Source organism: Flavobacterium sp. FlaQc-57 (genome assembly GCF_044007395.1).
Lineage (GTDB): Bacteria > Bacteroidota > Bacteroidia > Flavobacteriales > Flavobacteriaceae > Flavobacterium.
The window spans coordinates 57,672-173,014 of record NZ_JBIPDA010000001.1 but is presented as its reverse complement, the minus strand read 5'-3'; the positions used below and the strand labels follow the sequence as shown (position 1 = coordinate 173,014).

At 32.2% G+C, this 115,343-nt stretch carries 109 protein-coding genes and 3 tRNA genes (2 of these 112 cut by a window edge); 66 read left to right on the top strand and 46 right to left on the bottom strand.

Features of this window, described 5'->3' with window-relative positions; genetic code table 11:
- From ACHRVZ_RS00825 to ACHRVZ_RS00815, 3 genes are all read left to right on the top strand, one after another.
- A protein-coding gene (locus tag ACHRVZ_RS00825; RefSeq protein WP_395420126.1) for a hypothetical protein crosses the window boundary here: on the top strand, window positions 1-419 show its 3' portion. It extends 136 nt beyond the left edge of the window; 419 of the gene's 555 nt are visible here — the last part of the coding sequence; its start codon lies beyond the left edge, outside the window; the stop codon is at window positions 417-419.
- A 159-nt stretch (window positions 420-578) separates the two neighbouring features.
- Window positions 579-1,100 carry a hypothetical protein gene (locus ACHRVZ_RS00820; protein WP_395420124.1) on the top strand — a complete coding sequence of 174 codons (522 nt, stop codon included), beginning with the start codon at window positions 579-581 and terminating at the stop codon, window positions 1,098-1,100.
- 1 nt (window position 1,101) lies between these two features.
- Window positions 1,102-1,761: a hypothetical protein gene (locus ACHRVZ_RS00815; RefSeq protein WP_395420123.1), complete on the top strand. Its 660-nt coding sequence runs from the start codon at window positions 1,102-1,104 to the stop codon at window positions 1,759-1,761.
- 232 nt (window positions 1,762-1,993) lie between these two features.
- On the opposite strand, the gene ACHRVZ_RS00810 is transcribed toward ACHRVZ_RS00815, so the two are convergent.
- On the bottom strand, window positions 1,994-2,536 hold the full coding sequence (locus ACHRVZ_RS00810; protein ID WP_395420121.1) for a hypothetical protein: 543 nt from the start codon (window positions 2,534-2,536) through the stop codon (window positions 1,994-1,996).
- Window positions 2,537-2,687: 151 nt separating this feature from the next.
- Between ACHRVZ_RS00810 and ACHRVZ_RS00805 the strand changes: the two genes are divergently transcribed.
- On the top strand, window positions 2,688-3,131 hold the full coding sequence (locus tag ACHRVZ_RS00805; protein ID WP_395420120.1) for a hypothetical protein: 444 nt from the start codon (window positions 2,688-2,690) through the stop codon (window positions 3,129-3,131).
- A gap of 215 nt (window positions 3,132-3,346) precedes the next feature.
- Here ACHRVZ_RS00805 and ACHRVZ_RS00800 read toward each other — a convergent pair whose 3' ends face one another.
- Both ACHRVZ_RS00800 and ACHRVZ_RS00795 read right to left on the bottom strand, forming a co-directional pair.
- The gene (locus ACHRVZ_RS00800; protein ID WP_395420118.1) at window positions 3,347-3,730 is read right to left on the bottom strand and encodes a hypothetical protein; all 384 of its coding nucleotides are present in this window, start codon (window positions 3,728-3,730) and stop codon (window positions 3,347-3,349) included.
- A 94-nt stretch (window positions 3,731-3,824) separates the two neighbouring features.
- Window positions 3,825-4,244, bottom strand: a complete 420-nt coding sequence (locus ACHRVZ_RS00795) for a hypothetical protein (RefSeq protein ID WP_395420117.1) — start codon at window positions 4,242-4,244, stop codon at window positions 3,825-3,827.
- Between the two features lie 151 nt (window positions 4,245-4,395).
- On the opposite strand from ACHRVZ_RS00795, the gene ACHRVZ_RS00790 reads away from it, so the two are divergent.
- Window positions 4,396-5,625, top strand: a complete 1,230-nt coding sequence (locus ACHRVZ_RS00790) for a multidrug effflux MFS transporter (RefSeq protein ID WP_395420116.1) — start codon at window positions 4,396-4,398, stop codon at window positions 5,623-5,625.
- Between the two features lie 179 nt (window positions 5,626-5,804).
- Here the strand turns inward: ACHRVZ_RS00790 and ACHRVZ_RS00785 are convergent, their stop codons facing one another.
- From ACHRVZ_RS00785 to ACHRVZ_RS00770, 4 genes are all read right to left on the bottom strand, one after another.
- A complete protein-coding gene (locus ACHRVZ_RS00785; RefSeq protein WP_395420114.1) occupies window positions 5,805-7,076 on the bottom strand; it encodes an NAD(P)/FAD-dependent oxidoreductase in 1,272 nt (423 codons plus the stop codon).
- Between the two features lie 83 nt (window positions 7,077-7,159).
- A complete protein-coding gene (locus ACHRVZ_RS00780; RefSeq protein WP_395420112.1) occupies window positions 7,160-8,494 on the bottom strand; it encodes a DEAD/DEAH box helicase in 1,335 nt (444 codons plus the stop codon).
- A 105-nt stretch (window positions 8,495-8,599) separates the two neighbouring features.
- Window positions 8,600-10,141, bottom strand: a complete 1,542-nt coding sequence (locus tag ACHRVZ_RS00775; RefSeq protein ID WP_395420110.1) for a DEAD/DEAH box helicase — start codon at window positions 10,139-10,141, stop codon at window positions 8,600-8,602.
- Window positions 10,142-10,252: 111 nt separating this feature from the next.
- On the bottom strand, window positions 10,253-10,783 hold the full coding sequence (locus ACHRVZ_RS00770) for a DUF6155 family protein (RefSeq protein ID WP_395420108.1): 531 nt from the start codon (window positions 10,781-10,783) through the stop codon (window positions 10,253-10,255).
- Window positions 10,784-10,889: 106 nt separating this feature from the next.
- Between ACHRVZ_RS00770 and ACHRVZ_RS00765 the strand changes: the two genes are divergently transcribed.
- Complete coding sequence (locus tag ACHRVZ_RS00765) at window positions 10,890-11,177, top strand: DUF3817 domain-containing protein (protein WP_395420106.1); 288 nt, start codon at window positions 10,890-10,892, stop codon at window positions 11,175-11,177.
- Window positions 11,170-12,426 (top strand): mechanosensitive ion channel family protein, encoded by a 1,257-nt coding sequence (locus ACHRVZ_RS00760; protein WP_395420104.1) that lies wholly within the window; start codon window positions 11,170-11,172, stop codon window positions 12,424-12,426. Before ACHRVZ_RS00765 ends, ACHRVZ_RS00760 begins: the two co-directional genes overlap by 8 nt.
- Before the next feature lie 84 nt (window positions 12,427-12,510).
- On the opposite strand, the gene ACHRVZ_RS00755 is transcribed toward ACHRVZ_RS00760, so the two are convergent.
- Window positions 12,511-12,939, bottom strand: coding sequence for a hypothetical protein (locus ACHRVZ_RS00755; RefSeq protein WP_395420102.1), 429 nt, complete (start codon window positions 12,937-12,939; stop codon window positions 12,511-12,513).
- Between the two features lie 81 nt (window positions 12,940-13,020).
- On the bottom strand, window positions 13,021-13,404 hold the full coding sequence (locus ACHRVZ_RS00750) for an acyl-CoA thioesterase (RefSeq protein ID WP_395420101.1): 384 nt from the start codon (window positions 13,402-13,404) through the stop codon (window positions 13,021-13,023).
- 59 nt (window positions 13,405-13,463) lie between these two features.
- On the opposite strand from ACHRVZ_RS00750, the gene ACHRVZ_RS00745 reads away from it, so the two are divergent.
- The 4 genes from ACHRVZ_RS00745 (at window position 13,464) to ACHRVZ_RS00730 (ending at window position 16,010) form a co-directional block, all read left to right on the top strand.
- On the top strand, window positions 13,464-13,871 hold the full coding sequence (locus tag ACHRVZ_RS00745; protein WP_395420099.1) for a glyoxalase: 408 nt from the start codon (window positions 13,464-13,466) through the stop codon (window positions 13,869-13,871).
- Window positions 13,872-13,880: 9 nt separating this feature from the next.
- Window positions 13,881-14,360, top strand: a complete 480-nt coding sequence (locus tag ACHRVZ_RS00740; RefSeq protein ID WP_395420098.1) for a hypothetical protein — start codon at window positions 13,881-13,883, stop codon at window positions 14,358-14,360.
- 24 nt (window positions 14,361-14,384) lie between these two features.
- Entirely contained in the window at window positions 14,385-14,960 is a 576-nt protein-coding gene (locus ACHRVZ_RS00735; protein WP_395420097.1) for a Crp/Fnr family transcriptional regulator, read from the top strand.
- 78 nt (window positions 14,961-15,038) lie between these two features.
- Complete coding sequence (locus tag ACHRVZ_RS00730) at window positions 15,039-16,010, top strand: zinc-binding alcohol dehydrogenase family protein (protein WP_395420096.1); 972 nt, start codon at window positions 15,039-15,041, stop codon at window positions 16,008-16,010.
- Between the two features lie 212 nt (window positions 16,011-16,222).
- Here the strand turns inward: ACHRVZ_RS00730 and ACHRVZ_RS00725 are convergent, their stop codons facing one another.
- Window positions 16,223-17,965 (bottom strand): DUF885 domain-containing protein, encoded by a 1,743-nt coding sequence (locus ACHRVZ_RS00725; RefSeq protein ID WP_395420094.1) that lies wholly within the window; start codon window positions 17,963-17,965, stop codon window positions 16,223-16,225.
- Window positions 17,966-18,033: 68 nt separating this feature from the next.
- Window positions 18,034-20,010 carry a thiamine pyrophosphate-dependent enzyme gene (locus ACHRVZ_RS00720; protein ID WP_395420093.1) on the bottom strand — a complete coding sequence of 659 codons (1,977 nt, stop codon included), beginning with the start codon at window positions 20,008-20,010 and terminating at the stop codon, window positions 18,034-18,036.
- Between the two features lie 297 nt (window positions 20,011-20,307).
- Here ACHRVZ_RS00720 and ACHRVZ_RS00715 point away from each other — a divergent pair, with 297 nt between their 5' ends.
- The 19 genes from ACHRVZ_RS00715 to ACHRVZ_RS00625 all read left to right on the top strand — a co-directional run bounded on the left by ACHRVZ_RS00715 (window position 20,308) and on the right by ACHRVZ_RS00625 (window position 34,712).
- A complete protein-coding gene (locus ACHRVZ_RS00715) occupies window positions 20,308-21,258 on the top strand; it encodes an isopenicillin N synthase family dioxygenase (protein WP_395420092.1) in 951 nt (316 codons plus the stop codon).
- Window positions 21,259-21,332: 74 nt separating this feature from the next.
- Window positions 21,333-21,665 carry a translation initiation factor gene (locus tag ACHRVZ_RS00710; protein WP_395420091.1) on the top strand — a complete coding sequence of 111 codons (333 nt, stop codon included), beginning with the start codon at window positions 21,333-21,335 and terminating at the stop codon, window positions 21,663-21,665.
- Window positions 21,666-21,893: 228 nt separating this feature from the next.
- Window positions 21,894-22,763, top strand: coding sequence for a nucleoside phosphorylase (locus tag ACHRVZ_RS00705; protein ID WP_395420090.1), 870 nt, complete (start codon window positions 21,894-21,896; stop codon window positions 22,761-22,763).
- Between the two features lie 61 nt (window positions 22,764-22,824).
- The gene (locus ACHRVZ_RS00700) at window positions 22,825-23,217 is read left to right on the top strand and encodes a VOC family protein (RefSeq protein WP_395420089.1); all 393 of its coding nucleotides are present in this window, start codon (window positions 22,825-22,827) and stop codon (window positions 23,215-23,217) included.
- Between the two features lie 73 nt (window positions 23,218-23,290).
- Entirely contained in the window at window positions 23,291-23,764 is a 474-nt protein-coding gene (locus tag ACHRVZ_RS00695; protein WP_395420087.1) for a DUF4265 domain-containing protein, read from the top strand.
- A gap of 57 nt (window positions 23,765-23,821) precedes the next feature.
- The gene (locus tag ACHRVZ_RS00690) at window positions 23,822-24,673 is read left to right on the top strand and encodes a substrate-binding domain-containing protein (RefSeq protein WP_395420086.1); all 852 of its coding nucleotides are present in this window, start codon (window positions 23,822-23,824) and stop codon (window positions 24,671-24,673) included.
- A gap of 18 nt (window positions 24,674-24,691) precedes the next feature.
- On the top strand, window positions 24,692-25,624 hold the full coding sequence (locus tag ACHRVZ_RS00685) for a transglutaminase (protein ID WP_395420084.1): 933 nt from the start codon (window positions 24,692-24,694) through the stop codon (window positions 25,622-25,624).
- Window positions 25,625-25,813: 189 nt separating this feature from the next.
- Window positions 25,814-26,182: a hypothetical protein gene (locus ACHRVZ_RS00680; protein ID WP_395420083.1), complete on the top strand. Its 369-nt coding sequence runs from the start codon at window positions 25,814-25,816 to the stop codon at window positions 26,180-26,182.
- A gap of 243 nt (window positions 26,183-26,425) precedes the next feature.
- Window positions 26,426-28,012: an ABC-F family ATP-binding cassette domain-containing protein gene (locus ACHRVZ_RS00675; RefSeq protein ID WP_395420081.1), complete on the top strand. Its 1,587-nt coding sequence runs from the start codon at window positions 26,426-26,428 to the stop codon at window positions 28,010-28,012.
- A gap of 92 nt (window positions 28,013-28,104) precedes the next feature.
- Window positions 28,105-28,488, top strand: a complete 384-nt coding sequence (locus tag ACHRVZ_RS00670; protein ID WP_395420080.1) for a hypothetical protein — start codon at window positions 28,105-28,107, stop codon at window positions 28,486-28,488.
- 183 nt (window positions 28,489-28,671) lie between these two features.
- Window positions 28,672-28,995, top strand: coding sequence for an ArsR/SmtB family transcription factor (locus ACHRVZ_RS00665; protein ID WP_395420079.1), 324 nt, complete (start codon window positions 28,672-28,674; stop codon window positions 28,993-28,995).
- 7 nt (window positions 28,996-29,002) lie between these two features.
- On the top strand, window positions 29,003-29,470 hold the full coding sequence (locus ACHRVZ_RS00660) for an SRPBCC domain-containing protein (RefSeq protein ID WP_395420078.1): 468 nt from the start codon (window positions 29,003-29,005) through the stop codon (window positions 29,468-29,470).
- 7 nt (window positions 29,471-29,477) lie between these two features.
- Window positions 29,478-29,861 carry a DoxX family protein gene (locus tag ACHRVZ_RS00655; RefSeq protein ID WP_395420077.1) on the top strand — a complete coding sequence of 128 codons (384 nt, stop codon included), beginning with the start codon at window positions 29,478-29,480 and terminating at the stop codon, window positions 29,859-29,861.
- Between the two features lie 49 nt (window positions 29,862-29,910).
- Complete coding sequence (locus ACHRVZ_RS00650; protein ID WP_395420075.1) at window positions 29,911-30,468, top strand: DUF4256 domain-containing protein; 558 nt, start codon at window positions 29,911-29,913, stop codon at window positions 30,466-30,468.
- A 21-nt stretch (window positions 30,469-30,489) separates the two neighbouring features.
- Entirely contained in the window at window positions 30,490-31,068 is a 579-nt protein-coding gene (locus tag ACHRVZ_RS00645) for a YdeI family protein (RefSeq protein ID WP_395420073.1), read from the top strand.
- 363 nt (window positions 31,069-31,431) lie between these two features.
- Window positions 31,432-32,472, top strand: coding sequence for a methyltransferase (locus tag ACHRVZ_RS00640; protein WP_395420071.1), 1,041 nt, complete (start codon window positions 31,432-31,434; stop codon window positions 32,470-32,472).
- 328 nt (window positions 32,473-32,800) lie between these two features.
- Window positions 32,801-33,877, top strand: a complete 1,077-nt coding sequence (locus tag ACHRVZ_RS00635; RefSeq protein WP_395420070.1) for a calcium:proton antiporter — start codon at window positions 32,801-32,803, stop codon at window positions 33,875-33,877.
- Between the two features lie 115 nt (window positions 33,878-33,992).
- The gene (locus tag ACHRVZ_RS00630; protein ID WP_395420069.1) at window positions 33,993-34,418 is read left to right on the top strand and encodes a VOC family protein; all 426 of its coding nucleotides are present in this window, start codon (window positions 33,993-33,995) and stop codon (window positions 34,416-34,418) included.
- A 24-nt stretch (window positions 34,419-34,442) separates the two neighbouring features.
- On the top strand, window positions 34,443-34,712 hold the full coding sequence (locus tag ACHRVZ_RS00625) for a hypothetical protein (RefSeq protein WP_395420068.1): 270 nt from the start codon (window positions 34,443-34,445) through the stop codon (window positions 34,710-34,712).
- Between the two features lie 87 nt (window positions 34,713-34,799).
- Here the strand turns inward: ACHRVZ_RS00625 and ACHRVZ_RS00620 are convergent, their stop codons facing one another.
- The 8 genes from ACHRVZ_RS00620 to ACHRVZ_RS00585 form a co-directional block, all read right to left on the bottom strand.
- Window positions 34,800-37,751, bottom strand: a complete 2,952-nt coding sequence (locus ACHRVZ_RS00620; protein WP_395420066.1) for an FAD-binding and (Fe-S)-binding domain-containing protein — start codon at window positions 37,749-37,751, stop codon at window positions 34,800-34,802.
- A 373-nt stretch (window positions 37,752-38,124) separates the two neighbouring features.
- Window positions 38,125-40,422, bottom strand: coding sequence for an aminotransferase class III-fold pyridoxal phosphate-dependent enzyme (locus ACHRVZ_RS00615; RefSeq protein ID WP_395420065.1), 2,298 nt, complete (start codon window positions 40,420-40,422; stop codon window positions 38,125-38,127).
- Window positions 40,423-40,585: 163 nt separating this feature from the next.
- On the bottom strand, window positions 40,586-42,718 hold the full coding sequence (locus ACHRVZ_RS00610) for a beta-galactosidase (RefSeq protein WP_395420064.1): 2,133 nt from the start codon (window positions 42,716-42,718) through the stop codon (window positions 40,586-40,588).
- Between the two features lie 41 nt (window positions 42,719-42,759).
- The gene (locus tag ACHRVZ_RS00605) at window positions 42,760-44,766 is read right to left on the bottom strand and encodes an MGH1-like glycoside hydrolase domain-containing protein (RefSeq protein ID WP_395420063.1); all 2,007 of its coding nucleotides are present in this window, start codon (window positions 44,764-44,766) and stop codon (window positions 42,760-42,762) included.
- Window positions 44,767-45,046: 280 nt separating this feature from the next.
- Entirely contained in the window at window positions 45,047-46,546 is a 1,500-nt protein-coding gene (locus ACHRVZ_RS00600; RefSeq protein WP_395420062.1) for a RagB/SusD family nutrient uptake outer membrane protein, read from the bottom strand.
- Window positions 46,547-46,569: 23 nt separating this feature from the next.
- Window positions 46,570-49,704 carry a SusC/RagA family TonB-linked outer membrane protein gene (locus ACHRVZ_RS00595; protein ID WP_395420061.1) on the bottom strand — a complete coding sequence of 1,045 codons (3,135 nt, stop codon included), beginning with the start codon at window positions 49,702-49,704 and terminating at the stop codon, window positions 46,570-46,572.
- A 145-nt stretch (window positions 49,705-49,849) separates the two neighbouring features.
- Window positions 49,850-51,403 (bottom strand): aldehyde dehydrogenase family protein, encoded by a 1,554-nt coding sequence (locus ACHRVZ_RS00590; RefSeq protein WP_395420060.1) that lies wholly within the window; start codon window positions 51,401-51,403, stop codon window positions 49,850-49,852.
- Window positions 51,404-51,420: 17 nt separating this feature from the next.
- The gene (locus tag ACHRVZ_RS00585; RefSeq protein ID WP_395420058.1) at window positions 51,421-52,212 is read right to left on the bottom strand and encodes a DUF1338 domain-containing protein; all 792 of its coding nucleotides are present in this window, start codon (window positions 52,210-52,212) and stop codon (window positions 51,421-51,423) included.
- A 209-nt stretch (window positions 52,213-52,421) separates the two neighbouring features.
- Here ACHRVZ_RS00585 and ACHRVZ_RS00580 point away from each other — a divergent pair, with 209 nt between their 5' ends.
- The gene (locus ACHRVZ_RS00580; RefSeq protein WP_395420057.1) at window positions 52,422-52,892 is read left to right on the top strand and encodes an Lrp/AsnC family transcriptional regulator; all 471 of its coding nucleotides are present in this window, start codon (window positions 52,422-52,424) and stop codon (window positions 52,890-52,892) included.
- A gap of 217 nt (window positions 52,893-53,109) precedes the next feature.
- Here ACHRVZ_RS00580 and ACHRVZ_RS00575 read toward each other — a convergent pair whose 3' ends face one another.
- Entirely contained in the window at window positions 53,110-53,418 is a 309-nt protein-coding gene (locus ACHRVZ_RS00575) for a winged helix-turn-helix transcriptional regulator (RefSeq protein ID WP_395420056.1), read from the bottom strand.
- Window positions 53,419-53,808: 390 nt separating this feature from the next.
- Between ACHRVZ_RS00575 and ACHRVZ_RS00570 the strand changes: the two genes are divergently transcribed.
- From ACHRVZ_RS00570 to ACHRVZ_RS00545, 6 genes are all read left to right on the top strand, one after another.
- Window positions 53,809-54,729: a DsbA family protein gene (locus ACHRVZ_RS00570; protein ID WP_395420054.1), complete on the top strand. Its 921-nt coding sequence runs from the start codon at window positions 53,809-53,811 to the stop codon at window positions 54,727-54,729.
- A gap of 161 nt (window positions 54,730-54,890) precedes the next feature.
- Window positions 54,891-55,142, top strand: a complete 252-nt coding sequence (locus ACHRVZ_RS00565) for an FUSC family protein (RefSeq protein ID WP_395420053.1) — start codon at window positions 54,891-54,893, stop codon at window positions 55,140-55,142.
- A 247-nt stretch (window positions 55,143-55,389) separates the two neighbouring features.
- Window positions 55,390-56,241: a DMT family transporter gene (locus tag ACHRVZ_RS00560; RefSeq protein ID WP_395420051.1), complete on the top strand. Its 852-nt coding sequence runs from the start codon at window positions 55,390-55,392 to the stop codon at window positions 56,239-56,241.
- 188 nt (window positions 56,242-56,429) lie between these two features.
- Window positions 56,430-57,461, top strand: a complete 1,032-nt coding sequence (locus ACHRVZ_RS00555; RefSeq protein WP_395420050.1) for a helix-turn-helix domain-containing protein — start codon at window positions 56,430-56,432, stop codon at window positions 57,459-57,461.
- A gap of 96 nt (window positions 57,462-57,557) precedes the next feature.
- A complete protein-coding gene (locus tag ACHRVZ_RS00550) occupies window positions 57,558-58,019 on the top strand; it encodes a nuclear transport factor 2 family protein (protein ID WP_395420048.1) in 462 nt (153 codons plus the stop codon).
- 40 nt (window positions 58,020-58,059) lie between these two features.
- Window positions 58,060-59,196 (top strand): nuclear transport factor 2 family protein, encoded by a 1,137-nt coding sequence (locus ACHRVZ_RS00545; protein WP_395420046.1) that lies wholly within the window; start codon window positions 58,060-58,062, stop codon window positions 59,194-59,196.
- 148 nt (window positions 59,197-59,344) lie between these two features.
- Here ACHRVZ_RS00545 and ACHRVZ_RS00540 read toward each other — a convergent pair whose 3' ends face one another.
- Complete coding sequence (locus tag ACHRVZ_RS00540) at window positions 59,345-60,544, bottom strand: PQQ-binding-like beta-propeller repeat protein (protein WP_395420044.1); 1,200 nt, start codon at window positions 60,542-60,544, stop codon at window positions 59,345-59,347.
- A gap of 414 nt (window positions 60,545-60,958) precedes the next feature.
- Between ACHRVZ_RS00540 and ACHRVZ_RS00535 the strand changes: the two genes are divergently transcribed.
- A complete protein-coding gene (locus tag ACHRVZ_RS00535) occupies window positions 60,959-62,011 on the top strand; it encodes a two-component regulator propeller domain-containing protein (RefSeq protein ID WP_395420043.1) in 1,053 nt (350 codons plus the stop codon).
- A gap of 128 nt (window positions 62,012-62,139) precedes the next feature.
- Here the strand turns inward: ACHRVZ_RS00535 and ACHRVZ_RS00530 are convergent.
- The 3 genes from ACHRVZ_RS00530 to ACHRVZ_RS00520 all read right to left on the bottom strand — a co-directional run bounded on the left by ACHRVZ_RS00530 (window position 62,140) and on the right by ACHRVZ_RS00520 (window position 63,083).
- A tRNA-Tyr gene (locus ACHRVZ_RS00530) sits at window positions 62,140-62,220 on the bottom strand.
- Between the two features lie 81 nt (window positions 62,221-62,301).
- Window positions 62,302-62,376: transfer RNA gene (locus ACHRVZ_RS00525), tRNA-Val, on the bottom strand.
- 302 nt (window positions 62,377-62,678) lie between these two features.
- A complete protein-coding gene (locus tag ACHRVZ_RS00520) occupies window positions 62,679-63,083 on the bottom strand; it encodes a helix-turn-helix domain-containing protein (protein WP_395420042.1) in 405 nt (134 codons plus the stop codon).
- A gap of 1,011 nt (window positions 63,084-64,094) precedes the next feature.
- On the opposite strand from ACHRVZ_RS00520, the gene ACHRVZ_RS00515 reads away from it, so the two are divergent.
- Both ACHRVZ_RS00515 and ACHRVZ_RS00510 read left to right on the top strand, forming a co-directional pair.
- Window positions 64,095-64,847, top strand: a complete 753-nt coding sequence (locus ACHRVZ_RS00515; protein ID WP_395420041.1) for a helix-turn-helix domain-containing protein — start codon at window positions 64,095-64,097, stop codon at window positions 64,845-64,847.
- A 146-nt stretch (window positions 64,848-64,993) separates the two neighbouring features.
- Window positions 64,994-65,800 (top strand): aspartyl protease family protein, encoded by an 807-nt coding sequence (locus ACHRVZ_RS00510; RefSeq protein ID WP_395420040.1) that lies wholly within the window; start codon window positions 64,994-64,996, stop codon window positions 65,798-65,800.
- A 270-nt stretch (window positions 65,801-66,070) separates the two neighbouring features.
- On the opposite strand, the gene ACHRVZ_RS00505 is transcribed toward ACHRVZ_RS00510, so the two are convergent.
- Both ACHRVZ_RS00505 and ACHRVZ_RS00500 read right to left on the bottom strand, forming a co-directional pair.
- A complete protein-coding gene (locus ACHRVZ_RS00505; protein ID WP_395421281.1) occupies window positions 66,071-66,247 on the bottom strand; it encodes a GIY-YIG nuclease family protein in 177 nt (58 codons plus the stop codon).
- Between the two features lie 68 nt (window positions 66,248-66,315).
- Window positions 66,316-66,390 (bottom strand) — tRNA-Val (locus ACHRVZ_RS00500).
- A 264-nt stretch (window positions 66,391-66,654) separates the two neighbouring features.
- On the opposite strand from ACHRVZ_RS00500, the gene ACHRVZ_RS00495 reads away from it, so the two are divergent.
- Window positions 66,655-68,445 (top strand): ABC transporter ATP-binding protein, encoded by a 1,791-nt coding sequence (locus ACHRVZ_RS00495; protein WP_395420039.1) that lies wholly within the window; start codon window positions 66,655-66,657, stop codon window positions 68,443-68,445.
- A 178-nt stretch (window positions 68,446-68,623) separates the two neighbouring features.
- Window positions 68,624-69,931, top strand: coding sequence for a hypothetical protein (locus ACHRVZ_RS00490; RefSeq protein WP_395420038.1), 1,308 nt, complete (start codon window positions 68,624-68,626; stop codon window positions 69,929-69,931).
- Between the two features lie 74 nt (window positions 69,932-70,005).
- On the opposite strand, the gene ACHRVZ_RS00485 is transcribed toward ACHRVZ_RS00490, so the two are convergent.
- Complete coding sequence (locus ACHRVZ_RS00485; RefSeq protein WP_395420037.1) at window positions 70,006-71,175, bottom strand: proline dehydrogenase family protein; 1,170 nt, start codon at window positions 71,173-71,175, stop codon at window positions 70,006-70,008.
- Window positions 71,176-71,445: 270 nt separating this feature from the next.
- Here ACHRVZ_RS00485 and aroB point away from each other — a divergent pair, with 270 nt between their 5' ends.
- The 5 genes from aroB (at window position 71,446) to recQ (ending at window position 77,954) form a co-directional block, all read left to right on the top strand.
- Window positions 71,446-72,513 carry a 3-dehydroquinate synthase gene (gene aroB, locus ACHRVZ_RS00480; protein ID WP_395420036.1) on the top strand — a complete coding sequence of 356 codons (1,068 nt, stop codon included), beginning with the start codon at window positions 71,446-71,448 and terminating at the stop codon, window positions 72,511-72,513.
- 300 nt (window positions 72,514-72,813) lie between these two features.
- Window positions 72,814-74,217, top strand: coding sequence for an arginine decarboxylase (locus ACHRVZ_RS00475; protein ID WP_395420035.1), 1,404 nt, complete (start codon window positions 72,814-72,816; stop codon window positions 74,215-74,217).
- Window positions 74,218-74,324: 107 nt separating this feature from the next.
- Window positions 74,325-75,293, top strand: a complete 969-nt coding sequence (locus tag ACHRVZ_RS00470) for a deoxyhypusine synthase family protein (protein ID WP_035681188.1) — start codon at window positions 74,325-74,327, stop codon at window positions 75,291-75,293.
- 7 nt (window positions 75,294-75,300) lie between these two features.
- A complete protein-coding gene (locus ACHRVZ_RS00465; RefSeq protein ID WP_395420034.1) occupies window positions 75,301-75,705 on the top strand; it encodes a DNA primase in 405 nt (134 codons plus the stop codon).
- Between the two features lie 140 nt (window positions 75,706-75,845).
- Entirely contained in the window at window positions 75,846-77,954 is a 2,109-nt protein-coding gene (gene recQ / locus ACHRVZ_RS00460) for a DNA helicase RecQ (protein ID WP_395420033.1), read from the top strand.
- 181 nt (window positions 77,955-78,135) lie between these two features.
- Here recQ and ACHRVZ_RS00455 read toward each other — a convergent pair whose 3' ends face one another.
- The 4 genes from ACHRVZ_RS00455 to ACHRVZ_RS00440 form a co-directional block, all read right to left on the bottom strand.
- A complete protein-coding gene (locus tag ACHRVZ_RS00455) occupies window positions 78,136-78,651 on the bottom strand; it encodes a DinB family protein (protein ID WP_395420032.1) in 516 nt (171 codons plus the stop codon).
- Between the two features lie 44 nt (window positions 78,652-78,695).
- Entirely contained in the window at window positions 78,696-81,281 is a 2,586-nt protein-coding gene (locus tag ACHRVZ_RS00450; RefSeq protein WP_395420031.1) for a phosphoenolpyruvate carboxylase, read from the bottom strand.
- A gap of 90 nt (window positions 81,282-81,371) precedes the next feature.
- A complete protein-coding gene (locus tag ACHRVZ_RS00445) occupies window positions 81,372-81,851 on the bottom strand; it encodes an Lrp/AsnC family transcriptional regulator (protein ID WP_007805990.1) in 480 nt (159 codons plus the stop codon).
- A gap of 77 nt (window positions 81,852-81,928) precedes the next feature.
- Window positions 81,929-83,083: a M14 metallopeptidase family protein gene (locus ACHRVZ_RS00440; RefSeq protein ID WP_395420030.1), complete on the bottom strand. Its 1,155-nt coding sequence runs from the start codon at window positions 83,081-83,083 to the stop codon at window positions 81,929-81,931.
- Between the two features lie 312 nt (window positions 83,084-83,395).
- Between ACHRVZ_RS00440 and ACHRVZ_RS00435 the strand changes: the two genes are divergently transcribed.
- Complete coding sequence (locus ACHRVZ_RS00435) at window positions 83,396-83,872, top strand: helix-turn-helix transcriptional regulator (RefSeq protein WP_395420029.1); 477 nt, start codon at window positions 83,396-83,398, stop codon at window positions 83,870-83,872.
- Window positions 83,873-83,956: 84 nt separating this feature from the next.
- Here ACHRVZ_RS00435 and ACHRVZ_RS00430 read toward each other — a convergent pair whose 3' ends face one another.
- Window positions 83,957-84,508 (bottom strand): 1-acyl-sn-glycerol-3-phosphate acyltransferase, encoded by a 552-nt coding sequence (locus ACHRVZ_RS00430; protein WP_395420028.1) that lies wholly within the window; start codon window positions 84,506-84,508, stop codon window positions 83,957-83,959.
- A 65-nt stretch (window positions 84,509-84,573) separates the two neighbouring features.
- Here ACHRVZ_RS00430 and ACHRVZ_RS00425 point away from each other — a divergent pair, with 65 nt between their 5' ends.
- The 5 genes from ACHRVZ_RS00425 to ACHRVZ_RS00405 are packed head-to-tail and all read left to right on the top strand — an operon-like array spanning window position 84,574 to window position 87,463.
- The gene (locus ACHRVZ_RS00425) at window positions 84,574-85,239 is read left to right on the top strand and encodes a spermidine synthase (protein WP_395420027.1); all 666 of its coding nucleotides are present in this window, start codon (window positions 84,574-84,576) and stop codon (window positions 85,237-85,239) included.
- A gap of 5 nt (window positions 85,240-85,244) precedes the next feature.
- A complete protein-coding gene (locus ACHRVZ_RS00420) occupies window positions 85,245-85,922 on the top strand; it encodes a peptidoglycan DD-metalloendopeptidase family protein (protein WP_395420026.1) in 678 nt (225 codons plus the stop codon).
- A gap of 6 nt (window positions 85,923-85,928) precedes the next feature.
- Complete coding sequence (locus tag ACHRVZ_RS00415) at window positions 85,929-86,405, top strand: hypothetical protein (protein ID WP_395420025.1); 477 nt, start codon at window positions 85,929-85,931, stop codon at window positions 86,403-86,405.
- A 10-nt stretch (window positions 86,406-86,415) separates the two neighbouring features.
- The gene (locus tag ACHRVZ_RS00410) at window positions 86,416-86,940 is read left to right on the top strand and encodes a hypothetical protein (protein ID WP_395420024.1); all 525 of its coding nucleotides are present in this window, start codon (window positions 86,416-86,418) and stop codon (window positions 86,938-86,940) included.
- Window positions 86,941-86,992: 52 nt separating this feature from the next.
- Window positions 86,993-87,463: a nuclear transport factor 2 family protein gene (locus ACHRVZ_RS00405; RefSeq protein ID WP_395420023.1), complete on the top strand. Its 471-nt coding sequence runs from the start codon at window positions 86,993-86,995 to the stop codon at window positions 87,461-87,463.
- A gap of 218 nt (window positions 87,464-87,681) precedes the next feature.
- Here the strand turns inward: ACHRVZ_RS00405 and ACHRVZ_RS00400 are convergent, their stop codons facing one another.
- Complete coding sequence (locus ACHRVZ_RS00400; RefSeq protein WP_395420022.1) at window positions 87,682-89,169, bottom strand: aminotransferase class V-fold PLP-dependent enzyme; 1,488 nt, start codon at window positions 89,167-89,169, stop codon at window positions 87,682-87,684.
- Between the two features lie 181 nt (window positions 89,170-89,350).
- Here ACHRVZ_RS00400 and msrA point away from each other — a divergent pair, with 181 nt between their 5' ends.
- The gene (gene msrA, locus ACHRVZ_RS00395) at window positions 89,351-89,884 is read left to right on the top strand and encodes a peptide-methionine (S)-S-oxide reductase MsrA (protein ID WP_395420021.1); all 534 of its coding nucleotides are present in this window, start codon (window positions 89,351-89,353) and stop codon (window positions 89,882-89,884) included.
- 116 nt (window positions 89,885-90,000) lie between these two features.
- Window positions 90,001-91,569, top strand: coding sequence for a YdiU family protein (locus tag ACHRVZ_RS00390; RefSeq protein WP_395420020.1), 1,569 nt, complete (start codon window positions 90,001-90,003; stop codon window positions 91,567-91,569).
- A gap of 59 nt (window positions 91,570-91,628) precedes the next feature.
- Here ACHRVZ_RS00390 and ACHRVZ_RS00385 read toward each other — a convergent pair whose 3' ends face one another.
- On the bottom strand, window positions 91,629-92,594 hold the full coding sequence (locus ACHRVZ_RS00385; RefSeq protein WP_395420019.1) for a YpdA family putative bacillithiol disulfide reductase: 966 nt from the start codon (window positions 92,592-92,594) through the stop codon (window positions 91,629-91,631).
- Between the two features lie 4 nt (window positions 92,595-92,598).
- Window positions 92,599-93,072 carry a CYTH domain-containing protein gene (locus ACHRVZ_RS00380; RefSeq protein ID WP_395420018.1) on the bottom strand — a complete coding sequence of 158 codons (474 nt, stop codon included), beginning with the start codon at window positions 93,070-93,072 and terminating at the stop codon, window positions 92,599-92,601.
- Window positions 93,073-93,273: 201 nt separating this feature from the next.
- Here ACHRVZ_RS00380 and ACHRVZ_RS00375 point away from each other — a divergent pair, with 201 nt between their 5' ends.
- Both ACHRVZ_RS00375 and ACHRVZ_RS00370 read left to right on the top strand, forming a co-directional pair.
- Complete coding sequence (locus tag ACHRVZ_RS00375) at window positions 93,274-94,185, top strand: OmpA family protein (RefSeq protein WP_395420017.1); 912 nt, start codon at window positions 93,274-93,276, stop codon at window positions 94,183-94,185.
- A 20-nt stretch (window positions 94,186-94,205) separates the two neighbouring features.
- Window positions 94,206-94,754, top strand: coding sequence for a hypothetical protein (locus tag ACHRVZ_RS00370; RefSeq protein ID WP_395420016.1), 549 nt, complete (start codon window positions 94,206-94,208; stop codon window positions 94,752-94,754).
- Window positions 94,755-94,862: 108 nt separating this feature from the next.
- Here the strand turns inward: ACHRVZ_RS00370 and ACHRVZ_RS00365 are convergent, their stop codons facing one another.
- The 7 genes from ACHRVZ_RS00365 to ACHRVZ_RS00335 form a co-directional block, all read right to left on the bottom strand.
- Window positions 94,863-95,909 carry an o-succinylbenzoate synthase gene (locus ACHRVZ_RS00365; protein WP_395420015.1) on the bottom strand — a complete coding sequence of 349 codons (1,047 nt, stop codon included), beginning with the start codon at window positions 95,907-95,909 and terminating at the stop codon, window positions 94,863-94,865.
- Between the two features lie 91 nt (window positions 95,910-96,000).
- Window positions 96,001-97,203, bottom strand: coding sequence for a tetratricopeptide repeat protein (locus ACHRVZ_RS00360; protein WP_395420013.1), 1,203 nt, complete (start codon window positions 97,201-97,203; stop codon window positions 96,001-96,003).
- Between the two features lie 41 nt (window positions 97,204-97,244).
- The gene (locus ACHRVZ_RS00355) at window positions 97,245-97,754 is read right to left on the bottom strand and encodes a DUF2199 domain-containing protein (protein WP_395420011.1); all 510 of its coding nucleotides are present in this window, start codon (window positions 97,752-97,754) and stop codon (window positions 97,245-97,247) included.
- 150 nt (window positions 97,755-97,904) lie between these two features.
- Entirely contained in the window at window positions 97,905-98,582 is a 678-nt protein-coding gene (locus tag ACHRVZ_RS00350) for a metal-dependent hydrolase (protein ID WP_395420010.1), read from the bottom strand.
- Window positions 98,583-98,611: 29 nt separating this feature from the next.
- Window positions 98,612-99,574, bottom strand: coding sequence for a 1,4-dihydroxy-2-naphthoate octaprenyltransferase (gene menA / locus ACHRVZ_RS00345; RefSeq protein ID WP_395420009.1), 963 nt, complete (start codon window positions 99,572-99,574; stop codon window positions 98,612-98,614).
- Between the two features lie 90 nt (window positions 99,575-99,664).
- A complete protein-coding gene (locus tag ACHRVZ_RS00340; protein ID WP_395420008.1) occupies window positions 99,665-100,498 on the bottom strand; it encodes a 1,4-dihydroxy-2-naphthoyl-CoA synthase in 834 nt (277 codons plus the stop codon).
- Window positions 100,499-101,203: 705 nt separating this feature from the next.
- Window positions 101,204-102,061: a S1 RNA-binding domain-containing protein gene (locus ACHRVZ_RS00335; protein ID WP_395420006.1), complete on the bottom strand. Its 858-nt coding sequence runs from the start codon at window positions 102,059-102,061 to the stop codon at window positions 101,204-101,206.
- Between the two features lie 168 nt (window positions 102,062-102,229).
- Here ACHRVZ_RS00335 and ACHRVZ_RS00330 point away from each other — a divergent pair, with 168 nt between their 5' ends.
- The gene (locus ACHRVZ_RS00330) at window positions 102,230-103,579 is read left to right on the top strand and encodes a M28 family metallopeptidase (protein ID WP_395420003.1); all 1,350 of its coding nucleotides are present in this window, start codon (window positions 102,230-102,232) and stop codon (window positions 103,577-103,579) included.
- Window positions 103,580-103,621: 42 nt separating this feature from the next.
- Here the strand turns inward: ACHRVZ_RS00330 and ACHRVZ_RS00325 are convergent, their stop codons facing one another.
- Both ACHRVZ_RS00325 and menD read right to left on the bottom strand, forming a co-directional pair.
- Window positions 103,622-103,963 carry a DUF2853 family protein gene (locus tag ACHRVZ_RS00325; protein WP_395420002.1) on the bottom strand — a complete coding sequence of 114 codons (342 nt, stop codon included), beginning with the start codon at window positions 103,961-103,963 and terminating at the stop codon, window positions 103,622-103,624.
- A 79-nt stretch (window positions 103,964-104,042) separates the two neighbouring features.
- The gene (gene menD / locus ACHRVZ_RS00320) at window positions 104,043-105,710 is read right to left on the bottom strand and encodes a 2-succinyl-5-enolpyruvyl-6-hydroxy-3-cyclohexene-1-carboxylic-acid synthase (protein ID WP_395420001.1); all 1,668 of its coding nucleotides are present in this window, start codon (window positions 105,708-105,710) and stop codon (window positions 104,043-104,045) included.
- 174 nt (window positions 105,711-105,884) lie between these two features.
- Between menD and ACHRVZ_RS00315 the strand changes: the two genes are divergently transcribed.
- From ACHRVZ_RS00315 to pip, 3 genes are read left to right on the top strand one after another with little or no spacing between them, the layout of a single operon-like run.
- Window positions 105,885-107,063 carry a thioredoxin family protein gene (locus tag ACHRVZ_RS00315; protein ID WP_395419999.1) on the top strand — a complete coding sequence of 393 codons (1,179 nt, stop codon included), beginning with the start codon at window positions 105,885-105,887 and terminating at the stop codon, window positions 107,061-107,063.
- 16 nt (window positions 107,064-107,079) lie between these two features.
- Window positions 107,080-107,577 carry a GNAT family N-acetyltransferase gene (locus tag ACHRVZ_RS00310; protein ID WP_395419997.1) on the top strand — a complete coding sequence of 166 codons (498 nt, stop codon included), beginning with the start codon at window positions 107,080-107,082 and terminating at the stop codon, window positions 107,575-107,577.
- 47 nt (window positions 107,578-107,624) lie between these two features.
- A complete protein-coding gene (gene pip / locus ACHRVZ_RS00305; RefSeq protein WP_395419996.1) occupies window positions 107,625-108,536 on the top strand; it encodes a prolyl aminopeptidase in 912 nt (303 codons plus the stop codon).
- A 108-nt stretch (window positions 108,537-108,644) separates the two neighbouring features.
- Here the strand turns inward: pip and ACHRVZ_RS00300 are convergent, their stop codons facing one another.
- Window positions 108,645-109,232, bottom strand: coding sequence for a glutathione peroxidase (locus ACHRVZ_RS00300; RefSeq protein WP_395419994.1), 588 nt, complete (start codon window positions 109,230-109,232; stop codon window positions 108,645-108,647).
- A gap of 841 nt (window positions 109,233-110,073) precedes the next feature.
- On the opposite strand from ACHRVZ_RS00300, the gene ACHRVZ_RS00295 reads away from it, so the two are divergent.
- From ACHRVZ_RS00295 to ACHRVZ_RS00275, 5 genes are all read left to right on the top strand, one after another.
- Window positions 110,074-110,604, top strand: a complete 531-nt coding sequence (locus tag ACHRVZ_RS00295; protein WP_395419993.1) for an RNA polymerase sigma factor — start codon at window positions 110,074-110,076, stop codon at window positions 110,602-110,604.
- Window positions 110,604-111,392: an anti-sigma factor domain-containing protein gene (locus ACHRVZ_RS00290; protein ID WP_395419992.1), complete on the top strand. Its 789-nt coding sequence runs from the start codon at window positions 110,604-110,606 to the stop codon at window positions 111,390-111,392. Before ACHRVZ_RS00295 ends, ACHRVZ_RS00290 begins: the two co-directional genes overlap by 1 nt.
- A 90-nt stretch (window positions 111,393-111,482) precedes the next feature.
- Window positions 111,483-111,866, top strand: a complete 384-nt coding sequence (locus tag ACHRVZ_RS00285) for a DoxX family protein (protein ID WP_395419991.1) — start codon at window positions 111,483-111,485, stop codon at window positions 111,864-111,866.
- A gap of 1 nt (window position 111,867) precedes the next feature.
- Complete coding sequence (locus ACHRVZ_RS00280) at window positions 111,868-112,911, top strand: hypothetical protein (RefSeq protein ID WP_395419990.1); 1,044 nt, start codon at window positions 111,868-111,870, stop codon at window positions 112,909-112,911.
- A 74-nt stretch (window positions 112,912-112,985) separates the two neighbouring features.
- Window positions 112,986-113,720, top strand: a complete 735-nt coding sequence (locus ACHRVZ_RS00275) for a DUF3667 domain-containing protein (protein WP_395419989.1) — start codon at window positions 112,986-112,988, stop codon at window positions 113,718-113,720.
- 70 nt (window positions 113,721-113,790) lie between these two features.
- Here ACHRVZ_RS00275 and ccsA read toward each other — a convergent pair whose 3' ends face one another.
- Window positions 113,791-115,343, bottom strand: the 3' end of a protein-coding gene (ccsA, locus tag ACHRVZ_RS00270; RefSeq protein WP_395419988.1) for a cytochrome c biogenesis protein CcsA. 1,660 nt of this gene lie beyond the right edge of the window; 1,553 of the gene's 3,213 nt are visible here — the last part of the coding sequence; the start codon falls outside the window, past its right edge; it ends in the stop codon at window positions 113,791-113,793.

The following is a 115,343-nucleotide window of genomic DNA, read 5'->3' as shown; positions in this document are numbered from 1 at the left end:
TTGAACAGTTTACCGAAATCAAATTTGGTATTCGTGCAATGTTGCGTGTAGTTGTTAATAATATTGACAAAGGGAACGATACAATTACTAAGATAATTTCTCGATATGCTCCGCCATCCGAAAATGATACGAAAGCGTATATAAGTGCTGTTTCTAAGGCTTGTGGTTTGCAACCCGACGAAAAGATAAAAAACGTTGATGCTGTTTTCTTGATAACTATTGCTAGAGCAATAATTAAAAATGAAGTTGGTAAAGAAGCTTCTTATGTTTTGGATTCGGATATACAAGATGCGATTGATATTATCGGAACTTTCAATCTTAATAACGTTACGGTAACGGCAAAAAAGAAATTTAAATTCAATTACTTAATTATTCCTGTACTACTTTTTTGCTATACTGTTTACAGCGTTACAGTCTAAACAAACGCTCAAAAAGATAAAAATTATTAATTCAAAAATTTAAACAAGATGTTAGATAAAATCAAACTTTTTTACGCAAACAATAAGACTATTGCAAATGTTGTATTAGTTGCTTTAGCAGGGTTTTTAGCTTATAAATTATTTAAGAAAAAATAAGCGATGGCTCAAAGAGAAATAACAAATAGAACAAAGAGCCAAGCCAATACAGTTTGGCTCTTTGACTTTCTGCAACAATATTGGATTCTCATTACAGGTATAATTGTGTTTTATCCATTGTTAAAAAAATGGTATGATAAGTTTACTCAAGATGCAGAGGAAAAAGAACTTGAAAATGCGGAAAAGGATTTAAAAATTGCAGTTTCTAACCCAGTTACTAAAGAGATTGAATTGAACAAAATTACACCTCGTAAAGATGTTCATGCTATTGCAGAATCTTTAGCAGTTTGGTTAGGTACAAATAAGCAAACAAAAGACGCTCCTTGGTACACTTGGTTAACCGAACCTTTTTCAAATTTTGAAAATGAAAAAGAAACAATAAACGAGTTGCTCAAAGTAAAAAATCCTGCAACAGTACCTTATGTCATAGGTTGTTATTACGTTATTACAAGACGTGATTTAAAAGCAGATTTAAAGAAATATTTATCAACCTCGGACTTGAAAAAAGCCCCACTATTTAATTAATATGATTGCATTTATTCAATATTTTGATGATAATTTTAGTTTAAAAACTAAAGAGGTATTTGAATCTATTTTTGATGGTAGACGTTGTTATACTGTTAATGGTATTAATACTAATTTTTTTCCTACTGCGCTTTATGTGGATGGTTCAAGAATAACAGGTGTAACCATTTTAGAAAATCCTAATTTAGATGTTATAGGTTTTATGAACGATTTATCTACTAATGATACTTCTGTAATTCCTTTAAACGCATTTTACAATTCTTATGATACTGTTGTTTTTGTTCATGCATCAATTTTGACAATTCCTTATGTATCTCCTGCAAGTGATTCTAAAACAAAAGAGTATAAAGCCATTGTTTACTATGGTTCTTCTTCCTCTGGATTAGCTGTTAAGGTTTTGAAAAATACATTAATTGGTGATGTTTCTTGGGAGAATCTTTTTGGAGATAGAATGATAGGTACTCTATATGGTGGTTTTGGCTCTGATGATGGTACAGGAATGATGAACTCAGACGTTTATGTACAGAAAATTCATAATGATGATTTACCAAATTATAGAGCAGGTATTTCTAATTCTGACAGTGTTTGTGTTTTTTACGACTCCAATTCATCTGACTTTAGGATGTATGTACATATATCGGTTTACGATAATGGCAAATAATACTCCAACTCCTTACAGTTGCACTATATTTAATAAAGATAAAAGTGTGCCACCTATAAAAATAGAGTTTTGTAAATCTATATTTTACTTACATAACTGGTGTAAAAATGTTGGATTTCACTATCACTACATTAATATTTACAATAGAAAAACGGGTAATTATATTTCTAGACAATATCATAATGATTATATAATAGATAAGCCTTTGTATTAGTTTACAAAGGCTTATTTTTTAACTAATATCTATATTTTTTATACATTTTAAGTTATTGAAAAATTTAACTTGTTCTTTCTCGCTTATTATGAAGTCTTCATTTCCATCAAGAAATATTCTTATTTTTTCAATCGGTTCTTTTTGTAATAAATCTATATAATCATCAATTTTTATACTTATCATAGAGATTCCACAGTCAATATCAGTGTAAGCGTTTGATATTTTTATCTTCTCTCCATTTTTAAATTGTATATGAACATAAGATTCTTTCGTGCGACAACCTTTACTATTTCCCCATAACATTAATTCAATTTGTTGTTTGTTGTTTTTTTTGTCAACAGTCTTACTGATGATGTATGAAAGTCCATCTTTTGAAAGTGCATTATCAGTAAATGATGTGTTATAATGCCAAATTTCATCAAAATCATCATATTTATATTCTGTATTGCATTTATGATTTATCTTGCATTGACCTTTTGTTAATTTTTTGTATCCATCTAATTGAGAGTAACAATTAAGTCCTGTAAGTAAAATAATCAATGTTAGTAATTTTGTTCTCATTTTTTTTAATGATTGGTTAGTTTTTTTTTATCCTGTAAGAATTTTTAAATATAATTATTTATTCTTTTATAGCAATTGACAAAGTGAAATTAAAATTATTGGCATTATATTTGGAAATCTTTAATAGATTTAAACTCACAAAATTAACTATATGAAAAAAATTACTTTATTACTTACTATAATGTTTTCTTCCGCTGTTTATTGTCAGGACACTGATGTTAAAATATATCTTGAGAAAACAGAAGTTGTTTCTTTTGATCAATATGATTTTATTAAAAAAGTAAATCAGTTCTATCCAGATATACTTGTTAGTAGGCAGGTTACAAATAATATAATCAATAATTTAAAGGTTCAGGAAATATTAACTACTGATTTTCTATATCAAACTCCAAAAGATTGCGATGCTTACAGAGTGTCTATAAGTAAATCAAATACTGCTTTAGATTATTTTTATAAATTAAAAGATGGGACTATGGTTAGTGGAGATGTTCGATTGTTTGCGGGTTCTGTTGTTCGAACCTTGTATAAGCTAAAAGATAAAACTAGAGTTATTCAATATTATGTCGATGGAAAATTATTGAATGAAATAAAATAAGCCTAAATCGAACCAATAAATAAGCCCCAATAAAACGGGGTTTTTTTATGTTCAAAATTTTTATATATTAGATTTTCTCAAAAAAGGACTAAATACCCACTGTTAATAAAGTTGTTAACATCTTCTTGGACATTCTGTAATTCATACTATAAATTATAGGTCAAAATATGTACATATTGAAAACTCCTTTTCATATGAGTTTATCCGTGTTTATACTATTCGTAAAGTTTTGTTAGAAATGTTTCTTTCGGAACTAAATCAGACCCTCCGCGTTTAGTGAATTGTAAAGTAGATTCGTTTGCGTAAAGAACAGCGTTTGTGCTAAGATTATTTTTTGTTTTTAAGGTGATATATGCTTTTTCTCCTAAAGTTGATGCATATCCAGTAACCTCCATAACATCAGTGCTTAATTCAGTGTTTTTGCTTATAACTTCTGCGGTACCAATAATTTTACCATTTGACTGAGCTATTGAAATGGTTAAAATGTATTCTTTACTGCAATTTTTACAATTTTCAGTACTCCAGGTTCCGGTAAACTTATTTATTTGTGAATGCGCTGAAAAAGAAATTAACAGTAATAATAGAATATATTTTTTCATTTAATAGTATGTAAAACTTAGGTTTTGTAAATAAGCTTCAAATATAAAGCAAAAAAGCATTCGCCACAGCGAATGCTTTTTATTTAGTGCAATATTATTTAAGTTTTTTGAGGTAAACAGATTTGCCGTTTAGAGAAACATTTATTTCATTGTTTTTTTCTGAAAAAGTTGTTCTTAAGGCATTTCCTTTGAAAAGTGTTACATCTCCGTAAACTTTTCCGGTTTCATCTGAAACATATTCGAATAATAATTTCTTATTATCTGGCTCAAGTCCAATTTTGTAACTTGAGAATTTTGAATTTGCCAAATCAAATTCCTGATGCGTGTCAATAATGTTTCCGTCAGCGTAAAAGTTTGTAACCGTTTTGTTTAAAGTAATGTCGGGATAATATTTATTCACTTTTTCGAGCAGTGCATACTGTTCCGGACTTGCATCTTCTTTTTTAGACGTGATCGTTTGTGCAAATGAAATTGTTGTAAAAATAAAGGCTAATAATAACATGTACTTTCTCATAATTCTTTGATTTTTAGATTAATATTTTTAAATGCTTTTAAAAACTAAATACTGCGTAATGCTATCGAAACTTCATTAAGATGGTTTTAATTATTTAACAAGGTATGAAATCTTTACCTTTGCAAAAAATTAAAAGCAATTTTTTAAGAAAATGACAACAAAAAAATACATTCAACTTATACTTATTTTAGGTTCTTTAACTGCACTTGGTCCTTTTTCAATTGATATGTACTTACCTGGTTTTTCAGGTATTGCCAAAGATTTGCATACTACAGTGGCTAAAGTTTCGATGAGTTTATCCAGCTATTTTATCGGGATTTCGGCAGGACAATTACTATATGGGCCTTTATTAGACCGTTTTGGACGTAAAAAACCTTTATTTATTGGATTAATGGTTTACATTCTGGCATCTTTAGGCTGTATTTATGTAACCAATATCGATTCGTTTATACTTTTACGCTTTGTTCAGGCTATTGGTAGTTGCGCTGCTACAGTAGCTTCAGTAGCAATGGTTCGAGATTTATTTCCTGTAAAAGACATTCCAAAAGTGTTTTCATTATTAATGCTTGTAGTAGGACTTTCGCCAATGTTAGCGCCAACTGTTGGTGGTTATGTAACTGAAGATTACGGCTGGCATACAGTCTTTTTTATTTTAATGTGTATGGGAATTATTATTCTAATTGCTTCACAAATTGGTTTACCAAACACTTATAAACCTGATACATCAATATCATTAAAACCAAAGCCAATTATTACTAACTTCTTAAAAGTACTTAAAGAACCTCAATTTTATACCTATGCATTTACTGGAGCTATAGCTTTTTCTGGATTATTTTCGTACGTAGCGGCCTCTCCTATCGTTTTTATGGATATTTATCATGTAGACGCAAAAACTTACGGTTGGATATTTGCTTTTATGTCTGTGAGTTTTATTGGTTCAAGTCAATTGAATTCAGCTTTATTGAAAAAGTATTCTAGTGAGCAAATGATTTTTGGAGCCTTGATTTCGCAATCTGTAATCAGTATTATTTTTCTAATATTAGCGTTAAATGACCTTTTAGGATTATATGAAACGATTGGAATGTTATTTTTATTTCTAGCTTGCCTAGGAATTTCAAATCCTAATACGGCCGGATTAACACTAGCACCATTTGCTAAGAATACTGGAAGCGCATCTGCGTTAATGGGTGCAATTCAGCTTGGTTTGGGTGCTTTGGCTTCTTTTGCTGTTGGAGTTTTTGTAAAAGAGTCTGTTGCGCCAATGGTTGCTATTATGACTACAACAACTATTATTGCCTTTATTGTTTTAAATATTGGAAAACGTTTTATCAAACAAAAAATCGAATTGTCTGCGGATGATGATATTATGATTGGACACTAAGAGTTACAATTTTCAATTTTCTCATAAATATTGTCACACGAAATTCCTCATAGTGATAATCTTTGTTGAGTTACTAGTGTGATTTCTATTTCCTCGAAATGACAAATAATAATATAAAAAAAGCCAGAACTTAAAAATTCTGGCTTTTTTTATTGAAATTTTAAAAATCGGATAAAAATTTATTTATCTTCTAAAGATCTTTTTTCAGGTCTGATAATCATTCTAAGAGATTGATCTCTTGCGAAATAAGCAACCATCCAGTTCCAAAACGTATTTAATCGATTTCTGTAGGTTATCAAAGAGATTAAGTGAATAAACAACCAAATGATCCATGCAAAAAATCCTTTAAAATGCCATTTTGGACTTGGTAAATCGACCACAGCTTTATTTTTTCCAATAATTGCCATTGAACCTTTGTCATTGTAGGCAAATGCTTTTAAAGGTTTATTTTGAGTCATGGCTTTAAAGTTTTTAGCCAAATTTAATCCCTGTTGAATCGCAACTTGTGCCACTTGCGGATGTCCATCAGGGAAATTTTTATCTCCGGCTAAAATGGCAGTATCACCAATTGCATAAATGTTTTCAAGACCATTTACTTTATTGTATTGATCTGTAGCCATACGTTTTCCTCGTCCGTAACTCTCAGTTGGAATTCCCTCAAATATCTTGGCAGAAACTCCGGCAGCCCAAATTAAATTTTTAGTTTTAATGGTTTCTCCGTTAGCAAAATATACGGTATCGTCGACATAATCAGTAACGCGGGTATGCAGTTTAACGACAACTCCTAATTTTGTTAGTGCTTCTAAAGTATCCTCTTGTGAGGCTTTGCTCATAGGCGAGAGTAGTGCATCTCCCCCATCGACCAAATAAACATTACTGGCAGATGTTTCTAATTCAGGATATTCTTTAAGGAGAATGTTTTTTCGCATTTCAGCAAACATTCCTGAAACCTCTACTCCTGTTGGTCCTCCACCAGCAACAACAATCGTTAATAATTTACGTCGTTTACGAATATCTTTAGTAATTGCGGCTTTTTCAAGGTTTTTAAGCAACGCATTACGCATTTCGATGGCATCATTTAGAGTTTTCATCGGAATAGCATTCTTCATTACGTTTTCCATGCCAAAGTAGCTTGTTTCAGCTCCGGTAGCAAAAACTAAATGATCGTATGTTAATTCGCCATTGTTAAGAATTATTTTATTCTCAGCCGGAACTACAGAAAGTAGTTCGCCTAAACGAAACTGAAGGTTTTTTTTGCCTGCAAAAAATTTTCTAAAAGGATAGCTAATACTCGAAGGTTCTAAAAATGCCGTAGCAACCTGATATATAAGTGGCGGAAAAAAATTATAATTATTTTTATCTACAAGTGTTACTTGTATTTGAGGGTGGTTTACAAGCTCTTTTGCGAGATTAATTCCTGCAAAACCACCTCCTATAATGACTATTTTCATATATGATGTCTATTAGGTAGGTTTTATAAAAAAATACCTCCTAAATGTACAACATAAATTTACAAATGCAGTCGCTTAAAATGTTACTTTTTGAATTTTTTAACAGGTTTTTCAACTACATCGATTTTGTTCTGAAGGACGTAATTGGCCATTAGTTTTTCAATTAATTCATCTTTAGTTAAATGATGAAAAACTGTTTTTACTTTCGTTTTTAAATCGGCAGAAATATCGTGATTTGGCTTTGTTTTAAAGATTTGTTTCGCCCATAAAAGCGTATTGTTTTCCTCTAAACTGATAACAGAAGGTTTTTGAAACTGAGTAAATTTAATACCTAATTCTTTTTCAAATTCCGGAATTTCATTTACTTCTTCCTCTTGTAAAACAGTTAAAGAGAGTCCCTTTGCTCCTGCTCTTGCAGTTCTTCCGCTACGGTGAACGTAAGCTTCATAAGTGTCTGGTAAATGATAATTTACTACATAAGAAATTTCTTTTACGTCAATTCCTCTTGCAGCCAAATCAGTTGCAACCAGAATATTGATATGTCCTTCGCGAAATTGCTCCATAATCCTGTCACGAATTCCTTGTGATAAACTACCGTGAAGTGCCCCTGATGAGAAACGATTTATAGCTAAGTTTTTGGCTAATTTATTAACTGCAGCTTTAGTTTTACAGAAAATAATACCGCGTTCTCCGTCTTTTGAATTTAAAAAGTGCATCAAAACATCTAGTTTTTCAATTGGGTCAACCACAATATATTCATGATCAATTCCTTGGTTACCAACAGTTTCCATGCTAGCGCTTACTTGAACTACATTTTTGTTTAAGTAATTCTGAACCAGTTGTTTAATTGTTCCTGGTAAAGTTGCCGAAAATAACAAAGTGCGGTGTTTTTTAGGAAGTTCCGCAACAATTTCGTCTAAGCTTTCTTTTAATATTGAAACCATTTCATCGGCTTCGTCTAAAACTAAATATTGTACTTGTTTTAAGTCAATTGCTTTACGTTGAATCAAATCGATTAAACGTCCCGGCGTTGCTACAACAATATGCGTAGGTTGCGTCAATCGTTCGATTTGTGGTTTTATTGGAATTCCACCACAAGTTGTTGCTATAGATATATTTGGAATATGTTTTCCAAAATCTTCTAGATTTTTAAAAATTTGTTGTCCAAGTTCTCTCGTTGGTACCAAAATTATGGCCTGAATTATTGGCGATTCAGTATCGATTAATTGCAATAATGGCAATCCGAAAGCAGCTGTTTTACCAGTTCCGGTTTTTGCTAAACCTACAACATCATGACTTTCAGATAAAAGTAATGGAATTGTTTTTTGTTGAATTTCTGTTGGTTCAACAATATTCAATTCGCTTAAAGCTTTTAAAATTGGTGCTGAAATTCCTAATGATGAGAATTGTTTAGACATCTTTTATTTTTTGTTATATTTTTTTTTGTTTCAAGCTTCAAGTTTCAGGTGGTCTTTTCGTTTCAGAAAACTTGAAACTTGAGACGTGAAACATTTTTAACTTTCCTATTCATCCGGTTCATTCATGATTTTTTCGCGGTATTTTTTACCAATCAATAAAACCAGTTTTAATTTATAATCATCAACAAGCCATTCACGGTAGTTTTTACTACATTGACTCAAACATTTTGCATAACGTTTAATACGGCAGTCAATATCGTCATCAAGTTCTTTTCCTAATGATTTTGCTTCTTGCAATGTTTCAGTATTGTCAACACACATTGCGGCGTGTTGCTCTAATGATTTGTCTAGTACTACTTTAGAACGTAAATTTTGTTTAATGATAAGTTTATGTTCTTCATCAACATCAAAAGTTACATCAGCCGTTTTACTGAATTTTGCACGCAATTCTGGTGGCATACTGTATTTGAAATATAACTCAATTTCAGTATCATCACGTAAATTCTCCAAATAAAATTCGGGTGATTTAAAGATATGCTGCCAGTTTACAGGCTCACTCCATAATCCAAAACGCGCTGCATTATTTCCTAAATCAATAACCGTAAACTCGTCTTTACCAGGTAATTTACGAGATCCACGACCAATCATTTGATAGTATAAAGTCAACGATTTTGTTGCTCTGTTTAAGATAATAGTTTCAACCGTTGGTTCATCAAAACCTGTTGTTAAGATTCCGACAGAAGTTAAAATCGCATCAGGAGTTTTTTTGAACCAAGCCAAAATATCTTTACGTTCTTCAGAACTACTTGTGTTGTCCAAGTGTCTAATGTCGTAACCTGCTTCTCTAAACGTTTCGTAAACGTACAATGAAGTATGAATACCGTTGTTGAAAATCAGGGTTTTTTTACCTAGAGAACGTTCTGTATATGCATGCAAAAGTTTTTCCTGCATGATGGTATTTGTATACAAATCGTCTGAAGATTTTACGGTGTAATCTCCGTTGATACCAACTTTTAGCGATGTTAATCCAACATCATAACTGTAAGTTGTTGCTCTTGCCAAGAAACCTTTGTCAATCAATGAACTAATAGTGTCTCCCACAATAAGTTCATCGTAACTTTGGTGCATTGGTAATTTTATATTCGAACTCAAAGGTGTTGCAGTTACTCCAAGAATAAAAGCATTTTTGAATGAGTTTAATAATTTTCTAAATGAATTATAATGTGCCTCATCAATAATAACTAAACCAATGTTATCTAAATGTAATTTTTCGTCATTTATACGGTTTTTTAAAGTTTCTACCATCGCAACAAAACAAGAAAATTCGTTTTGATCCGGTAATTCTTTTACTTTACTATTGATAATTTTGTTAGAAACGCCAAACCCTTTTAGCATTTTTGAGGTTTGCTTACAAAGTTCGATACGGTGTGTTAAAACCACCACTTTTTTATCATTATTGGCTAAATAACGACGAACGATTTCGGAAAAAATTACTGTTTTTCCACCACCAGTTGGTAATTGATACAATAAATGATGTTTCGAAGGAGCATTGTCTAAACGTTCAAAAATGGCATCAATATCGCCCTTTTGGTATGCATAAAGTTCTTTTTTCTCTTCTCTTTCTATTTCTAAAGTGTTTTGAGACATTGTTAATTTTTGGATTTTTGCAAAAATACACCTAAAAAACAGTTATTCATCTTATTTTAACCTAAAATAAATGATTTTTTTAAATAAGATTTTTTATGAGAAGTAATTTTATCAGTCGATTTTTTCTAAAATTGCCTCAAAATCATACTTGTTTTTCCATTTTTGTTGAATTGTTTCTTGTTGAATAGCTAAAATTCTTTCTTTGAAATTTGGCAAAATTCCGTTTGAAATCGAAAAATTAACGGCCTGCTCAAATGAATTCAACATGCTTTTGTAGAATAATTCCTGCTTAATTAAATTTTGTGATGAATATGTTTGCGCAATTTCGATATTGTAAAGCATAATATCGGCAATTACAAACGGATCGACACCTAATAAAATAAAATGTTTGATGTATTTCTGCGCAACAGATCGACGCAATTTGGCTTTTGGACGCCATTTGGCATTTGGTTTTTTTATCGGAAAGTATTCTTGGGAGATTTTAACCTTGCATTCCTGCAAAAGTTTATCTTCTTTCGGGTTAAAAACAAAATCGTAATACTTTTTTACAGGGCTAAACTTCTCGTACAACTCAATGATTTGTTCTTCGAGTTGTTCCTTATTTAATTCGCCTAAATATTTTTTTAAATCACGCTTACTCATTAATAAATGTTTAAGACTACAAAAGTAAATTACTTTCTTGATTCATACCGCAAAAACCAACCATAATACTTAATTTTGCTGCTATTAAATTCAAAATAAAATATACATGCTCAAGATTTTCAAAGTTACTGCAATTTTAGAGGGAATCTCTTATTTAGTATTATTTACAAATATGCTTTTCGTTAAAACCAATAATCCTGAACTTTATCGTACTCTATTACGTCCACTCGGAATGACGCATGGTGTATTATTTATAGGATATGTGTTATTGGCTTTTTTACTTAGAAAACCACAAAATTGGGATTTAAAAACATTCGGAATTATTCAAATAGCTTCTCTTATTCCTTTTGGAACTTTTTATGTTGAGAAAAAATATTTAGAAAATAATGCCTAATCTTTTGGATAAAATATTTAACTTTTTATATCCCCTTTTTAGGGATTGGGGAATGAGCCGTAATTTTGCGTCTTACATTAGCCTAATTCTTAATATAGCCATTATGGTGGCTTTGGCTTTTGCCATTTATTACATCGCAAAATTTGTTTTAGTTACGTTAACCGCCGTTTTCGCCCAACGTACTAAAACAAAGTTTGACGATTATTTAATTCACAATAAAACCACAAAATACACCGCTTATTTAATTCCGTTTTTCTTTATTTATAAAGCTGTACCAATTATTTTAGACAAATACGAATATTGGGAAGCTGTTTTTGGAAAAATAGTTGGTGTTTATATTGTTTTGATAACATTATGGATTGTCAGAACTATTTTTAACGCTTTACGTGATTATTTAAAGCAGAAACCGGAATACAGTGATAAGCCAATAGATAGCTTTGTTCAGGTTATTATGATCGTGCTTTGGATTTTTGGAGTGGCGATTATTATTTCGAAGTTATTCGGAATAAAACAAGGAGAATTACTAACGATTTTAGGAACACTTTCGGCGATTATTATCTTGATTTTTAGAGATACAATTTTAGGATTTGTTTCGAGTGTTCAGGTAGCCATCAACGATATGGTTCGTATTGGTGACTGGATTACAATGGAAAAATTTGGTGCTGATGGTGATGTTATCGAAATTAATTTGACAACTGTAAAAGTTCGAAATTTTGACAATACTATTACCACCATTCCAACTTATGCGTTGAGTTCGGATTCGTTTCAGAACTGGCGCGGAATGCAAAAATCTGCCGGAAGACGTATTAAGAGACACATTCTTATTAAAAGCAGCAGTATTCGTTTCTTAAATAATGATGATCTGAATCATATGAAACGTGTACAGCTTATAAATTCTTACATAGAAACCAGACAAGCAGAAATTGAAAAATACAATGATTTGCGCGGCGTAGATAAATCACTGTCGCTTAATGGTCGAAATATGACCAATTTAGGTTTGTTTAGAAAGTATATAATTCAATATTTGGTAACGCATCCCGGACTTAATAAAGACATGCACATTATGTGCCGTCAGCTGCAATCGACTGCACATGGAGTTCCATTAGAAATTTATGCTTTTTCGAGCGACAAACGTTGGGCAAATTACGAATATATTATGGCCGATATTTTCGATCATATAATGGCTTCTGTAGTGTATTTTGATCTTGAAATTTTCGAACTGCCATCAAAGATTGGGCATTTAGATTAGTTTTCAGTCTCAGTATTCAGTTTTAGTTTTAAAGCGCCGGTTTTCAGTCACGATTAAACTGAGACTGAATACTGAGACTGAAAACTACTTTTTCACTTCTTCAAAAACAAATTTTGTATTATTATATTCTATTGGAGTTCCCGGCATAAAACACGGAAGATTGAAATAGATTCCTATTGTTCCGCTTCCTAAAAAAAGTTTGTTTTCTTTCTTTAATAAAGCCAGTGGTACTCTCTTCCAGCTTCCTCCGTTAGAAATAAAATGAAAATCACCTCTTAAGGTATCACCTTTTAAATCTCCCCTTACATCTCCGGAATCTTTCCCTATTTTGTGATATAATATTTCATAACGCCCATAGAATCGTTTATCATTAATGTTTATTGCTAAAATGGCGGTATCTTTTCCGTTTACTGCTTGATAGGTAATATGTTTGTATTCGCTTTTTTTGTCTTTAGAATTGCAAGACATCAATAGTATTGCGGATAAAAAAAGCATTATAAAATTTTTCATCATTTTGAGTTGAGTTTTTTAAATTCATAAGTGATATAAGTTTATTTAGACCCACTTTTATATCACTTAACATCGCGATTCTATTTATAAACGATCTTTTACGAATTCTATTTGAGTTTTTCCGTGTGCTTTTGGTTTGCCATTTTCATCTAAATTTACCATTGTAGTTTGATCAATTGTGATAATGATTTCGCGCGTCATCATATTGCGAACAGCACATTTTAGAATTAGAGAAGTATTTCCAAACTTTACAACATCAATTCCAATTTCGACAATATCACCTTGTCGGGCCGAACTTTTGAAATTAATTTCAGACATGTATTTTGTAACGACTCTTGTATTTTCTAATTGTATAATGGTGTACAAAGCCAATTCTTCATCAATCCAGGCTAATAATTTTCCGCCAAATAAAGTTCCGTTTGGATTTAAATCTTCGGGTTTAACCCATTTTCTTGTATGAAAGCGCATAATTTTACTTTAAATTAAAATTTTTGTATTGGATTTTTTTCTAAATTTAAAGAAAAAACATGGAAGATAGAGACACTTTTTTAAGAGAATTCAGAGGCGAAACTTTAGGAACTGTAAGTGCTCAATCTTCAGCAGATGAGTTGTTTCAAAATCAGACAATTAGGCCAATTTTAAAACTTCAGAACGATTTGTTTATTGCTGTTTTTATTAATTATGTAAATAAAAACAAAGCTGATTTTTATTCGTATACGGTCGAAAAAAAGCTTCAGGTCATCGAAAATTCTATTCAAAAAGATATTAAATTCAGAAATTCCCTAAAAGGAATTGTCATGGCGCTTTTCACTATTGAAGAATACAATACATACATTCAAAATTCATCAAGCTTAAACAAAAGAATGATGAATTTACTGGTCGATCGCCTGAAAAGCCAAGTGCAATTGTTTGAATTGGAGTCTAATTCGAATTAATTTTCATAAATGGAAATAGAAATTGTAGAAAATAGAAAACAAAGTCTATTTGCTTATAAAAATGGTGAATTATTGTTTTATTCAACAATTAAATTTAATTGGTTAAAAAAGAATTTAGTAAAAATATTTGATTCTAATGATGATCTTATTTTGGAACTTCAAAGCTATGAATCTCCTTTTAGCTCAGCGAAATACAAAATTTTATTTCAAAATAAAGAAAAAACAAAATATATAAGTGAAATTACTCAAACCAATATATTTTTTAATCAAAATAAAAGTTTAAGAAAAACAAGAGGTAATCATTTCTCTTTTAATACCAATTTTTCCTATTTTGCAGACAGAACTAAAGTAGCAGATATAAAACAGAAATTTTGGAGTTCCTTGCAAAAAATGTTTCTACAGGTTCATGACGAAAAGATTGAGTTTCTCGATCAGATAATAATTCATATTTTAGCAATTCGTACAGGATTTAATTCTAATGTAGATTAATAATTTACAAGATATAATAAACCGATGTTTGATCAATTTCGAAATAAATTCCTTCTCGATGATTCAAAATGGATTGAATACACAAATTTCTTTCAACGTATAGAAGTTCCTGCAAAAACAATTCTTTTAGAAGAAGGCGAAATCTCAAAAAAGCTACTTATTATCGAAAAAGGCTGTATTAGGGTTTGGTTTAATAATAATGGAAAAGATCTTACAACTCAGTTTTTTTTCGAAAATCAAAGTGTAGCTTCTATCGAAAGTTTTATGAAAAAAATGCCAAGTCCGGTTGTTATTGAAACGATAGAACCTTCAGTTATTTGGTGGATTTCTAAAAAAGATTTAGATAAAATTCTCGAAGAAATTAAAGAAATTCCAGAGTTAAGAGATCGTTTTATTAATATGCTTTTTGAGCGAACGTTCGATTATATGAAGCATTTTGTGTCTTTTATAAAAGACTCTCCCACTCAACGTTATCTTAATTTAATTGAAGAAAGACCTCAGGTTCTTCAGCGTGTTCCTCAACATTATATTGCTTCTTATCTTGGCGTAAGTACAGTACATTTAAGCCGTATTAAAAGTAAATTAGTTCACAAAAAATAGCCGGATTGCATTTGATAACAAATGTTATCGTCTCCCCATAGACGCCGACCGAACTTTGCAGCATAAAATTTAATAATTATGAAAGCAGCGGTAGTTTATAAAAAAGGCGAAATGCCAAAATGTGCAGATTTTGCAGAACCAATTGTACAAAACGAAAACCAAATTTTACTCTCGGTAAAAGCAGTTGCAATTACTAATCTCGACAAAGGAAAAGCAAGCGGAAAACATTATTCTTCTGAAAATAACAGTCAAAATGGTTTTGTAATTGGCAGCGATGGAGTTGGTTTACTTGAAAACGGAACCAGAGTTTATGCTCGCGGAATTAGCGGTACAATTGCTGAAAAAGCGATTATTGATAAAAATATAGTAGTGCCTTTACCTGACGGAATTAGTGATGCAATTGCTGCCTCACTTCCTAATGCGGTTGCGGGTTCTGCGATGGCTCTTAAGTTTAGAGCAAATATTCAAAAGGGGGAAACTATCCTAATTAATGGAGGAACTGGTTTTACAGGGCAAATCGCGATTCAGATTGCCAGACATTATGGTGCAAAGAAAATAATTGTTACGGGAAGAAACGAAAAAATGCTTCAGAACCTTTTAGAACTGGGCGCTGATGAAGTAGTTTCTCTGAGACAAGATGATCACGCAATTATCGCACAACTTAAGCAAATGCATTCCAATACTCCTATTGATATTATTTTAGATTATTTGTGGGGACATCCGGCAGAATTGATTCTCACAGCTTTAAAAGGAAACGGATCGTTTACAAATAAAGTAAGATATGTCACTATTGGCGGAATGGCGGGTGATAATATTCAATTGTCTTCGGGAATTTTAAGAAGTATTGATCTGCAATTATCAGGTTCCGGTTTAGGAAGTTGGTCTAAAAATGAAGTGAAATTATTATTCTCAGAAATTCTTCCCGAAATGTTTCTTCTGGCAGCTCAAAACAAATTAAAAGTAAATATAGAAACCGTTTCTTTAGTTGATATTGAAGAAGCCTGGTCGAGAGAAGTTTTAGATGGTAAACGATTAGTCGTTATCATCTAAAGGTAAATAGTATTAATTGAACGCTGATAAAAACGGATTTTTAAAAATATCAATTATCGACACTGTTTGTCATTTCGAGGAACGATAAGAGTGTGTTTAAGCTTTGTATTTTATTTATCTTTGAAATTGACTTAGAAATGCATAAAAAAAGGTTTGACAAGATTATTCATCTTATCAAACCTTTTTTGTTTTGATCAAAAATATTTTAGAATTTACTCTTTAGAAAGCATCAATTCTTTAATATATTTTACGGGAGCACTTCCAAAACTTAAGAATTTTTCATGGAATTTTTTCAAATTGAATTTATCTCCTTCTTGTTTTTTAAGTTCTTCTCTTAGGTTGTAAATTTCAGTATATCCTGTAAAATAAGAGCACAATTGAACTTGCGATAAAGTTACACGTTTCCATTTTCCGTCAGCTTCCGCTTGTTGCTGAAAAGCTTCTTTTGTCAATAAATCCAAAGCCGCTTCTTTAGACATATTTTTAGTATGAACACTAATGTCTAAGATCGTATTACAAGTTGTTCTTAAATTCCATTTATAATACATCAACCACATTTCGTCAGAGTTTTTATAACCGCTTTCCAGCATCATTTTTTCAGCATAAACAGCCCAACCTTCAATCATGGCACCATTTCCTAAAATAGATTTAATAATACTCGGCGATTGGTTGCTGTAAACTAGTTGTGTGTAGTGTCCAGGAATTGCTTCATGAATATTTAAAATCTGAAGAATATAATCATTGTATTCGCGCAAGTAACTTTCGGCATTTTCAGCTGTCCAGCCAGACATACTACCTACATTATAATATGTATTCGCATTTTTATCATATGGACCAGGTGCAGAAATTGATGCTCCCGCAACTCCCGCCATATATGCTGGTTCTTTACGAACTACAAGTGGTTTTGAAGGATCTATGTATAATAAATCTTTAGCTTTTACATAAGCGGTTAATTCCGGGATTTGTTTTTCAATTTCAGATTGAAACTTTTCCGGAGTTGTGTGTTGTAATGAGATTTTATCAATTACCTGTTTGATTAAATCCAGTTTATTTGCAGGTTTTGGTTCATTTCCTTTGTATTTTGTCCAAAGTTTAGCAGCAAGAACAAACATCTTTTCGTGTAAGTCTTTTTTATGATCAACGGCAATTTTATAGATTTGATCAACGCTATAACCTGATTGAATATCAAAATTGAATTTTTTAGCGTATAATGTGTTTCCTAATCTAAAAGAACGAGGTGTTTTATTTGGTAAAGCTTTTAGCCACGCTGCATAATCAGCGATTGCTTTTACTGAAACTTTAGCTTTGTCTAGTATTTCTTTTTTCTCAGCGGCATTCAATTTGCTTTTATCTAAAGCAGCTTTTAAATCAAGATCAAAAACAGAAGATCCACCTAAATTTTGCGCTATTGCAAGCTCGGTATGTTCAATAGTTGGGTTTTTAATATTCTTTTTAGCAGCTTCGTAATAAGCGGGAATTCCGTTCATTTTAGTATTAAAAGCACGTAAACGAACTTCTAAAGAATCGTAATTTCCGTTTAAAATTTCTGCAAAAGCGCCGCATACATTATATTCAGAAGGATTCCATTCAGATGATTTCATCTCCTTAATGCTAAAAATAGTACTTTCAAGCTGATTTTTAATCATTTGAAAATCGGTCTTATTATTATCAGACAAATCTTCAATGTTAAACTGTTTTAAGGAATCTAGCTGCGCATTGACAAAATCAAGTTGTTTTTTTTCTTCGTTAGCATCCGGAATAGATAAAATACTATCGTATTTATGGTAGCCAACGCCAGAAGCCCAACCGGGATTAATTTTCCATAAAGAGGTTACAAAACCATCTTTATACTTGTCAAATTTTCCGTCTAAAGCTTTATCTTCGTTAGACTTAGTACTTTTATTACAGGAAAAAAGTAGCGTAATCGCAAAAATCGAAACAAATAGTTTTTTCATAAATTATGTTTTTTATGGTTTAAAGATAAAAAAAATGTTCTTTATGCAAAACTATTTACGGTTTGTAATCAATATTTCAATAAATCGAATAAAACCTCTTCAAAACGATTCTTTGGTAGAAACTGATCTTCTAAAGCTTTTGTAAACGGAATTGGTGAATCTAAACTGGCAACTCTTTTTACCGGAGCATCAAGATATTCAAAACATTCTTCCATAATTAACGCCGAAATATCGCTTGCAATTCCTCCAAACAAAGTGTCTTCCTGATAAATAATCACTTTCCCCGTTTTTTTCACCGAATTAAAAATAGTTTCAGTATCCAAAGGCTGTAAAGTTCTTAAATCTATTAAATCTGCTTCTATTTCAGGATTATTAGCTAAAGTTTCTAATGCCCAATGAACAGGAGCTCCAAAAGCAATAATCGTAATTGACTTTCCTTCTTTTAATAAAGCTGCTTTTCCTAGCGGAATCGTGTAATAATCTGTTGGAACATCCTGATGTATACTGCGATATAACTGCTTGTGTTCGAAAAACAAAACCGGATTTGGATCGTTTATCGAAGTATTTAATAAACCTTTTGCGTCATATGGAAATGCAGGGTAAACTACTTTTAAACCTGGAGTCTTAGTAAACCAAGCTTCATTGGTCTGCGAATGAAAAGGTCCCGCCTGAGTTCCGCCGCCACAAGGCATTCGAACCACAACATCGGCTTTTTCGCCCCAACGATAATGTGATTTTGCTAATAAATTTACGATTGGATTAAAACCCGTAGAAACAAAATCAGCAAATTGCATTTCGACAATTGCTTTATAACCATTTATCGATAATCCCATTCCTGTAGAAACAACGGCACTCTCACAAATTGGAGTATTCCGAACCCGACCTTTTCCGAACGTCTCTACAAAACCATCCGTAATTTTAAAAGCACCGCCATACTCTGCAATATCTTGTCCCATAATGACAAGGTTTTTATGGCGTTGCATGGATTGTTCTAAACTGTTTCTAATCGCATCTATAAAACGAATATTTTTTATCTCATCTGATGGATTAACTTCTTCGAATAGATAAGGTTTATAAACATCATTTAATTCTCCACTATAAGTCGGAATGATTTCTGGTTCAGCATTTGCAATTGCCCAGTTTTCGTCAATTTCCTGCTTGATTTCATTGTGTAACTGTTCATCAAACTCGGCTGTAAGAACACCAATTTCAGTTAGATAATTTCTATAGTTTAGCACAGGATCTTTAGCTGCCCATTCGTCCATTAACTCCTGCGGAACATATTTTGTGCCACTCGCCTCTTCATGTCCTCGCATTCTAAAGGTTTTGAATTCTAATAAAACCGGATGCGGGTTTTCTTGCATCTGTGCTTTTAACTGAGATAATTTGTTGTAGATTTCCAATATATTATTTCCGTCAATAATATAACTCTCGATTCCATATCCGATACCTTTATCAGCAAGATTTTCGCAAAAATACTGCTCGCTTGTAGGTGTTGAGAGTCCGTAACCATTATTTTCAATTACAAACATTACCGGTAACTGCCAAACAGCTGCAATATTTAAGGCTTCATGAAAATCACCTTCACTTGTAGCGCCTTCTCCTGTAAAAACAGCCGTGATTTTATTGTTATTCTGAAGTTTATTGGCTAATGCAATTCCGTCGGCGATACCCAATTGGGGGCCTAAATGCGAAATCATACCAATAATATTATATTCCTGAGTTCCGAAATGAAAACTGCGATCTCTGCCTTTTGTAAAACCATTTGCTTTTCCTTGCCATTGCGAAAAAAGACGATGCAACGGAATATCTCTCGAAGTAAAAACGCCCAGATTTCTATGCATTGGCAAAACGTATTCAGATTCATCTAAAACAGCAGTAACTCCAACGGCGATGGCCTCCTGCCCTATTCCTGAAAACCATTTTGATACTTTTCCTTGTCGAATTAAGATTAGCATCTTTTCTTCGATTAAACGAGGTTTTAGTATTTTCTTATATAACTCTAATAACTTGGCATCAGTAAGGTCTTGTCTGTAAAAGATCATTTGGTTATCGTTTTTAAGTATTTCAAAGATATATAAATATAACAATTAAGGTATTAATTGTTATATAATTTAACTTTTTGAAGAAATATGGAGTAATTTACTTAAAAAAAGTAAATGAGGCTTTCATCGGATAACTTCATTTTAAAATGGAAGTAATTAATATCAAATTATTAAATATGACCTTAAAAACTTAATTTTATGCAAAAATTTAAAATTCAAATATAAAATATTCTATACCTTTGTTATTGATAAGGATTTATGGATCCTTATTGTCTTTTTAAAATAAAAATGTAAAGTATGCAAAACATTCCTAGTGTAGACTTACGTGATTTCCTTTCGGACGACCCGAAACGTAAACAAAAATTTGTAAATGAAATCGGCAGTGCATTTGAAAACATTGGCTTCGTAGCCCTAAAAGGTCACTTTTTAGATGATCAGTTAGTAGACGAGCTTTATGGCGAAATAAGAAAATTTTTCGCTTTGCCAATAGAAACCAAGCATGATTATGAAATTCCTGGAATTGGCGGACAAAGAGGTTATGTTTCTTTTGGAAAAGAGCATGCTAAAGGACGTAAAGAAGGAGATTTAAAAGAATTTTGGCATTTTGGGCAGTATGTTGACGCAAGTTCAAAATATGCTTCAGAATATCCGGACAATGTTGATGTGAAAGAATTGCCTCGTTTTAATGCTGTAGGTAAAGAAGCCTACCAAATGCTTGAAAAAACAGGTGTTTATGTGTTAAGAGCTTTGGCTTTACACTTAGGTTTAGATGAATTTTATTTTGATCAGTACGCAAAAGAAGGAAATTCTATTTTAAGACCAATTCATTATCCACCAATTACTTCTGAACCGGAAAATGCAATTCGTGCAGCGGCTCATGGTGATATTAACTTGATTACTCTTTTAATGGGAGCTCAGGGAAAAGGTTTACAAGTTCAAAATCATGATGGCGAATGGATTGATGCTATCGCAGAAGACGATCAATTGGTTATAAATGTGGGAGATATGTTATCAAGACACACAAATAATAAATTAAAATCGACAATTCATCAAGTGGTAAATCCACCAAGAGAATTATGGGGAACATCTCGTTATTCGATTCCATTTTTTATGCATCCTGTGAGCGATATGCGCCTTGATTGTTTAGAAAACTGCATAGATGCTGAAAACCCTAAGAAATTCGAAGATATTACTGCAGGTGATTATTTATACGAACGTTTAGTAGATTTAGGTTTAATTAAGAAATAATCTTTAAATTTACGAGAAATAATAAAAAGACATTGAGTTTACGCTTAATGTCTTTTTAATTTTAAGATAGAACAATGGACTTACAAGATCAATTAAAAAATTTATTTCCAGATCATATCGAATCAAATGAACCGGAAGAAATTCAGGAACAGGATCATGTGCTTTATATTCAAAAAGAGCCTATGATTTGCAAATTTGAAAAACGAAAAGGAAAAGCCACAACTATAATTGAAGGTTACGAAGGATCTGACGAAGATTTTAAAATCTTAGCCAAAGAAATTAAAACAAAACTTAGTGTTGGCGGAACTTTCAAAGATGCATCGATTATTATTCAAGGAGATTACCGAGATAAAATCATGGTAATCCTTAAAGAAAAAGGATTTAAAACAAAACGAGTTGGAGGGTAAAGAAAGTTTAAGATTGTTTAAGGTTTCAAGTTTGTTATTGAGACTTAAAATCTTTATTTATAAATATTTAACCGTAAAGCTTGGGGTTTTAGAATAAAACGTAAAATAAAAATCTGTGACAATCAGTTCTATCCGTTAAATCTGTAAAAGAAAGACGTAATGTTGTGCGCCTCTCTACAAAAGAAAACTCAGAACCTTAGAACTTTTGTTACTTTGAACCTTAAAAAAATGATACAAAATTCAGAATTAATACTTAATCCAGACGGAAGCGTTTATCACTTAAACCTTCGTCCTGAACATATTGCAAATGATATAATTTTTGTTGGAGACCAAAATAGAGTTGAAAAAATCACTCAGTTTTTTGATTCAATAGAATTTTCAACTCAAAAAAGAGAATTTAAAACGCAAACCGGAATTTATAAAGGGAAAAGAATTTCTGTAATGTCAACCGGAATTGGGCCTGATAATATTGATATTGTTGTAAATGAACTGGATGCTTTGGTAAACATTGATTTAGAAACTCGTTTGCCAAAAGAAAAGCTAACTTCCTTGAACATTATCAGAATTGGAACTTCGGGATCTCTGCAAGCTGATATTCCTGTGGATAGTTTTGTAATGTCTAAATTTGGACTAGGATTGGATAATATGCTTCGCTCTTATTTGATTGACGAAGTTTCTAATCAAGAGATTGAAAATGCTTTTATTAGTCAGACGAATTGGGATATTAGAAAAGGAAGACCTTATGCAATTGCCTGTTCTGAAGAATTAGAAAAATTGATCGAATCGGATAAGATTTTTAAAGGAATTACTGCTACTGCCGGAGGTTTTTACGGACCACAAGGGCGTGTTTTACGTTTGAATATTCAAGATGAAGAATTAAACAGTAAAATGGATAGTTTTAAATTTGAAGACAATCGAATTACCAATTTAGAAATGGAAACGGCTGCGATTTATGGGCTTTCGGCACTATTAGGGCATAAGGCATTGTCATTAAATGCAATTATTGCGAATCGCGCTTCAGGAACATTTAGTGAAGATCCTTATAAAGCTGTTGATGAGTTAATTGCATATACGTTGAATAAATTGGCTGGAAAGTAATTAGATAATTTGTCGATTTAGAAAATTAGATGATTTTAAAGTTGCATTTAAATTTTAGGTTATGTTTTTAAGAGTTGCACGACATACTAATGATTTAGAAAAAATGGTAGATTTCTACGTTAATCTTCTAGGTTTTGAACTTTTAGGCGATTTTCAGAATCATAATAATTACGACGGAGTCTTCATTGGAAAATCAGGTTTAGACTGGCATTTTGAATTTACTAAATCTGAAGAAAAAGCAAATCACACGTTTGATCCGGATGATGTAATTGTAATTTATCCAAAATCAATTTTAGATTATGATCAGTTGATAAGCAGACTTGTACATAATAACATTTCAATTATAGCTTCAAATAATCCTTTCTGGAATGAAAACGGGAAAATGTTTTTAGATCCAGATGGTTATCGCATTGTTTTGTCGCCATTGAAAGCAATAATAGATGAGATTAATTAGAGAAGTGGTCAATTTGAAAATTAGATAATTAACAGAAGAGATCACGCTTAAAAAAATAGTATAAAATTATATAATGGCAGAAACACACAAGAAAATCTTGTTTAAATATTACAGTACTTATCTCGAAGAAATAGTTTCAGAAACAATGTGGGCAGAAATTATTGATTTGGACAAAGGACATTTTAAATTAGATAATATTCCCTTTTTTGGACCTTTAATTGCAACTGACGATACATTTCGCGCAGAATATGATGAAAATGAAAAGTGTTTTATTCATAAAGAAACACTTGAAAGTTCAGGGAATTCTATTGTTCAGGTTTTAATCTTAGACAAAGAATTTGACGCAGCAATAATCCGAGAAAAACTTAAAGCAATAAACTGTATATCTGAAGCTTTAAACGATACATTTCTTGCTGCTGAAATAGTAAAAGATGTCGATTACTCGATTGTGAAAAGTTTATTGAATGAATATGAATCCAATTCTATCATTGAATTTACAGAACCTTGTCTTTCAGAAAAGCACAGAGCCGATTTGCTGAAAAATTAAACAAACCCAAATTAACTTATAATACGCTTACCAAACTTAACTTAAACTTATACTAAAATGAAAACTGTAAAAATTGTAGGTGTTCCTGAGCACTTCAATTTACCATGGCATTTATGCATCGAGAATGGCGAATTTGAAGCAGAGAATATTGATTTACAATGGAATGATATTCCGGAAGGTACAGGCAAAATGTGTCAGATGCTTCGTGATGGAGAAGCTGATATGGCTGTTATTCTGACTGAAGGAATTGTAAAAGACATTGTTGCCGGAAATCCAAGTAAAATTGTTCAAATATATGTACAATCGCCTTTGATTTGGGGAATTCATGTTGCTGCAAAATCAGATTTTCAAACGGTTAAAGACTTAAAAGATAAAAAAGTTGCTATTTCAAGATTAGGTTCTGGATCTCAGTTAATGGCGTATGTAAATGCACATGAACAAGGTTGGAAAACAGATAATTTGCAATTTGAAATCATAAATACAATTGATGGAGCTGTTGAAGCTTTGACCAACGGAACTGCTGATTATTTTATGTGGGAACGTTTCATGACAAAACCTCTTGTTGATAAAGGTATTTTTAGAAGAGTTGGCGACTGCCCTACTCCATGGCCTTCATTTGTAATTGCGGTTCGAAATGAGTTCTTAAAAAAGAATCCTAAAGCTGTTGAGAAAATACTCGAAGTAATAAATAGAACCACTGAAGATTTTGCTCAGATTCCTAATATTGATAAAACATTATCAGGATTGTTCAATCAAAAAATTGAAGATATTCAGGAATGGCTAAAACTAACACAGTGGTCTCAGAAGAATTTGAATGAAAAAGCATTTATTAAAATTCAAAATCAATTATTTGATCTCGGAATTATTGATAAAAAAAGTACTTTTGTTGAAACGGTAAAAGCGCTGTAAAAACTGCTTTTGATTCTTATGATAAATTTCCCTAAAATTGACTTTCCGCAATTAAAATCCAAATTACAGGTGAAATCACCTTGGGATAGGATTATTATTATGCTATTAAGTCTTTTGATAACGATTCCGATTTTTATCATTCTGCATCAAAATCTGATTGACTTAGAATGGCCATTCAATTTAGATCGTGTTTTTATTTTTCTCTTTGTTTTTGCAGCTATGTTCTTCCTTTTAATGTTGTTGCGAACCATTATAATTCTTTGTATTGCGGTTTATTTATTGGTTTTAATTTACGGAACAGTTATAGGAAATTATGGCTTCAACGAAATCTCTGAAGATTATAATTCTATGATTTATACGATGTCAGATAATCCTTTTCCGCAAGATATAATTGTGGCAAAGCTGCTTCCGTTTCCAAACAAATCAAAAATTATCAATGCAATAGAATATCAGAATCCAAAGGTTCGAAATTTTGCTATAATGGCAACAACAAAGCACTTTAAAGGTTTAAAAGGGTATTCTGATTATAGAACCATTATTCAGTGTTTTGCGGTCTTTAAAGAGATTAATAGTCGCTGGAATTACGTTAACGATCCTAAAGAAGGCGATTATATTGCGACGGCAAGCGAATCATTAGAGTATTTTTCTGGCGACTGCGATGATCATTCGATTTTAATGGCGGCTGCAATTCGATCTATTGGCGGAACACCAAGGTTAATTCATACCAAAGGGCATATTTATCCAGAAATACTAATAGGTTCTTTAATTGACTTAGAAAAAGTCAATTACTTGATTAAAAATGTGCTTTTTGTAAAAGAAAGTTATGGCAAAAAGATTCATTATCACATAGATGAACGTGGGCAAGTTTGGATGAATCTTGATTATACAGCTAAATATCCTGGTGGACCTTTCATGTATGATGAGATTCTGGGAGCATTGACTTTAAACTAGATTTTTTTGAAAGACATCAAAAAGCTAAGTATTTAAGGTTCTGTTGTTTGGTTTGAAAAAGGTAAATTGACAGGTTTTTAACTGATATCGCAAAATTAATTTATTGATTGGTGTAAATATTTGATTTTTAGATTCTTAATTAGAAAATATTTTGTAATTTTCTATAGTCTAACTTTTAATCATATAATCATGGAAAAATCTAAATTATCTATCTTAGGAATTATGTTGCTGACTGTATTAATGATTTCATGTCATAAGGGTCGAAATAAATTAGTTAATTCTTGGAAAATTACTGCTGTAGAAGCTAAAATGCCTCTATCAGATTCTGCTAAAAATGTTATTTTAACGCAAGGAAATTTAACTTTTACAGAAGATGGTCACGTAACAGGTTATATGCAATCAGAAATAACTAATGGTACGTATGCATTGACAAAAGGTGGTAAAAGTTTAGTAATTAAAGATGAAACAGGAACCCCATATCCTTGTGAAAGTACTATAACAGATGATAAATTGATATTAGATAGTAAAGAAATGAAATTGACGCTTAGTAAAATATAAGTCTAAGTTTATTTATAGAACTTGTATTGTTCGTATTGAAAACCACTTTGTGCCAAAAGGACTGAGTGGTTTTTTATTTGTAGAACAAGTATTTGTAATTTTTTAAATTTAAAATAGAAATCATATCTTTGCGCTTTAAAATTGATGCATTACTTTATGTGAAAAATAATTTCTTTCAGACAATTTAGAGAGTAAACCACCATTTGTGGTTGCTCTATTTATTCATCTTTATAGAAAGAAATTATGCTTATTCTACAAAATATTTCATATAAACATAATAATGGTGATTTGCTGTTTGACAACATTAGTTTTACAATTAATAATCACGAAAAAATTGCATTAATTGGTAATAATGGAGTTGGAAAATCGACTTTACTTAAGATTATTGCCAGCGAGTTAAAACCTTCAGGTGGAGAATTAAGAACTAGTTCTGAACCCTATTATATTCCACAAATTTTCGGGCAATTTAATCATCTGACAATTGCTGAAGCATTGCGTGTAGATGAAAAATTCAAAGCCTTAAAAGAAATATTAAACGGTAATGTTACAGAGGAAAATTTGAATATCTTAAATGATGATTGGACTATTGAAGATCGTTGTAATGATGCTCTCAATTATTGGCAATTATCTGATTTAGATTTAACTCAAAAAATAGAAACATTGAGTGGCGGACAAAAAACAAAAGTCTTTCTTGCTGGTATTTTGATTCATAATCCAGAATTGGTTTTATTAGATGAACCGAGTAATCATCTGGATATCCCAACGAGAGAATTACTATATAGTTTTATTACTACAACAACAAACAGTCTGATTATTGTAAGCCATGACCGAAAATTGCTAAATATTTTAAACAAAGTTTATGAACTTAGTAAAAGTGGTATTGCCGTTTATGGCGGAAATTATGATTTTTATACTGAACAAAAACAAATTGAAAGTAACGCCTTAAATCAGGATTTACAAAGCAAGGAAAAAGCGCTGCGAAAAGCCAAAGAAAAAGAACGTGAAACGTTAGAACGACAACAAAAGCTCGATGCGCGCGGAAAGAAGAAACAGGAAAAGGCAGGTGTTGCACGAATCATGATGAATACTTTGCGGAATAATGCCGAAAATAGTAGTTCTAAGCTAAAAAGCATTCATGTTGAAAAAATTGATGGCATTTCAAAAGAATTACGCGAATTACGGTCTGCTTTGCCTGATATTGACCAGATGAAATTTGGCTTTGATAATTCGGTTCTGCATACAGGAAAAATACTTTTCAGAGCAAATGATATTAATTACGGTTTTAATGATCAATTTCTCTGGAAAGAAAATTTGAATATTGAAATTACAAGTGGCGAAAGAATTGTTCTAAAGGGCCTCAACGGATCCGGTAAAACAACGCTGATAAAAATAATATTAGGCGAACTTGAACCTAAACAAGGAATTGTTTTTAGAGCCCGAAATAAATCAGTTTATATCGATCAGGATTATTCTTTAATAAAAAATCAGCTTAAAGTTTATGAACAGGCGCAGCAATTTAACACTTCGGCTCTAGAAGAACATGATATAAAAATGAGATTGAATCGCTTTTTATTCAATCGGGATTATTGGGATAAATTTTGCAGTAGCTTAAGTGGTGGCGAGAGAATGCGTTTGATACTTTGTTGTTTGACAATCAATAATGAATCTCCTGATATTATTATTTTAGATGAACCAACAAATAACTTAGACATCCAGAACATTGAAATTCTAACTGCTGCGATCAATGAATATAAAGGAACTTTGATTGTGGTTTCACATGATGAATCTTTTTTAGAGCAAATTAATATAGAGCGAAGTATTCAACTTTAGTCTATTGTGTAAAAAAACAGTTGATTATTATGTATTAAACTCTTACTTTAGTTTGTTAAATTGATGATATTCAGAGCTTAAATTCCTTTAAGATGACATTAACGTATAAAAGAATCTTTCTTATTGATAGTGTGGGGGCTTTGCTTTCAGCCTTTCTTTTAGGGATTGTATTGGTTCGATTTCAGACTGCTTTTGGAATGCCGCGCGATGTATTATACTTTCTGGCGATATTTGCTTGTGTTCTTGCTGTATATTCTTGTTTGTGTTGCCTGTTTGTTAAGGAGAATTGGAAAATTTGTTTGAAGATTATTGGTTTGGCGAATATTTTCTACTCTTTTATTACACTGATTCTGGTGCTCTATTTTTATAAAGAAATTACAAATTTGGGATTGCTCTATTTTTTAGCTGAAATTGCTATTATAGTTGTTTTGGCTAAAATTGAAATTAAAAAAGCTAGTCCTTCAATTGAAAATTGATTAAGAACGTTTTAAAACCTCTGAAGCTAAATGATTTCAGAGGTTTTTTAAGTTTTAAACCGTTTTTTGAAGTAATTTATTATCTAAGTGATTAATTTATTGATGGTTATGTTTGTGAAAAAGCATTGAAAAATTTTGCGCAGTCAAATAACTGCATTATATTTGCAGTTAAATAACTGCACAATGGAAATTCGTAGAGATGTTTTTCAGGCTATTGCCGACCCTACTCGCAGGGCTATATTGAGTTTAGTGGCTATTCAAGCTATGACTCCAGGCACAATTGCCGAAAATTTTGATTCCTCAAGACAAACAATTTCGAAACATATTCAAATACTCAGCGAATGTGAACTTCTGGAACAGACCCAAAATGGCCGCGAAATTTACTATCACATTAATGCTAAAAAAATGAAAGAAGTAGCTGATTTTATTGAGCCTTTCAGAAAAATGTGGGACGATCGATTTAATAAGTTAGAAGCAATAATGAAAAACTATAAAACCAAAAAATAAGCAAATTATGGAACCAAAAACAAAAATTAGTGCCGAAAATGATAGGCAGGAAATTGTAATTACCAGAGAATTTGATCTTCCGTTAGAATTACTTTTTAAAGCTTATGTCGAACCTGAAATTGTAGAACAATGGATGGGAACAAAGGTTCTGAAACTAGAGAATAAAGTGCACGGAGGATATCAGTTTGTAACCAGTGATAATAATGGGAATGTTGTATTTCAAGCCAATGGTGTTATTCATGAATTTGTAGACAATCAGAAAATAACCCGCACATTTGAAATGGAGAACTCCCCTTTTGCTGTACAGCTTGAGTTTCTAGAATTTGAGTCTCTTACAGAAGAAACCAGCAAACTTAAAATGCATATTGTTTACAAATCGGTCGAACTTAGAGATCAAATGTTGAAACTCCCTTTTGCGCAAGGCATTAATATGGCGCACAACAGAATACAAGAAATTCTCAATAAACTAAAATAAAAAAAACATGGAAAAGAGAAATAGAATAATTTATTGGATAGCTACTTTGTGGCTTGCGTTAGGAATGATTTCTACAGGAATTGTGCAACTCTTGAAAATGAAGGAAGAGGTTGAAATGATGGATCATTTAGGCTATCCTATCTACTTTTTAACCTTATTAGGGATCTGGAAAATATTAGGTGTTTTTGCTATTTTAGTACCTAAGTTTCCAATATTGAAAGAATGGGCATATGCAGGTTTCTTTTTTGCAATGTCAGGAGCCATTTTTTCTCATTTGGCAGCCGGAGATGCTGCAATAACATTATTTGGACCAGTATTATTACTTATCCTTACGGCCATATCGTGGTTTTTTAGACCTGTGGCTCGAAAAATCATTTCTTATAATTCCTAAACAGATTTAATATTATATTTAATTTAGTAATCGACTAATATATAACGATATGAAAAATAAATTGTCAGAAGAACAAAGTCAAGAGTTATTGAAGGTGTTGCAAATTCGTTTTGAGAAAAACATGAACCGCCACAAAGACATTCATTGGAATAAAATTCAGGAAAAACTTGAAGCAAATCCTGAAAAATTATGGTCGCTGGATGAAATGGAAAGAACTGAAGGAGAACCGGATGTTGTTGGTTATGATAAAAAAACAAATGAGTATATTTTCTATGATTGCTCAGCTGAAAGCCCTAAAGGCCGCAGAAGTTTGTGTTATGATCATGAAGCATTAGAAAAAAGAAAAGAGAATAAACCTTCAGGAAGCGCCGTTAACATGGCTGATGAAATGGGAATTGAACTTTTGAATGCACAGCAATACGAAGAACTTCAAAAACTTGGTAATTTTGATGCTAAAACATCCAGCTGGATTGAAACTCCTGCTGATGTTCGTAAACTTGGTGGCGCTTTATTTTCTGATTTTCGTTACAATACTGTTTTCGTTTATCATAATGGTGCCGAATCTTATTATGCGGCGAGAGGTTTTAGAGGATCAGTACGCGTTTAGTTAATCTTAATACATTAGATTATGAATCCAAAAGTTGATTTTTATTTTGATGAATCAAAAAAGTGGCAAAAAGAACAGGAACAATTAAGAAGTATTGTTCTGGATTGTCAGTTGACTGAAGAATTAAAATGGGGAACTCCATGTTACACTTTTCAAGGTAAAAACATTGTGCTGATTCATGAGTTTAAAGAATATTGTGCTTTATTGTTCTTTAAAGGCGCATTATTGAATGATACCAACGGAATATTGGTACATCAGTCAAAAAATGTCCAGGCAGCGCGACAAATTCGGTTTACAAATCTTACTGAAATTATGGATCAAAAAGTAATTCTTAAAAATCATATTTATGAAGCCATTGAGGTTGAAAAAGCTGGTTTAAAAGTAGTATTGAAAAAAACAACAGATTTTGAAGTTTCAGATGAGTTTCAAAAGAAATTAGAGCAAGATTCCGTTTTAAAATTAGCGTTTACAGCCTTAACTCCGGGAAGACAAAGAGCTTATTTACTATATTTTTCTTCACCTAAACAATCAAAAACCAGAGAATCACGAGTAGAAAAGTGTATTCAGCAAATTTTGGAAGGCAAAGGATTAAATGATTAATGACGATGGTTTTTAATTGAGTTAACTATATTGTTTTTATTCGTTTTTAAATTTCACATAATAAATAGCAACAGCATATAAAACTTCTTAAATTTTAAGAGGTTTTTTTTATGTTTTCTATTTGCACATTTAAGAAAAACAGCATTCAATTAAATACAAAAACAGCACGTATGAAATCACGTAATTGTACTGTATATCAGTTTGTTATTTGTATTTAAATTAGAATTATCTTAGCGGTAATTATTTTTTTACAGCCTTGATATAAAAAATGTTGCGTATAATCTAACGACAATTAGTAATGAATATGTAAAACGGATAAGCCGAAAACCGGAAAAAGTAGGCACTAATTTTTTACTACATAATATGGAACAGCAAAACACTTTACCTAACCCCGGAACTATTATGCAAATTGGATCGGGGTTTTGGGCTTCAAAAGTCCTTTTGTCAGCAATAAATTTTGAATTGTTTACCAAGTTGGCTGCCAAGCAAACAATGACAGCGGCTCAAATAAAAAAAGAGTTGAATTTAAAATGTACAGACAGAAATGTTTTTGATTTTTTGGATACATTAACCGGTTTTGGATTTATAAATAGAGAAGGAATTTTAGAAACTGCAAAATATTCAAACGGTATTGATACAGACGTCTTTTTAGATAAAAACAAACCCTCCTATGTAGGTGGAATTCTTGAAATGATGAATGAAAGACTGTATAATTTTTGGGGTAAACTTGAAGAAGGATTACTTACCGGAGAACCTCAAAATGAGACAAAAGCGGGAGGAAATCTCTTTGAAAAGATCTACGATGATACGCATCGGTTAAAAATGTTTGTACACGCAATGACAGGTGCGCAGATGGGTGGATTTATAGCTTTTGCAGAAAAGTTTGATTTTTCAAAATATAAAACATTAACAGATGTAGGTGGTTCTGCCGGAATGCTCTCGCTTATGGTTGCACAGCATCAAGCTCATATGACTTGCGTTAGTTTTGATTTGCCTGTTATTGAGCCCATTGCCAACGAAACGATTCTAAAACTGGAATTGGCTGAAAGGGTAAAAACAAAAAGTGGTGATTTTTTCGCAGACTCCATTCCTCCTGCCGATATTGTAACTATGGGGAATATTTTGCACGATTGGGACGAAGAAACAAAATTGCTCTTAATGAAAAAAGCATATACCGCTTTATCTCAAGGAGGAGCTTTTATTGTAATTGAAAGTATAATTGATGATGAAAGAAAAGAAAATGTTTTTGGAATGATGATGAGTTTAAATATGCTGATAGAAACGGGAAATGGTTTTAATTTTTCATTTTCAGATTTTAATAAATGGGCTAAAAAAATAGGATTCAAATCAACAGAACTGCTTCATCTGTCTGGTCCAACAAGTGCAGCAATAGCTTATAAATAATTAAATCAATTTATAAAATTAAGCACCGTTTTTTTTTTATTTCGAAACCCTTGTTTATTCGGGATAACACTATTTTATAACTCTATAATTAATTAGTTTTAAGTAATGTAAGGGTTTTATTTTTTAAATTATTTTATATTCTATTGCAACAGATTAGCTGTAAATTAGTTTTTCTGAAGGCTTAGTTTTGTTATTTAGTATTGAATATTATGCAATTTATTGACCATTTCTACTGAAATTATCGCTATATTGGAGAAAATAAAAAGGCCAATTAATGGTAAATACCGTTGGCAAAAAGTATTAATTTACCAGTATCTATATTAAAAAAATGAAACAATTACTTCAGTGGACGATCATTATTCCGGCATTATCCTGGATTCTCTTTTTTAGCGGGCTTATTGATAACAGCAGTATTTTTCAAATTGTAGCAAGCATACTGCTTATTCTCAGTGTTATGTCGGCGGTACATCATTCTGAAATCATTGCAGAGAGAGTTGGAGAACCTTACGGAACCATAATTTTGGCTATATCAATAACTGTTATAGAAGTTTCTATTATTGTATCTCTAATGATGTCCGAGGGCTCTGAAGCGGCTTCATTAGCCAGAGATACTGTGTATGCCGCTACTATGCTTATACTTAATGGTATTATTGGACTTTGTCTTCTGATTGGTGGTTTAAAACATTATGAACAGAATTTTTCTGCCTCTTCTGTAACTATTGGATTAGTTTCATTAGTTTCGATTATAGTATTCACATTAGTATTTCCAACCTTTACCGAAAGTGTTCTTGGATCTTATTATTCAGTGCCACAACTCGTTTTTGCTTCTGGTGCTTGTCTTGTTATTTATTCCTCTTTTCTATTTGCACAAACAACAAGATACAGACAATACTTTCTTACAATTGGAGCTGATGAAAATGAAGCGGCTGCTGAACCAATAGAAATCAATAATAAGACGTTTTATACAAGTCTCGTTTTCCTTATCATAAGTTTGGGTATTGTTGTATTACTGGCTAAATCTCTATCTCCTACTATTGAAAGTATTATTGTTAGTTATCATCTGCCAAAAACTTTGGTTGGTGTTGTAATTGCGGCAATAATTTTACTGCCTGAAGCAATTGCAGCCATTACAGCTGCAAGAAAAAACAGACTCCAAACGAGTATAAATTTGGCCTTAGGGTCAGCTTTGGCAAGTATTGGACTAACCATTCCGAGTGTTGCTGCAGTTTGTATCATGATGGATATGCCTATTATTCTGGGACTTGATATTAAATCTATTGTACTATTGGCATTATCAGTATTTACTGTAATGTTGTCGTTAAGTAAAGGGAAATCTAATATTGTTTACGGAGTAGTACTTCTTGTCAATTTATTCGCTTTTATTTTTCTAATGATATATCCTTGATTTTAAGTGTAATAGTTGCCTGAGTACTAATTCGATTTCATATTAAAATAAATTTTCAGTTATAATCATATATTTTTTTACATTAGTAATTCGATAAACAAAAAAAACAGAGAAAATGGAAGAATCAAAGAATAGAACAGACAATTCAACTTCATCGAATGACATTACACCAAGGGCTACAGGAATTGGTGGTATTTTCTTTTTTACCGAAAATCCAAAAGAAACGAGAGAATGGTATGCTAAAAATTTAGGTTTAGAAGTCAACGATTGGGGTTCTACTTTTGAATCGAGAAATATTAGCAATCCAGAAGAAATAAATTCACTTCAATGGAGTCCTTTTAAAAAAGGGGATGAATATTTTTTGCCCTCAAAGAAAGATTTTATGATCAATTATCGCGTTCAGAATATCGAAGCTTTGGTAAGCAAGCTTAAAGAAAACGGTGTAACAGTTCTTGACGAAATTGCGTCTTATGATTATGGAAAATTTGTACACATTTTAGATGCAGAAGACAATAAAATTGAGCTTTGGGAGCCGATTTAATACAAACAAAAACGGTTGAATTTTATGGAAAATAATGATTATGATTCATTTTTAAAGAAACTAGCATCTCCATTAGACTATTCAGAAGGTTTGTATTTGGTGTATGTTGAAGTGCCCGAAACGAATAGTTCAATTCATGGGATAATTTCAAAACACGCTAAAATAACTACCGAACTTGAGTTTGGTTATTTATGCGAAGCACATATGCAAGCTGTTCCGGAAATTGCCCGTTCTTTATCTTTAGAAAACCATGCAATATATCAAATCGTTAGATTAGTTAAACTTAGTAAGTGATTTGCAAATCAGCTAATTATATGTTTTAATAAAGTAAAAACTCCATTATTTCTAATGGAGTTTTTTTATTAATAAATCGAAAGAAATCTATTTTAAAGCCTCATAAAGTATTTCCACCGGATGTTGCGCTTTTCGTCCCGTACCATCTGCAATTTGATGTCGGCAGCTTGTTCCTGATGCGGAAATTAATGTTGCTTGTTCTTCAGAACGAATGGTTGGAAACAAAACAAGCTCTCCTATTTTCATAGAAATATCATAATGTTCTTTTTCATAGCCAAATGAACCAGCCATACCGCAACAGCCACTCGGAATATTGAGAACGGTATAATTCTTTGGCAACATTAAAATTTTCTTTAACGGAACTAAAGATGACAATGCTTTTTGGAAACAATGTCCGTGCATACGTACTCGCTCAACTTTATCAGTAAAACTGGCTGAAGAAATTCTGCCCGCTTCTAGTTCTTTGGCTAAAAATTCTTCTATCAAAAAGGTTTTAGCGGCAAATCTTTGTGCTTTTAGTTTTAAATCTCCACGACATAAATCGGGATATTCATCGCGAAAGCTTAAAATGGCTGAAGGTTCTATTCCAATCAAAATTCCGTCTTTTGGAATTGACTTTTCAAAATCCAGCGTATTTTGTTCAGCAATTTCTCTTGCTTCCTTTAACATTCCTTTCGAAAGATAGGTTCTTCCACTAATTCCAATTTTAGGAATTTCAACTAGATATCCTAAACTATTCAGGAGTTTAACGGTTGTCTGACCAATTTCTACATCATAATAATTCAGAAATTCATCATTATAAAGATGTATTACTCCATTTATAAAATCTCCCTTCTGAATGTAGTTTTTTATCCAATTGGCAAAAGTGATTTTATGCATTAAAGGCAATTTGCGTTCGGTTGCAAAACCAGTTGATCTCTTGATCATATTTCCCAGAAAGCCTTTTGTAGATAAATTGTACATCCAGGGAATTGAAGCAAACAGATGATTAATTTTAGGTGTATTTCCAATCAATCTAGAACGGAATTTTACACCGTTTTTATCATGATATTGCTGTAAAGTTTCGGCTTTTAATTTTGCCATATCCACATTCGACGGACATTCTGATTTACATCCTTTACAACTCAAACACAAATCAAGTACGTCAAGAAGATTTTCATCATCAAACTTGTTCTCTTTTGTAGAGTTTGTTATGGTTTCTCTTAGAATATTTGCTCTGGCACGTGTTGTATGTTTTTCATCGCGAGTTGCCATATAACTCGGGCACATTGTACCGGCACTCTTTTCTGTTTTTCTACAATCTCCAGATCCGTTACACATTTCAGCAGCACGCAGAATTCCGTTGTTTTCAGAGAAGTCAAAATACGTTTCCGGCATTGGAGTTTCCTGACCTGCCGTATATCTTAAACTGGTGTCCATAGGAGGTGTATTCACAATTTTCCCCGGATTAAAAACACCCCAAGGATCCCAAACTTCTTTTATTTGGATAAACAATTGATAAATTTCTTCGCCCAACATCAGCGGAATAAATTCTCCTCGAAGTCTTCCGTCGCCATGCTCACCGCTTAAAGAACCTTTGTATTTTTTTACCAAATGTGCAATATCGGTTGCAATGGTTCTAAAGATTTCCGTTCCTTCTTTTGTTTTTAAATCAATAATGGGGCGCAAATGCAATTCTCCTGTTGCTGCATGCGCATAATGCACACAGTTTAGGTTTCGCTCTTTTAAAATAGCATTAAAATCTTCTATAAAATCCGGTAAATCATTTACATCTACGGCAGTGTCTTCGATTACCGCAACGGCTTTGGCATCGCCCGGAATATTCGATAATAAACCCAATCCAGCTTTTCTTAATGTCCAGACTTTGTTCGTATCATCACCATAAACAATCGGAAAATGATATCCTAAATTTTTAGAACGCATTAAAGCTTCCATCTCTTTTGCAATAGCATCAATTTCCTCTTGTGAATCTCTTAAAAATTCGACAGCCAAAATAGCCTGAGGATCTCCTTTTACAAAAAAACGATTCTTACTTTGTTCTATATTTTCTTTGGTACATTCCAGAATATAATGATCAATTAACTCGACACTATCCGGATTGAATTTTAAAGCTTCAATATTTGCTTTTAAGGATTCGTTGATACTTTCAAAATGAACGCAAACCAAAGCTGCGAAGGGTTTTAATGCGTCAACTAAATTCAGTTTTATGGCTGTAGAAAAAAATAAAGTTCCTTCAGATCCTGCAATTAATTTACAAAAATTGAATTTTTTATTTGAATTTCCAAAAGGCATTGAATCAGCCAATAAATCCAAAGCATAACCTGTATTTCTTCTCGGAATTGTTTTCTTAGGAAAATTATCTTCGAATAAAACTCTGTTTGTTTCAGAAGATAATATTTCTTTTGCTTGAAGGTAAATAGCTTGTTCTAAAGGACTCACTACATTAATTCCGTTGCATTTGTCTTCAAATTCAGCATTGGTCAGAGATCCAAAAGTAACCTCATTTCCATCGGCTAAAAAACCTTGAATTTCAAGTAAATGTTCGCGTGTAGATCCATAAATAACTGATCTCGCACCACAAGCATTATTCCCTACCATTCCGCCAATCATACAACGATTACTGGTAGAAGTTTCAGGTCCGAAAAATAATTTATACGATTTTAAATGAAGATTCAATTCATCGCGAATTACTCCCGGTTCTACCCAAGCCGATTTATTTGCCTGATCTACAGAAATAATTTTGGTAAATTCCTGCGAAATATCAACAATAATTCCGTTTCCAACTACCTGTCCTGCGAGCGAAGTTCCTGCTGCACGCGGAATTACGCTACTATTATTTTCTCTTGCAAAAGCAATTATTTTCTGGATATCTTCCTTTGTTTTTGGAATCGCTACTGCTAAAGGCATTTCTTTATAAGCGCTGGCATCTGTGGCGTAAAGCAAACGCATCGTATGATCGTAAAATAATTTACCTTCTAATTGTTTTTCTAAACCTTCAAGATCAATAGAACTCTTGGAAAGGATATTATTATCATTCATTTTAATATTTTGTTATATACAAGTTCATTATCCAAAAAAGGATATGAAATCAGGAAAGTTTTAGTTTGTTGTTGCTTACTACTATTTTTAACACATAAATTTTGTGTTGATTTTCAAATTAAATCTATAGGTTATATTTTTTTCACGCAGATCTGGCAGATTGAGCAGATTTTATTTTTTAATCCGTTTAATCCTTTAATCTGTGGCATTGACTTAAAATATACACAGGTTTTGTCATTTCGACCGAAGGGAGAAATCACACTAGAAACTCCGCAATCAAAATCGCCAATCTTTGTCGAATCCCGAGTGTGATTTCTCCCTTCGGTCGAAATGACAATATTGCGTTTTAGACTATGTACTAAACTTTTTTTTTCTACAATTCGCTTAAAGCGATATCTAACAATCGCACCATTTCATCCGCATTTTGTTTATTAAAAGTCATTGGTGGTTTTATTTTTAAAACATTATGTAAAGGGCCGTCTGTACTTAACAAATAGCCATTTGCTTTCAATTTTTCTACCACAATATCTATTTCAGGAATGGCAGGTTCCATCGTTATTCTGTCTTTTACCATTTCGGCACCAATGAATAATCCATGTCCGCGGACGTCGCTAATAATTGGATATTTGGCCATTAAACCTCTTAATCCATCCATTAAATGATTTCCGACTTCTAAGGCGTGTTGTTGCATTTCTTCGTCTTGAATAACATCTAAAACAGCCAATCCTGTAGTCATAGAAACGGGATTACCTCCAAAAGTGTTGAAATATTCCATTCCGTTATTAAAAGCATTTGCAATTTCTTCGGTTACAATTACAGCAGCTAAAGGATGACCGTTACCAATTGGTTTTCCCAGAACGACAATATCCGGCACTACATTTTGCAATTCGAAACCCCAAAAATGATCTCCAATTCTTCCAAATCCAACTTGAACTTCATCAGCAATACAAACACCTCCAGCGGCTCTGACATATTCGTAAGCCGTTTTTAAATAATTTTCCGGTAACGGAATCTGACCTCCAACTCCCAACAAAGTTTCACAAATAAATACAGCGGGAGCTTTATCTTCTTTCTTTAAATCTTCAATGATTCTTTGCACATCTGCAGCGTATTTTTCGCCTGCATTTGCTTCTCCATATTTAAAAGGGCCACGATACAAATCAGGATTAATGGCTTTGTGAATCCAAGGCATTTGTCCAAAACCACCTTTGCTGTCAAATTTGTACGGACTCATTTCCATTGCCACAGTTGAAGTTCCGTGATAGGCATGATCGAGTACAATAATATCTTTTTGCTTCGTGAAATGGCGGCTCATTCTGATTGCCAAATCATTGGCTTCACTACCTGAATTTACAAAATAACAAACGCTTAATTTTTCCGGTAATGTGGCTGTTAGTTTTTCGGCATATTCTGTTATTGCATCATTTAAATAGCGTGTATTGGTATTTAAAGTCGCAATTTGTTTTTGCATTTTTCGAACCACAACTGGGTGACAATGCCCAACATGCGAAGGATTATTGACACAATCTACAAAGGTTCTTCCCTTGTCATCGTATAAATATTGTAAAGCGCCTTTAACAATTTTTAATTTGTCTTTGTAACCAATACTCAAATTTCGACCTATTTTCTTCTGACGAATTTCAAGCAACTCGCTATAATCGTTATCGTTAATTACCCCTTCAAAACCACAAGCTTTTCTAAAGGCATCTTGCGCCTTGATTGGGTTAATTTCTATTAATTTATAAAGTAAATCCCAAGCTGGTTTTTCGGTAATGAAATGATGTTCATTATTACTGTCTAATGACGCATTGTAAGCAGATTGTGTGACGCTAATGCAAAGTCTTCCGGCAATTAAGTAATACAATACATCTAATTCCTGTTCTGTAAGTGCATACGCTTTATGGTATCCTTCAACAATTGATGCTGCAACAGCCAACGGATCTTTTTCATCAAGCATGGCATAAGTACAAGCTATCGCCAAATTATTGATTAGAGCGGTATAAACCATATCGCCAAAATCGATTAAACCACTTACTTGATTGCCTTGTACCAAAACGTTATAATCATTGGCATCGTTATGTATATAAGCATGTCTTAGACGATGTATTTGCGGTACTACTTCAGTATCAAATTGCAATAGAAAATAACCTGCAATACGTCTTTTTTCGTGATTTAATATGTGTTTGAGATTGTCATTTGCTTCACTCGCACGACTAATATCCCAAGTATAATTGCGATGCATTGCCGGATGAGAAAAATCCTTTAAAGCATTGTCCATATTGCCTAAAAAAGAACCTAAATTATGATGTAATTCAGTTGTTTTTACTTTTTCATCAACCCAAAAAGTACCTTCTAAAAAGTTTAGAATTCTTATGTAATAAGTTTGAGATCCGCTTACTATTTTGGTTAACTCCTCTCCTTCTTTATTGATACTAAAGTGCTGAAATTTATCTGAAATACTACTTTTTGTCAGATGTTTTATAATATTAACCTGCGCCTCTAAAAAAGGAAACGGATGACTTTCATTCGATACTTTTAGAATGTATTTTTCATTTTTTTCATTCGATAAAAGGAAGTTTAATTCATCATATCCATTTAATGCTTTTACGGTTACATTTAGGCCGTAATGTTCTTTTACTAAGTCTTGAATAGTTGCTTCTGAAAAAGTCATTGCTATTATATTAAGTTGTTTTATTTTTTTATTTTTTTGCCACGAATTTCACGAATTTACACTAATTATTGTGCGTATTCTATTTGAAAAAATTCGTGCTAATTCGTGAAATTGCTTCGCATATTTGCTATCGCTCGAGTCGTGGCAAACCTTATCTCAAATTTTATTTCCAAATTATAGCCTGAGCCGGTTGTAAAGGATTTTGTCCCACCAATATTTTACTTCCCTGAGGAACAGGCAAATTGATTGGTTCATTCGTGTAATTTACACCTATATAAAAACCATCACGCCATTCTATAAAAACTCCTTTTGGTAAATCTTCAATTGCTACTTTAGCGCGAGAGTAAACATTACGTACAATCTCTCTTTCTAAGGTTCCATCATTGCTTTCTACTCCAACATAAGTAATCGTTCCCTTACCTAATTTTCTGGTAACGGCTGCAGCTTTGCCTTTGTAAAACTGATCGTCATAAGTTGCCAAAACTTCTGTTCCTTGTTTTGGAGTTAATACGTCTGCCCAGGTGTTCCATTTATAGCTGTTATTTCCTGCTTTAATAGTTCCGTTTACGTCTGTAACTAACATATCAAAAAAGTCTACATCAGCACCAATTAAGGGAACAATTGGCGCGCTCCAATTGGCTTCAAAAAAATGCCCGTTTTTGTCTTTCTGTCCCGTGCGGCAAGATAGAATTAAATTCCCTCCATTTTCTACATATTTCTGCCATTTAGCCACTAATTTTTGATCGATAAGCTGGTAAGCTGGAGCAACTATAAAAGCATAATCATCAAAATTAGCTTCTTCAGTAATAAAATCCATTGGTGCTCCGGTTGATTTAACGGCCGAAGTATATGTATTTCTATGTTTCCACGTATTCCAATATTTGGTTTGTTTTTGATTTTCTAAATCCCAAAGATTTTCATGACTCCATAAGAAACCCGTTTTTCTTTTTGCAATTTCCTGAGGCATAACCGCTTTCGGATCGTATTCTTTACGAAGTATTTTCATGTCGGCAATAGATTGCACAAACTCTTTTCCACCTTGAGAAAGTGTTACGCCATCTGTTCCTACGATTCCGTCGTGATACATTTCGCTGCTTCCAAGCGGATGTCTGTATCTATACGTACATGTAAAAGAACAACCGCCGCCAAAAGCTTGTGAAAGCCACATATGAACGGTTCCAGGAAGTAATTGCGGATTAATACCTGCCCAATTTACTTGTCCAGGCTGCAATTCCATAACACCAGTTACCCCCGTTATAGATCTGTAATAATCATTTGCTTCTGAAATTTTGCTAGGAGAACCCATTCTAAAACTGTCTCCGCCTAAAGGATTCTGACCGCTTACAGGATACATTGTGTAAGTGATGAAATCCATTTTGTTGGCACTTCTTGGATCAGCATCATAAATTACATTGGTAAAATTAGTTGTAATCCATTGTTTTGAATCTACATATTTACGAAGTATTTCTGCCTGTCTGTTAAGGTATTCGCCTTGTGCATCTGAAGTAAACCTTTTAAAGTCTAAAACCGCATGCGGACTTAATTTATCTTCAGAATACATTTCAGCGTTAGGCAAAACAATTTGATCAAAGTTGTTGTAACGTGTACTCCAGAAATTACCAACCCATTCTGTATTTAGTTTTTCGATTGTTCCATATTTTGCTTTAAGCCAAGTTTGAAATGCTTTGCGCGCAGATGGGCTAAAATCGGCAGTTCCCAAAGGTTCATTATCGATTTGCCAACCCATAATGTTTTTGTTTTTACCATATCTTTTTCCTAATTCCGCTACGATCTTATCTGTAAATTCACGGTATTTTTCATTTGTAATAGATACATTCGCTCTGTTTCCATGTTCTCTGCGGCGGCCATTTGCATCTACCAAATAAATTTCAGGATACTTCTCTCCCATCCAGGCCGGCGGCGTTGGTGTTGGTGTACAAAGAATTACTTTCAACCCTTCTTTTTCGGCAATAGCCAAGGCATCATCCAGCCATTTAAAATCATATACACCTTCTTGAGGTTCCATATAAGTCCAGGCAAATTCAGCAAAATGCGTGAATTCAAATCCGAATTTTTTAATGTTTTTCAGGTCACGCTCCCATTGTTCTCTTGGCCATTGTTCTGGATAATAATAAACCCCAATTTGCATTAAATCGGGTTTTGAAAAGAAACCTTGCGGGTCTTTTTTTTCTGTAAGTGTTGTCTTTTTACTTTGTGCGAAAACAGGCGTCGAATGACAGCTTGCCAATAGCGCTATTGCGAAAAGAAATTTAGTTAGAGATCTATTTTGGTTCATGATTTGTCTAATAAGTTAATCTATAATTGTAATTCAGGTTTTTAGTTTTTCAGAAGGATCATTAAATAATGAGATGCTGACCAACTAAAGTTGTAAGCTTCTAATCCTTTTCCTGTAATTGGCTGATAATTTTCGCGAATAGAAGTGCCTTTGTCTAAAACGCCTTCTGCGTTATGAATCAATTTATGCGCTAACAAATTTGCATCAGTATTGTAGCCATATTTTTCCAGTCCGTTTATTCCGAAATAACTTTGATCGAGCCAAACCGGACCTCTCCAATATCCGCCTTCCGGTTTAAATTTTGGATGATTTGCTGCTAATGTTGGTAAAGGAACAAAAGTGTTGAAAATAGCTGGATTAAGCATATTTACTTTCATTGATTTAACTTGTTCCTGTGTTGCAACTTCGGCCCAAATAGGCAAATAGCCTTCGCACCCCATTACTTTTACCAATGTTTTTCCGTCGATTGTTGTGTCGTAATACCAACCTGTTGCAGGATCCCAAAATTGAGTTTGAATTTTAGCTTTTAATGCGACACTTTCTTTTTGCCATTTTTTAGCTTCTTCGGTTAATTTTAAAACCTGAGCCATTTTGTTCAAATAGTTCTTTTCTGCGTATAAAAACGAATTCAAATCAACACTTTCCTGATCTAAAGAATAGGCTTTCTCTCCGTTTTTCAGAATTTTGCTGTCGTCAAAACGTACGGCATTATCCATTCCGCTTTCCCATTTACCGGCAATTAAAGTTCCGTCTGTCGAGCCAAATTCGCATAAACCATCCTGATCATGATCGCGGTCTATGTACCACCAATTATGATATAATTTTAGTTTTGGATAAAATTCTTTTAAGAAATTGACATCTTTTGTTTTTTCATAAATTTTCCAGATTGCCCAAGCCGCAAGCGGTGCTTTTGTATTTCTGTAGTTGTTTTCTTCTATCTGATTATTTCTGTAAACACAATCGGGAATAAAACCGTTTGATTCCTGGTAATCAAATAAAGCACGCATTTGATTTTTTGCCAATTCTGAATCGTAGTTTGCAACAGCGACTGCGTGTTTCCAACTGTCCCAAGCCCAAAAACCGTGAAACCATTCGTAATTATAACTCGGAAAAAGACCACCGTGTTTCAAACCTTCTGCCGCAATTCGGGTATTATTTTGTAATGTCAACGCTAATTTTCCAATTAAATCAGAGTAAACAGCTTCTTTATAAACTGCTTTCTTCTTGGCAATTAATTGTGCCAATTGATTTTCTTTTTCTTTTTGAGTTCTATTTAAAAGTGTATTAAATGTAGTTTTTGCAATAGTTGCCTTTTCCTTTTCCCATGAATATTGTGGAAAAATAAAGGTTTGAGAAACCACTATTTCTTTGGTTTCATTTGGTTGTAATATTAATTTTTCAAGTTGAGCTGTGTATGCTTCTTTTGTGATTTCAATCGTAGGGTTTGCATTCAAAAATTGAATGTATCCAGTAGCTGTACTTTTTGAAGAAGTTACTTTTACATCTTTGTCCTCTTTAGACAATTGAATGTTCTCTATAAAAATTGAAGAACCGGAATACGTTGGATAAAGCGTTATCGTTTTTGCTGTTGTATTGGTAATACTCGTTCTTTGAAGTGCTGTATGACTAGATAAAAATACTAATTGTTGCTTTATAGCTAATTTTTCATTTTTAAACTGTTGTTCTAAATGGCTATTGTAACTGTTTTGATTTACTAAAGAATTTTTCCAGTTAATGGCTTCTCGTTTGTTTTCGTCATTTAGCTGTAAGGAAACAAATGAAGGACTTAACCAAACTCCATTTTGTTCTGTCATTAAAAAAGGACCTGAAAAACCGGCCTGAATGTTTGAGGCATCTAAAAATCCGAAGGCAAACCAAGTACCTTTATCAGAGAAAGCCAGTGATTCTCTATCGGCCGCCTTTTTTGGATTTCCTTTATAATTCAAACTATTTTTGGAAGATTCTAAAACCGGAAATCCTTTTTGTGACCAACCATATTGTATTATAAAAAAGAGTGAAAGAATAGAAAGTATATGCTTTTTTCTCATGTTGTCTAGTTTTTTATTGAATGTTTTTTAGTTTTAATATACTAAATGTTTCTTTGAATTAAATATTTTCTCCCAGATTTGGCAGATTTTATTTTAGAATCTTTTTAATCCTTTATTCCAATTGCTATCGGAAATGTCATAATCTCACAACTAGAATTCAATTAATTTGCAAGTACTTCTTTAATATTTTCTGGCCTTGTAGGTATTATAAGAAAACCTACAAGGCCAGAAAAAAGACCTTGCAGGTTTAAAACCTTAAATTGAATTCTTTGCTAAATGATTAATTTGCTTGTAGCTCTGTCAAAGGAATTGGATAGAAATTGTTTTTCGCAGGATCGAAACCGGTACGTCCGACAGCATCCAGAGCCGTTTTTGTTTTTCCCCAACGGCGTAAATCATAAAAGCGATAGTTTTCTAGAGGAAATTCTATTATTCTTTCGTGCTCAATTTGTGCCTGTACAGCATTGGCAGTTGTACCTGTCATTACAGGCATATCAGCTCTTTCTCTCACTTTGTTAATGTACGGAATAGCTTCTGGCGTACGACCTAATTGGTTGAGTACTTCGGCTTGCATCAGCAATACATTCGCATATCTCATTAATGGAATATTGATTGCAGTAAATTCCTGATTCATTTTTTCCTGAGTATTTGGTATGTATCTGCGGTAAACCGGTTTATCTGCACCACCAAATTTTTCATCATATGTAGTTCCTAATACCAACGGATTATTTACATCATTAAAATAAGGATCTTTAAAGAAAATTGTACTGTAAAGACGTGTATCATAATTTCCTGTAGTGGCTATTTTTCCTTCTTTTTTAAATTCATTTACAAGCATTGCGCTCGGAAGAATTTCATCCCATCCGCCAAGTTCTGCTGCAGCCATCCAATAGTGAAGTGCATTACGATAGAAAGCGCCATTTGCTGTAGTTTCTGAGAATTGTCTTTCGAAAATAGATTCTTTAGTATTTTTTGTTGTACCGTCGAACATAGAAACATAATCTTTCACCAGCTCATAACCTTGTACTTTATTAAGTGCGGTTAATGCTTCGTTTAAGAAATTTTGTTTTTGTGCTGTTTCTTCGTATGATCTGGTTAAATAAGCAAATCCTAAATAACTATTAGCCGCTCCGCTTGTTGCGCGACCTGTTTTATCCTGAGGTTGTTTTGCAGGTAATACTGCAGCAACTGCTTTAAGTTCATTTATAATAAAATCCCATGCTTCTGCACGTGTAGATAACGAAACGCTTAAATCACTTTCTTTAGTAATATACTTGTTTCTAATATAAATCTTTTCCCAGTTTAAAAGTAATTTCATGTGGTAATAGGCGCGTAAAAAACGTGCTTCTGCTCCTATTTGTGTTCTGTCGGCCTCTGTAATAGTTGTTGCCGGAATTTGTGGTAACTTATCAATAACCTGATTGGCATTACTAATTCCTCTGTAATTAAGTTTCCAATAAGTAGAAAACTGACTGTTGCCATTGGTATAAGTAAAAGTAGAAAGTTCTACCCAATTTTGATAATTTAAAGCATCACTTCCTAATTCGTTAACATCTTCACGATAGGCCTCAACGGGCCATTTTACTTCGGCAAATGCCCATTCGTCTACAGCTCCTTCAAGTTGTGAATATGTTGCTGCTAAAGCAGATTCGGCGTCAGCCTTATTTCTCCAGAAATTATTTGAGGTAAGTTCGTCAGGAGATTGTTGGTCTAAATAGTCACTACAACTAGTAACGGTAAATAAACCTATAACGGATAATATAAAAAATATCTTATTCATGATTGTGTCTTTTTTAAATAGAATTAGAAAATATATTGAACACCTGATACAAACGATCTCGTAAATGGGTATACAAAACGATCTACACCAGTGTCAATAACTGAGTTGCGTGAAAATTCCGGATCGATACCTGAGTAATTTGTAATAGTAAATAGGTTCTCAACACTTACATAAAATCTAAGTTTGTCTATTTTTGCTTTGCCTAACATTTTGCTTGGAATTGTATATCCAAATTGTAATTGACGCATTCTGATAAAATCGCCACTTTCAAGAAAACGATCAGATTCACGACTGTTTCCGTTTGGATCTTGTAAAACGGCACGTGGTATGTTACTGTGGTTTTCCGGTGTCCATGAATTAAGCGTTGTTGCCAACATATTACTTCCGGCACTCATAGATTCATAAAAATATCTGTTTCCGTTATATAATTTGTTTCCCCATCCACTTCCAATTAATGCAGAAAAGTCGAAACCTTTGTAACTAGCGCCTAAACTTAAGTTAGCTTCAAGTTTTGGTAATCCGGTTCCTGCGTACGATTTGTCATTTTCGTCTATAACGCCATCTCCGTTTAAATCTTTAAAACGAATATCTCCCGGTTGTGCATTTGGCTGTAATAAAACGCCATTTTTACTGTGCGCATTTACTTCGTCAGTAGATTGAAAAATACCATCAGTACGATACAAATAGAACGCGCTGATCGGGCTTCCTACACGCGCTTGAGTTGGGAAATGTTCTGTTTCAAATTTCAATCCTTGTCCGTAAATAGTTTGTCCTTCGTTTGCAAGCGATTCTACGTTGTTTTTAAGTGTAGTAAGATTAAAACCTACATTATATTTGAATTCATTAACCTGATCACGGTAGTTCACTTCAAGCTCAAACCCGCTATTGCTAATTTTACCAACGTTTAGAATTGGGTCATCTATTCCAGCAGACGGAGCCAGTTTTTTTGTAATCAATAAATTGTCCGTTACATTACGGTAGTAGTTCATCGAACCGCTAATTTTTCCGTTTTTAAGAGTGAAGTCGATACCAATATTTTTAGAATCTGTAGTTTCCCATTGTAAGTTTCTGTTTTCTAATGTTGTTGCAATACTTCCTGGCCAAGGGTTACTTCCGTTTCCTTGCACATAACCACCAGTGATTAAAGTATTACCTGTTTTAATCAATGTATTTGCAGAGTAATATCCTAAAGCAGCTTCGTTACCCAATTGTCCCCAGCTAGCACGCAATTTTAAAGTTGAAATGAAGAAATCTTTTGGAAAAAAATCTTCTTTTTCGATTTTCCATCCTAAAGCGATCGATGGGAAAGTTCCCCAACGGCTGTCTTCTCCAAATTTAGAAGAACCATCTTTTCTAACTGTCATTTGAAGTAAGTAACGATCATTGAAAGAGTAGTTTAACCTGCTAAAAAATGATAACCTATTGTATTGAAATTTGGAACCATCTGCAGAATATGTTCCTCCTTTTCCTGCACCAATAGTTTCAAAATTAGGATCTAAAAATCCGGATGGTCGGTCAATAGAAACTAATTGCCCGTCTTCTACAGAGTAATCTGTCGTTTTTCCTTCTACACTTACTTGATTCCAGTTTGAGGCTTGACTGTTTATCGTATTACCAAGCATTAAACCAAAGGTATGTTTACCAAAAGTTTTATCAACTGTGATAATATTGTCTAATATTTGCTCGTTCCAAGTTGTTCTTAATTCCGTTTGCATTGGATAAAGATGAACTTCTTTTGGGTTTGCAATGTATGGTGGAAAATGTGCCGTTTGTTGATTGTTTTTTACACGGTATGAATAGGCTATTTTATATTTTATCCAAGATGCAATGTTTGCTGTTGCGGCAATATTTGCTGTTATATCTTGTCCTATATCATTACTTTTTCTAAAGTGTTCTTCAGCAACAGGGTTTGTTCCGGCAGGCAAGCCATTTTTGTTTGCCAACCCATAACCGTATTGCTCATTTGCATCATAAACAGGTACTAAAGGAGCCATTGTATATACCTCTTTTAATTGAAAATTAGGCAATGCATTTTGCGTTCCTATATAAGCCATTTTTCCATCAATATCAAAAATCGATTTCTTAAAACTTACTCTTGCACTACCCATTTGCTGACCGTATTCATTGTCAATTACGATACCTTTTTGCTTTACGTAATTACCATATAAAGCAAATTTAAAATCGCCCTGTCTTCCTTGAACTCCTAAACCGTAATTTTGAGTAAATCCTGAACGGAAAACTTCATCTTGCCAATCTGTATTAGCATCAGATGGAGCAGTAATATAAGCAGGAAGCGGTTTTGGTGTTGTAGCATATTTGTTATACTCGTCGTACATTCTTTTATTTACTGTACGATATCCATCAGCATCTAATAAATCTAAAGTCTTTGATGTATTTGTCAGACTTAAAAATGAGCTAAAGTCTACTTTTACTCCTTCTTTCTGACCATTTTTGGTCGTTACAATAATTACCCCATTTGCAGCAACAGATCCGTAAATTGCAGCCGCTGCTCCATCTTTAAGAACCTCCATAGATTCTATATTCGTTGGGTTTACTGTTGTAATTGATCCTTGAAATCCATCGATAATATAAAGAGGCTCAGTAGCTCCAAAAGTATTTACTCCACGAATTTTTACGCTTACTGCAGCTCCTGCAACACCTCCACTTTTTTGAACATTTACACCGGCTACTAAACCTTGTAATGCCTCAGCTGGATTTGTTGTAGCTCTTGTTTCAATGCTTTCTTTTTTAACTGAAGAAATGGCACCGGTTACATTACTCTTTTTCTGAGAACCGTATCCAATAACAACTACTTCATTCAGTTTATTATTTTCTTCCTGCATTGATACATTGATGACACTACGATTATTAAGAACTTCTTCTTTTTGCGTAAATCCTAAGTAGGAAAAAATAATGGTTGGATTTGAAAGATTTGAAGGAAATGTTAAGGTATAATTTCCATCAAAATCTGTTGAGGCATTGTATTTAGAATCTTTTATAGAAATATTTACGCCTGGTAACGTATTATTTTTATCATCCGTAACTTTTCCGGAAATGGTCTTTTGATCTTGATTATCCTGCGCAAAATTGACATTTGGCAACCACAAGCATAACAATAAAGGAATGAAATACAGTTTCCTGATTAATAGTTTTTTCATTTGGTAATAGTTTTTGGTTAATTAAAATTTCGATTGTCTTTAGTTTTTTTTAGTGAATTATTTATTGATAATGAGCTAAAAAAATAACTCATTATCAATATTTTTTTTAATGTTTGTTTTCCTTTTAAGCGTAGTTCTAATCGGCTTATAAGTCAAATTTTATTCCTTGTGCCAATGGCAAACTTGTAGTGTAATTAATAGTATTTGTTTGTCTTCGCATGTAAACTTTCCAGGCATCAGAGCCAGATTCTCTACCGCCGCCCGTTTCTTTTTCGCCACCAAAAGCACCGCCAATTTCAGCTCCTGATGTTCCGATATTTACATTTGCAATACCACAATCAGAGCCCACAACAGATAAAAACAGCTCGGCTTCTCTTAAATTATTGGTCATAATTGCAGAAGATAATCCTTGTCCTACTCCATTTTGAATTGCAATAGCTTCCTCAACCGTTCCAGCGTATTTTAATAAGTACAAAACCGGAGCAAAAGTTTCGTGCTGCACAATTTCGAATGAATTATTAGCCTCAGCAATCGCAGGTTTTACATAGCAGCCGCTTTCATATCCTTCTCCGGAAAGTACTCCGCCTTCTACTAAGATTTTTCCACCTTCGGCAACTACTTTTGTTAAAGCTTGGTTGTACATTTCAACAGCATGTTTATCGATAAGTGGGCCAACGTGATTATTCTCGTCTAATGGATTTCCGATGCGTAATTGTTTGTATGCAGAAACCAGCGCATCTTTTACTTTATCGTAGATACTTTCGTGAATGATTAAACGACGAGTCGACGTACATCTTTGTCCGGCAGTACCCACGGCTCCAAAAACTGCACCAATAACTGTCATTTTAATATCTGCGTCTGGAGTGACAATGATAGCGTTGTTTCCGCCCAATTCTAATAGTGATTTTCCTAAACGTCCTGCGACTACCTGTGCGACAATTTTACCCATGCGAGTAGATCCTGTCGCAGAAATTAATGGTACACGTTTATCGTTTGTCAACAATTCACCAATTTTATAATCACCATTGATTAAACAAGAAATACCCTCAGGAAGATTATTTTCTTTGATAACCTCCGCAATAATATTTTGGCAAGCTATTCCGCAAAGAGGCGTTTTCTCAGATGGTTTCCAAACACAAACATCACCACAAATCCATGCCAATGCTGTATTCCATGCCCAAACTGCTACCGGGAAATTGAATGCCGAAATAATCCCTACAACACCTAAAGAATGATATTGCTCGTACATTCTATGTCCGGGACGCTCAGAATGCATTGTTAATCCATGTAATTGACGCGAAAGACCAACTGCAAAATCACAGATGTCGATCATTTCCTGTACTTCTCCGTAACCTTCTTGCAGTGATTTCCCCATTTCATAAGAAACCAGCTTTCCTAACGCTTCTTTGTTTTTGCGCAATTTCTCTCCAAACTGGCGTACAATTTCTCCACGTTGTGGCGCAGGCATTAATCTAAATGTTTTAAAAGCAGCTGTTGCTGACTCCATTACTTTTTCATAATCTGCTGCAGTCGAGGTTGTGATTTTTGCAATTAATTGCCCGTCTACAGGAGAGTAGCTTTCCAGTATATCTCCGTTTGAAAAATGATGTTGTCCTGTTGAAGTTCCTTCATTAATTTCCTTTATACCTAACTGCGCTAAAGCTTCTTCAATTCCAAATTGTATTTCTGTCTCTGTCATTCTTCTAATTTTGATTATTATGCGTTTTGCAATTTTACATCTGTACTTTCAAATATTTTATCTGCAGATGATGCAACAAATCCTTGATATAATTCTCCATTTGACATTGGGTAACGAAGCGCGAATTCATAATAACAAGATGGAATTTCTACAGTTCCTTCTTCAAAATCAATAGCGTACAAATCAGCCAATGTGCTCGATTGTTCCAGTAATTGTTCCGGCGTACCTTTAATTTTTCCTCCAGATGCATTTAGTTTCCATCCTTTAGACTCTAAGAAGTTGTTTAACTCCTCTAATGTTTCAAAATCTTTTAAAGCATTCGTATTGATAGTGAAATGATTTGCTCTAAAACCGTAGATATACATCCAGGCAGCATATTCTGATTCATTCAATAAAGACTTGTAAATCGCCTGTGAGTTTGATTTCCAAACAGATCCGCTTAAAACCAATTCAGGATGATTAAATATCTCCTGATTGCAGCTGTTCAGAATGTTTTGTACAGTTTCTTGCAATTCAGCTGAACATTTTTCTAATTCTAATTCAGAAATAAAAATTCTTGGAGCATTTTTATCCGTACTATGCTCATAATGTTTTGCGAACAGTTTTTTAGTTTCAAAATTGTATTCTCCTTTTGCTTCATAGCCAACGTTTAAAAAAGTTTTTTCTAATACGTCAATATTTATACGCTTATCATTGAAAGTACGAATTGCGATATGGTCATTTTGAATTATTTCTCCTCTTTCTTCGAGTAATTCATGAATTTTTCTTGCAGATGGAGTAATATCAGCATATTGCTCCCATAATTTCATAAGTAGTTGATTTTTATCCATTTCCGTTATGTTAAAATAATGTGATTATGACACAAAAATATGTATAATGCTGTTATTATAACATCATATAAATACGATTATTTACAATTCAACATATCTAGGCTTTTTTTTTGTAATTTTGACACTTTAAAAACCTGTTTTAGCACAAGAATTGTCAAAATAATAGAATCCTTAAATAAACATTGACTATGGCAAGTATCAAGAAGAATGAAAATACTGACTATTTGGATAGAGAAATTATGCAAAAGTTAAGTGAAAATGGAAGAATACCATTTTCGGATCTCGCTAAGGAATTAAATATCTCCAATTCATTAGTACACTTGAGAGTAAGAAAATTACAAGAGGCCGGAATAATTACAGGATTTTCAGTAAAGTTAAATGCTAAGGAACTTGGTTTTGAAACAATTACCTATACGGGAATCGTTACTAAAGAAGCTCGTTTTTCTTATTCAATTGCTGAAAAACTGAAAGAAATTCCAGAAGTAATAGAATGTCATTGGGTTTCTGGTAAATATGCTTTATTTATTAAAATAGTCTCAGTGAACAACGAAGAACTTCGTAAAATTTTATACGAACAAATTCACCAAATTGAAGGAGTTGGAAGTACCGATTCGTTTTTCTCTTTTGGAGCTGCATTTGAAAAAAATATTCCGGTATAATAGAATTATTTCGTTATTTATTTTTAAATGTAATTATTTGTAAATAGAATAGTTATTGGTGTTTATGTAATTGATTTATTTTAATAAATAAAATCACTCTTAACTGATTTTTTCATAAAAATTTGCAGCGTAATAACTGGTGATTTTTATAGAGAATTACTTTAATAAGTTATTAAATTTAGAAGAAAAACTGTTCAGTTCTTCTGTATTAATTTGCTTATCCTGCAAAACATTCAAGTTGTTGAAATACCACAACTAATGATCTTCCTTTTTCAGATAAAGAATATTCGATATGCAGCGGTTTTAGCTTGATTGTTTCTTTTTCTAAAAGACCATTTTCTTCAAGTTCACGTAAAGCTGTTGCAATTGACTGTTTATTACTTCCTTCGATTTCTCTCAAAAGGCTGTTAAAACGTACCGGTCCCTCTAAAGCAAGGCGAAAAATCTGCGGTTTCCATTTTCCGGATAATTGCTTTAAAAGCCCTTCTGCCGGGCACTCTCCTACTGTTTCCTTATTTTTTTCCATAGTCACATTTTTTTGACTAATTGACTTGCTTTAAAATACGCATCAACTTCGCGTCACAAATATAAAATTAATCTAAAGCAAAATTTATAAATTATGGGTGCGCATTTTAAAATATTTCTTTTGATCGCGACAGCTTCATTTTCTTGTCTAATCTCTGTACTTAACGTCCAAAACAGCAATACTGCAAATCAAACAATTAGTATGAAATTGGAGCAGAAAAAAGAAAAAAAATATAAAGAAGTTATTAAAAAAAGTGGCTTCAAAACTGCACAGTTGAAAGTCGATTAAGTGCTATAAAAAAAGTTCAAAATAGTACTAATAATGAAAGTAGTGACAATACTGATGATAATAATTGGCAGTTTTGGCTGTCAATCTCAAACAAAAAACAAAATGAGCGAAAATAAAATAAATCCGTTGTTGTGTGATCCTGAAACTGGATTCTGTGAAATGCCTGGTGTAGAAACTGATGCAGTAAAAACAAATATTAAACCAGGAAAAAAGCCAATAAAAATTATTTATTATACAGATCCTATATGTTCATCGTGTTGGGGAATTGAGCCTCAACTTAGAAAGCTAAAGCTGGAATATGGGGATTATTTTGAAATTGACTATCGCATGGGTGGACTTCTTCCTGACTGGAGCTACAATAGCGGAGGAATTAGCAAGCCGTCTGATGTGGCACATCATTGGGAAGAAGCGAGTCTTTATTACGAAATGCCAATTGATGGCGATGTCTGGCTCGAAGACCCCTTAAATTCTTCGTATCCTTCTTGCATTGCAATGAAAGCAGCTCAGATGCAGGATAAAGAAAAGGCAATATCTTTTATGAGAATTATAAGAGAGAAACTGTATCTCGATAAAAAAAATATTGCCAAATGGGAAAATATAGCTGAAGCAGCGAAAGAGGCGCAATTAGATGTTGAACGACTAAAATCGGACTTTGATGGCAGTGCTCAACAATTATTTAAGGAGGATTTAGAGTATGGAAAAACACTTGGTATTCGTGGTTTTCCAACTATGCTATTTTCAGATGGATCTGATAAAATGCTTACTGTTTATGGATCAAAACCTTATCAGTTTTACGAGAATACACTTTTAGAGCTTTATCCAAAGGCACAAAAACAGAGCATCATAAATAATACTGACCCAATGTTTTTGTTCGATGTTTATCCGAGTCTTGCGGTTAAAGAATATGCTGTAATTCTTGATAAAACAACTACTCAGGCCAAAGCGATACTTGAACAGCTTGCCGGTGAAGGGAAACTCGAAAAGAAAATGATAAAAACGGGGGTACTTTATATCAAAAAATAGACCTATGAGATAATAATTTTAAGTGTAAAATCATATTTCCAAAAAAAGTTCTAAAGAAAAAATAAGATGATATTGATATTTCTTATTTTTAGCATACAAGAGCCATCGATATGACGAAAAAAATACAACTGCGAAGGCACTACCAAAACTAATTTATACTTATGAACCCGAAAGAACTATCAGAATTAACGGATCAAGAGCTGTTACAAGAAGCAAAAAAAAGGCGATCAGCTTCTATATTGAATGCTTTTTTAATTGGATTTTTAATAGGAATTGTATTTTACAGCATAGTAAAAAACAGTCTGGGTTTTTTAACGCTAATCCCTTTGGGCTTTGCTTATAAACTGATCAATAATTCAAAATATAAAAGCAAAGAATTAGACGATTTATTAAGAGAACGTAATTTGAAGTAAGTTTTTTAAACTTAGGTACAAATTATTTTTCTGTATAAATTCATTTATGTAATTTGCGCAAAAATTTTAAGATATGAACAGAAAGAGTTGTCTTCCACCGCCTAGATTTTAATAATTAACCGCGTAATCAGTTATTTTTAATTGTCGACCTTTTTATCGGCCGTTTTGTTTATGACTGTTACTCAATTTATTATTAATTTTTAATCTGGTACTTTAGGTACGGACAATTCTTATGAAAAAATCATATTTGGTATTACACTTCGCGGTAATCCTAGCTGGCTTTACCGGTATTTTTGGTAAGCTTATATCTCTTAACGAAGGACTTTTAGTTTGGTACAGGGTTTTATTTTCTTCTGTTATATTATTACTTATTTTAAAGCTATTTAGAATACCAACAAATATTAAACTTCAGCAGAAATTTGATATTGCAAAAATCGGAATGTTTATTACGATACACTGGGTATTTTTTTACGCCAGTATTAAATATTCCAACATATCAATTGGCGTCGTTTGTTATTGCTTGACTAGCTTTTTTACAGCAATTTTTGCTCCGCTAATTAATCGTAGTAAATTTAGCTTGTCAGAATTAGGTTTAAGTATTATTACATTGTTTGGTATTTCATTAATCTTTCATTTTGATTCGTCTTATCAATTGGGGATAATTCTCGGTATTATTTCATCAGCATTTGCGGCACTTTACACAATTTATAATGAAAAACTGGTGCGGAATTATGATAGCAGAATTATAAATTACTATCAAATGATTGGTGGAACCATTGGACTTGGAATTTTGCTTCCGTTCTATCTTCATTTTTTTCCGGTGCAAACAATTTTCCCGAGTTTAAAAGATGTTTATTATCTTATACTGTTAGCTTCATTTTGCACAGTTGGACTTTATGTATTATTTGCCGAATCTCTAAAACATATTTCGGCTTTTACAGTGAATTTAAGCTTTAATCTTGAACCCGTATATGCAATTATTTTAGCTTTTTTATTTTTTAATGAAAGTAAGGAGTTAAATATGTCGTTTTATATTGGGTTATTCTTTGTGATGCTGTCAGTTGTTCTGCAAACGACAATTTCATTAAGGAATAAATAGTTTATTATAGTTAAGCTTTTACAGACAAAACCACCAAGTCAAATGATTTTGGTGGTTTTTTGTTGTTTGAAATGTATTTGTTACAGGATTTATAGAAGCTTTTAGTAGAAGACTTTACCAAATGGAATATTAAACTAATTGTAATAAAGTTATTTATTATATTCGTTGATCTCAAATAAAATGTAATAATGTCTAACCAGTTACTTTTCTTTCTTAGCGCTTTAGGAGCTTTTAATGGGTTTATACTTTCGCTATATTTTGCGATAAATGCTAAAAAGAAAATTTTTGCTAACTACTTTTTATCGTTATTACTTTTGGTTTTAAGTATCAGAATTGTTAAATCAGTCTTCTTTTATTTTAATCCAAATCTATCCAATGTTTTTATTCAGATTGGGCTTTCAGCGTGTGTTTTAATAGGACCATTTCTTTTTTTATGCCTTAAACCATACAAAGAAGATGAAAAACAAAGTTGGGTAAAACATGTAATCCCTTATTTGTTGATAATAACCATTCTAGGTTTTTTTTATCCTTATGTTGAACATAAAGAAATTTGGCGTTGTTGGATTGTAAATGCCATATATTTTCAATGGTTTGTTTATATTATTTTGTCTTTAAAATATATTCAGCCTATTATTCAAAAAATCAGAGAAAAAGAAAGTTTAAAAAGAATAGATATTTGGTTTCTTAGCATTTATCTTGGAGTTGCCTTTATATGGTTAGCTTATACCATGGCAGCTTACACTTCATATATTGTTGGAGCTTTATCATTTACTTTTATTTTGTACTTAATTCTCTTGCTTTTGTTTTTTAAAAATAGCAATGAAACTACTTTTTTTCAGGAAAAGGTGAAATACAAAAACAAAGAGATGGATTCGGAAATGCAGCATCTAATTAGCCAAAAGTTATCAATTATTATTGAAAAAGAGCTTTATCTTAATCCAAATTTCAATCTTGAAGAAGCGGCAAAAGAATTAAAAATAACAAAGCATACGTTGTCTCAATATGTCAATGAAATTTTAGGAAAATCTTTTTCAAATCTCATTAAAGAATATCGAGTTGAAAAAGCCAAAAAATTACTTGAAACCGAAAAAAACTTTACATTTGAGAGTTTAGGTTATGATAGTGGTTTTAACTCGAAATCTACTTTTTTTACTGCTTTTAAAAAAATAACAGGCTTTACTCCTGCCGAATACCAAAAATCCTGCTCAAAATCCGTTTAATAATACAAATTAAGAGTTCTACTTTATAAATTAAAACCTTTAAACGCTTTCTATACAGGAAATTTGTCTCATTATTAATAATTTAAAATTTTAAAAATGAGAAAAGTATTTTTATTTATTTCCTTTAGTTTTTTGTCTTTTAATGTAAACGCTCAGGTTAATGATGCTACAAATGAGTGGCCATTGGTTCAAAAAACGCTTAATATGTACATAGAAGGGCAAGCAACCGGTGATTCTGCAATGGTTGCGTCGTCATTTCATGAATCTTGGCAGCTGAAATATTTTGCTGAAAACAAGTTTAATATTGTAACAAAATCAAAATACATTGTAGGTTATAAAAAGCATCCCAAATCACCAAATTGGTCTGGGCGTATTGTATTTATTGATATCACAAATAGTGTAGCCACGGCTAAAGTCGAAATTAGTACTTCAAAACTCTTATTTACAGATTATTTCAATCTAATGAAAATTAATCAGGATTGGGTTATTGTAGATAAAATTTCAACTAGAACAGCTCATAGAACAGTCGAAGTTCCTGCAGCAACGCCAAAGGGATAAGTAATACTTTTTTAAATTTTAACCTCGTAATTCCTGTAAAATGAATAAAACATTAGTCTTATTGCTTCTTTTTTTATACATACATCAGATCGATATTTTGGCACAGAATAAAATCCTATTTGTAACTTCAAATCAGGATTTTTATGGAAACACTAAAATCGCTGCTGCCAATCACTTTGAAGAAATTATCGTTCCCTATGACATATTTATAAAGGCTGGATACACCGTTGAATTTATAAGTCCAAAAGGAGGTGCTATTCCTGTTGGTTATATCAATACATCTGATACTTTGCAAAAAAAGTATTTGTACGACAATTGGTTTATGGATAAATTAGAACACACATTGAAACCAACCGAAATTTTTTCCGAGAATTATTCAGCAATTTTCTATAGTGGCGGTGGCGCAGCAATGTATGGTGTAGCTGAAGATACTATAATTCAAAAAATCGCAAGAAATATTTATAACAGAAACGGAGTTATTTCAACCATTTGCCACGGTACCGCAGGAATTGCTTATTTAAAGGATGAGAACAAAAAGTCTCTATATGCAGGACGAAAAATTACCGGTTATCCAGATGAGTTTGAAAATCGAAATGCAGAATATTACAAAACATTTCCGTTTGCAATGGATAAAGCGATTAAAAAAAATGATGGTAATTTTGTATATTCTAACAAAGGTGGTGATGCCTTTTACATTGTTGACGGAAGATTTGTTACTGGGCAAGATCCAAGTTCAGCGTCTAAAGTAGCCAATGAAGTTATAGCAATTTTAAAAACCAATTTTAAAGCTCCTAATGCAGTAGTTAAAAGTGATCGTGAGCAAATTACAGAAGTGTTGCTTGATTACATTGAAGGAACTGCAAATGGTCAACCCGAAAGACTGCGAAGAGCTTTTTATCCCAATTTTAACTTGTACACAGTCGCGAAAGACACTTTATGGATACGTTCAGGTGAGCAATATATTTCTAACATAAAAGCTGGCGAAAAATCAAATAGAATTGGAAGTATTGTTTCAATTGATGTAGAAAAAGATGCAGCAATTGCAAAGGCGGAAATCGTAGTTCCAAATTGGCGACGTTTTACAGATTATTTTTTATTGCTTAAATATGAAGGTTTCTGGAAAATAGTACATAAAAGTTATAGCTGGAGCGAACTTCCAAATGTCGAAAAGATTTAAAAAATGAATAAACTTCGTTTTAATCCAGTTCCATGAATATTCTTATTGAAGTTAAAAAACATGACATAAAAAAAACTCCTTAGGAAATTAAGGAGTTTTTTGAAGTGTATCAGAATTTACAATCGAATATTTCTATTGTAAATTTAATTTATCTAATTAATTTGAGATAGGCACTATAAATGTTTTCCATAAGAGAAGTTCGCATGTAATATACATTTTCGTCTTTCTCTTTTAAATCATATTGAATTAAACCAGCATCACAATAATAATAAAGCAAGTTGTCATCATTAGGAAATTCAATATTTGAAACAGGTAGGGTTGTCAATTTAGTTTCGAAAGCTATTTCACCGTTAGTTATGTCTAATTCAAAAAGTTTTCCTTTTTTGGTGTATCCCCAAATATTATCATTTTCTCTCGTAATATATTCTATGTTATCATCTTTAAAATCAGTTTTCCATAACTGTGTTCCATTTTTTGAATCGACAGCATATATGGAAGTAACATTTGTTCCTTGGGCTGCAAAATAGAGTTTATTGTCTTTGCAAAATATGCGTTCCTTAATATTATACTGATTTTCATCTAGTTTAAATTCCCATAAAATATCCAGTTTATTTGGACTTAAGGCAAAAAGAACATTTTTTTCACTTGCTACAAATACGTTTTCCCCATCTGTTACAGGTTTTCCATTCAGAGTTTGCTCAAAACTTTTCTGGCTTAAAAGTTTTCCTGTGTTTGCATCAAAACTATAGATGTTTGAAGCGCTTTGGGTAAAAATTTTATTGTCAAAAGCAAGTACCGGAATATCATTGTTTGCTGAATCCAGTTTATAGTTCCATACTAAACTACCATCTTTTATATCTAAAGCATAGAGGTTACTGCTTTGATTTTGATTTTGTGCAGTTATATAAAGTTTTCCATTGTATATGGCCGGAGTTTGGTCTTTTAGAACGATCTGATCTGTAATATTGCCTAATCTCGATTTCCAAAAAATAGCACCAGTTTGGTTGTCAATTGCAAAAATTTCACCGTTAATAAATGGAACATATACAACTCCGTCAGATATTACAACTTTATTGGCGCACATTTGAGTATAAGAATCTGCCGCTTTTACAGTCCAAACAATTGTTTCGGATTCAAAATCATATGAAAAAAGAGAACCATCATAATCAAAAATTAAAATTGATTTTTCGTCCAATGGTACTTTTTTAATGGGTTTCATGGCTTTATTAGTCACTATGTCACTTATACTTAAATCTTTATTAGAATAATTCGTTTTAGTGGCAGATACTTGCCCAAACATATTTAAAATAGTAAATGCAAATAAAAGAGTGGTTAATTTTTTTTTCATTTTTAAAATTTGGGTTTGATAATTTGATTTCTTTTTCGAGCAATAAAACCTGCAAACAAAACAATATCGACGTCAAATATAATTAAAAATTATTAGGGTGTTTTTAGAAGTTTTAATGCTTCTGAATGGCGTATTAAATTCCGTATCGTACAGATACGTTTTCGGGTAAGATATTGAAGATTTATAATCTGTTAAAACAAATTGTAAAAAAAAAACTTAATTCCTTAAGAAGCCTTTTAGTAGCTTTTATACGAGCTGTTCTCTAATTTATTTAAAGAAAATTTTAATAATTTGTATGATGAAGAACCATTTCTATTGATCTTAAATAGGTTAATAAATTGTAGTAAAATTATTTCTTATATTCGCTTAAAGAAAAGTAAATATGTTGTTCAAAGCCAGTTAACTAAAAAGAACATGATTAAATTTATAAGCAAATATGCTTTATTCTTGCTGGTTGCTTTTTGCGCTTCCTGCAGGCAAAATCAAACAGAAGTAAAAAAGAATAGCACCAACTTCGAAACCAAAGACTCAGTCACTTCTTATGGGCCTAATACAATGGTTCGGAATGTAAAGCAAGATAGCAACGGAAATATTTTGATTGCCGCATCATTTGATGGTATTCTTCGATACGATGGAAAATCTTTTACTAATATTACCGGTAAAATAGGCTCGCTCAGATTCTGGGATGTTCTTGAAGATCGACGAGGAAACCTTTGGATCGCTACTACTGATTCAGGCGTTTATTGTTACAACAGGAATTCCTTTCAGCATTTTACAAACAAGGATGGACTTGTAAATAATCGGGTTATGGATATTTATGAAGATAAAGCGGGCAATATTTGGTTTGCTACCGGAGGTGGAGCAAGCCGTTATGATGGGAAAGCTTTTCGAAATTTCACCACTAAAGATGGACTTTCTAATAATGACCTTACAACCATTATGGAAGACAAAACAGGGAAATTATGGTTTGGAACAAGAGGCGAGGCTTGTTTTTATGATGGAAAAACATTTACCATTTTCAAAAACAAAGACGGTAAAGCGTTTAACAACGTTTGGTCGATAATCGAAGATAGAAAAGGTAATATTTGGTTTGGTGGTACGTTAATCAAAGACAAAAAAGGTAGTGTTCTAGTCGTTGAAGTTGGTCTTTGGCGCTATGATGGCAATACATTTGTCAAGGTGTCGCAAAGAGGCGCTTCTGTTGTAATGGAAGATAAAAAAGGAAATATCTGGACTACTGGTGCCGTAAAGCCCAATGGATATTGGGCACTTTCCCGTTATGATCAAAAGTTTTTGTACAATGAAAAACCTACTGTAACCGAGATAATGTCAATAAAAGGAACTGGAATGCTATGCGGTATTTTAGAAGCCAACGACGGAAGTATTTGGTTTGGATCTTTGAACGGAGTGTATCGTTATGATGGAAAAACCATTACAGACTTTAAAAGTAAAGAACGAAATAATTAGAAAATAGTTTAACGTTTTTTATCTAAATAATATAAAGCAAAAAAAAACTCCTTAGTTCTTAAGGAGTTTTTTTTAGGATTTTTGAAAAGATTAAAAAAGAGATCTTTTTACATCTTTTACCTTTTTTGTGGGGAGAGCAGGATTCGAACCTGCGAAGTTCACACAGCAGATTTACAGTCTGCCCTCGTTGGCCGCTTGAGTATCTCCCCTAAGCCAATAGTATCAATTTATAAATTGCAATACTCTGTAAGTCATAAAAAAACTCCTTAATTTCGTAAGGAGTTTTTCAGTGGGCGATGAGGGGTTCGAACCCCCGACCCCCTCGGTGTAAACGAGGTGCTCTGAACCAGCTGAGCTAATCGCCCTATTTTACTAGGTTGCTATCATTTGTGATTGCGAGTGCAAATATACAGCTAGATTTGGTATTTGCAAGCTTATTTTGAAAAAAAATATAATAATTTTACATAACAACACTTACTGGTGTTGTGTGTGAACGCATTAGGGCTCTTACTATATTCAAAGTTTTATTGTCTTATTTTTAATATAAGTGTTTTGAAGCTGTTTTTTGTTTCTTACTACTTTTAATAGATTCCATGTTGCATTAAATTTAGAAAACAAAAAAGAGACTCGAAGGTCTCTTTTTGGAAGTAATATATTGTACAAAAAATTATTTATTGATTAATTTTTCAAGTCTTGCCATCATTTCATCTTTCTCTTTCAACATACGCTCGTATAAAGCTATTTTTTCTTCGTGAAGTTTAATGAATTGATCAATTTGATTTATAGTAGAATTGTAAAACACAGATGCAGGTTGTTGGCAATTATCAAAAGTATTAGAAATAATATTTATTGCTTGCTCTTCATCAAAATTCTGAAAAGCTTCTACAGGAATTTTTAAAACAGCTGAAATTTGTTTAAGTAGTTTGTCTTCAATTACATCTTTCTGCTCCAGCATAGAAATTTTCTTTTGGTTCCAGTCTTCGCCCAGATCATAAGCTAATGCTTCTTGCTTTATGTTAAGCATTTCTCTAAAGCGTTTTACATTTCTTCCCTGATGTATTTTTTGTTCCATAACAAATATTGATTTTCTAAAGGCTCAAATATAAAGCGATTTAGATTAAAAAATTGAATTTCAAAGATAAAAAAATATCCTGTAATATATCGACGGCTTCCGATGATAAATAGGAATACTCTTAACTAGTTAACCTAATCTTGGATCAAGACGAAATGTTGTGGAGAAACATTAAAATATATCCCTAAATTATTTTTATTGCTAAGAACACAAAGATTTTTAGTTAAGAATGCTTTTAAAAGCACAAAGTTCACAAAGCTAAGTCAATGCAAACCTTTGTGAACTTTATCTTTTTATAAAAGCTAAGAGTGAAAAGAAAATAGCGCCTTTTGCGTTTTTTTTTGATCCCAATCTTTTTTTTAATTAGCAATTGAAATGAATATAAAATAAAAAACTCCAAAATCAAATGACTTTGGAGTTTTTAAATTTATGTGGTCCTTACGAACCTGTTTACGAACCATTTTTTGCAGGATTTGAAGAAGCTTTCAAGCAAGTAGTGTTAAGTAAAATTGATTAAGAGATATTTCATATCTTAGCCTGTCAGAAATGACTATTTTAGTCATAATATAAAAAATAAGAGAGTAAAAAAATAAAATTGCTTAAATGGATAGTTTCAATTTTCTAAAAACCATCGCAATAATTTCTGTATTTATTTTATTTCTTCTTATTGTATTTTTATTGACAGCCGAATCCAATAAAAAACTATCAAATCGACTTTTTGCAGGCTACCTCATTCTTACTGCTGTTGATATCAGCGGGGCTTTTATTTCGAATACTATTATTTCCATTCACACAACTATAGAAGTTTTTAGATGGACGATGATATTATTGAATATCCCCCTCTTTTATGTATATGTGTTGTCGCTTTGTTATGAAGATTTTCAATTGAAGACAAAATATTTACTGCACTGCCTTCCATTTGTCGTCCTTAACTTAATTTTAGTTTTTAGAATCTATTCAAATGAATTTGATAAAAGATTTTTTTTCAGCCATCATTCCGAAACTGCTGAAATGATAATTTTTCAAATTATGATTGAAATGCAATATTTTTTATATGTTATAATGATCATTTCGTTATTAAAAAAGTATAAAAAAATCTATCTCGAAAATAATTCATTTTCTACCAATTTTGTTTATAAATGGCTATTTCAAATAACAATTGTATTTGCAATAGTTCACTATTTCGGGACTTTTAAAAATATTCTGCGATATACAGATTATCATCAACTTTTGATATTTGTTAACGGCTTTTTAGAAATCATTGCATTGATAGCAATAAGTTGGTTTGTTTTACAATCGCTTAAATATTCAGATTTTTTTAAAGGAATAACTTCTGAATTAGAATTAGTTAAAGGCTTTACAAAAACACATATTCCGAAAACCTTAATACAGGAAGAAAACAATAACGATAGTATTATCAATTTTCAAGTTGAAATGCTAAAGAAATACATGATTGAAAAAAAACCTTATTTAGACACATCACTTTCATTGCAAAATCTGGCTTCACAAGTAAATATGCCAGCTCGTGAATTATCGATTTTAGTTAATTCAAATATGAATATGCGTTTTTTTGATTTTGTAAATCAATATCGTATTGAAAATGCAATGGAATTACTACAAAATCATTCTAAAAGCGATTTAACAGCTTTAGAAATTCTGTACAAAGTAGGTTTTAATTCAAAATCATCATTTAATACTGCATTTAAAAAACATACTTCTTTGACACCTAGTGAATATAGAAAAACTTATTCTAAAATTGATTAGATAAAATTATTGATTATTTGGTTCGACTTCATGAAATCGGTCGTTTTGTAACAAATAATAAATCAAATTTGCTCCCTATTAACAAGGACAATATTGTCTAAAGGGGATAATGCTGAAAACCAAATTTAGAGTAAGCAAAAAGAATTATGAAAACAATAAAAACAGTATTTAGTCTGCTGTTCGCGTGCATTGGTATTTCCAGTTTTGCGCAAGATACCATTCAACTTAAAGCGTATGTTGAAAACATGAAAACAATAGATGTTTTCATTGAAGGGAAAAAATATAATTTTCTCTTTGATACTGGTGGCGCTGATACGTTTATTTCTCCGGAGATTGCAAAATCTTTAAATAAAGAAATATATGGTTGCGTAACAGGGTTTAGGATGAGCGGAGAAATAATTAAGGCAAAAAAAGCAAATGATATTGAACTCACAATAGGTAAAACAAATTTATTTCATAAAACAGTGAGTGTTTGGGATTTGATGACTATTCTTCCTAAAGATTTTCCAAGAATTGATGGCATTATATCTCTTAAATCCTTTGAGAGAAATGTTCTAACTATTGATCTCTCTAAAAATATTGTAATCGTTGAAAATAAAAATTCTGCTAAAAAGAAGGTAAAAGGAAAATTGCCTTTAAAAACAAGATTTGCAAACGGTCTGGAAGGATCAGAGCTGAATATATTTTTTGGAATACCAAAGGATAAAAATCTTTATTGGTTTCTTTTTGATTCAGGAAATAGTGGTATGCTACTTCTTTCACAAGAAAGTGCTGAAATTTGGAAAGTGCAAAATGAAAAAAATCAGGAATCAGAATTTATTATTGGCGAAAAAAAACTTAGAATAAAACCTTTCGTCAGAGACATAATTTATGATGGGGTTCTCAATTTCGAAGCAATTAGTAACTATGTTTTTACAATTGATTTTAAAAACAAAGAAGTTTGGGTTAATTAAAAACCGATTGTTTAAGCCTTAAGTTCTTCGAATCACTAATCACTGTGAATTTAGGCACTGATGAATATTCTAAAAGTTCTAAGGTAATTTTCGAACCAAAAAAAACCTCTAAAATCAAAAGACTTTAGAGGTTTTTTAAAAGTGGTGGGCGATGAGGGGTTCGAACCCCCGACCACTTCCGATTGAAAATCGGAATGCCCTGAACTGGTTGAGCTAATCTTTATTTTTAATTAATTCTTGGATTTTAATTCTACTTTTCCAGGATTTAATTTATAATTCTCTTTTATGCGCGATTTCTTTTGTTTCATAGTTTTCAGTATAAACGATTTTCCAGTCATTTATATTTCCTGTAAACCCTTTGCTCTTTTGATTATGACGAATAAGTCTTTCTTCTAGATTAGAGGTAAATTCAATATAGAATTTATTTTTGCTTTTACTAAATAAGATGTAAACTATGAAATATATAAAATAAAAAACTCCAAAATCAAAATGACTTTGGAGTTTTTAAATTTATGTGGGCGATGAGGGGTTCGAACCCCCGACCCCCTCGGTGTAAACGAGGTGCTCTGAACCAGCTGAGCTAATCGCCCTATTTTACTAGGTTGCTATCGTTTGTGATTGCGAGGGCAAATATACAGCTAGTTTCTGTATTTGCAAGTGTTTTTAAAAAATAAATGCAATGCTTTTCAAAGATATTTTTTATTAATCTATTTTTCAGCTTTTTAAAAGTAAAATATTTTTTGCCGTTTTCTTATCATTTAGTTAAAAAATGAAATCTGGGCGGGTAATTAGCAATATTCTTTTGTATTCACTAGCTATAGTTATACATTTGCATACCTTAATTGTATACTCAAATGGCAAGATTTCAAGAAAATGATTTACCTAAAGCTAAATTAGACTCTAACTCACTTCAAAAAGCACTACAGATTTTTAAATATGGTAAAAATCACAAATGGAAATTTTTTCTGGGGCTTATTTTTCTTCTATTAACCAGCGCCACTGCCCTAGCCTTTCCTAAACTAATGGGAATGTTAGTAGATTGTGTTACTAATAAAGATCTCGATAAGGCAAATGAAATTGCAATTGCGCTTATGGGAATATTAACATTGCAAGCTATCTTCTCTTTTTTCAGAATTTCACTTTTTGTGAATTTTACCGAAAACTCTCTATCAAACATACGTTTTGCATTGTACGAAAATCTGGTTAAACTGCCAATGTCATTCTACTCGCAAAAACGTGTTGGAGAACTGAATAGTAGAATCAGTGCTGATATATCGCAATTACAAGATACTTTTACAACTACTATTGCTGAATTTTTACGTCAGTTAATCCTAATTATTGGAGGTTTTATCATTTTGGGAAGTATTAGCCCTAAATTAACTTTAATGATGCTGGCTATTGTGCCGGTTGTTGCAGTTGCTGCAGTTATATTTGGAAGATTTATTCGTAAATACGGAAAGAAAACACAGGATAAAGTTGCTGAAAGTCAAGTAATTGTTGAAGAAACATTGCAAGGAATAAGTAATGTAAAAGCTTTTGCAAACGAATGGTATGAAATTCAACGCTATAAAAACAAAATAAAAGAAATTGTAAAAATTGCTATTAAAGGCGGTCAGTACCGTGGTTATTTTGCATCGTTTATTATTTTATGTCTTTTTGGATGTGTTGTTGCTGTGGTTTGGTACGGGATTACTTTGACGATAAAAGGTGAAGTTGAAGGTGTTGGAGATTTAATTTCTTTTGTTCTTTATACAACTTTTATTGGTGCATCTTTTGGCGGTATTGCCGAGATGTATGCTCAAATTCAAAAAGCAGTTGGTGCAACTGAACGTGTTTTTGAACTATTAGAAGAAACACCGGAAGAAATTAATGCAAATCCTAAAACAACTCCATTAGAAAAAATCAAAGGAAATGTTTCTTTTAAAAATGTAGCTTTTAGTTATCCTTCTCGTAAAGAAATTCAGGTTTTAAAAGATGTGAATTTTACAGCAGAATTTGGTCAAAAAATAGCTATCGTTGGTCCAAGTGGAGCCGGAAAATCAACTATTTCGTCTTTGCTTTTACGTTTTTACGATATCACTTCAGGAGAAATTACTGTTGATGGAAAAAACATTTACGATTATGATTTAGAAAATCTTCGTGGAAACATGAGTATCGTTCCGCAAGATGTAATTTTATTTGGAGGAACAATTAGAGAGAATATTGCCTACGGTAAACCTGATGCAACAGACGAGGAAATTATGCTGGCTGCAAAACAAGCAAATGCACTAAACTTTGTTGAAGGCTTTCCTGAAAAATTTGAAACCCTTGTAGGCGAACGAGGTGTAAAATTGTCAGGAGGTCAGCGCCAGCGTATCGCTATTGCAAGAGCATTACTAAAAAATCCTAGTATTTTAATTTTAGACGAAGCTACATCATCTTTAGATAGCGAAAGTGAGAAATTAGTTCAGGAAGCATTAGAAGTTTTGATGGAAGGAAGAACAAGTATTATTATTGCACACCGACTTTCAACTATTAGAAATGCTGATAAAATTCTAGTTTTAGATAACGGAAAAATTACTGAAGAAGGAACCCATCAAGAATTAATCAATCTTGAAAACGGGATCTACAAAAACTTGAGTAATCTTCAGTTTAGTAATTCTTAAGCCTTTCGGTGCAGTTACAAAAAGAAATTAGTTTTTTACACATAGCGCTATGTTTGTTTATACAAGTGAAATGCCTTCTACAAGTTTACAAAATCTATGATTCTATGTGTTAAAAATAATTTCACTCAACAGGTTAATTCTTAAATAAAATATCATTCACTCGTTTTAAATCAAAAAAATGCCACACTTAAGAATCATTTTAATTTTATTATTTATTGTCCTTAATACAATCTCTGTTCTAGCTCAAGAAAAACCTTTTAACATTGTAAATATTAGCCCTGATGGCTCAAAATACATTAAATTCGGAATGAATCTTCAGGTTTGGGGTAGGTATTCTGAGTTGAATCCCGGCAGTAAAGTGGGTACAACAGTGGTAGATGAAACTTATGATGTTGTAATTAGGCGTTTGCGTTTACAAGCAATGGGTATGTTAACAGACAACATCTTTTTTCATCTTCAATTAGGTCAGAACAATATCAATTTTACTCAAAACAACGGCCCTTCTAATGCTCCGCTTTCTGTAATGGATGCCTTAGGAGAGTATCATTTTAGTAATAAACTTCATATTGGAGGTGGATTAACGGCTTGGGGAGCAGGAACAACGCGTTATTCAGCAAATAGTTCATCATCGCAACTTACTTTAGATACACCAATGTATCAACAGTTTAGTAATACTTCATCAACTTTTGGAAATAGAAATTTAAGTATTTATGCAAAAGGTTATTTAGGTAAATTTAATTACCGTGCAGCTATCACAAATCCGTACCGAAATACAACCAATAATTTAGGGCTGGATTCTTCAATAAGTACAGAAACACCAAGAGCACAATATTCAGGAATTTTAACTTATTCCTTCTTGGATAAAGAATCGATTGAAGATGCTTATCACAAAGGAACTTATTTAGGGACAAAGAAAGTTTTTAATTTGGCGTTAGGTTATATGACACAGGCAAAAGCGATGTGGCATTTAACACCTGATGCAACTGTTGCTTATGATGATATGAAAGTTTTAGGTTTTGATGTCTTCTATGATAGTCCTATTAGTCAAAAAGGTGATGCAATAACAGCTTATGCAGCTTTTAATAATAGTAATTATGGTAAAAACTACATTCAGTCAGTTAACACGCCAAATCCTGCTATTGGAGATAATACACTTATTAATGGTTCAGGTGCCGGATTTATTGGTGTAGGAACTGGAAATATTTATTATGCGCAGTTTGGTTATCTTTTTGCAAAATCAGATAATCTAGAAAGAAAAGGTCGTTTTCAGCCCTATGCAGCAACACAAATTGCAGATTTAGAAGCTTTAGATACTCCAATGACGATGTATGAGTTGGGTGTGAATTATTATACAACAGGTACTTTAGGACCAAAATTCAGTTTGAACTATCAAAACAGAGCTGTTTACGATAAAACACTTACAGGTCAATACAAACAAAGCGACAGATTAGGAATGGTGGTTTTGCAATGCCAGGTTTCTTTCTAAAAATACAAGTTTATAAAAACAAAAAAACTCCAATGTAAATTGGAGTTTTTTTATGTTCATTTGAAAACGGAAAATTATTTTCCTTTTCTTCTATTACGTTCAGCTTTAATCATAGATAATTCACGGCTTGTTTGTCCGGCCACAGAAGTATTTTCTTCTGCACGACGAATCAAGTACGGCATAACATCTTTTACAGGTCCAAATGGCAAATATTTAGCCACATTGTATCCGTTTTCAGCTAAGTTATAACTTATGTTATCGCTCATACCGTATAATTGTCCAAACCAGATTTTAGAATCATTTTTAGCAATTCCTCTTTCTTGCATCATTTCCATCAATTTATAAGAACTTAATTCGTTGTGAGTTCCTGCAAAAATTGACATCATATCTAAATGCTCTAACATATAATGTACAGCAGCATCATAATTAATATCTGTAGCTTCTTTAGAAATACAAATTGGCGAAACGTAATTTTTCTCTTCCGCTCTTTTGTTTTCCTTTTCCATATAAGCGCCACGAACTAGTTTCATTCCAATAAAGAAACCTTCATTTTTAGCAACTTCATGCAAATTTTTTAAATAATCCAAACGATCCCAACGGTACATCTGCAAAGTATTAAAAACAATTGCTTTTTCTTTGTTGTATTTACGCATCATGTCAGTAACCAAATCATCGGCCGCATCCTGCATCCAGCTTTCTTCTCCATCGATCAATAAAGACACATCTTTTTTATGTGCTTCGCTACAAATCAAGTCAAAACGAGCTACTACTCTATTCCATTCAGTTTGTTCTGCCGGAGATAATGTTTGTTTTTCTCCTAATTTCTCATACAATTCAAAACGTCCAAGACCAGTTGGTTTAAAAACTGCAAACGGAATAGCTAAACGTTCTTTTGCAAATTCAATTGTTTTTAAAGTCATTTCTAAAGCAGCATCAAATTGCTCCTCCTCTTCTTTTCCTTCAACCGAATAATCTAAAACAGACGAAACTCCTTTGGTAAACATTTTATCTACCACTGTAATACAATCATCTTCGTTTACACCACCGCAAAAATGGTCAAAAACGGTTGCGCGAATTAATCCTTCCACCGGTAAATTTGCTTTAATAGCAAAATTGGTAACAGCAGTTCCTATCCTTACTAAAGGTTGACTGTCAATCATTTTAAAAAGAAAATAAGCTCTATCAAGTTCTGTATCACTTTTTAACGAAAATGCAACTTGGGTATTGTCGAATATTTTTTCCATTAAGGTCAGTTTTTTGTGCAAATATAAAGACTGTTTTGAATATTATTCACTAAAAGACCTCAAATTTTTCTATATCATTAAGAAGATTATCATAAATATTGAATTATTAAGCAAAAGTTTACATCTGTAATAAAACCATGTCCTTAAAAAATAAAAAAAAATGCTTTAGCCTTAATTAGAATCATTCATTTTAAAACAAATTAGACCGAAAGTTTGAATATTATTTAGTTAAAAATGCCTTATTTTGCGCTTTCAATTAACTACAGACATATGCAATCTATTCAAGCTAATAATTATCTCGTTCATTTTAACCAAAGTGCATACGAAGCTTTAAACATACATTTAAAAGAGAATAAATACTCCAACTTATTTATTATTGTTGATAATCAAACAAATGAGTATTGCTTGCCTAATTTATTACCTTTACTTGAAACTGATTTAACAATTGAAATTATAGAGTTTGAAGCGGGAGAAGCCAATAAAAATATAGAAACTTGTATTCAGATTTGGAATGTGTTAACTGAACTTGGGGCTGATAGAAAATCACTTATTATTAATCTTGGCGGTGGTGTTGTAACAGATTTAGGAGGATTTGTAGCTTCAACTTTTAAACGTGGAATAAATTTCATAAACATACCTACAACTCTACTATCAATGGTTGATGCATCAGTTGGAGGAAAAACAGGCGTAGATTTAGGGAATCTTAAAAACCAAATAGGTGTAATTAACGTACCTCAAATGGTACTAATTGATACAAAATATCTAGAAACGTTATCGCAAGCCGAAATGCGTTCCGGTTTGGCAGAAATGCTAAAACACGGTCTTATATATGACGCGGCGTATTGGGAGCAGTTTTTAGATTTAAAAGCTATTGATTATGCTGATTTTGATGAATTGATTTATCGCTCTGTTGAAATTAAAAATGAAATTGTAATACAGGATCCAACTGAAAAAAACATTCGTAAAGCCTTAAATTTTGGTCATACTTTAGGTCACGCAATAGAAAGTTACTTTTTAGAAAGTGAATCTAAAACAACATTATTACATGGTGAAGCAATCGCTATTGGAATGATTCTTGAAAGTTATATATCATTACATAAAAACTTAATTACAGCAGAAGAATATGCTCAAATTAAAACTGCTATTAAAAGTATTTATGACGATGTGAAAATCGAAGAAAATGACATCGAACCGATCTTAGAATTACTTATTCACGACAAAAAAAATGAATACGGTTTAATTCAATTTGCATTAATTGAAGGAATCGGAAAAATAAAAATTAACCAATCGGTTGAAAATAAATTGATTCTAGATGCGTTTGAGGATTATAAATCTTAAACTTTTTTTAATAAAAAGCATTGCTTTAGGTATATATTATTTTTTACATTTGCCACGATGAAAACAAACAACAAACAAAGACGTTTTAGCTCTTATAGAAACCGACTCAATAGTTCCTTGCTTAGGATGTTGAATCGTTTTTATAATAGTAAAAGCCCTTTTTGTTTTGATGTTTTCCAATGCTCGAAAGCAGAACATGAAAAGCTGCAAATTGTATTTGCAAATATTAGAGTTTGATTTTTAGATTTAGCACCGAACAACTGAATTTAAAAATTACAACTTGAAATATTAAAATATAAAATGAATACAAAATATTCTGATCTAATTAATCAAACTTATTACTTTCCACAAGCGGAATTTAAACTTAATAAAGACAACCTGCAATTTCACAATATCGATTTGATGAAGTTGGTTGAACAATACGGTACACCGTTAAAATTTACGTATCTGCCTCAAATTTCTGAAAATATAAATAAGGCCAAAGCCTGGTTCAGAAAATCAATGGAGAAAAACAAATACGATGCAAAGTATTACTATTGTTATTGCACAAAAAGCTCTCATTTTGAATACATTATGAATGAAGCTTTCAAGAATAACATTCACATTGAAACATCATCTGCTTTTGACGTTAATATTGTGGAAAATTTACTAGAGAATGGTAAAATCAATAAAAGTACTTACGTTATTTGTAATGGTTTTAAGAGAGATGAATATATTAGTAATATTGCACGATTAATCAATAGTGGGCATAAAAACACTATTCCGATTATTGATAATTACGAAGAGTTAGATTTGCTTCAGGCTGAAATCAAAGGGAAATTTAAAATTGGAATTCGTATTGCTGCTGAAGAAGAGCCTAAATTTGAGTTTTATACTTCAAGATTAGGAATTGGATACAAAAACATTGTTTCGTTTTATAAAAAACAAATTCAGGAAAATGATAAATTAGAGCTTAAAATGCTTCACTTTTTCATTAACACCGGAATAAATGATACATCATATTACTGGAACGAATTAGTAAAATGTATAAAAGTTTACATTGCACTTAAAAAGGAATGCCCTACTCTTGATGGTTTGAACATTGGAGGTGGTTTCCCGATTAAAAATTCACTTGCTTTCGAATATGATTATCAATACATGATTGATGAAATTATCAATCAGATTAAAATTGCATGTGATGAAGCCGAAGTTGATGTACCAAATATCTTTACTGAATTTGGATCTTTTACTGTAGGTGAAAGCGGTGGCGCTATCTATCAGATTTTGTATCAAAAACAACAAAATGATAGAGAGAAATGGAATATGATTGATTCGTCTTTCATTACCACTTTGCCGGATACTTGGGCTATAAACAAACGTTTTATTATGCTGGCGGTTAATCGTTGGAATGATACTTACGAGCGGGTTTTATTGGGAGGTTTGACTTGTGATAGTGACGATTATTACAATTCAGAACAAAATATGAACGCGATTTATTTGCCTAAATACAACAAAGAAAAGCCGTTATATATTGGTTTCTTTAATACTGGTGCGTATCAGGAAACTATTGGAGGTTACGGAGGTTTACACCACTGTTTGATTCCACAACCGAAACATATTTTGATAGATCGTGATGAAAATGGAATTTTGGCAACTGAGGTTTTCTCAGAACAACAAACTTCTGATGATGTATTGAAAATTTTAGGTTACACAAAAAAAGTATAAAAAAAAACCTGCAAATTAAATGTTAATATATTTAAAATTATTAATTTGCAGTACCCTCTAAAAGGTTAAACTTTTAATTCAAAAAAAAATAAAAAAAAATAAAAAAAATGAAAGGACCAATTAGTCAGTTTATTGAAAAACATTATTTACACTTTAACTCTGCTTCTTTAGTTGATGCTGCAAAAGCATACGAACAACAATTAGCAAACGGTGCTAAAATGATGGTAAGTATGGCTGGCGCTATGAGTACAGCAGAAATTGGTAAAATTTTTGCCGAAATAATTAGACAAGACAAAGTGCAAATTATTTCATGTACTGGAGCCAATCTAGAAGAAGATATCATGAACTTAGTAGCACACTCTCACTACGAAAGAGTGCCAAACTACCGTGATTTAACACCAGAAGACGAATGGGCTTTATTAGAAAGAGGATTAAACCGTGTTACTGACACTTGTATTCCTGAGCATGAAGCGTTTCGTCGTTTACAAAAACACATTTACAAAATCTGGAAAGATGCAGATGATAAAGGAGAGCGTTATTTCCCGCATGAATTTATGTACAAAATGTTGTTATCTGGCGTTTTAGAAGAATATTACGAAATTGACTTAAAAGATAGCTGGATGTATGCAGCTGCTGAGAAAAATTTACCTATTATTGTTCCGGGATGGGAAGATAGTACAATGGGAAATATCTTTGCTTCATACGTAATTAAAGGTGAATTAAAAGCTTCTACCATGAAATCAGGAATTGAATACATGACATTCCTTGCTGATTGGTATCCAAAAAATAGTACTAACGGTATTGGATTTTTCCAAATTGGTGGTGGTATTGCAGGAGATTTCCCTATTTGCGTGGTGCCAATGTTGTACCAGGATATGGAAATGCATGATATTCCGTTTTGGAGTTATTTCTGCCAAATTTCAGATTCAACAACCAGTTATGGTTCGTATTCTGGAGCAGTTCCAAACGAAAAAATCACTTGGGGTAAATTAGATATTAAAACTCCAAAATTTATTATTGAGTCGGATGCTACAATTGTTGCACCGTTAATTTTTGCTTACTTATTAGATTTATAGGATATTTATGAAAAGAGTTATAGTAGACTACGCTAAACTTACCAACGAAATTTTAAACCTTTTGGTTGAAAAATTTCCTGATGGTTATGATGATTCGGATGTAATCCGTTTTAGAAATGCTAAAAACGAATTAATCGAAGCTGTTGAAGTTCGTACTGAAGACACTATTTATTTAGTAAAAATTAGTACCAAACTTGCCGACAGAATTGAGAATTACGATGAAGATGACGACATCGATCTTGATGTTGATACAATCGAACCGGTAAAAGGCCTTGATCTTGATGACGATAGCGATGATGACGATGATGATGATACGCAAGACAAACCAGATGTTGATGGTGGAGACGAAGATGATGAAGACAGAGATCCAGATGATATTGCTGACGAAGATGATGAAGACGATGAAGATTAATTCATCTCTTTCAAAATAAACTAAAGGAACTCTATTCGGGTTCCTTTTTTTTTTACTTACAAATAATAGATTTTAAATATAAGAAAAATACTATATTTAATATTTTTAATTATATTTAACTATCTATAAATATCAGCCCAATGACTTCAGAAATTTTACATGCCAAATTAAAAGAGAACTTTGGATTTGAAAAATTCAGACCCAATCAGGAAACTATTATAAATACAATACTTTCTGGTCAGGATACTTTGGCCATTATGCCAACTGGTGGCGGAAAATCAATTTGTTTTCAATTACCGGCTTTAGTTTTACCAGGAATTACGATTGTTATTTCTCCATTGATTGCTTTGATGAAAGATCAAGTCGATAGCTTAAAAACGAACGGAATTTCAGCATGTTATATAAATAGTAGTCAATCAAGCGAAGAACAACAATTTTATATTGACAATCTAAAGTCGAATACTTTTAAACTTGTCTACATTGCTCCTGAAAGTTTGTCCTATCTGGATGTTGTTTTCAATGAGTTGACAGTCAGCTTGATTGCGATTGACGAAGCACATTGTATATCGTCGTGGGGGCATGATTTTAGACCAGCTTACACTAATTTAGGCTATTTAAAAAGCCGCTTCCCTTCTACTCCGGTGCTTGCGTTGACTGCAACAGCCGATAAAGCAACACGTACAGATATTACCAAACAACTAAAACTGCGAAATCCGAAAACTTTTGTAGCTTCTTTTGATAGGAAAAATTTAAGTTTAGAAGTTCGGCCAGCTTTAGATCGAGTAAAACAAATAATAGATTTTGTTGAAAAGAAACCGAATGAGTCTGGAATTATTTATTGTTTAAGCAGGAAAACTACGGAAGAACTTGCTCTGAAATTGCAAAAAAGTGGTGTTACAGCCAAAGCATATCACGCAGGTTTAGACAATAAACTTCGTGCAAAAACACAAGACGAATTTATAAATGACGATTGCCAGGTCGTTTGTGCGACAATTGCCTTTGGAATGGGAATCGATAAATCGAATGTTCGTTGGGTAATACATTATAACTTACCAAAAAATATTGAAGGTTATTATCAGGAAATTGGCCGTGCCGGTCGTGACGGATTACCTGCTGAAACTGTTTTGTTTGAAAGTTATGCCGATGTAATTCAACTTCAGAAATTTGCTTCAGAAGGATTGAATTCTGATGTTCAGTTAGCGAAATTAGAAAGAATGAAACAATATGCCGATGCTTTGAGCTGTCGTAGAAAAATTCTACTTTCTTATTTTGGAGAACTGGTCAAAGAGAATTGCGGTAACTGCGATATTTGCAAAAATCCTCCAACTTTTTTCGATGGTACGATTCTCGCGCAAAAAGCATTGTCAGCAATTAGCCGTTTGCAGGAATCTGAACCGTTGGCTGTAATTGTAGATTTTTTAAGAGGCTCGAGAAACGCGTATATCTACGAAAAAAATTATCAAAACTTAAAAACGTACGGAATTGGCGATGACGTATCTTGGTACGATTGGAACCAGTATCTAATTCAATTGATTAATTTAGGTTATTGTGAAATTGCATTTCATCAACACAATAAAATTTTACTGACTTCTTTTGCAAAAAAAGTTTTGTTTGAAGGTGAAAAAGTAAAATTAAATACTGTTGTCAAAAAAGTAATTGATAAAACCGAAATAAAAGAAACTAAAACCAAAGCGGCTAAAAGTTCGCTTTTTGAAATTCTTCGAAAATTACGTTACGAAATTTCCAAGGATGAAGAAGTTCCAGCTTATGTAATTTTTAGTGATGCGGCACTTAGACAAATGGAAACTTTGCGCCCAATGACCGATGAAGAATTTCTTGCTATTGATGGTGTTGGTAAAGCAAAGCTTGAAAAATATGGTCAGGAATTTATTGATGCAATTGTGTATTACGAAAATGCAAAAAAGAAAAAAGCGAAATCAAAAAAAGAAAGCAACACCTATAAAACAACTTTAGAGTTATTTCAAAACGGTGCTTCAGTAAAAGAAATTGCGGAACAACGAAATCTGGGACTTACCACTATTATTTCGCATTTGGCTAAATTATATGTTGATGGAAATGATATCAATATAAGTCAGTTTGTTTCTGATGAAGAAGTCAAATTACTTCACAAAGCACAAGTAGAATTAGAATATCCAACAGCTCTAAGACCATATTATGATTATTTTGAAGAAAAAATGCCTTATGATAAAATTAGGTTTGGACTTGCTATTGTTGAGAGGAATAAGTAATTTATTTTTTTGTCATTTCGACCGAAGGGAGAAATCGCACTAGTAACTCGCCAAAGATGGGTAATTTTAGGAACAGTGTTTCTTGTGTGATTTTTCCCTTCGGTCGAAATAACAAGATTCTGAAAACAAAAAAATCCTGTGAAATTACTTCACAGGATTTTTTTACGTATCTATAAGAAAACTACAAATATCTATCTTCAAACACTTTTTGATGGTGTTTTTGATGTCCAATAATTACAAAACCTAAAGCGCGAACAGAAAGTTGGTGCGTAGAAGCAATTCCGATTCTTTGAAGCTGTTCTTCAGAAAGGCTTTTGTAAAACAATAAAGTAGAATGTCTCACGGCTGAAAGTTCAGTTAATAAATCCTGAATACTTCTTCCATTTGCATTTGTATTGTCTACATAATCATTTTCTTCAAAACCTGGTAAAGGTGTTTTATCATTTCTTGAAAATCGTAAAGCGCGGTATGCAAAAATTCGTTCGCTATCAATTAAATGCTGAATAATATCTTTGATAGTCCATTTTCCTTCTGCATAGCGATAATCAAATTTATCCAAAGGAATATTTTGTACAAATTTAATAAAAGCATGAAGCGAAATTTCTAATTCTTCAATCAAATTAATTTCACCAGCCTCTTGGACATAATTTGCAAAAGGTCCGGAATATTCAGTTTCAGGTAATTTCGTTAAACTCATTTTTAAAGCATTTATTGGGTTATACAATTTTCAAAAACTTCTTATTAAGCTGAATTTCTACTTGCATTAGTGTTTCCAAAAAGTGATCTGGTTACGATTTTTTCGTATACTTTAATCAATTCTTCGTTACCACTATTCTCTTTGTTTAATTCATTAATTCTTAACAAAGCATATTGTTGTATTGTCAACAAAGGCAATACAATACGCTCTCTTATTTGAATCGATGCTATACCATCAGGATAGTTTTCCATCAAAGTTTTATGACCTGCAATTTTTAATAAAAGACGCTTTGTTTCCTGAAACTCATCGTAGATAATTTGCCAGAATTCTCCAAATTCAGGATCTTTTCTCATATACGCGGTTAATGGTAAAAATGATTTTGCCAATGACATCATACTGTTTTCAAGCAACGTTTTAAAGAATAAAGAATTGTGATATAAGTCATGTACTTTATCCCATTGATCCGTGTCTTCAAAATGTTTTAAAGCCGATCCAACTCCAAAAAATCCAGGTACATTTTGTTTTAACTGACTCCAGGAACCTACAAAAGGAATCGCTCTTAAGTCAGCAAAATCTAATGATTCAGATTTGCTTCTTTTAGATGGACGACTTCCAATATTAGTTTTAGAGTAATATTTCAACGTACTCATTTTTTCCAAATATGGAATAAATTTTGGGTGATTTTTAAAACTTAAATATTTATCATATCCTAAACCGGCTAATTGCGTCAAAATCTGAGTTTCTTCAGCGCTAAGTTCATTTTTCTCTTTACTAAAAACCTGATTTGTTACACCGGCACTTAATAAGTTTTCGATATTATAACGGCAAGAATCTAAAGTACCAAAATTTGAGCTAATTGTTTGACCTTGAACTGTAATCTGAATTTCGTTATTTTCAATTTTTGGTCCTAAAGAAGCATAAAATTTATGTGTTTTTCCACCACCACGTGCCGGAGGCCCACCGCGACCATCAAAGAAAATAGCTTTAATTCCGTATTTTCTAGAAATTTCAGTCAATGCTATTTTAGCCTGATAAATACTCCAGTTGGCCATTAAGTAACCGCCATCTTTAGTTCCATCAGAGAAACCTAACATAATAGTTTGTTTGTTTCCTCTTGCTTGCAAATGCTTAGAATACTCTGGATTGGTATACAATTGCTCCATGATTTCATGCGCATTTTGTAAATCATCAACAGATTCAAAAAGCGGAATAATATCAACCGTAGGATTCTCCCAATTGTTTAGTCGAATCATAGCAAAGGTTTCCATAACATTCAGCGCACTTTCATTATTACTAATGATATAACGATTTGCACCAAATTCACCATTGTTTCCTTGTATCGTTTTGATTGCCTGAACTGATTCTAGTGTTGATCTTGTTATTTCATCATCAAAATCACTTGGATTTAGTTCTCCTCTAACTTTAGATAAAACATCTAATTTTTCAGATTCAGAAAGCTCAAAATAATTAGAAGGAAATATTGATGACCCGGAATTTAAATAATGATTTACAACATCTTTAAAAACGGCATCATGAATTTTACTATTCTGACGAATGTCTAAAGTTGCAAAATGGAATCCAAAAAGATTAATTTTTACCAAAAACGCTTCCAGTTCGTCTAAATAAAGAGACTGGTGTTTTTCAATAATGATATCTCTAATAAGGTTTAATTGCGTCAATAATTCTTCTAATGTGATATAAATTTCACCTTTAGAATAAAAAACAGAACGATAAAGTTTATGTTCAAGTTCAGCAACTAAAGTATCTACACCAGAGAAAGTTAGTTTGCGTTTAAGATTTCTCATTTCAATGTAATAACATTTCAAAATTGACGTACGTAAACGCTCTGCAACTTTTAAAGTTATTTCTGTTGTAACAAAAGGATTTCCGTCTCGATCTCCTCCTGGCCAGAATCCAAGTTTGATTAATTGATTTTGAATTGCATTTCCATCCAGAATATTTTTTTGCAAATAATGAACTATTTCCCCAGAAGTTGCGTAAAATACATTCTCTAGATACCAAATCAAAGAAACCGCTTCATCATAAGGATTTGGTTTTTCGTTCTGAATAAAAGGTGTTTTTCCAAGTTGCGCCAATAATTGTTTTATTTTCAATAAATCATTCAAGCGAATCGCTTCAGTCAAATCATTTATAATTCCTAAAACTGGCCCAGGGTAAAATTGTGTTGGATGCGCTGTTAAAACGGTTCTAACATTAAAGTTTTCTAAGAATTCGATCAATTCATCATCTTTCTCTTTAGCGTCAGATTTCTCTTTAATATCGCGCAAAGAACCACGCCCTTCCATGTTATTTACTTCTGGAAAAGCAGCGTCTTCAATTGCATCAAACAATACAATTTGACGCTCTATATACTGAATAAATCGAAACATTAAGTCGATTTTCTCCGTTTCAGAAGCATTGTTTAAAAACTTATTTGAGAAAAAATCAAAGATTTCTTTTGGTGTCTCTTGTTTTTTAAATCCTGTTTCGCAAGTTTCTGTAAATAAAGGAAGTAAAACTCCTGTATTGTCAATAGAATCAAAGGGTAATGTTATAAATACACTATTATAAATGTGGTATTTTGAGAGAACATCTTGATTAAAACGTTCAATTTTGGGTAACGTATACATAATCGTGTTATAGTTGTTTGGTTAATTAGTCATAAAAAAACCCCAAGAATAAACTTGAGGTTATATTTTAATATAGCATTCAAGAAAATATTACATATTTTTAAAAATAGTATGCATCAAACGCTTCTTATCGTTTATACTTTCTTCTAATGAAATCATAGTTTCTGTTCTGTAAACACCTTCAATATCATCAATCATGAAGATAACTTCTTTAGCATGTTTAGTGTCTTTTGCTCTAATTTTGCAAAAAATATTAAACTTCCCTGTCGTTACAGAAGCTACTGTTACGAATGGTATTTGATTGATTCGCTCTAATACAAATTTTGTTTGTGATGTATTATTAAGGAAAACCCCCACATAAGCAATAAATGAATACCCTAATTTGTCATAATCTAAGGCTAATGAAGACCCCATTATTATTCCTGCGTCTTCCATTTTTTTTACCCTAACATGTACTGTTCCAGCAGATATCAATAGTTTTTTTGCAATGTCAGTAAACGGAACTCTCGTATTGTCTATTAACATATCTAAAATCTGGTGATCTACTTCATCTAAACGAAATTTACTCATAATTCTTTAATTAATATTACTAATTGCTATTACAAAGTATAAAAATATGTATAAAAAACAACAAATTCACATAAAAATTAACTTTTTATCAATCCGTTAACAAATTTAACATTTTTATTTAAATAAAAATCTGCTTTTTGATTCGATTTCGGAAAATTAGTAAAGTCATCAGAATAAATTGCTCCTTTAGCATCGTATTCATAATGTCCAAAATAATTTTCCAATTCGCCTACTTCAATAATGTAAGCGTTAAAATGAATCTTATTTTCAATCAATTCTTCTTTGTATTGTGCGACAAAATTCGTAATAATTTCGATACCATCATAATTTATTTTGATATTTTTATACATAAAATCATAAAAAACCACTTTATTTTGTGAAATATTCAAATAATCATTAATTCTGTTATCAACTAAATCGTTTTCGAAGATCAGTTTAAAACTCGATATAAGTGAGAAAAATATGAATTTTCGAGTAACTTCTCGTTCGTAATCATTAGGAAAATGACCTGCTTCAAACAAAATAGTAGGAACTCCTAAAAACTGAAAAGTATCTCCTATACAATTGATATTAAAAGAGTCATCAAAACGTCCTACTTGTCCGGGAATGTATTTTTGCAGAACATCATTAATTCCTGCAATTACATTTATAGCTTTTAATCTCGTATCGTTTACCTCTCTCTCTTCATTGTATGAAGGTGCTAAAAATGAAACTGTTGCAGGTTTTCCTGTCGTTCCCGCACCAAAAATAGTACGCTGATCATGAAGATTAAAGCAATAATGAGGTTTAAAAGCTTCGAATTGTTCTCTCAAAATAGTACTTTCTGGTTGTGTCAGGTTTTGAGAATCACGGTTTAGATCTATTTTATTGGCGTTCTCACGGGTATAAAGCCTTGCTCCGTCAGGATTCAAAATTGGAATACTGTAAAAGGTGAAGTTCTTTAAAAGCTTTTCGGCAAATTCAGATCCATTATTCAATACGTTTATAAAGTCAAAAAGCGCCTTTGTTGTAGTGCTTTCATTTCCGTGCATTTGTGACCAAAGATAAATACGCGTTTCTCCAGTTCCGATCTCATAACTATATATAGGTTCTCCCAGAACTGATTTACCAATAATTTTGACTTGATTATTAGTATTGAGTTTATTTAATAAAGGTTGAATATGATCTAAAGTTAGGTATCGACCTTCTATTGATTGTTCTTTGTTTTGGTTAAATAATTCTTCTAAATTCATTGTCTTTTGATTAGTTTACAAAAGTAAACATCTTTATTTTTACATTTGTAAACAATAAGAATTTCTAATAATTCAGAATTGTAAACAGATATTTAATCCTGGAATAGTAATATGCTGTAAAGTCAGTTGACATTTGTTACCAATTTAATTATTGAATTATAACTATCTATTTTTCATAAACATAAACAACTTCATTTAAAGCTATAATACACAATTAAAGCACATAATATATTGATTTACAACTGTAAAATTGCTTTATTAGTTTCTTTTAGTTACATTTGTAAACACTTAAGTTTTAAATAATAATTTACAATGGTAAACATCGATGATTTTGTAAAACGTCTTGAAATTATACTAGACTATTACGCTTTAAATGCCTCTACTTTTGCAGATAGAATTGGCGTTCAGCGATCAAGCATGTCTCACCTACTTTCAGGAAGAAACAAACCTAGTTTAGATTTTGTAATGAAAATTCTTGAAGTTTTTCCAGATGTAGATTTATACTGGATTTTAAATGGCAAAGGAAGTTTTCCTAAAACAGACGAAGAAACTGTTATAAGAAAAACTGAAACTATTGGTGAATTCGCAAATCCTATTGCTCCTATTTCATCAGATGAAAATAGAATAGTAGGAGATTTATTTTCGGAGGTTAATCATAAGGAAGATGTAAAACCTCAAATTAAAAATTTTACAGGAAGCCAAAACTCAAATTCAAATCCGGAAGAAGGGGAAATTGAGAAAATCGTCTTTTTTTATAAAAACGGGACATTTAAGGTTTATGTCCCGTGATTTTAATTTTTAGCGTATTTCAAAATTTCTAAAAATAAATTTCATTTAAGCGATTCTCACGCAATTGAAAAAAATATCGGAATTTTATAAATGAATCATATTTTCTGGAATTTTACCGATAACACCTTCATAGTGTTTTTTAAGAATTTGTAAATCGGATTCATAATCTCCAGTCGGGAAAAATGGTTTTCCTAAATTAACTTCTTTTTTACCCCAATCAAAAGCAACAGGAACAATTGGTACATTTGCTTTAAGGGCGATATAATAAAAACCGGTTTTAATTTCTTTAACACCTTTACGAGTTCCTTCTGGAGCAACTGCTAGTCTAAATACTTCTTTTCTGTCAAAAATAGATGCAATAGAATCTACCTTATTCAATCCGCCTGTACGATCAAGTGGTTCTCCTCCTACACTTCTAAAATAATATCCAAACGGAAATCTAAACAATTCCTTCTTTCCAACCCAGTTCATTTCTAATCCTGATATGCCGCGTGTAAAAATTCCTAAATAAAAATCATGATTGCTTGTATGAGGCATCACCATTAGTATACATTTTTTCACTTCCGCATTTTCAATTCCAACTATTTTCCAGCCCATTAGCTTAAAAAAGATGAATTTATAGAATTGTTTTTTCATTAAAATTTATTTTATAATGCAAAATAAAAGATTTAAAGTGGTATTTTTGAGTAAAAGCATTTAAAATGATTCAAAAATTATTCAGTTACATTATTCCCATAAAAATATTTAAAAGAAAATCCCAAAGAAGCAAAATGATTGAAGTTACTTGGGCAAATGGAGAATTGGTGCTGGATTCTGAAAATACAAATTATTCATACGGAAGTTTACAACGTATATTAAGGTACGGACTTCGAAATATTGGTTACGATGCCATTCTTAAAATGAATCATGTTTTAGTGCTGGGAGTTGCCGGCGGCAGCGTTATTAAAACATTAGTCGATGAAATTTCATATAAAGGAAAAATCACTGGTGTTGAAATAGATCCTGATATGATTAAAATTGCAAACGAATATTTTAATCTCAATCAAATTAAACAATTGGAAGTTGTTATTGATGATGCCTTTGAGTTCGTGTTAAAAACAAAAGACAAGTACAATTTAATAATAATTGATGTTTTTGAAGATATCAAAATGCCTAACTTTTTATTTGAAAGTTTTTTTAGCGGACATGTTTGTTCACTTTTACAAAATAAAGGTTTTGTACTTTTTAATACCATGATTTTGGATGAAGCTCATAACGTTCGAAACCAAAAATATATTTCAGAAATAAACCCTCAATTATTCGCCTCAAAAATGCTGCCCCGCGTTGAAGCGCATAATGAATTAATAATTATCGAAAAATTAGCCTAAATTTTATGAAACCCCTTTCCTCTATTTTAAAATCCTTGCCGCCTACTAAAGTTATTGATTCAAGTATTGAATTTTCAAAATACATTGCATTAGATTTATCTGTAACCAATCAGGAATTGGTTGACTTAAAACCTGAAAACTCTGAAGATTTAGAATCTTATATTTCCAGCTTCTTGGAAAGAAATAATGCCGAAGTTGCCTTTGGCGGATATATTGAAGGTAGGACTTTGTATCAAAGAAGTTCTATTTTTAAGAATGAATCTATTCCGGAAAGAAACATTCATATTGGATTAGATTTATGGACAAAAGTTGGTACTCCGGTTCTGGCTCCGCTCGACGGAAAAGTGCACAGCTTTAAAAATAATATTGGTTTGGGCGATTACGGACCAACTATTATATTACAGCATGAAGTCGAAAATGAAAAATTTTATACTTTATACGGACATTTATCGTTAGAAAGTATAGAAAACCTTAGTGTTGGGACATTTTTTAATAAAGGTGAAAAAATTGGGACTTTAGGAAACTCAACTGTTAATGGAGATTATGCTCCACATGTACACTTTCAGATAATACAAAATATCGAATCGTATTCTGGTGATTATCCTGGAGTTTGTAATACAAATGACCTGAACTTTTATATAGAAAATTGCCCTGACCCCAACTTATTATTAAAAATTACTTAAATAGTTATGAAGAAAGCGGGATTGATCATATGTTTGTTGTTGTTAATTGGATGTAAATCGAAAACGGTAAATAGAAATACTGAAGATCTGAAAATTAAAAAAGTTTCCAGTGCCGAAGTAAATTCTAATCAACAAAGAAAAGCTTACGAATTAGGAAAAAGAGTTTTAGAAACTTGTAATACATCAAAGTTTAAACCTTTTAATGAAACTGAAGTTACCAAGTCGGTTATGGAAAACACGACTGAAGAACGTTTGACTAAAACTTGTCAGAGATTTAGACAATATTACGGAAGTTTCATAGATTTAAAATTAGATGGCGTTTACAAAACCAAACAAGAAGTCATTTATCGTTACCGTGCCCTTTACACAAAAAAAGTTGCCAATAAAGAATTACGCATTTTTGTAAATCAGGATAATTTAATTTCTGCCATAAAATCAATGGATTGGGATGAAAAATTTGATGCTAAAATAACTGAACAATAAAGTACAACCTATGAATTTAAAACTGCCTTTTTTTATATTACTGTTTATCTCGACTTTTGCAAATGCTCAGGAAACCATGATTGTAAAAGGCTCAAAACCTTTTCCGGCGACTCAGAATTATACTTTCATTTGTGAAAAATATGTTTTTACAGGCGAAACAAATGTTCAGATTGCTAAAACAGATAAAGGAGGAGTTTTAAAATTGACCATAGGAATCTCAAACGACAAAACCAGAATTTCCGGTGGTGTTTATGTAGATTTAGTAAATGGAGATGTTATCGCCTGCGTAGATAAAAATAATAATGAAACACTCGATGGCAAAACGTCGTCTTATTATTACTTCACTCCAGCCGAAATGAATAAATTAAAAAAGACTGATATCAAAGCGATTAGATTTATAATCACAGGTAATTCAAATGCTTTTGGCGATCAAACGGGTTATTTTACAGCCTCAAACAAAATGACTTACTTCTCGACAGCTTTTGATAAATCAAAAAAAACATTCGACACAGCTATAGCAATTAGCGCCTTATAAATATCTTATTTGTGTAATAAATCTTATATTTATACTTTAATTTTTCCATTTTATGAATCCTAACGAAGCTTTAATTACAAAGTTCTATACCGCTTTTGCCAATGCTGATGCTAAGACAATGTGCGAATGCTACCATTCAAAAATTCATTTTGTTGATCCGGCTTTTGGTTTACTAAAAGAAGAACAAGTTTCTAAAATGTGGGAAATGCTTATTTTAAAAAGCAAAGGAAATATCAAAATAGAGTTTTCAGAAATAAAAGCAGATGATTTCTCAGGTACTGCAAAATGGATCGCAACCTATAATTTCAGTAAAACAAATAGAAACGTAGTCAATAAAGTATCTGCCGAATTTACTTTTCAAGATGGTTTGATTATTAAACATACTGACAGTTTTGATATTTATAAATGGTCAAAACAAGCTTTTGGAGTTACAGGATATTTATTAGGATGGACTGGTTTCTTTCAGAAAAAAATTCAGGAACAGGCATTATTGTCGCTCAAAAAATTCCAGGAAGCAAAGTAAGCTTAGTCAATAATTCATTTTTAGATATTTTAGAAGCAGAACTATAAAATTTCATAAAACCATTAGTTCCCGCTTTCGCCTATATCTTTGTTCGTTCCTCTCAAAGGATACCGGCTCTATCGGGGCTAGACAAGAACCAATAGTAATTTTCAAGAAATAACAAACTCGACAGGTTTTTAAAACTTGTCGGGTTTATTTATTTTTTGTTTTATAATAATTTAAGATTTAAACCAGCCAGCCACCAATTCATCTTCAAATGAAGTGGCATTTTTATGAACAAATTCATTTGTGTTTTTATTATAAGAATAGTCTAAAGCCCAATTTTCGTGGTTTTTAGCCAAATCTTTAATGCCTTCGCAAACAAAAGCAATTTCTTCATCAGTTGTAGTTGGGTGAATCGACATTCTGATCCATCCCGGTTTTTTAATTAAATCACCAATAGTAATTTCATCTACCAGTTTGTTTGAAGTTTCCTGATCTACATGTAGTAAAAAATGTCCGTAAGTTCCGGCGCAGCTACATCCACCTCTGGTTTGAATACCGAATTTGTCATTCAATAATTTCACACCTAAATTAAAATGAAGATTTTCAATAAAAAATGAAACAACTCCTAAACGATTTTTATGTTGTCCAGCCAAAATTTTAATGTTGGGTACAGCATCCAATTCATTAAAAACAAAATCAACAATTTCATGTTCACGCTGCAAAATGTTTTCAATCCCCATTTCTTCTTTTAGCTCAATTGCCAATGCAGTTTTAATAACCTGCAAGAAACCAGGAGTTCCGCCATCTTCGCGATCCTCTATATTATCAATATATTTATGTTCACCCCAAGGGTTTGTCCAGCTCACTGTTCCTCCGCCGGGACAATCCGGAATCATATTATTGTATAACTTTTTATTGAAAATTAAAACACCTGAAGTTCCCGGTCCTCCCAAAAATTTATGCGGCGAAAAGAAAACAGCATCTAAGTATGCTTCAGGATCTTCAGGATGCATGTCAATTTCTACATAAGGCCCAGAACAGGCAAAATCAACAAAACAAACACCATGATGCTGATGCATTAATTTTGATGCTGCATGAAAAGGCGTTTTTAATCCTGTAACATTCGAACACGATGTTATTGAAGCAATTTTAATCGTTCGGTCTTTATATTTTTCTAATAATTGCGCTAAATTATCCAGACTAAAAAGTCCTTTTTCGCATGAAGGAATAATTTCAACATCAGCAATCGTCTCTAACCAAGAGGTTTGGTTAGAATGATGTTCCATATGAGAAATAAAAACAACAGGTTTTTTTTCGGCAGGAACTATAGTACAATCTTTTAGATTCTCAGGAATCTTTAAACCTAAAATTCGTTGAAATTTATTGACAACACCAGTCATTCCGGTTCCGTCAGTAATTAAAACATCATCATTATTAGCATTTGCATGACGTTTGATAATGTTTCTTGCATGATGGTATGCTTTTGTCATGGCAGTACCTGACACAGTTGTTTCTGTATGAGTATTTGCCACAAACGGCCCAAAATCATTCAAAAGTTTCTCTTCTATTGGTCGATATAATCTTCCGCTGGCAGTCCAATCTGTATAAATGATCTTTTTTTTGCCATATGGAGAAGTAAATTCCTGTTCAATTCCAACAATATGCTTTCTAAAATCCTGAAAATAGGTTTCTAAAGTGATGGTATTATTTTTGCTATTCATTAGTGTGCCCGTGTTTGACTGCAAATATATTGCTTTTTTATAGAATTGCGAATTTATCAATTGTAAACTTCAAACATTAAATAACCGTTTAGTATCTTTAATTAAATACTCTTTTTTTTAATAATTTATCACAATATTCTATCGGATTAATAGGGCAATAGAACTTAAACAATACTATTTTATGGAAAATTTATCAGTAGCTACTTTTGGTGGTGGATGTTTTTGGTGTATTGAAGCTGTAATTCAGCGTCTAAAAGGAATCAAATCCTTGAAATCTGGTTATTCCGGAGGTTTTATTAAGAATCCTCCCTATCGTGAAGTTTGTACTGGCAGAACCGGCCATGCCGAAGTCATACAAGTTACTTTTGATCCTGACATAATTTCATACCACGATTTGATTTTTATATTCATGACAAGTCACGATCCAACAACTTTGAACCGTCAGGGAGCAGATAGTGGAACACAATATCGTTCTATCATTTTATATCATGATAATGAACAGAAAGAAATTGCAGAGCAGGTTTTTGAAGAAGTAAAACCTTTTTACGAAGACTCAATTGTAACTGAATTGACTCCTTTTGAAGTTTTTTATGAAGCTGAAGAAGATCATCAAAACTATTATAATAACAATCAAGATGCACGTTATTGTCAGATAGTAATTGATCCTAAAATTCAAAAGCTAAAAAAGATGTACGCTAATCAATTGGTGGACTAAAAAAAGATTATGCCACAGATTTAAATGATTATTTTAAATCTCTGTGAGATTTGAAAGCAAGTGGCTAAAATCATTTTAATCTGTGTAATCTGTGGCTGTAAAAGAAATAAATTCTAATGAAAAATTTAAAAATAAATAATCGATTTACTGCTGAATTACCTGCAGATCCTAGCGAAATTAATGAAGTTCGCCAGGTGAAGAACGCGTTATTTTCGTATGTAAATCCAACGAAACCCTCAAATCCTAAACTTATCCATGCTTCTAAAGAAGTAGCTGAATTGGTTGGTATCTCAGCTGATGAAATCCAGTCGGAATCTTTTTTGAATACTTTTTCAGGAAAAGAAATTCTTCCAGGAACACATCCCTATGCTATGTGTTACGCTGGTCATCAATTTGGTAACTGGGCGGGACAACTGGGCGACGGTCGCGCGATCAATCTAACAGAAGTTGAGCACAACAATCAGTTTTTTACGCTTCAATTAAAAGGTGCAGGAAAAACTCCTTACTCCAGAACGGCCGATGGTTTGGCAGTTTTACGCTCGTCAGTAAGAGAACATTTGTGTGCCGAGGCCATGTTTTATCTAGGTGTTCCCACTACCCGATCACTGTCGTTAATGCTTTCTGGAGATGAAGTTTTGCGTGATATTTTGTACAATGGGAATCCGGCATACGAAAAAGGTGCGATTGTTTGTCGTGTAGCTCCATCTTTTATTCGCTTTGGTAGTTTTGAAATGTTAACTGCTCGCAATGAACTCAAAAATCTAAAACAATTTGTAGAGTACAATATCAAACATTACTTCCCGGAAATTAAAGGAGAATCTACAGCGCAATATTTAGAGTTTTTTAAAAACGTTGCCGATAAAACCCGCGAAATGATTTTACATTGGCAACGAGTTGGTTTTGTGCATGGTGTGATGAATACTGATAATATGTCAATTCACGGAATCACGATTGATTACGGACCTTATGGATGGCTTGAAAATTACGATCCGAATTGGACTCCAAATACTACTGATAGTCAAAACAGAAGATATCGTTTTGGAAACCAGCCTCAAATTGCGCAATGGAATTTGTATCAACTGGCAAATGCTATTTATCCGTTAATCAATGAAGCTGAACCTTTAGAAAAGATATTAGAATCATTTATTACTGAATTTGAATCAGATTATAAGCTAATGTTTTTAAGTAAATTAGGATTATTTACTTCAACTGAAGCTGATGGTAAATTAATCTCAGCTTTGGAGACCGTTTTACAATTATCTGAAACTGATATGACCATATTTTTCAGAAATTTAAGTAAAATTCAAGTATTAAATTCCGTTGAAGAAGCGATTGAAAAAATAAAAGATTCTTTTTATAAACCTGAAGAAATCAATGGAGAAATTTTAGAATCATGGAAAAAATGGTTTGCAGTTTATCTTCAGAGATTAAATACAGAAGCGCTTTCAGATGAAGTTCGTGCAGAAAAAATGAATCTTATTAATCCAAAATATGTTTTAAGAAATTATATGTCGCAATTGGCAATTGATGCAGCCGACAAAGATGATTATTCTTTGATCGATGAACTGTATTTGCTTTTACAAAAGCCATACGATGAACAGCCTGAATTTGAAAAATGGTTTGCAAAACGACCAGATTGGGCTAGATCTAAAGTAGGTTGTTCTATGCTTTCTTGCAGTTCTTAATTTTTTTGCCACAGATTAAAGGATTAATCATTAAAATTCTTTAATCTGTGGTAATTTTTTTATTTCGACGTAATATAATCTACAATCATATTGGCATGAATACGAGAATTCTCGATAAACCATTTATGAGTTTGCATTCCGCCACAAACCACTCCTGCCAGGAATAAGCCTGCTACATTAGTTTCCATTGTTTCCGGATTATAAGTTGGTGTCTCCAAATCATCATCAGAAAGTTGAATTCCCATTTTTTCAAGAAAAGTCAGATCAGGTTTGTATCCGGTCAATGCCAGTACAAAATCATTTTCTATTGTAACTTTTCCATTTGGAGTATCAATTTCGACTTCGTTTTCGCGAATTTCAGTAATATTTGATTCAAAATAAGCTTTTATACTTCCTTCCGCTATTCGGTTCTCAATATCTGGTTTTACCCAATATTTCACTCTGTTATTGATTTCGTTTTTGCGAATAACCATCGTGACATTTGCTCCTTTTCGCCAACATTCTAAAGCTGCATCAACAGATGAATTATTTGCTCCCACTACTAAAATGTTTCTAAAAGCATATTCGTGAGCTTCTTTGTAATAATGTCGAACTTTAGGCAGTTCTTCACCATTAATGTTCATCTGAATTGGAATGTCGTAAAAACCTGTTGCTATAATAACGTTTTTAGATGAATAAATAGCTTTATCTGTAATAACTTCAAAATGATTGTTTTGCAACTTTTTAACTTGAGTTACTTTTTCAAATAGATGAATCGAGAATTTAAAATAGCGATGAATGTTTCTATAATATTCCAAAGCTTCCTGACGACCAGGTTTTGGAGCTAAACAATTGAATGGTATATCGCCTATTTCAAGCCTTTCGGCAGTAGAGAAAAAAGTCATATACAAAGGATAGTTAAAAATACTATTAACAATTGCACCTTTTTCTATAATTAAATATTTTAGATTTTTCTTTTGAGCTTCAATTGCGCAGGCCAAACCAATTGGGCCGCCTCCAACAATTATTAAATCATATTCATTCATAATTCTACTTCTCCCAATCTTTAAAAGGATTTTTACTCAAGTATGCGTTGTAATATCTTGGATCATTAGTTACTTCTTCTCCAAGCCATTCCGGTTTTTCAAACGATTCTGTTTCAGATTCTAACTCCACTTCTGCCATAACCAAACCTTCATTTTCTCCATAGAATTCATCAACTTCAAAAATGTGTTTTCCTAGTTTTACTTCAAAACGAGTTTTCTCAATTTTACCTTTTTCACATAATTTAAGCAATTCTTGTGCTTCATTTAAAGGAATTTCATTTTCCCATTCAAAACGAGACATTCCGCCTTGATGCCCTATTCCTTTTATGGTTATAAAACCTCTGTTGCCTTTTATTCTAACGCGAACAGTTCTTTCCGGAACAGCACTTAAATATCCTTGAGCTATTTTATTTTGAGTAAAAGCTTGTTCTTTAAAATCATCTGATTTTACAAGAAACTTTCTTTCTATTTCGACCATTTTGATGACTAAATTTAATTTTTATGCAAGTTACTCAATTTAAGTTTGTCTTGTAATTGACTTTAACAAATTACTCATTCTTAATGTATACTTATATATAATTACCTCAAAATTAGAAACATAACTTTAAAATAACTGATTATTAATGCATTCTGTATTTATTTTTTTGTTAAATTTGATAGAATCTTAACTTCATCACTTATGTCTAAAAAAGCACTTTATCTATTAGGCATTGCATTAACAATCATTTTAGGTACTTTTTTGTATGTGAATTTTTGTTGCAATTGCACTATGAAAACACCAGCTGTTGATACCGAAAAAGTACCGCTAGTTGTGGCTCAGGACGAGATTTTTGTCCCTTTTATTCTAAATGGTTCCGGAATTGATTATCATACAAATGATAACATCAAGTTCCTTAAAAACAGTTTTGCAGTTGTTCTGCCTGTTAGCGATTCTGTCTCAATTGGAATTGAAAATCTTAAAACTTTTCTAGTTGCAAACCCAAAGCAGAAAATTACCATAACTGGTTATGCTACTTCTGACGAAAAAAACACTACAACTTTTGATAATCTTGGTTTAGCGAGGGCAAACGATATCAAGAAGTATTTCGTTTCCAAAGGTTTATCTGCTTCTCAATTTAATACAAAAGGAGAAGTAATAGATAAGTGGAAAATGGAACTAGATACTCTTTTAGGGCCAGCTGAATACAAATTTGAAGCTTTAGAAGTAACTCCTGCGGCAACCGATGAATGGGTTATCCTGAAAGAAAAAATTAATGGAGATCCTTTAGTGCTTCATTTTAACACTAATAAATCGAGCGATAAACTAACTGATGTTGAGAAGCAAAAAGTAGCAGACTTGGTTAAATATATGGAACATGTCAAAGATGCACTCATCTTAGCTGTAGGACATAGTGATAATGTTGGAAATCGTGATTCAAATGTTATTCTTGGGCAAAAACGTGCTGATTTTTCTAAAAATTATTTATCGAAAAATGGTATTGATCCATCCCGAATTACTACAGAATCAAAAGGTCCGGATGAGCCTGCCGGCGAAAATACAACGGCCGAAGGAAAAGCAAATAACAGACGAACTGTAATTACAATCAAATAATTAATCAAAAATATACTATTATGAATATACCTTGTATCTTAATACCTGCGCTAGTGGGGTTAATCTGTGGAATTTTGGGTTACTTACTAGGAAAAATGAATTCTAAAGGAGATGATTCACTTGCATTGTCATTACAAGCTGATTTAGATGCGTGTAAAGCGAATACAAGAAATTTAAACGCAAAAATTACTTCACTAGAAGCTGATTTAGCTGCAAAATCCAAAATTTCAGCATCAGCTCCTCAGTCCTTTGCAGCAGCGCCAACAATACTATTTGACAGCGCACTGGCTGCAACTGTTTATGGCAAAAAAATAAAAGAAAATGACTTAAAAATCGTTGAAGGGATCGGTCCAAAAATCGAAGCTTTGTTCAATGATGCCGGAATAAAAACATGGCATGCCCTTTCTGAAGCCACCACTGATAAATTGCAATCTATTCTGGATGCAGCCGGTGAAAATTTTGCTATTCATAATCCTGGAACATGGCCCAAACAAGCTTTATTGGCTTATCAAGGAAAATGGCAGGAATTAAAAGACTGGCAAGATGCTCTTGATGGCGGAAAAGAGTAATTAAATTGCTCAAAAAAGGTTCAAGGGCTCAAAGCTGCAAAGGTAAATAAGGCTTAATTTATAAGTTTTAATCTTTGTAGTTTTGAGCCTTTCTATTTGAACTTTTTTCTATACTATATAAAGAAAATCAGAATTCCATTTTGTAGATTGACTGTACCATAATTTGCCTTCCTTCACTTCAAGCGGACAATCAAAATTATTGGTGTAAAGTGCTCCGGTTCCTAGTCCTTGCGGCATTTTTGAGTTTTGTAAAAATGTCCATTGCGCGATTGCATTTAGACCTATATTACTTTCTAATGCAGAGGTAATCCACCAACCTATATTATACTTCTCAGCTAAAGTGATCCATTCCTGAGTTCCTCTAAATCCCCCAATAAAACTTGGTTTTAGAATTATATATTGCGGCTTAATTTTTTGAAGTAATTCTTCTTTTTCTTTGAATGAAAAGATACCTATTAGTTCCTCATCTAAAGCAATTGGGAATGGTGTAATTTGGCATAAATTGGCCATTGCTTGAGTATTTCCTTTCTTAATGGGCTGCTCAATGCTATGCAGCTGAAATTGATTCAATTGATTTAGTTTATCTAAAGCTTCATTTAAGGCAAATGCACCGTTGGCATCAACTCTAATTTCAATCTGCTCTGCAGAAAAATGACTTCTGATAAACTTCAATAAATTTAATTCTTTATCAAAATCTATTGCACCAATTTTAAGCTTAATACAGCTAAAGCCAGCATCTAATTTTTCTTCAATTTGTTCTTTCATATACGAAGCTTCACCCATCCAAACCAATCCGTTAATAGCAATTGATTCAGTATTATTGGTAAAATCTGAAGGAAATAATAAATATGGATTTTCGCTTTTAAGAGATAAAAAAGCCATTTCTATACCAAATTGTATCGATGGAAATTCCAATAAAGTTTCCCAAAGTGCTGCTTCACCCAAGTGAATATTCTGGCACGTCCATTTTAGTTTATCTTCATAATCATCCCGATCATCGGCACTTAAACCACGAAGTATTCCGCACTCGCCTATTCCTTTTTTATCATTCTCTTCAAGAATAATAAACCAGGTTTCTTTTTCGGTCATAATCCCTCTGGAAGTTCCTGACGGGCGTTTGAATTCGAGCATGTATTTATGATAGGTTGCTTTCACGATACTTACTTTTTATGCCACAGATTCCACTGATTTTAAGGATTTGTTTTAAAACAATTTAATCTGTGAAATCTGTGGCGAAACTTTTTTCTTAGTTATACAGTTTTAAAATTTTATCAAAATCATTTGAAGGTAATCCTGCTTTTTGAAAAACTGTAAAGTCTTGTTTTGTTTTATCTTTCCAGCTTAAGCTATCGGTAACATTTTGAGTTTGATATTTTTTATAGATAGCCTTTGCTTCACTATAATCATCACTCAACAGATAAACGTGTGCTAAGTTTAGCTTCACTAATAACTCTGTATCATCTAATTTCTCACCTTCTTTCAGGAACTTAATCGCTTTTCCGTACTGTTTGGTCAAAATATAGCAGTAACCAATTGAACTATAATCCAGTGCCGAAGCCTTTCCGTCATTAATTATCGTATTTAACTTTTGAATTGCTTCATTGTATTTTTGCAATTTTATTAAAGTTGAAGCTTGAATTCTTAGATCGTTGTAAACGTTTTTAGAAATATCTACATCCTTATAACAAGTATTCCCAAAATCTTTATAAGCTTTATTTTTCTCTATTGCCAGCAATTTTTGAAATTCTGCATAACGATATTGCTTCATTATTTTTTCTAAAATACAAACACAAAAATCATCAGAGTTTGCCATTTTTTGTGCCATTGTTGACGTTTTACAAAGGCTAATGATTTCATTTTTATTGTCTTGATTCCAGCCTCGATTTAGTTTTGTGTCTACCCACGGTACAACTTCTAAAACTACTTTTTGATTTAAAAGCCAGTTTTTACTGTGAAAACCAAACCAAATTGTACTGCTATTTTGTGCTAAACAGGAAGATTTATCTAATGACAATCGTTTCGCATCTTTGCTCAACGGAGTTTCCTGAGCATAACAAGCTTTATCAGTTTTTCCGTCTTCAATGTATTTTTTAGCATTTTCGTTTGATGTAAAAAGAGCATAAGTGCACGTGTCATCACCAGAAATTTTAGACATTAAAAATACGGCGCCTGCTGAACCTTGGCTTACTCCTGTTGGATCTGGAATTGATTTTAGTAAAGAAACTAAACTATTTGCCATCTGCTGATTTTCATCTAAAAGTGTAATTCGGTACACAATTTCTGTGGTTCCAACGGGCAAATCTTCTGTTTTTAAAACAATTCTATCTCGGGCTGAAACTATAATTTCTTTTGTAGTTGCACGTTCTTTGTCCCAGTAACCATCTTTTTGGGCATATGTGCTGTAAGAGATTGTAATTAAAAGAAATAGGGCAATTTTTTTTAAATTCATTTTTATAAATTTAGTTTAAATGTCGTCTACAAATTTCAAGCCTAATTTTTTAGCATTTTATAAATCCTATTTTCCGCTTCTTCTTTTGTGATTCCTTCATAATAATCTTTTACAAAAGGATGGTCAAAATCTTGATGCGGAAAAATTTCGGGTCTATTGTTGCCTTTTTGTGTAACTACTGTTGTTGGAATACTACCTACGAATTCGTATTCTGGAATATAATTGCAAAGCCAACCAAAATATTGTGTTTCATGATTTTCGTTGTCAAAGTTCTCAAGATAATCATTAAAACTTTTTTCACTTAACGAAACCCAAAAACCATATTCTAAATCTTCGCAATGATCGTTAACTTTTTGAATTAGTACACATCTAATAAATCGATCTACCTGATCTGAATGTTTTATTACGCAAAAATCTTCGTCAATTACGGCTATTTCTTCTTTTTCCTGAGTCGAAAGATTATGATAGCTACTTGGGGAATTGTAAGTTATTGCAGGCCAACTCTCGTGTTCTTTACCGCAACATTCACAAATAAATTTAATTTCGTCCATATCTCGATAGATGTGATAGTATTTTTAGACCCGATAGAGACGTTATTTTTTTTGAGGCATCCCGAATTTCAGGATTATTGCCTCGAAAAAGATATAGCCAAAGGCGGGATTAGCTCCTTAATTCTTCAAATTCGTTTAGAATTACTAAAATTATAATTCTAAAGATGCACCAATTTCAAGTAGCATCAAATCTTTTCCTTTATCGAAAAATTTGCGTATTGAATCTTCGTGATCGATTTTGATGTAACCAAATGTGTCAAAATGATATCCTAAAATCTTATCACATTCTACAAAATCAGAAGCAATAATTGCATCTTCAACATCCATCGTAAAGTTGTTTCCAATTGGAAGAATCGCTAAATCAAGTTTTGTTCGCATTGGAATCAGTTTCATATCCATTGTAAGCGCTGTGTCGCCTGCGATATAAATATTTTTATGCTCGCCCTCGATTACAAAGCCACCCGGATTTCCGCCGTAACTTCCATCAGGAAAAGAACTTGAATGAATTGCACTTACATATTTTACCTTTCCAAAATCGAATTGCCAGCTTCCACCGTGATTCATTGGGTGCGCATTTAGTCCCAATTTTGCGTAATAACTTGTAATTTCGGCATTAGAAACGATTACAGCATTTGTACGGTTTGCAATCGCTTCAACATCTAAAACGTGATCGCCATGCGCATGCGTTAGTAAAATATAATCTGCTTTTAATGTGTTTATATCTATTGCCGAAGCCAACGGATTTCCGGTTATAAATGGATCAACGATAATGTGTTTTCCACCAACTTCAATACCTAAAGACGCGTGTCCGTAAAATGTAATTTTCATTTTGATTAAAATTTAAAGTTGAACTTCTTTTATCTTCCGCCTAAGAAAAGATTAACAATAATGTCTGAAATTAACGAAATCATACAAACTGTTAATAATATAGAAAGCAAGAATGTACTCAGAGCCAGCTTTTTTAATTCCGGATCTAATAGCTTAGGATCTTGGTTTTTATAAACGGTAATTAAATGTTTAGTTAAAGGTATGTAAGCCAATAAAAATAAATATTGATCGAAATTATAATCACTTAAAATGGCAAAAACAACCACTAAAAGCATCGCTGTTATGATCAATGAAAAATGATAAATTTTGGCTTTTGAACCTCCTATTTGTACAACAATTGTGTTTTTTCCAGATTTTCTGTCTGACTCTTCGTCGCGCATATTGTTTAGGTTTAATACGCCAACACTCAATAAACCAATTGAAATTGCGGGTAAAATTAAAAGCGGATCAATTTCTTTTGAATATAAAAAATTAACTCCTAATGTACTTACAAGTCCGAAGAAAATAAAAACAAATACATCTCCAAAACCTTTATATCCGTATGCCGAATTACCAACTGTATAACGAATTGCAGAAACAATTGCTGCAACTCCTAACAATAAAAAGAAAATAGAATACCTGAAATTGGTTTCGCCAAATGCAAAGTAAATCAAGATAATTGCTGATAATAAAGTCAATAATGATGTAATGATTATTGCTTTTTTCATTTCCTTTGGCGTAATAACACCACTCTGTATAGCGCGTTTTGGTCCTATCCTATCTTCGTTATCAGTACCTTTTACTCCATCGCCATAATCATTTGCAAAATTGGATAGAACTTGTAAACCAAGTGTTGTCAAAAGTGCAAAACCAAAAATTTTCCAGCTAAATACTTCTGTTGGTGTATTAATGGTAGCTGTTGGATTTGATAAAGCATAAATACTTCCAACTATAATTCCGGAAACTGATAAAGGTAGTGTGCGCAATCTAGCGGCTTCAATCCAATGTTTCATTATATTTTGTTTTGTTTAATTTTTGTTTCAGGTTTTAAGTTTCATATTCATCAATTCGAACCTGAAACTTAAAACTATTCTACAACATTTTTATGGAAGCCATTTATTTTCTCCGAAATTTGGTTTTCTTTTTTCTAAAAAGGCATTTCTTCCTTCTTTTGCTTCTTCGGTCATGTATGCTAAACGAGTTGCTTCACCTGCAAAAACTTGTTGTCCAACCATTCCGTCGTCAGTTAAGTTCATGGCAAATTTTAGCATTTTTATAGAAGTTGGCGATTTTTGAAGAATTTCCTGTGCCCATTCAAAAGCAGTATCTTCTAGTTCATCATGTGGAATTACAGCATTTACCATTCCCATATCCATTGCTTCTTGAGCTGAATAATTTCTTCCTAAGAAGAAAATTTCACGTGCTTTTTTCTGACCTACCATTTTAGCCAAATAAGCAGATCCGTAACCACCATCAAAGCTGGTCACATCAGCATCTGTTTGCTTAAAGATAGCATGTTCTTTACTCGCCAAAGTCATGTCGCAAACAACGTGCAAACTATGTCCGCCACCAACTGCCCAACCTGGAACAACCGCTATAACAACTTTTGGCATAAAACGAATTAAACGCTGAACTTCCAGAATATTTAAACGATGTTGACCATCTTCGCCCACGTAACCTTGGTGTCCGCGTGCATTTTGATCTCCTCCGCTGCAAAAAGAATAAACTCCATCTTTAGTTGATGGTCCTTCTGCCGAAAGTAAAACTACTCCAATCGAAGTGTCTTCTTGTGCGTCGTAAAAAGCCTGGTATAATTCTGAAGTTGTTTTAGGACGAAAAGCGTTTCTAACATTTGGTCTGTTAAATGCAATTCTGGCAACTCCGTTGCATTTTTTATAAGTTATATCTTCAAATTCTCTGGCAGTAATCCAATCCATTTCTATTTGTTTTATTTTAAATAATTATAGTGTAAAAATAAAGCATTTTTACATTTTTACCTACTCAATTTGGTTTTAGTCTGTTCGAAAATAACTTTCAATGTTAACAATTGGACTCAGCTGACAAAAAATAACATTTTTTAACATTAGTTTCGAAAAATAATAAGTAATTTTACACCCTAGAAATCAATGAGATACATTTTATTTCATTGATATAAGATTGATTTTCTTTCACTGATTTATTAACCTAAAAAATGATTTTTTTGAGAAAATTTAAAAAATTTGTCGCTCATTTTTTTACGGTTTTTATTCATAAGCCATTGATAAATGAGCAAATGATTTATTCGTTTGTTGAAACTTCGAAAAGGAAATAGTAACACCTAAGGTTAAATGCTAGAATTGTTTATGTAATTAGTATCAAATTGATTACGAAAAGAGGAAAAAATACTAACTAAAACTTTCTATAAGTTATTTTATCAAACCAATGGTCTAGCCGTGAAATTGGATTTTTCGCTTTTAATATGAATGTATAGATTGTTTAAAGACATACCGATTCAAGAAGTAATTTCTAAAATTTTTAAAGCTTTTATTTTTTGAATGGATTCGAATTTATTTTATTTCTGTTTTTTTTTAATTACAATTTTTTTTAAAACTAGAATAAAAAAGAGAAAGGCTACTCGTAATGGGTAGCCTTTCTTGTTTGTATTAATTATCTTTTACCAGATAAATTCCATCATCTTTAATTTCAATAAGTTTGTCTTTATACAAAGCTCCAATGGCTTTTTTAAAGGTCTTTTTACTCATTTTTAAGACTGTTTTAATGTCTTCAGGATGCGAACTGTCATTTAAACGCAAGAAACCACGATTGGCTCTCAATTCGTCTAAAACTTTCTCAGCATTTGGCTCAATACTTTGATAACCTTGAACTTGTAATGCAACATCAATTTTATTATCAGGGCGTATGTTTTTAATAAATCCAATCATTCTGTCTCCAGTTCTAATTGCATCATCATAAACTTCGTCTTTATACAATAAGCCTTTATGCTGCTCATTGATAATGACATTGATTCCTAATTCTGTAATATGCGAAACGATCAAATCTACTTCTTCACCTTTTTCAACCGTTAGGTTTTCATTGCTTAAAAATTGATTCAGTTTACTTGAAGCAACCAAACGATTGGTTTTTTCATCCATATAAAGGTAAACCAAATAGCGTTTTCCTTTTTCCATTGGGCGCGCTTGTTCTTTAAACGGAACCAGAATGTCTTTCTCCATTCCCCAATCCATAAAAGCACCAACCTGATTGGTATAATTAACTCTCAAAAGAGCAAATTCATTCAATAATATATACGGCTCCAGCGTTGTTGCAACCGGGCGTTGTTCGTGGTCCAAATAAACAAAAACTATAAGTTCTTCTCCTATTTCAAATTCATTTGGAACGTATTTGTTTGGTAATAAAATATCATGAATTCCTTCAGGATCTTTTTCAGGATTTCCTAAAAATAAACCAACTTTGGTATCACGTAATATAGTAAGTGTATTGTATTTTCCTATTTCAATCATATTCTTTAAGGTTCAAAGTCGATAAGTGACTAAGTTTCTAAGCTACAAATGTACGAAGTTTGAAAATGGGAAACCGAAAAATGTTTTAGATAAAAGATACAAAACAACTTTTTTCGGTTTGTGCTTTTTTTAATTAAATTTGAGAACCTATAAATTAATTCCAAATCAATGAAAAAGGCCATTTTTTACAGCATTTTTATCTTTTTGTCATTTACACAGATTTCAATTTCCCAAGTTGTTGAAGATCCTGTAATTAAAAAGATGATAACCGAAATCAAAACTGAAAACCTCGAAGCTACAATTCATAAATTAGTTTCATTTGGCACAAGACATACATTAAGTGATACAAAAAGTAAAACACAAGGCATTGGTGCGGCACAACAATGGGTAAAGTCTCAGTTCGATAAATTTGCTTTAGAATCAAACGGCAGATTAACTTCGACAATTGATTATTTTGAAGTTAAAGCCGATGGAAAACGAATTCCCAAAGATAGTCAACTCGGAAATGTAATGGCAACATTAAAAGGAACGGATCCAAATGACAATCGTATCTTTATTATTAGTGGGCATCTGGATTCGAGAGTTTCTGATGTTATGAATGTGAAATCGAATGCTCCTGGCGCTAATGACGATGGTTCTGGCGTTGCGGCTGTTATCGAATTAGCCAAAGTAATGAGTAAAAGATCTTTTCCTTCTACCATTATTTTTGTCGCGGTAACCGGCGAAGAACAAGGACTTTACGGTGCTCGACATCTGGCAGAATTGGCAAAAGAATCAAAATGGAATATTATTGCCATGTTAAACAATGATATGATTGGTAATAGTTTATCCAGCGGAACGAATTTAAGAGATAATACTCAGGTTCGAATTTTCAGCGAGACTATTCCGTTCTTAGAAACAGAAGATGAAGCTAAAATGCGAAAAGCTACCAGTCGCGACAATGATAGTCCATCAAGATTATTGGCACGCTACATAAAAACTGTTACAGAACAATATGTAGATCAATTGAAAGTGAAATTAGTGTATAGAAATGATCGTTTTTTGCGTGGAGGTGATCATACACCATTCAGTCAAAATGGCTTTACAGCAGTTCGTTTTTGTGAGATGAATGAAAATTTCGATCATCAGCATCAGGATTTAAGAACAGAAAATAACATTAAATACGGTGATCTTCCTGAATTCATGGATTTTGAATATTTGAGAAAAAATACCTGCTCCAACTTAGCAACTCTTGCTAATCTTGCATGGTCACCAAAAGCACCAACAAATGTTGGAATCGAAGTTAAAGAATTATCAAATTCTTCTACTTTAAAATGGTCATCTCCAGAAACGAAAGGACAATATGGTTATCAGGTATTGATGAGAGAAACTTCATCTTCACATTGGGAAAAAACTTTCTTTGTAAAAGATACTCAACTAGAAATTCCTTATTCTAAAGACAATTACTTTTTTGCTGTACAGGCGGTTGATGCTTTAGGTCACTCGAGTTTGCCTGTTTTCCCAATACCAATTCGATAAAACGATAAAAAAGAAGCGCCTAAATGGCGCTTCTTTTTTACTCTATTTATAAACACTTTCTTTGTTAAAGTGTAAAGTTAAAAGGTAATAAACAACTGCTCTGTACTTATTTTTATTAGATTTACCATACTTTTCCAAAACAGCGTCAATTCCGGCATCCAATGCTGGACTATCTGCTAAACCTAATTTCTTAATTAAAAAATTGTTCTTTACAGTATCTAATTCAGATTGTTGTGATCCTGCCACTGTAGACGAATCTGCGTTGTAAATTGATGGTCCGCATCCTATTGTGACTTTCGTTAGTAAATCCATATTAGGAGTTACTCCACATTTTTCTTTTAGATCTGCAGCATACTTAGTAATTAATTCTTCTCTTGCACTCATAATATTATATTAGTTATAATTAATGCGTTCAAAATTAGAATTAAAAATGAGTTTTTAGCTAAATTTAACACTATTTAACTTACTGAATGTTCAGGTCTCTAAAATACTGTTTCAAAATGACGTCATTTTCTAACGTTGGTGTAAAAATTTCAAAAATCGAAGGATTATCATTCTCGTAATATAACGCTTCAATTCCTGTTTCTAAAGAGATTACATCGGAAGCTTTGAAATAATTAAAACCATACATTTTAGCCAAATGTTCAGCGGTTAAATGATGTGATGTTTCAAAATAAGTATTAAAGACAGGTTTTTCTTCATGTCCCGGTAGAATTCTAAAAATCCCTCCACCTCCATTATTAATCAAAATAATTTTGAAATTTTTAGGGATATACGAATTCCATAAAGCATTGCTATCATACAAGAAACTAATATCGCCAGTAATAAAAACACCTTGTTTTGTACTGCCAACAGCCGCACCTATCGCCGTCGATGTACTACCATCAATTCCGCTGGTACCTCTGTTACAAAAAACTTCAATAGAGTTTTCAATATCAATTAATTGAGCATATCGAATGGCCGAACTATTGCTAATCTGTAATTGGCTGTTTTTGGGCAAAGACTCGATTACTTTCTCAAAAACTTTAAAATCTGAGAATGGAATCTTTTCTAAATATTCAGTTCGTCTCGCTTTTCTTAAATCATAAATTGCATTGATTTCTGCAAAATAGTTACTTTCAGTAAAAATAGTTTTTGATAACAACTCATTAAAAAAATCATTGGGCTGCATTACAAAGTGTTGTGTTAATGCACTAAAAGTATCATAAGCACGTAAAGTATCAATGTGCCAATGGTGTTTTGGCTTGTATTTTCTTAAAAAAGCTTTGATTCTCTTTGATACAATCATTCCTCCAAAAGTCACTAAAATTTCTGGCTGAAATTCTTCAAAATCAGCATCATCAAAAGGAGTAATTAAAGTATCAATACTATTGATAAAACTTGGATGATGCAAATTTGAAGTCGTCTCTGTCAATACTACAATTGATGGATCGTTGGCAAAATTTTCAATTATTTTATCATCAATTGAATTGGCTTCGTTTACTCCAACTAAAACAAGTTTACGTTTGGCTGTATTCCAAATCGAAACAAATTCAGCTTCATTTTCTATAAGTTTCGTTCCGAGAGTTTCATCAGAATAGGTGATTTTTGGCTCTACAGAAAGCTTTTCAACTGTTTCATATAAAGGCTCTTCAAAAGGTGCATTGATATGAACCGGTCCTTTTTGCAGTATTGCAGTTTCAATTGCTTTATTGATTTTTAAGTCATTTTCAACAGAAACATCTTCCGTTAAATTGGCATTGAAAACAGAATGATTTTGAAAAACATTTTCCTGACGAATGGTTTGTCCGTCTCCTATATCAATTTTGCTTTGCGGACGATCTGCCGAAATCACAATTAGCGGAATTTGGCTGTAAAATGCTTCAGCTACGGCCGGGTAATAATTCAATAAGGCTGATCCTGATGTACAAACGATTGCGGTTGGTTTTTTGGTTTGCTGTGCAATTCCCAATGCAAAAAATGCAGCACAACGCTCATCGGCAATACTATAACATTTAAAGTTTGGGTTTTGAGCAAATCCTATCGTTAAAGGTGCGTTTCTTGATCCTGGAGAAATTATAATATTGGTGATTCCTTTTGCTAAACAAATTTCGATAATGCTTTGTGCAAGCGCTATTTTGGGGTAAATCATTCTTATGGCGTATTACTTTTTTGAAAAGAAATCTACAAGTTTGATTTCTTTTTGATATCACAAAGTTACAAACTTCGCATTGGATTTAACTTATAAATAGGAATATATTAAGGCTGCTTTTAGAAAAAGGGAATATATTTGTAATAGTGAATTTTAATACAAAACTGACTCTTTATGCGTTTCTTATATACATTATTCCTTTTTATTTCATTACAAATCGTACACTCTCAAAATCAGTTTGTTCCGGATGATGTGCCTTATAAAACAGCTTTAGAGAATGCAAAAAATCAAGGGAAACCTTTATTTGTAATGCTTTATGCAGATTGGTGTCCGCATTGTAATCAAATGAAAAAAGAGGTTTTTAGTGATTCAAATGTCATGGATTTTTTAAAGAAAAACTTTGTTTGCGCTTGGAAAAACATTGAAAAAGAGGAAGGAATTGCTCTTAAAAATAAATTTAATACTAAATCATTGCCAACGTTTTTATTTATTGATCCCAATAATGAAACGCTATTGTACGCTTTAAAAGGCGAATTAAAAAAGGCTGATTTTATGACTGAAGCCAATTATGCTTTGAATCCTAAAATGCAGTTGCCTTATTTAGAGAAGCAATTTCTAGATGACCCAAGTAATTCCGACAAGTTTTTTACATACTTAAACACTTTAAAAAAAGGAAAAGACAGAACTGATTTGTCGATTCCGACGCATACTTATCTTAATACACAATCTGACGCGCAGTTGGTCAGCGAAACCAATTGGCGTGTTATTGCCAATGGTGTTACTGATATTAAATCACGCGAATTTCAGTATGTTTTAAATCACCAAAAAGAATTTGCAGCTGTGGCTTCTCAAAATCGTGTTGATCGTAAAATTAAAAGTATTGTGAATGAAATGCTTCGCCCTTTAGTTGATAATTTAGACACTTTGAACTACTATAAACAAAGGGAAATTGCAAAATCTATTCGATTGCAAAAAACAGATTCCCTTGTTTTTAAATTTGATTTAACTTTGGCAGAAAGAACTGAAAAATGGCAATTTTATAAAAAGGTAACACTTGAGGATACGCAAAAATTAGTTTGGAATGATGCCAGTTTCCTAAAAGAAATTGGGCAGACTTATTTAAAACATATTTCAGATACGGAAAGTTTAAAGAAATCTATTTTCTGGGTAAAACATTCTTTAGAGTTAAATGATTCTTATGATGGAAATTTGCTTTTAGCAAGGCTTTACAATAAAATCAAAGACAAAAAAATGGCTTTGCAATATGCCAAAGATGCGAAAGTTATTTGTGCCGAAATGACTTGGAACTCTAAAGAGGTTGACACTTTATTAGCCGAATTAAATACAAAATAATACCATAATAATAACCATGAGCCTTATTCTTAGACCAGCAACTACAGACGATTTAGAAAAAATTCTAGATATTGTAAACCATTCAATTCTACATACAACTGCAAATTATAGCTATGATGTTCAAACCATTAAAGTACAAACTAAGTGGTTTGAAGACAAAAAAGCTAAGAATCTCCCAATTGTTGTGGCTGATTTAGATGGCGAAGTTGTAGGCTTTGGAAGTTATGGGCAGTTTCGTGAAAAAATTGGCTATCAATTTACGATTGAGCATTCCGTTTATGTTGTTGATAATGTGATCGGAAAAGGTATTGGATCTCAATTATTAACTGAATTAATTCGTTTAGCAAAAGAACAAGGATATCATGTTATGATTGGTGCAATCGATGCCGATAATGCCGGAAGTATTGCCTTTCATGAAAAATTCGGATTTATCGCAACGGGAACAATTCGTGAAGTAGGCTATAAATTTGATCATTGGCTTGATTTGGTTTTTATGCAATTGATATTGGTTTAGATTCTTAAGAGTAAAATGCTTAATGCTAATTATAAAAAGTATTGGAAATGGATTATCAAATACAAAAAGGTTACCTAAAAGTTAGTGAAATCCATGAAATCTATTATGAGGTTTGCGGAAATATTAGTGGAGAACCGTACTTATTTGTTCATGGTGGTCCGGGAGCTGGATTTTCAGATGAGGATAAACGTTTTTTTGATTTCAAAAGGCATAAAGTTGTTTTTTTCGACCAAAGAGGATCTTCAAAAAGTAAGCCTTTTGGTTCTGTCGAAGAAAACACAACTCAAGATCTTGTTGATGATATAAATACTCTTTTAAGTCATTTGAGTATTCAAAAAACAAATATTTTTGGTGGTTCTTGGGGAACTACGCTATCGCTTATATTTGCGATTCAAAATCCAGAAAAAGTAAAAAGTCTTTTATTAAGAGGTATATTTTTAGGAAATAAAGATTCTATCGAATATTATTTAAATGGAGGTGTCGAAAATGAATTTCCAAAAGAATGGAATAGATTCAAAAGTAATATTCCTAAAGCAACAACATTAACTATTCCTGCATACTATCTTGACCAAATGTTACATGGAACTCCTGAAAATAAAGAGCTTTATTGTTATGAATGGGTATTTTATGAAATATCAATCTTTAAGGATAAAATTACTGAATCAGAAATTGATGCTATAATTAAACAATTTCCATATCATTCGCTGGCCATTATGGAAGCGCATTATCTAAGTAATGATTGTTTTATTGAAAACAACTTTATACTTAATAACAGCGGCGCTTTAGATGGAATTCCTATAGTAATTATTCATGGTAGAAATGATGCCATTTGTCCTGTTGTATATGCTGAAGAATTACATCATAAATTAAAAAAATCTACCTTATATATTCAAAATGGCGGACATTCTGATTCAGAGCCTGAAATTGAAAAGCGAATTATTGAAGTTTTGAATGCTTAAAAAAAATTAAAATTCGCTTTTTGTTTTCTAAAAGTTACTTTATACAAAAAATCCACAAATTTGAATACAATCAAATTTGTGGATTTTTGGTTTAGATAGTTATTCTAATTAACTTTTTATCCAATTGATAACTTCTGGATCTGTCGGTAAAGTTTTTGGTTTTATTACTTTTACCAATTCACCTTTTTCATTGATTAAGTATTTTTGAAAATTCCACTCAACTTCAGAATCCTGTAAACCATTTTTAGATTTTTGAGTTAAGAATTTATACACTTCACACATATCATCTCCTTTTACAGAAACTTTGTCCATCATAGGAAAAGTTACGCCGTAATTTTGTTGGCAAAATGTTTCAATTTCTTTGTTCGTTCCCGGCTCTTGCGAGGCAAAATTATTAGCAGGAAAGCCTACAATTACGAAACCTTTATCCTTATATTCTTTGTAAATAGCTTCAAGATCTTTGTATTGTGGCGTTAATCCACATTTTGAAGCTGTATTTACAATCATCACTTTTTTTCCTTTTAAAGATGCAAAATCAAAAGTGTCTCCTGATAAATCTTCAACTTTAAATTGGTAAATATTTTCTTTTGTCATGTCTTTATCTGTTTTAGATACTTTACTTTTTTTTGCTTGAGCCTGAATTTGCGTACTTAACAAAAAGACTACAGTACAAGCTATAAATGCTATTTTTTTCATCTTATATTTTTTTATAAAATTAGTTAAATTCTATTTTACAAAATGGCTTTGAAGGCTTTATTTTTATTAAACATAAGTTAAATAAAAAATTGAAGCCTAGCGTTAATCAGACGCTAGGCTTCCCCCCATACAAACAAATCAAACCATGAAATAATTATTGTGCATTTTGGCTTATATACTTCGAATTAAAGTTGATGTCCCGGTTATAGTGAAAATTATATTTTTAGAATCTTATACCTTTTTTTATAAAAATATTTTACTGGCGTTTATGTTTTAATTCTTTATTCTGGGCATGAATTAATAGTTAAAATTCCTTTTAAAATTTTCGGTTGGAAGTCCGGAGACATCAACTATTTATTATTTTACAAACAAATTCGCCATTACAATTTTGAACAAAACCTGAACAAATGACTTTGCTGTTGAAATTTATTAAAGCTAAAACAGAGGTTAAAGCAATAATTAGTATTCTAATCCCATTTACGTAATTCATGACGTTTTGGTTTTAATTATTGAGATTTATTTTACAATTCCTTTTCTGCAAAAGTTAAATTTCAAAACCATTTATATAGCATCCGTAATATTGAACAATTAAAATTGGATTCGTTTTTCTTTCTTTTGCTATTCTTCAAAAATTTTAATTCTGTTATAATAGCATTTACGTAATTGGATTGCTTTTGGTTTTAAAAAAGTAAAAAAAAAGTGATATTTTTTTCAATTCCCTTATTTTTCTAGGTTTAAGACTGTTAAAAATTTTCTAATTTTCACAAAAAAATAAATTATCTTTATCTCGAGTCAATAAAAATGTTTCTAATTTTTTTGTTTAAACTTAAAATCCAAATCTATGAGTCAAGAAGAATTATTAGTTTTAATTTACAAGAAAGACGAACGAGCTTTTACCCATTTGTATGATATGTACGCGAAAAGCTTATTTTCGGTCATTAATGTTCTAATTAAAAATCGTGAAGAAGCCGAAGATGTTTTACAGGACGTTTTTGTCAAAATCTGGAAAAATATTGATTCGTATAACGAAAGCAAAGGGCGTTTTTACACCTGGATACTAAATATTGCCAGAAATACATCAATCGACAAATTGAGATCTAAAAATTTTAATAACAATCAAAAAAACCTTTCATCGGATAATTTCGTAAATCTGTTAGAAGACAGTAATAAACTCGTTAATAGAATTGATACAATTGGAATTCAGGAATTTGTTAAGAAGTTAAAACCAAAATGTATTGAGATTATTGATTTATTATTTTTCAAAGGATATACCCAACAAGAAGCTTCAGAAGAATTGGCAATGCCATTGGGAACGATCAAAACACAAAACAGAAACTGTATTAATGATTTAAGAAATTATCTAAAAATATAATGGAAGCAAAAGAATATATAGAATCAGGAATTCTAGAACTATACGTCTACGGATTGTTGACTGAAACAGAGAATTTAGAAATAGCTGAATTAGCTAAGAAAAATCCCGAGGTTGATCAGGAAATCATTTCAATCGAGAAAGCTATTGTTGCTTTGTCATCAAGTTTCTCACCATTTCATTCTGTAGCAAATTTTGAAAAGATAAAAGCGCGTTTGGAATTGAAACATGGCAAGGTAGTCGATATGAAACCAGCTTCAAACTGGTCGCAATATGTGGGCTGGGCAGCTGCTGTGCTTTTACTTGTAGGTTTTGGTTACCAAACTTTAGAGTTGACAAAAACAAAAGAAGCAATCGCAACTGTTGGAACTGAAAAGAATAAAATCGAAAGAGATTTTGCTTATTTAGGACAGCAAAATAGAGAAATTGAGAAAAGCTTAACCATTGTTAGAGATATTAAAAACACTGGTGTAACACTTGGCGGGCAAGCCGTTTCTCCAAACTCTTTCGCAAAAGTATATTGGAATAAAGATACCAAAACAACTTATGTTGATGCCGCGGGTTTACCAAAACCTCCAAAAGGAATGGTGTATCAGGTTTGGTCTTTAAAACTGAGTCCGGTTCTTACGCCCACAAGCATAGGTTTACTGGATAATTTTGAAGGAAATAGTCAAAAGATCTTTGCTGTTAGTCAAACAGATTCTGCAGAAGCATTTGGAATTACATTGGAGCCTGCCGGAGGAAGTTTAACTCCAACAATGACACAATTATATACTTTAGGAAAAGTCTAAAATTTAGTTCATCATAAAACTTAAAGCGCATATTAAATTAGTATGCGCTTTTTTATTATTTTTAATTGAAATAACCTTAACAACCAAATTATGAACGGAACTTTACTTTTGAGAAGTGCAGTCGCTATTATACTCCTAACCCATTCTGTTTTCGGAATGTTTAATAATGGTATTAATGATTTTGGAAATTTGTATTTAAATCAAATTGGATTTGCTCCTTTTGGAGTTTTTCTGGCTTGGTCTATTAAATTATCACATGTTGTAGCGGCTATACTTTTAATTCTAAGTAAATATGTAAAGCTCGCAGGTTTTGTGACCATTTTTGTTTTGATAATGGGAATTATTCTGGTTCACTTTCAGGAAGGCTGGTTTGTTGTTGGCGGAGGAAGAAATGGTGTAGAGTATAATTTCTTACTCATAATTGTGTTATTGGCAATTATGTATCCGGATGGTTTTACGTCAAATAATAAATAAAATGAAATACTTTACATCCTGTTTTCACAAAACAATTCTTTTTTTATTTTTCTTATTTGCCCAAATTATATTCTCCCAAAATATTTCTGTCAGAGATTATATCTCTCTTAACAAAGACAATAAAGGAATAAAAAAAATAACTGTAAAAAGAAACGATACTATTAGAGAGGAACATTATTTTAATAAAAAAGGGATGCCTTATTTAATACTGAATAATTCTTATTCTGTAAATTATTATGAATACGATAATAAGAATAGAATTGTAAAAAAAATTGAAGGTGATATAATCCGAGGGTTTAGTTGTGATGAAGTAAAATACTCAAAAAATAAAATCGAAGTTATTTCCTGTCTTACTGAAGGTGAAAAAAAATTCCAAATTGAACATGATGAATACCTAGATAAGAAAGCGAAAGGGGTTCAATACTATATTGTAGGACAAGATACTATTACTATTGATGATGGTTATGCTGTAGTTGAATCAGACGAAGAATATTATAAATATAAAGCAGAAATTGAAATGATAAAAGATACTGCCGCTCTATTCAACTCTCCTAATTTCAAAAAATTAATGAGCGAACCAAAATACATTTCCTTTTCGGCTAAATATGACAGCAAATTACGGCCAATAAATGAAAAATATTTTAACTCTAGAAATAAAATCACTTCGGATAGAATTTTTTATTATCTGCCAAAAAAAACAACCGTTAAATATAATGTTGATATGATTGGAATTGGTGAAATTTCAAAAACATTAGATGATTTTAATAATGTAGTTTCAGAAATAGAGAAAAATAAAATTTTACAATATAAATATGAAAAGCGCAACTGTATTGAGAAGAAAGAATTTCAAAATCAAAAACTTTTAAATATAACTTCCCATATTTATAACAATGACCTTTTAGCAAAAGATGTATACGAGGATCTTGAAACAGGAAGTAAGTTTTTAACTGAATATGAATATGATGATAACAGGAGAATCGTACAAAAAGTAGATACTTCTAAATATGCAAAATACACTTATAAATATGAATACGAATATTTTTAAATAGATTTATCTGAGATCATTATACTTGTTTTTCTAAAAAAGGATATTATAATATTCAATAAAAAATACACCATATGCAAGTAATCTGTAAAAACTGCCATCAGGTTTTTGAAGGGAATTATTGTAATAACTGCGGGCAGTCTGTCGATACTCACAAAATAAACATACATTTTTTATGGCATGATATTCAGCATGGATTATTACACTTTGACAAAGGAATTTTATATTCTTTAAAACAATTATTTACCAGACCCGGACATTCTGTTCGTGAATTTATCGAAGGCAAAAGGGCTAAACATTTTAAACCATTGTCTTTAGTAGTCGTTTTAGCAACACTTTACGGGGTTTTATATCATTATTTTGATATCAATTTATTTCCATCTTCTGCAGAAAACAGTGTTGATTATTCTGAATTTAATGAGTTAATTGCTACTCATTTTTCGTGGATTACTATCTTGACTATTCCTCTTTATACAATTGGAACCTTTATTTGTTTTAGAAGTCAGGGCTATAATTTTGTTGAACTTTTTGTTTTAAATACTTTTAAAGCTTCACAAAAACTTTTTTCTCATCTTTTACTTTTTCCATTACTTATATATTTTAATGGAGCAACTGAAATTCGAAAAATTACAAATCTGATTTACGTCATTGATATTGTTTTGATATTTTGGACAAACATTCAGTTTTTTAATAAAATTTCTAAAACCAAAGTTTTCCTTTTGTCTTTATTGAGTCATATTATTTTTTGGATCTGTTTCTTATTCATCATCTATATCTTTTTTAAATTAACTGGAAAATTTTCTTACTAAGAGTATAACAAAAAAAGGTTCAACTTATGTTGAACCTTTTTTATGAATTAATAATAACTTAAATAATTCTCTATTTCTTTACTTTTTTGGTTTTATAATACTTACGGTATTTAGGGTAAGTTATTGCTCCAATTACCGAAATTGTTGCTAGTGAATACCAAATCCAGCTTAGTGAATGCGCTTCTCCGCTTGCGTAGGAATGTAAACCGACTAAGTGGAAGTTTACTCCATAGTATGTAAATAAAATCGATACAAAGGCAAACATACTCATTAAGTTAAAGAACCATTTACCACGTAATGAGGGAACAAAACGAGCGTGAATTACAAAGGCATAAACCATAATCGAAATTAGAGCCCAAGTTTCTTTTGGATCCCATCCCCAGTAACGTCCCCAGCTTTCATTGGCCCATTGTCCTCCAAGGAAGTTTCCGATTGTTAACATGATCAAACCAATTGTTAATGCCATTTCGTTGATATAGGTAATCTCTTTAATATGCAATTCCATTTTGGCTTTGTTAGTATCAGTCGTAAAGAAAATCAATAATAATGCAACAAACCCTAAAATCATACCTAGTGCAAACGGACCGTAACTTGCAACAATTACTGCAACGTGAATCATTAACCAATAAGAGTTTAATACCGGCTGCAGGTTAGCAATTTCCGGATCGATCCAGTTCATGTAAGCAGCCATTAAAATCATTGCGGTTACAAATGCAGAAGATGCCACTGTCAATTTCGATTTTTTATCAAAAGCTAAACCAAAGAACATTGTTGCCCATGCCACATAAATTATCGATTCGTAAGCATTACTCCAAGGTGCGTGACCTGAAATATACCAGCGCGCGATCAATCCTAATGTATGAAGCGCAAATAATAATCCAATGATTATATGAAATACATTTACTGTTTTACGAAGCCATTTTTTCTCAAAAAAGATATTTAATATGGTAAAAATCAGCATTAAAATAGAAGCTGTAATATACCAATAAGGCAAAACTTTAAAAACATCATATTTATTATAAGCGATTTCGGCGTCAATTTTCTGCTCACTTGGACGTACTTTTGCTCCAAATTTCTTTTGGAAACCATTAATACTTTCAACCAACTGATCGGCTGTATCCCAATTTTTAGAGATAGAAGCGTTGTTTAACGCGCTAAAATATAACGGTAGAATTTGTTTTACGTACGTAGAATCCATTCCTTTTAATCCCGCATTTTCACGTTCTAAAAACGAAACCCATTTATTATTAGGATCATTTGGAACAGGGAAAATTTTCAAAATACTTCCGCTTAAAGCAGATTCCATTAAGTTTACTTTTTTATCCGTTTCAATAAAATCTTTCTCAAAATTATTTGGATTTGCAGCTTTATAAGCGGCGTCTAAATATGGAGAAAGTTTATAGTTTCCGTTTTCATCAAAAAACTTAACAAACGGAGCAAATTCTGCTTCTTTGTCTATACCAATAATTTTACGAATACTGTCGTTTCCTGATTTGATATAAATGATCGGAATCTGAATCCAAACTTGAGCGTATTGCGTCATAGATAAAAATACCTGATCAGAATTCATTCCGTTATACTTGTCTTTGTGACTAACTTTTCTAAGCAGTTCTGAAGAGAAAG

Bases quoted from the DNA above. Each gene is read 5' to 3' on its own strand.
- ACHRVZ_RS00820 (WP_395420124.1), top strand. From the start codon at position 579: ATGGCTCAAAGAGAAATAACAAATAGAACAAAGAGCCAAGCCAATACA.
- ACHRVZ_RS00815 (WP_395420123.1), top strand. From the start codon at position 1,102: ATGATTGCATTTATTCAATATTTTGATGATAATTTTAGTTTAAAAACT.
- ACHRVZ_RS00810 (WP_395420121.1), bottom strand. From the start codon at position 2,536: ATGAGAACAAAATTACTAACATTGATTATTTTACTTACAGGACTTAAT.
- ACHRVZ_RS00805 (WP_395420120.1), top strand. From the start codon at position 2,688: ATGAAAAAAATTACTTTATTACTTACTATAATGTTTTCTTCCGCTGTT.
- ACHRVZ_RS00800 (WP_395420118.1), bottom strand. From the start codon at position 3,730: ATGAAAAAATATATTCTATTATTACTGTTAATTTCTTTTTCAGCGCAT.
- ACHRVZ_RS00795 (WP_395420117.1), bottom strand. From the start codon at position 4,244: ATGAGAAAGTACATGTTATTATTAGCCTTTATTTTTACAACAATTTCA.
- ACHRVZ_RS00790 (WP_395420116.1), top strand. From the start codon at position 4,396: ATGACAACAAAAAAATACATTCAACTTATACTTATTTTAGGTTCTTTA.
- ACHRVZ_RS00785 (WP_395420114.1), bottom strand. From the start codon at position 7,076: ATGAAAATAGTCATTATAGGAGGTGGTTTTGCAGGAATTAATCTCGCA.
- ACHRVZ_RS00780 (WP_395420112.1), bottom strand. From the start codon at position 8,494: ATGTCTAAACAATTCTCATCATTAGGAATTTCAGCACCAATTTTAAAA.
- ACHRVZ_RS00775 (WP_395420110.1), bottom strand. From the start codon at position 10,141: ATGTCTCAAAACACTTTAGAAATAGAAAGAGAAGAGAAAAAAGAACTT.
- ACHRVZ_RS00770 (WP_395420108.1), bottom strand. From the start codon at position 10,783: ATGAGTAAGCGTGATTTAAAAAAATATTTAGGCGAATTAAATAAGGAA.
- ACHRVZ_RS00765 (WP_395420106.1), top strand. From the start codon at position 10,890: ATGCTCAAGATTTTCAAAGTTACTGCAATTTTAGAGGGAATCTCTTAT.
- ACHRVZ_RS00760 (WP_395420104.1), top strand. From the start codon at position 11,170: ATGCCTAATCTTTTGGATAAAATATTTAACTTTTTATATCCCCTTTTT.
- ACHRVZ_RS00755 (WP_395420102.1), bottom strand. From the start codon at position 12,939: ATGATGAAAAATTTTATAATGCTTTTTTTATCCGCAATACTATTGATG.
- ACHRVZ_RS00750 (WP_395420101.1), bottom strand. From the start codon at position 13,404: ATGCGCTTTCATACAAGAAAATGGGTTAAACCCGAAGATTTAAATCCA.
- ACHRVZ_RS00745 (WP_395420099.1), top strand. From the start codon at position 13,464: ATGGAAGATAGAGACACTTTTTTAAGAGAATTCAGAGGCGAAACTTTA.
- ACHRVZ_RS00740 (WP_395420098.1), top strand. From the start codon at position 13,881: ATGGAAATAGAAATTGTAGAAAATAGAAAACAAAGTCTATTTGCTTAT.
- ACHRVZ_RS00735 (WP_395420097.1), top strand. From the start codon at position 14,385: ATGTTTGATCAATTTCGAAATAAATTCCTTCTCGATGATTCAAAATGG.
- ACHRVZ_RS00730 (WP_395420096.1), top strand. From the start codon at position 15,039: ATGAAAGCAGCGGTAGTTTATAAAAAAGGCGAAATGCCAAAATGTGCA.
- ACHRVZ_RS00725 (WP_395420094.1), bottom strand. From the start codon at position 17,965: ATGAAAAAACTATTTGTTTCGATTTTTGCGATTACGCTACTTTTTTCC.
- ACHRVZ_RS00720 (WP_395420093.1), bottom strand. From the start codon at position 20,010: ATGATCTTTTACAGACAAGACCTTACTGATGCCAAGTTATTAGAGTTA.
- ACHRVZ_RS00715 (WP_395420092.1), top strand. From the start codon at position 20,308: ATGCAAAACATTCCTAGTGTAGACTTACGTGATTTCCTTTCGGACGAC.
- ACHRVZ_RS00710 (WP_395420091.1), top strand. From the start codon at position 21,333: ATGGACTTACAAGATCAATTAAAAAATTTATTTCCAGATCATATCGAA.
- ACHRVZ_RS00705 (WP_395420090.1), top strand. From the start codon at position 21,894: ATGATACAAAATTCAGAATTAATACTTAATCCAGACGGAAGCGTTTAT.
- ACHRVZ_RS00700 (WP_395420089.1), top strand. From the start codon at position 22,825: ATGTTTTTAAGAGTTGCACGACATACTAATGATTTAGAAAAAATGGTA.
- ACHRVZ_RS00695 (WP_395420087.1), top strand. From the start codon at position 23,291: ATGGCAGAAACACACAAGAAAATCTTGTTTAAATATTACAGTACTTAT.
- ACHRVZ_RS00690 (WP_395420086.1), top strand. From the start codon at position 23,822: ATGAAAACTGTAAAAATTGTAGGTGTTCCTGAGCACTTCAATTTACCA.
- ACHRVZ_RS00685 (WP_395420084.1), top strand. From the start codon at position 24,692: ATGATAAATTTCCCTAAAATTGACTTTCCGCAATTAAAATCCAAATTA.
- ACHRVZ_RS00680 (WP_395420083.1), top strand. From the start codon at position 25,814: ATGGAAAAATCTAAATTATCTATCTTAGGAATTATGTTGCTGACTGTA.
- ACHRVZ_RS00675 (WP_395420081.1), top strand. From the start codon at position 26,426: ATGCTTATTCTACAAAATATTTCATATAAACATAATAATGGTGATTTG.
- ACHRVZ_RS00670 (WP_395420080.1), top strand. From the start codon at position 28,105: ATGACATTAACGTATAAAAGAATCTTTCTTATTGATAGTGTGGGGGCT.
- ACHRVZ_RS00665 (WP_395420079.1), top strand. From the start codon at position 28,672: ATGGAAATTCGTAGAGATGTTTTTCAGGCTATTGCCGACCCTACTCGC.
- ACHRVZ_RS00660 (WP_395420078.1), top strand. From the start codon at position 29,003: ATGGAACCAAAAACAAAAATTAGTGCCGAAAATGATAGGCAGGAAATT.
- ACHRVZ_RS00655 (WP_395420077.1), top strand. From the start codon at position 29,478: ATGGAAAAGAGAAATAGAATAATTTATTGGATAGCTACTTTGTGGCTT.
- ACHRVZ_RS00650 (WP_395420075.1), top strand. From the start codon at position 29,911: ATGAAAAATAAATTGTCAGAAGAACAAAGTCAAGAGTTATTGAAGGTG.
- ACHRVZ_RS00645 (WP_395420073.1), top strand. From the start codon at position 30,490: ATGAATCCAAAAGTTGATTTTTATTTTGATGAATCAAAAAAGTGGCAA.
- ACHRVZ_RS00640 (WP_395420071.1), top strand. From the start codon at position 31,432: ATGGAACAGCAAAACACTTTACCTAACCCCGGAACTATTATGCAAATT.
- ACHRVZ_RS00635 (WP_395420070.1), top strand. From the start codon at position 32,801: ATGAAACAATTACTTCAGTGGACGATCATTATTCCGGCATTATCCTGG.
- ACHRVZ_RS00630 (WP_395420069.1), top strand. From the start codon at position 33,993: ATGGAAGAATCAAAGAATAGAACAGACAATTCAACTTCATCGAATGAC.
- ACHRVZ_RS00625 (WP_395420068.1), top strand. From the start codon at position 34,443: ATGGAAAATAATGATTATGATTCATTTTTAAAGAAACTAGCATCTCCA.
- ACHRVZ_RS00620 (WP_395420066.1), bottom strand. From the start codon at position 37,751: ATGAATGATAATAATATCCTTTCCAAGAGTTCTATTGATCTTGAAGGT.
- ACHRVZ_RS00615 (WP_395420065.1), bottom strand. From the start codon at position 40,422: ATGACTTTTTCAGAAGCAACTATTCAAGACTTAGTAAAAGAACATTAC.
- ACHRVZ_RS00610 (WP_395420064.1), bottom strand. From the start codon at position 42,718: ATGAACCAAAATAGATCTCTAACTAAATTTCTTTTCGCAATAGCGCTA.
- ACHRVZ_RS00605 (WP_395420063.1), bottom strand. From the start codon at position 44,766: ATGAGAAAAAAGCATATACTTTCTATTCTTTCACTCTTTTTTATAATA.
- ACHRVZ_RS00600 (WP_395420062.1), bottom strand. From the start codon at position 46,546: ATGAATAAGATATTTTTTATATTATCCGTTATAGGTTTATTTACCGTT.
- ACHRVZ_RS00595 (WP_395420061.1), bottom strand. From the start codon at position 49,704: ATGAAAAAACTATTAATCAGGAAACTGTATTTCATTCCTTTATTGTTA.
- ACHRVZ_RS00590 (WP_395420060.1), bottom strand. From the start codon at position 51,403: ATGACAGAGACAGAAATACAATTTGGAATTGAAGAAGCTTTAGCGCAG.
- ACHRVZ_RS00585 (WP_395420058.1), bottom strand. From the start codon at position 52,212: ATGAAATTATGGGAGCAATATGCTGATATTACTCCATCTGCAAGAAAA.
- ACHRVZ_RS00580 (WP_395420057.1), top strand. From the start codon at position 52,422: ATGGCAAGTATCAAGAAGAATGAAAATACTGACTATTTGGATAGAGAA.
- ACHRVZ_RS00575 (WP_395420056.1), bottom strand. From the start codon at position 53,418: ATGGAAAAAAATAAGGAAACAGTAGGAGAGTGCCCGGCAGAAGGGCTT.
- ACHRVZ_RS00570 (WP_395420054.1), top strand. From the start codon at position 53,809: ATGAGCGAAAATAAAATAAATCCGTTGTTGTGTGATCCTGAAACTGGA.
- ACHRVZ_RS00565 (WP_395420053.1), top strand. From the start codon at position 54,891: ATGAACCCGAAAGAACTATCAGAATTAACGGATCAAGAGCTGTTACAA.
- ACHRVZ_RS00555 (WP_395420050.1), top strand. From the start codon at position 56,430: ATGTCTAACCAGTTACTTTTCTTTCTTAGCGCTTTAGGAGCTTTTAAT.
- ACHRVZ_RS00550 (WP_395420048.1), top strand. From the start codon at position 57,558: ATGAGAAAAGTATTTTTATTTATTTCCTTTAGTTTTTTGTCTTTTAAT.
- ACHRVZ_RS00545 (WP_395420046.1), top strand. From the start codon at position 58,060: ATGAATAAAACATTAGTCTTATTGCTTCTTTTTTTATACATACATCAG.
- ACHRVZ_RS00540 (WP_395420044.1), bottom strand. From the start codon at position 60,544: ATGAAAAAAAAATTAACCACTCTTTTATTTGCATTTACTATTTTAAAT.
- ACHRVZ_RS00535 (WP_395420043.1), top strand. From the start codon at position 60,959: ATGATTAAATTTATAAGCAAATATGCTTTATTCTTGCTGGTTGCTTTT.
- ACHRVZ_RS00520 (WP_395420042.1), bottom strand. From the start codon at position 63,083: ATGGAACAAAAAATACATCAGGGAAGAAATGTAAAACGCTTTAGAGAA.
- ACHRVZ_RS00515 (WP_395420041.1), top strand. From the start codon at position 64,095: ATGATAATTTTTCAAATTATGATTGAAATGCAATATTTTTTATATGTT.
- ACHRVZ_RS00510 (WP_395420040.1), top strand. From the start codon at position 64,994: ATGAAAACAATAAAAACAGTATTTAGTCTGCTGTTCGCGTGCATTGGT.
- ACHRVZ_RS00495 (WP_395420039.1), top strand. From the start codon at position 66,655: ATGGCAAGATTTCAAGAAAATGATTTACCTAAAGCTAAATTAGACTCT.
- ACHRVZ_RS00490 (WP_395420038.1), top strand. From the start codon at position 68,624: ATGCCACACTTAAGAATCATTTTAATTTTATTATTTATTGTCCTTAAT.
- ACHRVZ_RS00485 (WP_395420037.1), bottom strand. From the start codon at position 71,175: ATGGAAAAAATATTCGACAATACCCAAGTTGCATTTTCGTTAAAAAGT.
- aroB (WP_395420036.1), top strand. From the start codon at position 71,446: ATGCAATCTATTCAAGCTAATAATTATCTCGTTCATTTTAACCAAAGT.
- ACHRVZ_RS00475 (WP_395420035.1), top strand. From the start codon at position 72,814: ATGAATACAAAATATTCTGATCTAATTAATCAAACTTATTACTTTCCA.
- ACHRVZ_RS00470 (WP_035681188.1), top strand. From the start codon at position 74,325: ATGAAAGGACCAATTAGTCAGTTTATTGAAAAACATTATTTACACTTT.
- ACHRVZ_RS00465 (WP_395420034.1), top strand. From the start codon at position 75,301: ATGAAAAGAGTTATAGTAGACTACGCTAAACTTACCAACGAAATTTTA.
- recQ (WP_395420033.1), top strand. From the start codon at position 75,846: ATGACTTCAGAAATTTTACATGCCAAATTAAAAGAGAACTTTGGATTT.
- ACHRVZ_RS00455 (WP_395420032.1), bottom strand. From the start codon at position 78,651: ATGAGTTTAACGAAATTACCTGAAACTGAATATTCCGGACCTTTTGCA.
- ACHRVZ_RS00450 (WP_395420031.1), bottom strand. From the start codon at position 81,281: ATGTATACGTTACCCAAAATTGAACGTTTTAATCAAGATGTTCTCTCA.
- ACHRVZ_RS00445 (WP_007805990.1), bottom strand. From the start codon at position 81,851: ATGAGTAAATTTCGTTTAGATGAAGTAGATCACCAGATTTTAGATATG.
- ACHRVZ_RS00440 (WP_395420030.1), bottom strand. From the start codon at position 83,083: ATGAATTTAGAAGAATTATTTAACCAAAACAAAGAACAATCAATAGAA.
- ACHRVZ_RS00435 (WP_395420029.1), top strand. From the start codon at position 83,396: ATGGTAAACATCGATGATTTTGTAAAACGTCTTGAAATTATACTAGAC.
- ACHRVZ_RS00430 (WP_395420028.1), bottom strand. From the start codon at position 84,508: ATGAAAAAACAATTCTATAAATTCATCTTTTTTAAGCTAATGGGCTGG.
- ACHRVZ_RS00425 (WP_395420027.1), top strand. From the start codon at position 84,574: ATGATTCAAAAATTATTCAGTTACATTATTCCCATAAAAATATTTAAA.
- ACHRVZ_RS00420 (WP_395420026.1), top strand. From the start codon at position 85,245: ATGAAACCCCTTTCCTCTATTTTAAAATCCTTGCCGCCTACTAAAGTT.
- ACHRVZ_RS00415 (WP_395420025.1), top strand. From the start codon at position 85,929: ATGAAGAAAGCGGGATTGATCATATGTTTGTTGTTGTTAATTGGATGT.
- ACHRVZ_RS00410 (WP_395420024.1), top strand. From the start codon at position 86,416: ATGAATTTAAAACTGCCTTTTTTTATATTACTGTTTATCTCGACTTTT.
- ACHRVZ_RS00405 (WP_395420023.1), top strand. From the start codon at position 86,993: ATGAATCCTAACGAAGCTTTAATTACAAAGTTCTATACCGCTTTTGCC.
- ACHRVZ_RS00400 (WP_395420022.1), bottom strand. From the start codon at position 89,169: ATGAATAGCAAAAATAATACCATCACTTTAGAAACCTATTTTCAGGAT.
- msrA (WP_395420021.1), top strand. From the start codon at position 89,351: ATGGAAAATTTATCAGTAGCTACTTTTGGTGGTGGATGTTTTTGGTGT.
- ACHRVZ_RS00390 (WP_395420020.1), top strand. From the start codon at position 90,001: ATGAAAAATTTAAAAATAAATAATCGATTTACTGCTGAATTACCTGCA.
- ACHRVZ_RS00385 (WP_395420019.1), bottom strand. From the start codon at position 92,594: ATGAATGAATATGATTTAATAATTGTTGGAGGCGGCCCAATTGGTTTG.
- ACHRVZ_RS00380 (WP_395420018.1), bottom strand. From the start codon at position 93,072: ATGGTCGAAATAGAAAGAAAGTTTCTTGTAAAATCAGATGATTTTAAA.
- ACHRVZ_RS00375 (WP_395420017.1), top strand. From the start codon at position 93,274: ATGTCTAAAAAAGCACTTTATCTATTAGGCATTGCATTAACAATCATT.
- ACHRVZ_RS00370 (WP_395420016.1), top strand. From the start codon at position 94,206: ATGAATATACCTTGTATCTTAATACCTGCGCTAGTGGGGTTAATCTGT.
- ACHRVZ_RS00360 (WP_395420013.1), bottom strand. From the start codon at position 97,203: ATGAATTTAAAAAAAATTGCCCTATTTCTTTTAATTACAATCTCTTAC.
- ACHRVZ_RS00355 (WP_395420011.1), bottom strand. From the start codon at position 97,754: ATGGACGAAATTAAATTTATTTGTGAATGTTGCGGTAAAGAACACGAG.
- ACHRVZ_RS00350 (WP_395420010.1), bottom strand. From the start codon at position 98,582: ATGAAAATTACATTTTACGGACACGCGTCTTTAGGTATTGAAGTTGGT.
- menA (WP_395420009.1), bottom strand. From the start codon at position 99,574: ATGAAACATTGGATTGAAGCCGCTAGATTGCGCACACTACCTTTATCA.
- ACHRVZ_RS00340 (WP_395420008.1), bottom strand. From the start codon at position 100,498: ATGGATTGGATTACTGCCAGAGAATTTGAAGATATAACTTATAAAAAA.
- ACHRVZ_RS00335 (WP_395420006.1), bottom strand. From the start codon at position 102,061: ATGATTGAAATAGGAAAATACAATACACTTACTATATTACGTGATACC.
- ACHRVZ_RS00330 (WP_395420003.1), top strand. From the start codon at position 102,230: ATGAAAAAGGCCATTTTTTACAGCATTTTTATCTTTTTGTCATTTACA.
- ACHRVZ_RS00325 (WP_395420002.1), bottom strand. From the start codon at position 103,963: ATGAGTGCAAGAGAAGAATTAATTACTAAGTATGCTGCAGATCTAAAA.
- menD (WP_395420001.1), bottom strand. From the start codon at position 105,710: ATGATTTACCCCAAAATAGCGCTTGCACAAAGCATTATCGAAATTTGT.
- ACHRVZ_RS00315 (WP_395419999.1), top strand. From the start codon at position 105,885: ATGCGTTTCTTATATACATTATTCCTTTTTATTTCATTACAAATCGTA.
- ACHRVZ_RS00310 (WP_395419997.1), top strand. From the start codon at position 107,080: ATGAGCCTTATTCTTAGACCAGCAACTACAGACGATTTAGAAAAAATT.
- pip (WP_395419996.1), top strand. From the start codon at position 107,625: ATGGATTATCAAATACAAAAAGGTTACCTAAAAGTTAGTGAAATCCAT.
- ACHRVZ_RS00300 (WP_395419994.1), bottom strand. From the start codon at position 109,232: ATGAAAAAAATAGCATTTATAGCTTGTACTGTAGTCTTTTTGTTAAGT.
- ACHRVZ_RS00295 (WP_395419993.1), top strand. From the start codon at position 110,074: ATGAGTCAAGAAGAATTATTAGTTTTAATTTACAAGAAAGACGAACGA.
- ACHRVZ_RS00290 (WP_395419992.1), top strand. From the start codon at position 110,604: ATGGAAGCAAAAGAATATATAGAATCAGGAATTCTAGAACTATACGTC.
- ACHRVZ_RS00285 (WP_395419991.1), top strand. From the start codon at position 111,483: ATGAACGGAACTTTACTTTTGAGAAGTGCAGTCGCTATTATACTCCTA.
- ACHRVZ_RS00280 (WP_395419990.1), top strand. From the start codon at position 111,868: ATGAAATACTTTACATCCTGTTTTCACAAAACAATTCTTTTTTTATTT.
- ACHRVZ_RS00275 (WP_395419989.1), top strand. From the start codon at position 112,986: ATGCAAGTAATCTGTAAAAACTGCCATCAGGTTTTTGAAGGGAATTAT.